Here is a 114,574-nt window from a genome sequence, read left to right as displayed (position 1 = left end):
AGCGGGGGCGGACGGAGGTTCTACGCGAGGGAAATCGATTTCTGAGCCAACGTAACCGGGGATCCGCAGGAGGTCAACGCCTGAATCGCAGGTGGAAAGGCTGCCCGCAACCGCCCCCGCCCCCGCGACGCCCACGCCTGGTGCAGCGGTGTTGTTCAGCTGATCGTGCGCTCGATCGCGTCCGCGGCGAGCTCCGCGCCCGATTCGCTCAGCAGCTGCTCGCCGAGCTCGCCCGCGCGCCGGCGGTAGGAGTCGCCGAGCACCGGCTCGAGCGCGTCGATCAACGTCAGCTCGGTCAGCTCGGTGAACTTCAACGCCGTACCGACGCCCAGCCGGCCCAACTGAGCACCCCAGAACGGCTGGTCGGCGAAGATCGAGCACACCACCGTCGGCAGCCCGGCGCGCAACGAGCTGGCCGTCGTACCGGCCCCGCCGTGATGAACCGCGGCCCGGCACAACGGCAGCACCGCCTCATGATCCAGCTCGGCAACGACCCGGACCTGGCCGTCCTCCGAGGAGCCGGTCGCGACATCGCTCCAGCCGGCGCCGACCAGCGCCCGTACGCCGAGCGAGCTGCTCACCTTGCCGATCAGCGTCAACGCCGCCTGGGTGTCGAGCACGGGCATGCTCCCGAACCCGAAGTACACCGGCGCCTCACCCGCCGCGATCCACTCCATCAGCTCGTCGTCCGCCGCATGATGCAGCGCAGCCCGCTGCGAAACAGTCGGCGTCAGGAAGCCGGTCAGCGGCCGGCGTACGTCCCAATCGGCCAGCTCCGGTACGACGTACCGGCTGTAAGCCTGCAACTCCAGCGATCCCGCCCGCGCCAGCCGCTGCGACGATGTCTCCGACGTGCTCGGCAGCCCGAGCTTTGCGCGCAGGTCGTTCACGAACGGCGCGAACATCGGCCGGCTGTTCCGCTCGACCTCGTCGTACGTCGCCAGGTTCTCCTCCGGCGAGAACACGTCGGTCGAGACCAGCAGGTGCGGGAACGCCTTGTTCCGCCGCATCGGCGCGTGATGCACCGCGACGTACTGCAGCCCACGGCTCTCCGCAATCACGACCCCTTCGAGCTCGGTCGCCGTCCCCGACACCAGGACGTCCACGTCGGCGACAAGCTCGAGCAACGCCGCGTGCAGCTGGTCAGCGATCTGGTGCTTGTGGTCGATCAGCCAGCGCACGTACGACGCAACATCTCCCGCAGCAAGCCAACGCCTGCCTTGCTCCGACTCGAGGAACTCCCGCGCACTCATCTCCATGTCCACGGTCGGTACGCCGAACGCCGGCCCCATCCAGGCCAGGTCCGACGAGGTCGCCAGCACCACATCGTGCCCACGCCCCATCAACTCCGCCGCCAGCACCGCCATCGGCTGCGCGTCGCCCCGACTCCCCATCCCCACCAGCGCCACCCGCATGAGCCCACCCCTGAGCCTGGTGCGCCGCACGCCCGGCCCACGGACCCCAGATGCTAACCGTCTAGACCGGTTCAGCTCATCCTGTCGTCCACACCCGCGACCTGGGCGCGAGCGCCGTACGGCCTCCGACGGCTGGAACCTGCGGCGTGGTTTACTGCGGGCGGTGCGATTCCAAGGTGTGACGGCTGGGAGGTGATCCCGGGCCCGTCGGCTCCGTGTGGTGTGCGGAGTGACCCGGTACGGCCGGGGCCATGCGGTGATACCCCGCCTTCGTGCTCGGACCTGTTCGGGTCCCTGGTCATCTCTGGACGCGGGAGCTGACGCATGTTCACAGGAAGAATCGAGCGGACCGCGATCGTCGCGGACGTGAGCGCCGAAGCGCTCCGGATCACCGTCGACCCGGCGGTCGCGCTGGCCGAGGGTGGCGCCGTGTGCCTCGACGGCGTACGGATGACGATGCAGGCCGTCGAGCCGGGCTCGCTGGTTGCGACGCTCACGGACGAGACCCGGCGGCGAACGACCTTCGACCGGGTCACGCCCGGCACCCCGATGCAGTTCGAGCTGCCGCTGGCGGCCGGTGACCGGATCGACGGGCACCTGGTCCAGGGCCATGTCGACGGGGTCGGCAAGGTGCTGCGGGTCGACGACGAACCGGCCGGCCGGCGCGTCTGGATCAAGCCCGCCGACCGGCAGCTCGAGCGCCTCGTCGCCAAGTCCTCGGTCGCGCTGAACGGCGTCAGCCTGACCGTCGCGGAGGTGCTGAAGGACCGCTTCTCGGTCGTCCTCGTGCCGATCACCTTGCGCCGTACGACGCTGGGCGGGCTGGCCGCCGGCGACCGGGTCAACCTGGAGAGCGACCTGCTCACCCGGATGGCCCGCGCGGGACACGGGCCGAAGCTGCTCCGAGCTGTCGCGCGGTTGCCGTGGGCGGGGCAGCTGAGTGGCGCGGTCGGCGTACAGAAGGTGGTCGCGCAGCTGGCGGCCGGCGGCGGGGTCGTCGTCTGGGACCCGACTTTGGAAGGTGAGGGGGACGTCGTGTTCGCCGGGGAGCGGTTCCGGCCGGAGTCGATGTCGTTCCTGCTGACGCAGGCCTGCGGCCACACGACGATCCCGTGCGCGGCCGACGTACTGGAGCGGCTGGGGATTCCGCCGATGCCCGGCGAAGGGGACCGTCAGGGGACCGCGATGCACGTACCGGTCGACCTCGCGTCGCTGCCCGGCACGGGCGTCAGCGCGGCCGACCGCGCGGCAACGATCCGGCGCCTGGCCTCGCCGGAGTCCATCGCCACGGACTTCCTGCGCCCCGGCCATGTGTTCCTCCTCGCCGCGCGCCCCGGTCTGCTGGCCGAGCGCAAGGGCCACACCGAGGCAACGGTCGCCCTGTGCGTCGCGGCCGGCCTCGCGCCGGTCGGAGTCTGCTGCGAGGTGATGCGGCCGGATGGGGCGATGGCCGACGCGGTGGACCTGGAGCAGTTCGCGCTGCGCTGGGACCTCCCGATGATCGACGTCGACGACCTGGCCCGCTGGCTCTGACGGCTCTGTACGACGACCCGCGGTTCCTCGCCAAATGCAAACCCCATCTCGCCGTACACCGTCGACGCCCATCGCTGTTGCTGATCTCGGCGCGGCTGTCGTGATCAGTCGACGGCGAGGGACCGGCGGGCCTTCGCGTACGAACGGAGGAGGATCGGGCGCAGCCAGCGGACCGGGGGTGGGAAGTTGGCCATCATGATGTCGTAGCCCTGGGCTCGGGTCGGGTTCTCCATCAGCCCGAGCACCCACTCCGGGCCCGCCTTCGGAGCGCCGGCGACGATCGCCTTGCGCAGCGTGATGATCTCGTCGGCGGGGACGTCGGGGAAGAGCGCGTGCAGGATCGGTTCCTCGGTGTCCAGGTGCCCGGCGAGGATGTCGCGAACCTCCAGAGCGGCGGGCAGCAGCGAGGCAGCCTGGGTCTGGCCGGCGGGCGCTCCGCGCGAGTCCGCGTCGGTGGCTGCCCCACGCGACTCCTCGGCGCCCGACGCTCCGCGCGTCCCCCGGCCGGCGGGTGCCCCTCGGAGGGCGGCTGCCTCGGTGGAGAGGTGCTCGAGGGCGCCGTCGAGCTTGTCGTGCTCGATCGACAGCGCGTCCAGCTGCGCGACGACCTCGGGGAAGCGTGCGCGCAGGACCGGCCAGAAGAGTTCGTCCTCGCTCTCGTGGTGGTGATGGACGAACCCCGCCTGCCAGTCGATCAGCTTCACCAGCGTCGCGACGCGGACCGGACGGCCGGCGGTCAGGGCTTGCAGCGCGTCGACGACCAGCGCGGTGCTGCGCCGCATGATCGTGTGCACGGCGATCAGCTCGTCGTACAGGCGAAGCCCTTCGGTTCGGTCGGTCACGGTGTCCCCAATTCAGGTGAAGGCGATTCTAATGATTTCCTGCAGCGTAGCCTGAACCCATGACGCCCCGCTCCTACCACTCCCCGCGACGGCAGGAAGACGCCGCCGGGACCCGCCGCGACATCGTCGACGCGGCGCGCCGGCTGTTCGCGGCGCAGGGGTACGCGCGGGTGCCGGTCGCGGAGATCGCCGCGGCGGCCGGCGTCTCGGTGAAGACCGTCTACGCGAGCGTCGGGAACAAGCCGGAGATCCTCGCGGAGATCATCAGCCTCAGCATCCAGGAGTCGGACGCGACGGCGTCGCTCGAACGCATCCGCGCGAGCCGCGACCTGCGCGGAGTCGTCGCCGAGCTCGCCGCGGGGATCCGCAGGTCCACCGAGGAGTCGCAGGACGCGATCGACATCATCTACTCCGCGCTGGGCGCGCACGAGGTCGCCGACCGCGCCTGGGAGCAGAGCACGAGGGCGTTCCGGGCGGCATTGCGGGAGGCGGCCGATCACGTGTTCGCGCTGGGCGTGGTCCGGCCCGGGCTGAGCGCGGAGAAGATCGCCGACGTGCTGTGGCTGTCCTTCGGGTTCGGCGCGTGGCGAGCACTCGTCCGCGACTGCGGCTGGACGTGGGACACGGCGGAGGACTGGCTCCGCGAGCAGGCGTACGCCGTACTGGACCCTCGAGATTCAGGACCTCGGTGACCCCTCGGCGGTTCAGGCGTTAGAGTTACCGACGGGAAACATCGACTGTGGCGCCGGGCGTGGCCCGGCGGGCTCGGAGGATCGACGTGGCGTTTGGTAGGACGTCCCCCAGGGACCTGCCGTTGTTCGCGGACCTGTCCGGTCGCGAGATCAAGGACATCTTCCGGGCCGGCGAAGAGGTCTCGGTCCCGGCCGGCTGGTCGCTGATCATGGAACAGACCCCGCCGGACGCGGCGTACCTGATCCTCGCCGGTACGGCGACGGTCCGCGTCAAGGGCGAGGAGATCGCCGAGCTCGGCCCCGGCGACATCGCCGGCGAGGTCGCGGTCCGCCAGAACCGCTTGCGCACAGCAACGGTCACCGCGAAGTCGCGCCTGCAGCTGCTGCACTTCACGCGCGAGAAGTTCGACGACCTCACCACCCGGCTCCCCAACTTCCGCGACGCCATCGACGCCACCATCGCCGAACGCCGTGGCCCCCAGCCGAACGCCTGACCCCGCCCCGCACCCGGCGGAGGAGGACAGGGGTACTGCTGTGCCCAGCCCTGACCTGGTCGGGCCACGGGCTGACCAGCCCGTCGACGGCCCTTCCCCGGGCTCCGATCATGCCCTCGGCTCGGGCTCCGCCCCCGGTCCAGTCGCTGGCTCCGGCTCGCCCTCCGGGTCCGGCTCGACAGCCGAACCCGGCTTGGCCGGAGGGGTTGGGCGATTGGCTGCTCTCGGCTCCGATCCGGCTCCGGCGGCTGCTCCTGTTCCTCCCGATCTCGGGGCCCTCGCCAAGGAGTTCGAGCAGACGCTGCTCGGCGGGGAGCGGACGTTCACGCGCCTGCAGGTGTCGGAGCGGGCGGGCATCTCGTACGAGCGGGCCGAACGGATGTGGCGCGCGCTCGGGTTCGCGACCGTGCCGGACGACGAGGTCGCATTCACCGCGGACGACGTGGAGGCGCTGCGGCTGGTCGCGGCGCTGGAGGACGACGGGTTCATCGACCCATCGGTCGAGTCGTCGCTGGCGCGCAAGCTCGGGCAGACGCAGTCGCGGCTGGCGTCGTGGCAGTCGGCGATGTTCCTCGACTTCCTCGCGCACGCGAAACTGCCCGCGGACGAGGCGATCGAGGTCGCCGGGATGTTGCTTCCGGCCACGGAAAAGCTGCAGACGTACGTCTGGCGCCGGCACCTCGCGGCCGCCGCCGGACGCTCGGTTGCCGGTTCCGACGAGCTGGCGCGCGGCATCCGCGCCGTCGGGTTCGCCGACATCGTCAGCTACACGCGGTTGACCCGTCGCCTCACCGAGGCCGAGCTCGGCGAACTGATCGAACGCTTCGAAGGCATGGCCGCCGACGTCGTCGCGCAGAACGGCGGCCGCGTGATCAAGTCCATCGGCGACGAGGTCCTCTTCGTCACCGACACCGCCGCGCAGGGCGCCGCCGTCGCGCTCGCCCTCCAGGATCACGTCGCCGCCACCGACGACCTCCCCGAGCTCCGCATCGGACTCTCGTACGGCGCGATCCTGATCCGCCTCGGCGACGTGTACGGCGAAACCGTCAACCTCGCCGCCCGCCTCACCTCGGAGTGCAAACCCGGCCGCGTCCTCGCCGACCGCGAGCTCGCGGCCGCGTTGGACGGCCACCCGTCGTACCGCCTGCGCCGCCTCCGCCGGGTCTCCGTCCGCGGCTACCACCACCTGACGCCGTACGCGCTCCAGCGCAACCCCAACGCCTGACAACCGCCGGAGCGCCTCCGCTGAATCCCTGTCCGTGGCGACCGCTAACTGACGCCGTTCGCGGTTCAGTCCAACGCCAACGCCTGACGGCCGCCGGACCGCCTGCCGAGTCTCCAGTCGCGGGTACCACCACCTCACCCCGTACGCCGTCGGGTGCACCGCCAAACGCCTGACAGTCGCCGCCGCACGACGCCCGCCTTGGCCTGACGCCCGCCGCGGGCGGTCCTGACCGTCTTCGATGCATCCATGCAGCTCGGGCGTCGTGCACCGGACGCTGCCGCCAGATGCACCACCAAGCCGCCGCCTTTGTCGAGCGCCGGCCCGCCACTCTCGCCTGGGGATCGTTGGCCCCGGAACGTCGTGTCGCAGGGTCGACGCCCACCACTGTCCAAGCGCGTGCCGAACGGCGTCGGGAGGTCTTGCTGAGTTTGGGCGTCGTCGCCGGCCAGTACTTGATCAGTGCTGGACGTCGGCCTTTCGCTCCGGCGGGCGGGTGGAGAAAGCCGGATCGCGTCGGGCGGCTGCTCGGGCCGCTGCAGCAAGCAGGGGCCCGCCAGCCCCGCACGGGAAGCCGAGCGCTACGAAGGGTGGGGACGACCAGGTCGCCAACCCTGCGAACACGACGCGCGCGTCACCTGCAGGGCCTGGACTCATGGCGTGGCGACACCAACCGCCTCCGAGACAACTGCTAGCGGGAGTGGCGACCACCCCGCGCGGACCGAATTGGCTGCGGGGACAATGGTTGAGTGCGCGAAATCTTGAGTTCGACAGAGCTGGTGGCCGCGGCCGGTGGGGATGCCAAGGTGTTGTGGGCGGGCCAGGGGATGACGGACGGGACCCGGGCCTGGTACGCCGGGGACGCTCTCGCCGTGGTCGCGCCGGATCTGTCGCGGCACGACCGGATCGTGGTGCGTGGACCGGTTGACCAGGCCGCGGCGCTGGTCCGGGAGGTCCTGGGCGTCGTCGGTACGGCGTACCGGCCGTTCGGGGACGAGGAGCTGGTCCGCGGGCTGGTCGAACGGATTCCGGAGCTGAGCCTGCGGGCGACGTTCGGCTGGATGGAGATCGACGAGGCGCCGGCGTCGGCGCTGAACGCGATGCCGTTCGCGTCGGGCGGGACGATGGTGGTCGAGACCGTGACGGCGCGCTGGCTCGCGGACGACGCGGGGGTGGCCGAGCTGCTCGACGAGGCGTCGCCGACGTCGTACGCCAGGCCGGGGGACCGGGGAGTGCTCCGTTGGGCGGGCGTCGAGGACCCGACAACCGACACCGCACCCGTCGCCGGGGGTAAGGCCGCTTGGGTGTCCGCACCGGGTGACGGCAGCGCGGACTCGGCGAGGCTGCTGAGTGTCGCGGCGGACGCCTGGAGCGCGCCGGAAGTGGGCTTTCTGGCGGGGGTCGCGACCTTGCCGACCGCTCGCGGGCGAGGGCTGTCCAAGCAGGTGTGCGCGTTCGTGACGGCCGAGCTGGTCAAGCGGCACGGCCGGGTCGCGCTGATGGTTGACGGGCGCAACGACACCGCGATCGGGCTCTACCGCACACTGGGCTACAGCTACCACCCGGTCGGGGCGGCACAGCTGTAGCCCAGCAGTTGGCGGGTGTGCACGTCGCAGGCGTCGATCTGGGTCGTGCGCCGCGCGACGATCAGCTCACCAGCTCACCAGCTCACCAGCTCACCAGCTCACCAGCTCACCAGCTCACGCGGCCCGCCCGGCGCACTCGGCTCAGCGGCTCGGCGGGGGGACCGTGAGCGTGACGCCGGGAGTGGTCGGGGTGGTCGTCGGCTTGACCGGCGGCGTAGCGGTCGGACCAGAAGTCGGCGCCGACGTCGGCCCGGTGGCCGGACCCGACGTAGGCCCCGTGGTCGGACCCGACGTGGGCCCAGGCGTCGTCCCAGGTGTCGGAGTCGTCGTCGGGACCGTCGGTGTCGCGGGCGCCGGCGGCGGCACGAACGGCGCCTTCGTGGTGTCGGTGCACGACGTCGTTTCGCCGGTCGACGGGTCGACGACGGGTGAGTTCGACTCGATCGTCGCGAGCGGGAACAGGTTGCTCTCGCGGTACTCGCGGTCCCCGTACGTCGCCGCGCAGTTGTCGACCGGCAGGTTGATGGGCCGCCCGCCGTCGGTGTAGAGCCGGACGCTGACCTGCCGGCCCTGCTCGTCGAACGGGTACACGTTCTGGATCGACTCGCCGTCGAGCACCAGCCCGTTCGAGTAGTTCGACGTGCTGCTGCCGTTGTTGTCGTAGTAGCGCATCGAGAACAGCCCGTTCGACGTGCCGAGCAGAGCCCCCGCGAGCACCGCGGGCACGGACAGGATCGCGATCACGTTCAGCGGTACGACGTACCAGAGCCAGCGCCGGTCCTGCTGGCTGCGCCGCCCGATCCAGATCGACACTCCCGCACCCGCGATCGCCCCGACGACCGCGACCGCGCCGGCGCCGAACAGCGCGAAGAACCCGCCGCCGCCGAGCGCGCCGCGAGCGACCCACCAGACCGGCTGGCCGATGCTGACCAGCTCGGTCCGCACGTTCGGCGGGATCTGCGCGATCAGGCCGCGGACGAACTCGGCGCCATGCCTCCCGCGCGGGGTGTCCAGCACGACCCGCGGGCTGTTGTTGCCGAGGGCCCGGACTCCGACGTACGCGGCGACGAACAGCACCGCCAGCCCGAGCAGCCCGAAGAAGCCGACCGCTCCGCGCGAGCCGCTGAGCACGCCGATCAGGACCAGGAACGGCCCGAAGATCGCCGCAATGATTGCCCAGCGCAACGATTTCTCCGCCGCATTCTCGTTCGCGGCGACCGGCCGGGTCGATGCCGGGTAGCCGGCCGCGGTGCGCAGCTCGTCGGCGTACTGGCGCGGGGCGCCGAGCCGCTCCCAGAGCTGCGACTCGGTCGGCTCCTGCTCGAACTCGGCCGCGACCTCGGTGAGGTGGCTCGCGACGTCGTCGAGCACGTCCTCCAGCTCGCCCGGCGGCAGGTCGGCCAGCTCGGCCTTGACCTGCGCCAGATAGGTCGCGATCGTCCCGGTCAGGGTGCTGTTCACGCCGCCTCCTCCTTCTTGGTCAGCAGGCCCGCCATCGTGCCGGCGAAGTGGTTCCAGGTCTTGGTGGACTCGGTCAGCAGATCCAGGCCGATCTGGTTGAGCCCGTAGTACTTGCGGTGCGGCCCTTCCTCGCTCGGCTGCACGTACGACGTCAGCGCGCCGGCCGCGAACAGCCGCCGCAGCGTCCCGTAGACCGAGGCGTCGGCGACCTCCTCGAGCCCGGCGGCGCGCAGGCGCCGCAGTACGTCGTACCCGTACCCGTCGGCGTCGCGCAGCACGGCGAGCACGGCCAGGTCCAGTACGCCCTTCAGCAACTGGCTCGGATCCATCGACAACTCCTCGGCAAGTTCGACGCACCGCCGCCCCGGACCCCTCAGACCGGAATCGGCGGTGCTCTGCCGTTAACACTACTACACATCCCACAGTAGTCTGCATCGTCAACACCGCCGAGGTCCGCAAGATCGATCAAGTCGCGCCGGCCGTCCAGGCGGCACAGTGGATCCATGAAGGACGTGTACGCCGAGTTCGTGTCGGCCGTGGCGGAGAGTCTGGGCGGGTCCGAGCAGGCCCCGACCGGGGACGCGCTCGCCCGGCGGGCCTACCTGTCGCGGTTCCACTTCGACCGGGTGATCAGCGCCGCCGCGGGCGAGTCGCCGGCCGCGTTCCGCCGGCGGCTGCTGCTCGAGCGGGCGGCGTACCGGCTGCTGGCCGAGGACGTCGGTGTGCTGGAGATCGCGGTCGACGCCGGGTACGGCTCGCACGAGGCGTTCACCCGGGCCTTCGCGCGGGCGTACGGCATGGCGCCGCGCGCCTGGCGATGCGCGTCGTCGCGCGTGTTCTTCCTGGCCGCCCCGAGCGGCGTGCACTTCCAGCCACCGGCGGGCCTGCGCCTGCCGGCGAGGAGAAAGGTGAGAGGGATGGATGTCCTGGTCCGGATGGTCGAGCACCACGTGTGGCTCACCGGTGAACTGATCGAACGCGGTGCCCGGCTCGACGCCGAGGCACTGGACCGGCCGATCGAGGTCTCGGTCGAGGGGATCGACGACGACACGTCGATCCGGTACCTGCTGGACCGGCTGGTCTGGCAGGAGGAGATGTGGCTGGCCTCGGTCGAGGACCGGCCGTTCCAGGTGCCGGAGTGCGGCCGCTCGGTGACCACCCCGATCCCGGAGCTGCGCTCCCGGCACGCCGACGCCGGCTCGCGGTTCGTTGCCCTGGTCAACCGGTTGAACGACGAAGGCCGGTTCGACGAGAGCTTTGTCGACACCACCTGCGAACCGCCGCGCGTCTTCACGTACGGCGGGATGGTGGCGCACGTGCTCACCTTCGCGGCCCACCGGCGCTGCGTGCTCGTCGGCGCCTTCCACAGCGCCGGGATCACCGACCTCGGCTTCGGCGACCCGATGGAGTTCGTCGCGGGCTAGTCGCAGTCGGACGGCGTGAACTCGTCGAGCGACGAGACGCGGTACTCGTCCTCGTAGACCCCGGACGCCGACTTCACCTGTACGCCGTACCGGACGTCGCCCGGCTTCAGCGTCTTCAGATCGTTCGGCGTGAAAACCGTTTGCCCACCAAACGATTTGTGCCCGTCGCCCCAACTACGGACCTTGTACGACGTCCCCGGCCGCAGCTCCGGCACCACGGTCACCGGGTCCCACCCGGAGCCGCCGGTCCCGACCGCGATCTGCTGGAGCTTCTTCGAGCCCTCCGAAACCGTGTAGACGGCGATCGGGAGGCTCGGGTCGACGCCCGGAGAGTTCTTCTCGGTGCGCGACTCGTCGAAGACCTGCAGCTCGACCATGTCGCCTTCCTTGCAGTCCTCCAGCACGATCACCGGCCGGCCCGCTCCGTCGACGGTCATCCCGACCTTGGCCGCGGCGAACCTCGGCCCGCAGCCGGTCAGGACCGCGGTCGCACAGAGCACGGCCGCGGTCAGACCGATCGGAGCGAGGCGCATCCACTCAGGCTAGGGCCCGCGGGGGTCCTCCTAGGACAGCGTGATCCGGGCGGTCTCGCCAGCAGCGAGGTCGAGCTCGATCAGCTCGTCACCCCACCGGACCTGCTGCGGGGTCGCCCGCTCCGCCGCGGTGATCTCGGCGGCCGTGAGCTTGCCGTTCGCCCACTCCACATCGACCGTGTATCCACCTCGCGCCCGGAGCCCCTTGATGCTTCCGCCAGGCCAGCTCGTCGGCAGTGCCGGCAGCAGCTCGATCTCCGCGCCGGTCGACTGCACGAACATCTCGGCCATCGCGCCGGTCCCGCCGGAGTTGCCGTCGAAGGCGTAGATGTTCTCGTCCACGCCCGCGATGCCGGCCACGGAGTACGACAGCAGGTTGTCCTCACTCGCGTCCGCGATCAACGACCGCAGGTGCTGCAACGCCAGATCGCCCTTCTGCAGCCGCGCGGAGAACGCGGTCAGGTTGGCCTCGACCCACTCGGTCTGCTCCCAACCGTCCGCATGCTGCCGCCGGTCGATGACAACCTCCGCCGCGCGCGCCAGCTCCGGCGTCTCCCGCGGCGTGATCTGCCGTTCGGGATAGACGGAGATCAGGTGCGAGGTGTGCCGATGGTTCGGCTCGGCCTCGTCGAAGTCGTGCAGCCATTCCTGCAGCTGCCCGTGCTTGCCGACCTGGAACGGCGGCAGCTTTCCCCTTGCTTTCCTGACCTCGGCGCGGAAGTCGTCGTCAAGGCCGAGCAGCTCGGACGCCTCCCCGCAGATCCTGAAGAGCGCCTCGATCAGCACCCGGTCCGTCGTGTTGCCCAACGAGACCGAGCACTTCTCCCCGTCCGCGGTGAGGTACCAGTTCTCCGGCGAGTCCGACGGCCCACTCAGCAGGTAGCCGGTCTCCGGGTCCTCGGTCAGGTACGCCAGGAAGAACTGCGCCGCGTCTTTCAGCACCGGATAAGCCCGCTCCGCCAGGAAGTCCAGGTCCCGGTGGTACTCGAAGTGCTCCCACAACTGCAGCGAGATCCAGATCCCGCTCGTCACGTGCAGACCCCAGCCGAGTCCCCACCCGGGCGCGGTGTAGCTCCAGGCGTTCGACACCGTGTGCGAAACCCACCCCGGCGCGCCGTACATCTCCGCCGCCGTCTTGCTCCCACTCGTGCGCAACCCGTCGATCAACCCGAACAGCGGTGTGTGGCACTCCCCGAGGTTGGTGATCTCGGCAGCCCAGTAGTTCTGCTGCGTGTTGATGTCGAGGTGAAAGTCGTTCGTCCACGGCCCGCCGGACGCCCGCCCATCGTTCCACAATCCCTGCAACGCAAGGGGAAGCGGCGAGTTGTCACGGGATCCCGCGATCGTCAGGTACCGCCCGTACTGGAAGTACAAGGCAACCAATTCCGGATCGTCCGCGCCCTTCGCGAACAGCGCACGCCGCTCGTCGGTCGGCAGCCGACCCGCCTCACCACGGCCGAGGTCGAGGCCCACCCGCCCCATCAGCGCCGCGTGATCCTCGACATGCGCCGCCTTCAGCACGTCGTACGCCGGTACGTCGCGCAGCCCCTCGCTCGCCTGCCCCGCCGGATCGGCCCCGAGCCAGTCGGTGCCCACAGCAACAATCACCGTGACCGTGGTCGCGCCGCCGACCTCCAGCACGTCCTCCGCGTCACTCGGCGCGACAGTCCCGTCGGTCAGCACCTTCGCGTGGATCTCGACGGTGCTTCCCACCTTCCCGTTGCTGTGCAGGTCCTCGTACGCCTGCCCCCGCAGTACCAGCGTCTCGCCGTCGGCCGTCACCTCGGCGGGAATCCCGTCCCCGCTGAAGCTCACCGTGTGCGCCACCGGCGCGCTGCTGGTCGCCCGCACGACCAGTACGCCGGCGACATTGCTCGCGAACACCTCACGCTCAACCGTCACCCCACCCCGGCGGAAGCGCGACCGGACGATCGCGTCGCCGAGCTCCAGCGACCGCTCGTACTCACCGACCTCGCCGTCGACCTCGTGGTCGATCACCAGCTCCGGCAACGACACGTTGGTCCCGAACGACGAGGGCGTCCCCGGCAGGTGCTGGTCGGCCAGGGCCTGCGCCTCGGCGTACTCGCCGGCGAGCAGCAGCCGACGGATCTGCGGCAGGTATTTCAGCGCCGTCGAGCTGACGTCGCTGCTCCCCGGCGCGCCCGACCAGGCCGTCGACGCCGACAGACGCACGCGCTCGGCGTCGTACCCGGAGAACACCATCCCGCCGACGAACCCGTTGCCGACCGGCAACGCCTCGAACCACCGCTCGGCCGGCCCGGCGTACCAAAGCCGCCCCGCCGGTACGACGCCGCCCGCGGCCCGCTCAACCACCTCACGCTTCAGCACCGCATCACCCTAATTCCCGCCTCCGGGCCGGACACGCACCGGACCTCCCGCTGAGACGAGCCTCAACCGTGCAGGGTCGGCCGGTAGATCAGCTCCTGGGTGTTGCCGTCGAGCGTCCGGCTCTCGAGCAGCTCGAGATCGAAGTCCGCCGCGCCCTCGAACAACCGGACCGCGCTGGTCTGGCCGGTGAGCACGGGGAAGATCGTCAGCTGGACCCGATCGACCAGGCCGGCGGCCAGCAGCGCCCGGTTCAGCGACACGCTCCCGTGCGACCGCAGCGGTACGTCGGACTCCTCCTTCAGCCGCGTGACGACCTCGACGGCGTCCCCGCTCTCCAGCGTCGCGTCCGGCCAGTCGAGCGGCCCGCTGAGCGTGCTCGACACGACCGTCGCCGGCAGGTCCCGCATCCGCGTGATCCAGGTGTCCATCCCGTCGGCCGCGCCAAGGATCGCCACGTTGGTCCGGTACGTCGTCGCGCCGTACACCATCCGCTGCGCCTCGCCGTACTGCTCAGCCCGCCGCGCGAGAAACTCCGGCCCTTGCTTGCTCCAGTAGCCACCCCAGCCGCCGGTGTGCGACCCGAACCCGTCGAGACTGGAAAAGATGTCGTACGTGTAGCGGGCAGTCATGCTGACCTCCTCGGTCGAGTGTCCGTTCACCCCTCCAACGAACAGCTCACCCCAGATCCGACGGATATTTGGTTGCCTCTTGCGCGAGTCCCTCGCCACACTGCGTTCCAATGGATGATGCCGAGCTCGCCCAGTTGCTGAGAAACGACCGCTACCCGCGGTCTGCCGCCTACTCCGCCCGCTGGATGGTCGACGGCGCGATGGGCCCGAACCCCGTCTGGCAGGCCGAGGCGTTGACCGAGCTCATGCCGCTGAGCCCCGGCCGGCGAGTCCTCGACCTGGGCTGCGGCACCGCGCTGAGCTCGATCTTCCTGGCCAAGGAGTACGACGTCGAGGTCTGGGCCACCGACCTGTGGATCCAGCCCGGCGAGAACCTCCACCGCATCACCGAGGCCGGGGTCGCGGATCGGGTCCACCCGATCCACGCCGAGGCGCACGCCCTCCCGTACGCCGAGAACTTCTTCGACGCCATCGTCAGCATCGGCGCCTACCACTACTTCGGCACCGACGACCTCTACCTCGGCTACCTGACCCGCTTCCTGAAACCCGGCGGCCGGCTGGCCATCGCCCTTCCCGGCTCGGCCGAGGAGTACGAGACGCTGCCGCCGCCGCATCTCACGCCGTACTGGAAGTGGGACTTCTGCGCCTGGCACAGCCCTGGCTGGTGGCGTCAGCACTGGGAGCGAACCGGGCTGGTCACCGTCGAGGTCGCCGACCAACTCCCGCACGGCTGGGACGACTGGCTCCAGTGGAACGAGGCGTGCGACCTCGACGGCGGTCAACCAGGCCGGGAAGAAGCCCAGATGCTCCACGCCGACGCAGGCCGAACCCTGGGCCTCACCCGAGCCGTCGCCCACCTACGCTGAATCGATGAAATTCGTCCTGGTACCAGGTGGCTGGCAAGGCGGCTGGGTCTTCGACGCGCTCGCCGCGGATCTCCGCCAGGCCGGGCACGAGGTCGAAGCGGTCACCCTCTCAGGCCTGGAACAAGACACCCCAGCCGACTTCGCGAGCGCACCCAACCTCGACACCCACATCAACCAGGTAGCCGACCTCATCGCCACCAGCGATGACGCGCGTCTCGTCCTCTGCGGCCACAGCTACGCCGGGTTGGTGATCGCAGGCGTAGCCGCCAGCGGCGGTCCCTGGCCAGGCACCCCTTTCGGCCCACTGACCGACCGCCTACGCAACGACCCCGCCTGGACCTTCCACGAAATCCCGGTAGGCCACAACATCGCCCGCCGAGACCCGCACGCCCTCGCCGCCGTACTCGCCGCCCTGCCGCCGTCGGTCAGCTAGATCCTCAGCGCTCGGACGAGATCCCCTGGTCGATCAGCCCCAGCATCATCGCGAGCTCGGTTGCTCCTTGCCCCCCGTCCCACAAGACGGTCGGGAGCTTCGGCCGGCAGTCGGCCCGGATCAGCGTCCGCTCCGGCCCCAGAGCACGAAAGCTCAGCGTGATCCGCAGTCCCCAGGTCCAGGCGTTCCTCTTCCGAGTGAACTCCGCACGCTCCGCGGACAAACTCACCAGCCGCGGCTCGTCGATCACGTGGGCCAGATCGTCAACCACCTCAACCACCGTGCCGACCGACACAGGCACAGTCACCGCCCCGGTACTCCGCGCCATCCGCGTCGAGATGCTGTAGGGATCGTTGTCGGTACGAGGCTCGGCGGGCTCCATAGAACCTCCGTACCCACCCCATCAACCACCCGAAACATGGCGGCATCTCGCCAGCAATTGTGCTGCACATAATCGCACTCTCAAGCATGCCGGACCTAGGCTGAGCGGCATGTCTGGCTACGTGCAGGTCTCAACGGCTACAGCGACTCGCGCCGCGGCGGTAGCGCTCGCAGGTTCAGCGGTCGGGGCGGGTCTAGCCGCAGGCGCTCAGGTCGTCGGACCTGTTGTCTCGGTCTTCTGGCATGAGGGTCAGTACGGCGAGGGCGAGGAATGGCAGGTGCTGTTGAAGACGACAGAACGCCGCTACTCCGACCTAGAAGTGCACCTGCTGGAAACCACCCGTGGACCAACCCCGAGGTCTGCGCCGTACCGATCACCGTAGGTTCAGCGGGATACCTGGACTGGCTTGATCGGACGACGAAGGGTTGAGCGGCAGCCCACCCGGAAGGTCTTCTCGCAACTTCTGGCAACATCGGTGACAGGCAACAATGAGTAACCCCAGACTCGGCAGGGCAAGGTCACGCAACGACGAAAGCAGGGGCACATCATGAAGCTGACTCTCATCGCCGGCGACCCGGACTCCCAGCCGACCAACTCGCCCACCCTCTACAAGACCGACCGAGGAAGCTGGGTGGTTCAGGGCTGGGTCGTCGACGACCCGGATGCACTGGCCACGCTCGATCTTCCGAACGGCGAGACCGCCGTCGAGATCCCGGACCGCATGATCCAGTTCTTCAAGTAGGACCTGTGGACGAGATCACCGACGACGACTTTCAAGGTCTGCTGAAGACCTTCAAGCGCACTTCGATCCACCTGGAGACTCGCGACGCCTACGGGACCGAAGTCGAACTCCCGCACATGGCGAAGTGGGCGAATGGTGAGCCGGACGACCTCGACTGGCTCCAAGACTGGTGCACCACGCTCCGCGAGCATGTGGCAGCGGGTCGTACGGTGAAGCGCGCTCGCATCGTCTCCGAGCCGCTGAGCGACTATCAGCGGTGGACGCTCGCCATCGGTCACCCGATCGTGGAAGCCGGTGAGGACGTGCGATTCGTCCCCAGACGCCAGGTCTCGGAACTCTGCTTTCCAGGCAACGACTACTACCTGTTCGACGACGAGAGAGTGGTCTTCCTGCACTACTCCGGGGCCGGCCTGAACAACGCCCTGACGACCACGACGAACCCGGCCACGGTCGAGATGTGCCGCAAGGCCTTCGACCAGGTGTGGCCGTTGACGACGCCTTACCTTGAGTACAAGCCCGAATAGCGCAGCGAGGAAGGTACAGGAAGCCCTGGGGCTTCGCCTTCGAGACCTGCGCAAGGATGCCGGCCTGACCGGTCGCGAGCTGGCCGCCGCGACCGGTTGGCACTTCACGCGGATCAGCAAGCTGGAGCACGGCGTCCAGCCACCCACCGACCGGGACATTCGCACTTGGTGCGAGGTCTGCGGTGCCGAGGACCAAGCCACTGACCTGATCGCCCAGGCACGCGCGATCGAGTCCATGTACGTCGAGTTCCGGCGGCGCTCGCGCTCAGGTGTGAAACACCTGATGCTCGCCTTCCAGGACGCCTACGACCACGCCGAACAGTTCAGGATCTACGAGCACAACGTCATCCCCGGCCTGTTCCAGACCGCGGACTACATCCGCGCGATGTTGAACTTCTGGATGGGATTCCTCGACGCCGAGAACGACATCGACGAGGCCATCGCAGCGAGACTGGAACGCCAGCAGATCGTCTACGAGAGCAGAAGACGCTTCGCCGTAGTACTGGAGGAAAACGCCCTCCGGACGTGGTTCGGCACAGCCGAAACGATGGCCGGCCAACTCGACCGCCTGCTGACCGTGATGACACTCCCCAACGTTGCCCTCGGCATCGTGCCGACGATGATCGAGCGCCAAGCCGTCGGCTCAGCAGGCTTCTGGATGTTCGACGACAAGCTGGTCACCCTCGAAACTACCACCGCCAGCATCGAGGTCTCGCAGCAACAAGAGATCGCCCTGTACACCCGCATGTTCGACCTGCTGCGCCAGTCAGCGGTCTACGGCCGCGACGCCCGAGCGATCATCATCAACGTGCAAAACGAGTTGGCCAGCAGCAACTAGGCGCAACGATCTAGCCCCCCATCCCGCCCGCTCCATAGCGTCTTCTCATGACATCACCAGGGGCCGCCGGGCAGACGGGCGTCGAGTGGGGTGGCCAACCCACCGACGGCGACGAAGCCGAATGGCCCCCGCTCCATCCCGCCGAACGTTGCGACGGCGAAAACCCCATGACCAGCCGCCCCTGCGTCAACGGCCACCACCACGGCTACCACCGCGACACCACCGGCGCGGAGTGGCTCGACGACTAACCCCCTGACCGGCGGGGCCGGCGCGCTGACCCCTGCATTCGCGCCCGCCCTGCCTTCCACCCAGCGACCCTGGCGGAGTTCGTCACAGCCGGGGGCGCTTCGCGTCAGCTCGCTCGCTGCGGCGTCAGGATCAGTTTCAGGGGGCAATCGGGAGGCGCAGAGGCCTCCTCACCGACCGGTTCGACCGGCTAGTTTCATGAACATGGAGAATGAAGGTCGATCAGCTGAGGCGCAACCAGGCCCGATTGCAGCGTGGGAGTCGTCAATGCTTCCTCGCGGCATCGTGGAACTCCTGCATGAACCGCGTTCTCTGAGCCAGCTCGCCGGCGAACTGGGCGCGACCGATGGTCGGGTTCTCTGGTACTTGGTCAAGCTTCGCGGCGCAGGCCGAGTTGTCGAGCATTTGGGTCTTTGGACCCGCACCGCTGCCGGCGCCGACCTTGCTGGTAGCTCGGGTGCTCAGCTCGGTAATGACTGCACAATCCTTCCAGGCCGGACAGCGTTCGACTACGTGCAGGCGAATGCTGACGCCGCCGCCGGTGTGTTCGGCTCGGAGTTCGTTCAGGCCACGGGCGAACACGCAGGACGAGTACCCTACGAGCGCGTTGTGGAATTCAACGAACGTCTGCTCAGCCTGATTGGTGAGTACTTCGCCCCAGAGCGGATCGACCCGGCGGCGAGCCCGAAGTACGGCTTTCACTGGATCCTGACACCTGTGGATCTGCATCCGTTGGACGAGTGATCCGCATCCCCCAGGTCCAGACGTTCCCCTTCCGACTGAACTCCGCACCGTCTGCGGACAAACTCACCAGCCGTGGCTGGTCGATCACGTGAAACAGATCGTCAACCACCTCAACCACGGTCTCGACCGACACAGGCACAGTCATCGTCCCGGTACTCCGCGCCACCCGCGTCGAGATGCCGTAGGGATTGTCATCAGCACGGATATCGGCGGGCTCCATGAAACCTCCGTACCCAACCCACCAACCACCCGAAACGTGACCCCCGGGCCAGCGAACCAGCCGAGCTCACGCATCAACGAACTCACACGCAGCCAACAGCAAGCAACCCACAAAGCCCACCCGACCGGTAGTCCAAGCCCGCGCCGCCGTACTCGCCGCCCTGCCCCGGGGACGTCAGCCGGACCTGGAAACGTGGCGGCATCGAAACCCTCATGATGAGCGAACTCGGAACCACTTGAATCGCCTTAGCTCCACTCCCGGGAAGGGCCACGATCCTGGCGCTGGACGCGGGGAGGCTTCGTGGCCTCAGCCGGCGCCGCGCGTACCGGCCCGGACCGGTGTTTCGCCAGCAGACGTTCGGCTCTGACTGCCAGAAGATGAATCTCGCTTTCGACGTCCTTGCTGCCGAGAATGAACTCGAGCGAGTCCTCATCGGTGTAGTAGCGGGACACCAACTGTTCGAGGTGGTCGGCCGATGCGTTCTGCAAGCCGAGCCGCGTGGCGAGCACGACGATGTCGGGAGCGTCTTTGCGGCGCTGGGCAATCAACTTGGTGGCCAACAGGAACTCGTCGGTGGCGTAGGAGATGTGCAGACCAGGCGCATCGTCGCGTTGCAATGCGCCTTCCGGCAGCGGTGGCATCCACGGACTGGCGCGGGTGTTCAGCCAGTCTTCGGGCAGCTTGCGTTGACTTGCCATCGCACGAGCTTCGTCGACGACGGCCTCGTCGCGCGTAATGGCATCGACGTCCTCTGTACGGCGGGGGCTGTCGGTCGAGGTGACAGCGATCGCAGCGCCTCCGACGACGAAGACCGAGGCGGAAATGCCGCGTGTCTTCAGTCGTTTGTCGAGATCCGAGAGCAGATCGACAATCTCTGCGGCGCTGAACTCGTTGCGTGCATCGCTCATGCCGTCACCAAGTCGCGGGCTGGAACAAAGATGTTGACCGCCGCCAGGTACGCAGGAGTCTGCTCGATGATTTCGTCACGCTCCAGGAACGGATGCTGGGGAATCCATGGATCCGCGAGAGCCTCGACACTGCTCCACTCGGGTGGATTTTCACCTGCAGCCTCGAACTCGCGTGCGGTCAAGACGGCAAGCAACGTGTCGAACCCTGCCTGACCAGTCGTTCCCGGTGCAGCCTCCCAAGCAGCTTCGGAGCCGTCATGACGGCGTAACAACAAGCGCAGGTGGTCGCGGCCCTGAAGCAACATCCGCCAAGCCCAATCCTCGTCGTTCGCCTCCCTGATGGCCGCCGCGGTTGCCGGAGCAGTCATGATCCGGTACTCGCGTGCCGCGTGGAGCGCATGACCGATCCGTCGAGCCCGCAGGAAGAACTGCGCCGTCGGCTTGGTCCGGCCGGACCGGTAGGTAGAGAAGCGCGAAGCGGAAGTACCGAGCGCAGTCGCGAACGCGGCCTGAGACAATCCGCTCTCGGCAAGGGCGCAGTTGAGCTGTTCGACGACCGCCTGACTGTCCTTGTCCACGTTCCCGCTCCCAGGTTTGTTATCTAATCAGATAATACACTCTAGGGCGCAAGCCCGCGCCCAGGGTGGGTGGGAGCGGACTGCGTAGGTCGCGACGAAGGAGCGACCGGAGCCGGCCGCGTGGGGGAAGCAGTCCTAGCCGAGAGGGTCGTGGAGGTTGGGGCGTTGGGTGGGCGTCGTGATGTCCACGTCCAGGGGCTGGATCTTGGTGGGGGCGGGGACCTTGCCGGCGGTGACGGGCAGGTTCAGTTTGCTGTGGGCGAGGTCGATGTCGACCGTCGCGCCCGTGTCGTTGGGGGTGGTCCACTCGGTGTCGGAGAGTGTGACGGCGAGGCCGAGGGTTCGGCCCTTGGGGATTACTTCGTCCTGGGCCCTCAGGGGCACGGTGACTGTCGTCCACTTGCCGGGGGTCAGCGGCTTGGGGTGGGCGAGGGAGGAGCTGTGGGCGGCGTCGATCCAGCCTCGGCTGACGATGCCGTGGTCGCTGGGTTCGGTGAGCTTTTCGACGGTGTAGTAGCAGCTGTCGTCGTAGTCGGTGCTGGAGCCTTCACACGTCGAAGTGTTCGTACGACGGACGCCCGCGTAGCGCTCGGCCTCGCCGTACTCGATCAGGCGGGCGGTGACGGGCGTGGTGACGGAGTCCGATCGGACCCGCAGCGTGACCGTGGGGGTGCCGCTGAGGCGAATGGTCGCGGGCAGCGGGGCGGACAGGAACATCTGGCGCCCGGCGATCACCTCAGAAGGGGTCGCGACGATGGTGTCCTCGGTCAGCGACGGGTCGTCGGTGACGGTGACCGTTCCCTTGCCGTAGGCACCTAGTTTGCCGGCGGCCAGGGGGACCGGCACGGTGCGGGACACGGCGGGCCAGGTCGAGTAGTCGCGCCAGACGTCCGGTGCGACCTCCACCGACGCCTGCGGCTCACGCATCACTCCGTTGGCCAAGCCCTGCAACCAGTAGTCGAACCACTCGTGCAGCTCGTCCACCCACTCGTCGCGGCGGAACTCGAAGGGGTCGACGTGGTCCTCGAGGCCGAGCCAGATCTTGCGGGGGACGCGGTTCTTGGCCAGGGCATCCCACCACTGGGCGAAGTGGTTGGTCTGGACGTTGTAGTCGCCGAGGCCGTGCGTGACGAAGACCGACGCCTTGATGTTGCGGGCGTCCTTCACGTAGTCGCGCTCGGCCCAGAAACGGGTGTAGTCGCCGGTCTCGTCGTCGTCGGACTCACCGAGGTCGGCCCGTACGGCGTCGCAGGCGGGCGTGTCGTGGCCGACGTACGCACCGAGCCAGGGCATGTAGTCGATCGAGTACGGCACCCCGCCGGAGCGCGAGTAGTCGTACCAGGAGGAGATCGCCGAGATCGGCACGATCGTCTTCAGGCCCCGTACGCCGGTGGCCGCGACCGCGTTGGCCAGCGTTCCGTCGTACGACTTGCCGATCATCCCGACGGCGCCGGTCGTCCACGAGGCGCGCACGACCCCACCATCGGCGGAGTGAGCGGTGTTGCGCCCGTTCAGCCAGTCGATCACCGCGACGACCGAGTCGACCTCGTCCTCGCCGCCGACGTCGCCGCAGCCGGTGGAGCGGTTGGTGCCGACGATGTCGACGCCGACCACCGCGTACCCGCGCGGGACGAAGTAGTTGTCGTAGTACAGCGGCATCTTCTGGATCACGCCGCCGGCGTCGTAGGTCTTCTTCTCGTTCTCGTTGCCGCGCCCGCAGCAGGAGTAGTACGGCGACGCGTCCATGATCACCGGGATCCGGACGCCGGCGGCGTCGGTCTCCCGGGGCCGGACGATGTCGACCGCGATCTTGTCGTCGACGCCGTCGTCGTCGGTGTCCATCCGGGTGTCGACGTAGACCGACTCGCGGATCGCGCCGGCGTAGTCGTAGACCGGCTTGGTGCTCTTCGTCCGGGAGTCCACGTGCGCGGGCACACCACCGGCCAGGCTCGCCTCGAGGGCGGCGTCGGACCCCGCGGGGGCCACGGAGGGCGCTCCGTCGGGGGCCGGGGCCGCCGTCGCGGTGCCGGCGAGGGCGGTCAGGCAGAGCACGGTGGACGAGGCCAGGACGGTCACCCTGGCGCGGACGGTCGTCATGGCTCGGAAGGCTAGTCATTCCCCGGCGCAGAAGCCAGGCTCTGACGACATTCCCGGAGACTTCCCGGCCACGCAGCGTGAGCGACACCACTGGTCCGATAGGGTGACCGCCACCCGGGGGGAGCCAAAGGAAGGTGGGTGGCCAGTGAATCTGCGAGCACCGGTGACATTGCTGGACGTCGCGCAGCGGGCAGGGGTGTCGGTCGCGACCGCCTCCCGCGTGCTGAACGGCGGCGACCGGGTTCCACGCCCGGAGCTGCAGGAACGCGTCCGCGAGGCGGCCGCGGAGCTCGGCTACACGCCGAACGCGCAGGCCCAGGCGCTGGCCAAGTCGTCGACGAACGTGGTCGGCATCCTGGTGCACGACATCGAGGACCCGTACTTCGCGGCGATCGCGAACGGGGTGATGCGCGCCGCCGACGAGCGGAACCTGCTGGTCATGATGGCGAGCACGTTCCGCGACGCCGAGCGTGAGATTGCCTACTTGTCGTCGCTGCGCGCCCAGCGCGCCCGGGCCGCGGTGATGATCGGCTCCCGGCGTACCGACGCCGACCAGCTGGCCCGTACGGCGAACGAGATCGAGTCGTTCCTGGGCTCCGGCGCGGGGCTCGCCCTGGTCAGCCAGGCCGGGATGCCGGCGCACACGATCGAGCCGGACAACCGGGCGGGTGCGGCCGAGCTGGCGCGGCAGCTGGTCGGTCAGGGCTGGCGGAAGTTCGGCGTACTGGCCGGGCCGGAGCAGCTGGCGACGGCGCGGGACCGGCGGGACGGGTTCGTCGCCGGGCTGGCCGAGGCCGGCCTGGAGCCGGTGGCGGTGCTGGGCGGCGACTTCACCCGGGACGGCGGTCATGCGGCGGCGCTGGAGCTGCTGGACCGCAAGCTCGAGCTGGACTGCCTGTTCGCGGTGAACGACGTGATGGCGGTCGGTGCGATGTCGGCGCTGCGCGTGCGCGGGGTCGACGTACCGGGGCAGCTCGGTGTGGCCGGGTTCGACGACATCGCGACGCTGCGGGACGTGTGGCCTGGGCTGACGACCGTACGGCTGCCGCTGGAGCAGATGGGACGGCGCGCGCTGGAGCTCGCGATCGAGGGCGGCGACCCGCGGACCGAGACCTACGCTCCCGAGGTCGTCCTACGGGAAAGCACCATCAAGCACTGAGCAGCACAGGGACCTGAGGCGAAGCCCCCGCCGAGCACTGAAATATGCTCGGCCGGGTGACCGACCCAGCGCACGTCAGCGAGATCTTCGACCCGTCGGCCTGGAAGGCGGTCGACGGCTTCGACCTGACCGACATCACCTACCACCGCGCGGTCGACGCCGGCGTGGTGCGGATCGCCTTCAACCGCCCCGAGGTGCGCAACGCGTTCCGCCCGCAGACCGTTGACGAGCTGTACCGGGTCCTGGACCACGCGCGGATGTCCAGCGACGTCGGCTGCGTCCTGCTGACCGGCAACGGCCCGTCGGCCAAGGACGGCGGCTGGGCGTTCTGCTCCGGCGGCGACCAGCGGATCCGCGGCAAGGACGGTTACAAGTACGCCGAAGGTACGACGGCCGACTCGATCGACCCGGCCAAGGCGGGCCGGTTGCACATCCTCGAGGTGCAGCGGTTGATCCGGTTCATGCCGAAGGTCGTCATCTGCGTCGTACCGGGCTGGGCCGCCGGGGGCGGGCACAGCCTGCACGTGGTCGCGGACCTGACGCTCGCCTCGGCCGAGCACGCGCGGTTCAAGCAGACCGACGCGGACGTGGCGTCGTTCGACGGCGGGTTCGGTTCGGCGTACCTGGCCCGGCAGGTCGGGCAGAAGTTCGCCCGGGAGATCTTCTTCCTGGGTGACGAGTACGACGCCGAGGACGCGTTCCGGATGGGCATGGTGAACAAGGTCGTCCCGCACGCCGAGCTCGAGCAGGTGGCGCTGGACTGGGGCCGGAAGGTCTGCGCGAAGTCGCCGACGGCCCAGCGGATGCTGAAGTACGCGTTCAACGCGATCGACGACGGGCTGGTCGGGCAGCAGCTGTTCGCCGGCGAGGCGACCCGGCTGGCCTACGGCACGGACGAAGCGGCTGAGGGCCGCGACTCCTTCCTGGAGAAGCGGCCCGCCGACTGGTCGCCGTACCCGTACGCCTTCTAGGACTGGACCCACTTCTGGTTGCCGTCACCCGTGCAACCACGCAGGAACAGGCGCCCGCCGTTGTCACCCTTGTCGACCGTGACGCACTTGCCCTCGGCGGCCGGGTTGATCAGCTGGCCCTTCTGGGTGACGCGGAACTGCTGGGCGGCGCTGCCGTTGCAGGCGACCAGCTGGATCGCGGTGTTCTCCGCGATCGAGCCCCAGGCCAGGTCCATGCACTGGTTCAGCGCGCGGACCGTGCCGTCGGAGTTGAACGCCCAGGCCTGGTTGGCGTCGTCGTGGCAGTCCCAGACCTGCAGCGGGGTGCCGTCGGTGCCCGCGCCGGCCCGGCCGTCCTTGACGTCGATACAGCGCTTGGCGCCGTCGCTGCGCAGGGTCGCCGGGGTGCTCTTCATCGCGCGCAGCTGGTTCGAGTCCTGCTTGACCGAGTTGCCGCCGGTCTGCTGCTGACCCTTCTCGGTCACCTTCGTCGTGACGGTGGTCGTAGCCTTGGGCAACGTCACCGTCGTGCCGGGTTTCACCACGGTGACCTGGCCTCCGGGCGCCGTCACCGTGGTGGTGGCCCCAGGCAACGTCACGGTCGCGCCGGGCTTCAGCACGGTCACCTGACCACCCGGCGCGGTCACCGTCACGGTGGCGGTCGCCACTGAGACCCGCGGCTTGCCGGTCACAGTCGTCGTCGCGGTCGGTACGGCGGTCGGCGTGGCCGTCGGTGTGGTCGTGGCGCGGGACGTGAGCGGCGCGTCGACCGCCACGATCGTGTCCTTCGGAGAGTCTCCGCCGAGGTGCGTCAGCAGCGGTACGGCGACCGCCGCACCGGCCACGAAGGTGGCGACGAAGGCCGTGGTCATCCAGGCGCGGCGATCGGGCAGCGACGCCACGCGCGGGGTCAGCGGACGCCGGGCGAACGTCCCGGCGAACCGGGACGAACCGGGCCCGGCGGGCCTGCGGGCGCGGGAGAATCGGGTGGGCCGCACGTTGACTCCATGGCTTCTAGGGCGATCAGCCGGCCGCCTCCGGGAGGGGCTGCCTCCCCGAGGATCACCCGGCTCCCGGGCCCGAGTCAAACATCGCCACGAGATCACCTGCTGGTCACCAGATGAGCGCCAGTCGTTACTCATCGTTCACCGGAAGCGATTGCGCCGGTTGTCTTCAAGAGTTAAATTGAAGCCGAATTTCGGGTCTCTGCCTCTCGTTCCGCCCCAACCTGTGAGGTCCGTCATCAACGACATCAGCCCTGGCCGGATGCAGGCGATCGAGCTCTGCCTGGCCGAGCGCGACAGTCTGCGCCGCTACGTGAAGAGTCTGGTCGGCTGGGACGCGTTCGCTGTCGAGGACGTGGTCCAGGAGACGTTGCTGCGCGCCTGGCAGCAGGCCGAGACGCTGGACTGGGAGACCCGCCCGATCCGGATGTGGCTGTTCCGCGTCGCCCGCAACCTGGTCGTCGACCTGCACCGCCGGGAGCGCCGTACGGTCCCCAGCGGGCTGTGCCAGGCCGACTTCGAGACGACCATCAGCGCGCCGGACCCGGCCGAGGAGGTCGCCGGGCGGCACGTGCTGGTCGACGCCCTGAGACGTTTGTCACCCGCGCACCGCGAGGTGGTGATCCGGGTGCATCTGTGCGGCCAACCCGGCGAAGATGTTGCCATGGCTCTCGACGTTCCGCTCGGCACCGTGAAGTCGCGGACCCACACGGCGGTCCGCGCGCTGCGGGCCGACCTGCTGCGTCGCGGGTGGGGCGAGGCCGCTGCATGAGTGCACTGGGAGGTGGCGGCAACACGCACCAGGTCGTCGGCTACATCGGCTTGGCGTTGCTGTTCCTCGTCCTGCTCAACCTGCTGGTCCGCAAACTCGGCGGCTGGCGCCGGCTGGGCCGCGGCATCAAGCGGGAAACCAGCCGGACGGTGCATGCGTTCACCGACCCGATCCGCGACCGGGTCCGGTACCGGCGCCGCCTGCGTCTCCTGGCCGGCGTACTACGGAACCACGCGGCCTGGGCCCAGGCCGAACAGGCGATGAGCTACGCGGCGGCGATCGATCCCGGGTCGGCGCCGTACGCGCTGGCGCTGACCAAGCGGCGGATCGGCGTCCTGGTCGCCGGGCCCGCGGCGGAGCGGCCGTTGCCCGAGCCCTGGGCAAGAGACTCCGACGATCCGCGGCTGTGGTGGATCCAGCGCGGTGAGCTCTCCGACTACACCCCGCCGTCCGGCCACCGGCCGCCGCAGGCCCCCTTGCTGGTCTGCCTCGGTACCGGCGCCGATGGTGGCAGCGTCATCATGATCGACCTCTTGGCCGGGCCGTCCTCGCTGTCGGTGTACGGCGTGCCGCGGCTGGCCAAGGGCATCGTCCAGGCGCTGGCCGCGCAGCTTGACGTCCGGCTCCCGGCCGGTGCCGTGGAGGTTGCCGAGGGCATCCATGATCAGCACGACGGGATGCGGCTGGAGGAAGCCGTCCGGCGGATCGGCGCCTGGTTCGTGATCGGTGCCGGGCCCCTGGACCGGCCGGTCCCGTCCGGGGTCCGGCTGGTCAGCCTCGGCGTGGCACGGGGCAGCTCCCGGCTGATCGAGGCGACCGAGGAGCAGACCCTGCGACTGCACGGTGGAGCGACCTGGCTGCAGGTCGACCCGTTGCCGTTGGCAAAGGCCGTGGCACGATCGGTACGACGGATGCCGCCGCACGAGTTCGAGACCCGCGGACCGGTCCGGCCGGCGGCGCCCGTCGACGACCTGGACGACCTGGAGGTGCCGGTCGGCGTGGCCGGGGTCTCGGTCCTGAACCCTTCGCCCGGACGCCCGAACGGCCGGCCCAGTGACGCATCGAGGGGGAAGGCGACATCGTGGAGCTGAATCTCACCACGGTCGAGCAGCAGGGAGCCCGACGGACCGACCGGGTGCTGAAACTCCCGAAGGGCCTCTCGGTCGGAGCGCTCGCCGAAGGCCTCGGGCAGCCCGGTCAGCAGTTGTTCGTCGGTGGCCGCAAGCTCAATCCCGCGGCTCCGCTGGCCGGGTCCGGAGTTCGTGACGGTGGAGTTCTGGGCATCGGTGCCCCGGCCGAGACGCCGAACCTGCTGCAACGCCCGGCCGGTCCCGCGCCGGTCACCGTCGAGCTGCACGCGGTGTCGGGCCCGGACTCCGGCCGGATCTGGCGGATCGGCCCCGGCAGCCACGAGATCGGTTCGGACCCGCTCTGCGCGATCCAGCTGACCGGTTCCGGCGTGCCGCCGCGTGGCCTGTGGGTCACCGTCGGCCCGGCCGGTGAGACGTACTGGCACCAGACCGAGCCGATGCGCGGCAAGGTGATGAGCCGGCTGATCGGCCCGCCCGACGACGACGCCGCGACCAGCGCGATCCGGGTCAAGGACGTGGAGAACCCGACCGAGGAAGAGATCTCGCCGGCGGTCGATCCGGGGGAGAGCCCGGTCGGCCAGATCAACCACTGGCTGCCGGAAGAGGATCTCGCGGTCGGATCGGTGCTCTTGCGGTGCAGCGGCGAGCTGGAGCCGGTCGCAGCGGTCCGCTTCTCCGACGACGGCTTCGGGCTCGACTACAACCGGCCACCCCGGATCGCCCCGCACCTGGACGACGAGAAGCTGCGGCTGCCGAACGCACCGAACCCGCCGATGAAGCGTCCGTTCCCCTGGCCGATCGTGATCGCGCCGGTGGTGCTCGGCATGGTGATGGTCTGGCTGCTCAACTCCTACTTCTTCCTCGTCTTCACGATGCTCAGCCCGATGATGATGGCGATGAACTACTTCAGCGGCCGGAAGAACAACCGGGCCGAGCACCTCGAGGCGATCCGCCGGTACAACGCGCGGAAGGCGGCGCTGGAGGAGGAGATCAGCGTCGCGGTCGCCCGCGAACGGCTGGTGCGCAACGTGACCGCGCCCGATCCGGTGCGGATCGCCCAGCTGGCCACGATGCCGGGCAGCCGGCTGTGGGAACGACGCCGGCCCGATGCCGACTACCTGCTGCTCCGGCTGGGAACGGCCGACCAGGCCTCGCTGAAGGAGCTCGACGACCAGAGCCGGGAGGAGAACCACCGGACGATCCGGTGGACCATCCCGGACGCGCCGGTCGCCCTTCCGCTGCGAGGGCACGGCGTGGTCGGGATCGCCGGGCGGGACCTGGAGTCCCGATCGCTGAGCCGCTGGATGGTGATCCAGGCCGCGGTGCTGCACTCGCCGCGGATGCTGCGGATCGTCGTACTGGCCGAGCCGGACCGGGCCGAGGACTGGAACTGGGTTCGCTGGCTGCCGCACCTGCGGCCCGAAGGCGGCCCGGCGTCGGTGCTGATCGCCAACGACGACGCGACGACGACGGCACGGGTGACCGAACTGATCTCCCAGGTCCAGGGGCGGCAGCGCCGGATCGAGGCCGCGGGCCGGAACGAGCCGCTGAGAGACCCCGAGATCGTCGTGATCGCGGACGGCGCGCGCCGGCTGCGCGACGTACCGGGGTTCATCCAGGTCCTCACCGACGGGCCCTCGGTCGGGGTCTACAGCATCTGCCTGGACCGCGACGAGCGCCTGCTGCCCGAGGAGTGCGGCGCGGTGCTGGCCACCGGTCTGCAGACGCTGACCGTGAAACTTCCCGGGATGCCGGACCTGAAGAACGTCCGGATCGACCTGGTCACCTCACAGTGGTGCGAACAGATCGCCCGCGCGCTCGCGCCGGTGCGCGACGTCAGCCCCGACCACGACGCCGGCCTGCCGAAGAGCGTCAAGCTGCTCGAGGAGCTGGAGCTGGAGCCGCCGACCGCGGAGACCCTGCTGGGCCGCTGGCAGCGCCGCCCGGCCAGTACGTCGTTCGTTCTCGGCGCCGACTTCGACGGCCGGTTCGTGGTGGACCTGGTGCACGACGGTCCGCACGGCCTGATCGCCGGAACGACGGGGTCCGGCAAGTCCGAGCTGCTGCAGACCATGGTCGCCTCGCTCGCGACCGTGAACCGGCCCGACGAGCTGACCTTCGTCCTGGTCGACTACAAGGGCGGTAGCGCGTTCAAGGAGTGCGCCGGACTGCCGCACACGCTCGGCATGGTCACCGACCTCGACACGCACCTGGTCGAGCGGGTGCTGGAGTCGCTCGACGCCGAGCTGCGCCGCCGGGAACGGATCCTCGCCGACGCCGACGCCAAGGACCTGCCCGACTACCAGGCCAAGCGGCTGGTGAACCCGGACCTCGGACGGCTGCCACGGCTGGTGATCGTCATCGACGAGTTCGCCGCGATGGTGCGCGAGATCCCGGAGTTCGTGCCGGGCCTGATCGGCATCGGCCAGCGCGGCCGGTCGCTCGGGATCCACCTGATCCTGGCGACCCAGCGACCCGGTGGAGTGGTCAGCGGTGACATGCGGGCGAACACCAACCTGCGGATCGCGTTGCGGGTGACCGACGCCGCCGAGAGCATGGACATCGTCGACGTCAACGAGGCGGCCTCGATCAACCCGTCGATCCCCGGCCGGGCCGTGATCAGGCGCGGGCCCCGGCTGGCGGACCTGTTCCAGACCGCGTGGGTCGGTGCCGAACGCGATGTCGAGGACGACCTGATCGAGCAGGGTCCGGCCGAACCGTCGAACGTGCACGTCACCGATCTCGACTGGGAGTCGCTCGGCAAGCCGGTCGCCGTGGACGACGCGCCGGTCGTCGAGAACGAGACCCCGGCCACGCTCGCGGTCACCGACCTGATGGTTCTGGTCGAGGCGATTCGCGAAGCGACCGACCAGCTGGAGGACTTCGACGTCCAGCCACAACCGTGGCGGCCGGCGCTGAAGCCGCAGATGCTGCTGTCGGAGCTTCCGGAGACGAGTCACCAGAGCCTGTTCGCGCCGTACGCGCTGGAGGACCTGCCCGCGCTGCAGCAGCAGCGGGTGGCCGGGGTCGACTTCGAGACCTTCGGGCACCTGTACGTGATCGGGGCCCCGCGCACCGGGCGGACCCAGATGCTGCGCACGCTGGCCGGATCCGCGGCGAAGAACATCAGTGTCGCCGACCTGCACATCTACGGCATCGACGCCGCCGGCGGTGGTCTGGCCGTGCTGGAGGCGCTGCCGCACTGCGGCGCCGTGGCGTCCCGGCACGACATGGAACGGATGGGCCGGGTCCTGCGCCGGCTGAACCAGGAGATCACCCAGCGGCAGGAGCTGGCCGGAAAGCACAATGCCACCGGGCTGACCGAGCTGCGCAAGGTCCTGCCGAAGGCGGAACGCCCGGCCCACATCCTGGTCCTGATCGACGGCTGGGACGCGCTGTCGGCGACCCTCGAGGACCACGACCAAGGACAGATCCTGCAGGACGTCATCCGGTTGCTGCGCGAAGGCGCCGGCGTCGGCGTCCACGTCGTCGTGACCTCGGAACGATCCCTGCTGGGTGGGCGGCTGGCGTCCCACAACGACCACAAACTTCTGCTCCGGCAGGCCGAACGGACCGACTACCAAGCAGCCGGACTTCGGCTGAACAAGGTGCCGGCCGTCATCGGCCCCGGTCGCGGCTGGCACGTCCTGACCGGCAGCGAGACCCAGATCGTGGTGCTGGCCGAAGGCGGCGGCGCCGCGCAGGTCGAGGCGATCCGGGAGATCGCGATCGAGGCCCGCAAACGGGACTCGAAGGTGCCGGCCGATCGCCGGCCGTTCCCGGTCACCGAGCTGCCGACAGCGGTGGAGTTCTCCGCGGCGTTCGACCTCGTCCCGGCCGAGTACCGGCGGCCGCTGTGGGGCCTGATCGGCGTCGGCGGCGACGACGCCGGACCGCTCGGGGTCGACCTGGCCGGTGTCGCCTCGTCGTTCGCCGTTCTCGGGCCCCCTGGATCGGGGCGGAGCAACACGCTGTCCTGCTTGGCCGTCTCGCTGCTGGCCGGCGGGACGTCGCTGATCCTGATCACCCCGCGGGACACCCAGCTGCGGACGCTCGAGCGCCATCCCCAGGTGGTGCTGATGAGCAGCGGTGACCCCGGCGAGGACCAGTTGCGCGCGACCCTCGACCAGATCGCCGGTCCCAAGGTCGTGATGATCGACGACGCCGACCTGCTGATGTCGGCGGCCGCGGACCGGGTCCTGAAGGAGATCATCGTCTCCGGCCGGGACAACGGTGTCGGACTCGTCTTCGGCGCGTCCACCGACGGCTTCCAGTCCGGGATGGGCGGCTGGCCGACCGCGGCCCGCCGGGCCCGCCGCGGCGTGGTGACCGAACCGCACTCCTTCGGCGACGGCGACCTGATCGGCGTCCGGCTCAACCACAACATCACCCGGGCCGCGCCCAAGCTCGGCCGGGCCTGGACCACCGGTCCCGGTTCCGTTCCGATCGCCGTCCAGCTGCCGCTCACCACGTTGCGGGTCTGACCGCAGACCGGTTGCGCAAGGCACAGCAAAGAGCCCCGGACCTGTCCGGGGCTCTTTGCTGTGCTGGTGGTCCTGGGTGAAGCCGTCCTACTTCGTCTGGTTCAGGCTGTCGGTGATGCCCTGGTCGAACTCCTCGGCGTTCTTCTTGATGCCGTTGAACATGTCGGAGAAGTCGTTGATGCCCTTGACCGCGGCCTGCAGGCTGGAGTCGAAGTTGTTGTAGGTGGAGCGGATGACCTCGCTCGACTGCTTGAAGACCATGCCGTCCTCGACCAGCGTGTTCACCCGGTCCCGCAGCGTGCCGATCAGCGGCACGATCTGCTCGTGGGCGTTCTTCATCAGGTTGGTGACGTCGACGATCTTGCCGTAGTCGAGGTTGATGCCGTCTTGCGCCATGGCGGGTTGCTCACTTCCTGGTAGGGCTGTGGACACTGCGGATGGGTCGAACGTCGTCCTGGGTCATGGGCCAGGCCGTGGTCGGTGGTTCAGCCGGGCAGAGCGGCCTTGATCTTGTCGTCGAAGTCCTTCGCGCCGGCCTCGATGTCGTTGAACATCGTGGCGAAGGACTTGATCCCCTCGGCCGCCTGCTGCAGCGAGGTGTCGAGGGAGGCGTAGAGGTTGCGGATGGTCTCGCTGGACACCTTGAAGACCAGGCCGTCCTCGACCAGGAGGTTCACCCGGTTCCGCAGGTTGATCAGCTGCGGAACCATCTGGGCGTTCGCGTCGCTCAGCAGGCCGCTGACCTCCTCGATCTTGCCGTACTCGAGGTTGATGCCGTCCAGTGCCACAGCGATTCACTCACTTCCTGCGGGGGTCCGCGGGTCGGTCAGAGCTTGCTTCCGGTCCAGGCGGGATAGTCGTCGGGGTTGGTGACGTCGCCGTTGTTGTCGTCGTCGCCGCCTTCGGAGTCGTCCGGCCCGTTCTCCTCGATGCTCTCCGGCGTCTCCTTCCACTCCTGGCTGGTGCCGCGCCAGTCGTCCGGTCCGCGGGTGTACTCGCGGACGACGCCGTCGGAGTCCGTCACCGTCTGGGTCCCGCTGCCGTCGCCCTTGACCGTGCTGTCGGTGACGTCCTTGTTGCCGTCGGCATCGGTGCTGGTCGACACGCTGTGCGAGCCACCGTCCGCGTCGATCTTGGTGTCGTTGTGCACCGTGCTGCCGTCGGGGTACGTGCTGTCGGTCACCATCGTGTTGCCACCGTCGCTGTACGACGTGACCGAGGTGTAGGTCTTGCCGTCGTAGGTGACGGTGGTCTCCTCCTTGGTCACGTTGCCTTCGTCGTCCACGGTCAGGTGGGTGTTGACGTTGCCCCGGTCGGTGACGATCGACTGGTCCAGTGGCGGCGCGTCGCCGGGGTCCTCGGCGCTGCAGAAGCTCGGCGCGTGGTCGAGCACCCAGTTCTCTTCGAGGCAGTCGTCCGGGTTCTCCTGGAGGTGGTCCCAGTCGGCCTTCTCCCGGTAGTAGTTCGACAGCGCCAGGTTGCTGTTGGTGCTCTGCATGCCCTGGGCGATCTCGGCGTCGAACTGCAGGAAGGCCTCACCGACCGAGCCGAACGAGTCACTGAGCGCGTTCAGGCCCTTCTTGGCCTTGCCCATCGTGCCTGAGGCGTTGCCGTGCAAGGTGGAGACTGCCGAGGACATTTCGCTGCTCCCCAGCTCGTCGCTCGCACCGCCCTCGCCGAGGTTCATGAAGACGTCGTCGTCCATCGACGGGATCAGGTTCTCGGCAAGATCCTTCAGGTCCTTCTTGGCGTCGTTGAGCAGGTTGTAGTCCATCTTGATGTCGGCCATGGTGCCTCCCGCTGTCCAGCCGGTTCCACCCAGACCACGCGGCGAGGGCCACCGCGGTTCAGAGAAGTTTTCTGGCGTCCGGACTGAACCATGGAGCGCCCTCCCACGTGGACTCTCGGAAGGACCGCTTCAACCGGAGGAGGGTTCGGATGCCACGCCCTGGCGACTGGGACGCGATCGGTCTCGGCAGTGACCCCACGCCGGGGGACCCCGAGAAGATCAAGGGGCTGGCCGACGGATTCAAGAAGATGGGCGGCAAGGCGCGCGAGATCATCAACGCGATCGACGCCGTGATGAACAAGAACGACGACAGCGTCTTCAAGGGCAAGACCGCCGAGGCGCTCCGCGGCAAGGTGGACGACAAGCTGCGCAATCACGTGGAAGACGTCGCGTCGTCGTTCGAGACCGCCGCGCAGGCGTTGCGCGACTGGCGGGACGTCGTGATCGAGCAGCAGGGCAAGGCCGACGCCGCCCTGGCGTCCGGGCGGGGGCTGTCCGAGGACGATCCGGACCGCGACACCTACAAGGAGACCGCCAAGTCGGCCGGTGAGTACCAGTCCGACCAGGCCTCGACGTACGCCGGGAAGATCAACAGCGCCGCCGACATCGACCTGCCGATCTCGGAGTGCGAGGCGTTCTGGGAAGCGTTCAAGTGGCTGGCGATCATCCTGATCATCCCGGCGCTGATCTTCGGCGGCGTGATCGCGCTGATCGCGATCGGGGTGAACCTGGCGCTGTTCATCAAGACCATCGTCGACGTCGCCAGGGGTGACGCCAGTTTCCTGGACCTGTTCCTGGCCGGTCTGGGCCTGATCGCGCCGACCACCAAGGCGCTGCCGATCTTCAGCATCATCAAGGGAGTCGGGGCCGGCATCAGCGCCGGAGTGAAGGGCATCACCCAGGGCATCAAGAACATCTTCAACGGAACGATGAGTTTCAAGGGGCTGTTCACCGGCCTCAAAGGCCTGACCGCGCTCGGCACCTTGTCGATCAGCGAGATCGGTCTGATCGTGGTCAAGAACATCAGGACCTTCTCGGTCAGCACGGTGAACTTCACCAAGGCGCACTTCGGTGGCATGCAGTGGACCCGGATGTTCCTGCCGGTCGCCGGCGACGAGATCCGCGCGTTCAAGAACCTGGGGTTCGGCAACTTCGAGTCCTTCACGAAGGCGCTGAAGGTCGGTGTCTTCGACCGCGGTGTGCTCAACAAGAACGTCATCGGGCTCCCGCAGATCCCCAAGCCGGGCGCTGTCATCCCGACCGAGTCAGGCGGTGGCACGAGCGGCGCCTGGGCCGACTTCAAGTCGTACATGATGAAGCCGCCGGAGATGGTCCCGGTCAACTCGGGGAGCTTCACGACCGGTGCCTGGGACAACTTCAAGTCGTTCGTGATGAAGGCACCGTCGATCGTCCCGATCAACTTCAAGGGCCTGGGCGAGTCCATCAGCTCCGGCTTCCAGGGCAAGAACATCGCGACCGACCTGCACGACCTGATCCCGATCAAGGCGGGGGACTTCGGCCGGCCGGCGCCGACCGTCACCACCCCGGCCGGGCTGGAGATCCCGGCCGATGCGGGCAAGCTGGTGCCGGTCCCGCCGCCCACCACGGTGCTCCCACCGGGACACGTCGGTACGCCGGCCATTCCGGCGACCACGCTGGGCGACGTGTCGATCCCGCAGACCAACATCGCGGTCCGGCCGATCGACATCTCCACGACGACGCCCCCGTCGACGCACGTCAACAACGTTGCCCTGGGCAACCTCGGCAACGCCAACCTCCCGGCCACCCACGTCAACAACATCGCCCTGGGCAATCTCGGGAACACCAACATCCCGGCGACCCACGTCAACAACGTTGCACTGGGCAACCTCGGCAACACCAACCTCCCGGCCACCCACGTCAACAACGTTGCACTGGGCAACACCGGGGTCGCCAACATCCCCACCCCGCACGTCGGGACGCCGGAGGTCGGCGGCACGCACCTCAGCGGCACCAACGTGCACCCGCCGGCGGTCAACACCAACATCAGCGCACTGCACGTCACCACCCCGTCCGGCTCGAACGGCCTGGCCGACCTGACCGGGGCCCAGCTCCGGAGCACCCCGCCGGCCATCTCGCCGCACTTTGCCAGCCAGATCTTCGACGGCGCCTCGAACGGTTTCCACGCCGGCCAGTTCCGGTCGATCGCCCACGAGATCTTCAACAACCCGGGCGGCGCGACCTTCAGCGGCACGCACTCGGTCAGCGGGACCCACTCGGTGGCAGCGCCGGGCGGCCTCGACCGGATCAACGCCGCGCTCGATCTGGTGCACAACCCCAACGTCGCCTCGCAGGGCGTCAACCCGCCGCCGGTGAACACCCTGAAGGCCGGCGGCGACGTCACGGTCACCCCGAACCTGGCCGGCGCCGATCTCAAGACCCCGCCTCCGGCCGGCGTCAAGGTCGACAACCCGGGTCTGGCCGGCACCCAGAACACGAACATTCCGTCGGTGAACGTCCAGCAGGTCGCTGTTCCGCAGCGGGCCGTCGACCTCACCGTCCAGCCGGGTGCCCTGCACACCACCGGCCAGGGGCCGGTCACCCCGCCGGCCACGAACCTTCCGGACGGCGTCGGGAACCACGCGCTGACCAACCCCGGTGGCAAGGCGGACCTGCCGGGCAACCTGACCATGAAGCAGGACCTGCAGGGCAACCCGGGCGGCAAACTGGACCTCCCCGGCACCCTGGGCGGTAAGCAGGACCTGCCGGTCAACCCCAACGCAAAGCTGGACCTGCCGGGCAACGCCGGTTCCAACCAGCACACCCCGACGATCCTGGTCGGCGACAAACCGCTCCCGGCCTCCGCGACCCCGGTCGAGAACCTCGGCCAGGTCGGCAGCGCGACCCACACCCCGATGCCGACCCAGAGCCTGGACACCAACCTGGTGCCGGTGGCGCCGCGGGCCACCGACCTGGCGCGCGACCCGGGGTACCCGCTGGGTGGCCGGTACGCCGCCAGCTCGGACATCGGCACGAACACGATCGCCAGCCGGTCCGAGATCGCCCTGGACGGTATCCCGGACCGCAGCAACGTCATCCTCAAGGTCGAGCGCACCCAGGGCGGGGTCAGCACCTACCACCTGTACGGGGGCGGCGCGAGCGGCCGGATGGAGGTGCTGCCCACCGGCAGCATCCGGTTCACCGACACCGCGACCGGGAACACCGTCCGCTTCGACAGCGCCGGCGTCAAGATCGACGAAGGCGTGCGGCTGACCAAGGCCGACGGCCTGCTGCGGATGGACGACCAGGTCGTGCTCCCGGGCCAGGCCGGTGAGTTCCGGGTGACCACGGCCGGCGGTGACGCCGTACCGAGCGCTCCGACGGTGCGGCAGCTCAGCACCGGTGAGTTCCAGGTGGTCGACAGCAAGGGCATCAAGTCGGTCTACAGCCCGCAGGGCAAGTTCGAGGGGCACGCGATCGGTGCGAGCTGGGACACCGACTTCGCGGCCAAGGCAGCGGTGTTCCGCGCGCCCGGTGACACCGACGCGATGGTCGGCGCCAAGATGGACGACTTCGGTCACGTGCTGCGCGCGCAGGCACACTTCGACGACGCGGCCGGCAACGTCGCGACGCACGGGCACCGGATCGACGGCCCGTCGTCCGGTCCGTCGGTCGGCGATCAGGTCCACATCGACCTGCGCGCCGCGCAGGCCGACCTGGACCTGGCCAAGGCCGAGTTCGCCGGCAAGCACGGGCTGGACGCCGACAGCCTCAAACAGCAGCTGGACGACGTGGTTCTGGAGTCGCTCAAGGAGCGGCCACGCCTGCTCGGTGGTCGCGGCGGCCCCGTCGACCTGCCCGGCGGCGGTGGGATCACGTTCGAGCTGAACGGCGGCCGGGTCACCTTCAGCGGTCCGGCCTCGGACACGTTCACCAGTGTGGTGACGCCGAAGACGGTGACCGTCACCGACGCGGCGACCGGGCACACCTGGACGTTCAGCCGCGGCTTCGGCGGCCGGGTGAACCACATCGGCGAGTCGTTCCCGCTGAACGGCGGACTGTTCGACGGCCGGCCGATCAGCCTCGAGGGCCGGATGGGCTCGTTCGACCAGGCGATCGTGCGGGACCTGGACGGTCACCCGCTGCCGGTCAAGCTCACCGACGACGGCTTCACCGTCCCGTCGGCGCAGGGTCCGGCGCTCTACACCAAGTCCGGTGAGTTCCAGGGGCTCGGCCCGTCGGTGGGCCGGGACCTGCCCGTCGCCGTACCGCCGCCGCACCTGACCGGCGACGCGCTGAACCGGTGGAACGCGCAGGTCGACCTGTCCCGGACCCACCTCAACACGACCGACCCTGCGGTCAAGGACCTGATCAAGTCGGTGGCGGGTGGGTCCTTCACCGGCAAGCGGGGCTTCGACGGCTACGTGAACCCGACCGCGCTGGCCGACGGGACGCTGCTCGGCAAGGTGCAGCACTTCCACAACGTCACCGAGGACCTGCTCACCAAAGGGCCGGTCGACAAGATCACCGTGTACCGCGGCGTGACGATGGATCCGGGCAGCGCGGGCGCCACCCGGTTCACCGAGCGGCTGCCGATCTCGACCTCCTCGACGATGTCGTTCCAGGGCGAGTGGGCCAAGGGCAGCGCGCTGAGCAACCGGGTGGTCTTCGAGATCGACGTACCGCCTGGTCACGGGAAGCTGGCGATGTCGTACCCGGAGGGGTACAAGGCGCTGGACATCGAGGTCAAGCCGGTGCACGGCGACCAGTTCGAGGTGACGCTGGCCCCGACCACCCTGGTCCGGACCGGTCCGGACAAGGAGGTCGTGGTCGGCGGCGTGACGCTCAAGGTGGTACCGGTCAAGGCCGAGCCGATCCCACCGGCGCAGTACGGCGACCTGATCAACGCCAGGTGGTCCGGACTGCCCTCGGAGGCCGCGTTCGACGACTTCGTGAAGTCGTTCGACGTCGACCAGCTCAAACAGTTCGAGGGCATGGGCGACATCAGCGCGACCTCGGTCCGCAGCACCGACGGCCTGACCAGTACGACGACCGTCAGCAAGGCGGGTTTCGACGGGGACGACCTGACCATCACGGTGACGCGCGACCCGAAGGCCGACTCGGTCCGGGTCACCATCGCCGCGGACGGGCTGAACAAGTTCGACCAGACCTGGAGCAGGACCGACTTCCGCAACCTGGCCACGGACCTGCGCGGCCACGTGTTGCACAACAACGAGACGTTCATGAACTTCCCGAAGCCGGGCCAGTGGCAGGTGGAGACGGCGGACGACGTACTGCTCGATCCGCTGAAGGAGCAGCCGCGTCCGCCGGTGCCGTTGGCCCAGTCGGTCGAGAAGGTGCTGGAAGGCGACCTGGCGGCCGTGGCCGGGAAGTTCGACCAGCAGTGGGCCGACGATCTGGCGGCCCAGGTCAACGTGTTCCGCAAGACCGGTGAGACCGACGCGGTGGCCGCGGCCCGGATGGACGACTTCATCCCGGTCAAGCAGGCCCAGGCGAAGTTCGATGCCGCGCTCGACAACTTCGCGACCCACGGTCACCGCATCGACGGCTCGTCGTCGGCTCCGTCGGTCGGGGAGAAGGTGCAGGCCGATCTGCGGGCCGCCGAGATCGACCTCGAGACCAAGAAGGCCGAGTTCACCGGCAACCACGGGATGGATGCCGACGACCTCCTGCAGAAGCTGGACGACGTGATCGCGGACTCGCTGAAGGAGCGGCCGCGACTGCTCGGTGGCATGGACGGCCGGATGACCGGGCCGCCCCCTCCGCCTCCGCCGCCGGTGCGGAGCGTCGCCCCGCCACCTCCGCCTCCGCCCGCCGCGGCGGCCAGTCACGGCTCCGGGTCCGGCGTCGCGGCGATCGATCTGCCGCCGCAGGTTCCGGCGCCGAGGTTCCAGAAGGACTTCAGCAGCTCTTCCTTCGGGCACGAGAGCGAGCTGCGGGGGCTCACCGTCGCGATGCCGGAAGGTACCGACCGGGTGTTCGCGTTCGTCAAGCGGGTCGACACCGACCAGCCGTTGATCATGGTCACCAAGGACATGAGCACCGGCAGCTACCACAACCCGTCGGGCCTGTCGCACGTCGGCGGCACCTGGAAGACCCACACGGTGGAACTGGTCAGCTACCCGGGCCGGGTGGCGGACGAGGCCGGCACCAAGCTCGGCGACGACGCGGCCGACTTCCTGCTCGACGTGTTCAACGGCCGGATCAGTGCCGCGAACCACCGGCCGATGGAGCCGGTGGTGAGCCTCGACGGCCGGTTCGAGCTGCACGTCACGAACAACAAGCACGTGCTGGCCGGCGGCAACGGGGTGGGGCTGGAGCACGTCGGCCCACCGGTCCAGATGCCGTCGACCGGGCAGCAGATCACCGTCGGGGTGAAGGCGTCGGACTTCGGCCGCGGCGGGAGCCTGGAGCTCGAGCAGTTGCTGGCCAAGGCCGACTGGTACAAGGCCGAGTTCCGCACCGACAGCGCGCTGGTGGCGCTCAAGGGACTCGACGACCCCGGGGCCGTCGAGGGCGCGTACACCTACCTGAAGTCGATCATGACCTTCACCGCCAAGCAGGTGGACCAGCACGGCATCCCGATCGGTGACTTCCCGGGCAGGTCGCCGTACGCCGGCCTGACCGACCCGGCGGTGAAGAACGGCTGGGACGTGCTGCCACGCACCCAGCCGAAGGTCGTCCTCGAAGGACTGTCGGAGGGTGACCGGCTGGCGACGCTGAAGCTGCTCCGGGACCTGCCGTCGCCTGGTGACCAGGGCATCTGGAAAGAGGTCAGGGCGTACATCCTCGGCGGCGGCGAGGTGGCCGGGCACGGGATCAACGACGCCGTCATCGGCGGGGAGCGGGCGCTGCTGTTCGAGTTCCGGGAGGTTCCGGACGGGCTGAAGCACCTGGTGCCGAACCAGAAGGTCACCACCGTCACGGTGACCGACCCCCTGGCGAGCCTCGGGGCGGGGCGGGGCGCGGCGATCAGGGAGATCAACACCTTCCTGCAGGCCGACGACAACCTCAACTCCTTCGCCGGCTGGTTCAAGGACAAGTTCCCGGACAAGGCGGCGAACTGGGACGCCGGCAAGATCGCGAAGCTCTCCACGGCGACGAACAAGGCCGACTGGCTGAGCACGACGAACCCGGCCAAGTGGGACGAGATCACCAGTGGCCAGGCGCCGCGGCCACTGGACGTGACGACGCCGCCGCCGGCCGGCGACCTCAAGGGCAAGGGCCCCGCGGCCCGGCTGATCACCCAGTCGTTCGACGAGGCCTGGGCGAACGACGCGGCGGCCAAGCTCGACGTGTTCCGCCGGACCGGCGAGACCGACGCGATCGCCACCGCCCGGATGGACGACTTCCGGGAGGTGTCCGCGGCACAGACCAAGGTCGACGCCGCCGTCAAGGAGCTGGACGCGGGCGGGCACCGGATCGACGGCTCGTCGTCCGGCCCGGCGGTCGGCGACGACCTGCGGACGAGCCTGCAGACCGCGCGGAACGAGTTGCACACGGCAACGATGACGTTCGAGACCAAGCACGGGCTGAGGGTTGACGACCTCCGCAGTCAGCTGGACGACCTGGTGATGGATTCGCTCAAGGACCGACCACGACTGCTCGGTGCCGGAGGCAACGAGTTCCTCGTTCCCGGTGGCGGCGCGACCTTCAGCTTCGACGGCTCGCACGCGAACTTCATGGGGCCGCGCGCCGCCGACTACACCGGCGAGCTGACCGGCAACACCCTGAAGGTCTCCAGCGACGATGGTCTGCGGACGATGACGTTCCAGCTGAACCGGCGGACCGGAGCGCCGATGCTGACCGTCGACGACCTGGTCCTGACCGGCGGCGTTGCCAACGGGCAGCGGCTGGTCGTGGACATCGAGGCCGGACTGCCGCTGAACAAGGTGATCCCCGACGGTCAGGGCGGTCGCCTGCCCATCACGTTCTCCGGAGCCACCGGGGAGTTCCGGGTGCCGTCGACGCAGGGGCCGCAGTTCTACGACCGGGCCGGCCACTTCCTGCGGGTCGAGCCCGGTGTCGCCGGTCCGCGGCCGGACCTCAACCTGCCGGCCCGTCTGGACGGGGACCTCGAGGGCCAGGCGCGGTGGACGGCGCAGGTCGACATCTCGCGGACCCACATGGCCGCGATGGACGAGCTCGGCGACGTCCGCGGCATGATGGACAAGATCCGTGAGGGCGCTTTCACCAGCAAACGGTTCTACAGCGGCTTCGTCGATCCCAACGTGCTGAGGGGGGCCGGCGCCGACCAGCTGATCGAGGCCGTGGACGACTTCAACCGGGTGGCTGACGACCTGCTCGGGCAGGGGCCGATCGGCAGTACGACGGTCTACCGCGGGGTCTCGATGGACCCGGTCGCAGCGCGGGCGGACGAGTTCGTCGAGCGGTTGCCGATCTCCACCTCGAGCGGTTGGGACTTCCAGCCGCAGTGGGCGAAGGGTGCCGACCCGGGCAAGCGGGTCGTGTTCCAGATCGACGTACCGCCGACGCACGGCAAGATCGCGCTGTCGTACCCGGACGGCTACCCGGTGGGACCCGGCGAGCTTCGCGCTCTGAACCAGGAGCAGCTGGAGGTGACGCTGGCGCCGACGGTGCTGAAGCGGACCGGGGATCCCTTCCCGCAGGGCGATCTGACCGTCATCCCGGTCCGGGCCGAGCAGATCCCGGCCGAGCAGCTCGACGAGCTGATCACCCAGCGCTGGGACGGCCTGACGGCGACGGAGGCGTTCGACGACTTCGCGAAGGCCCTCGACGAGTCACACCTGCGCAAGTTCCCGAACATGGCCGACGTCAACGTGACGCCCGCGCTGAACTCCCACGGTCTGGTGAACACGATCACCGTCAGCAAGCCGGGGTTCGCGGGCAACGACCTGACCATCACGGTGACCCGCACCGGCGACTCGGTGACGGTGACATCGGTTTCGGACGGTGTCCAGAAGTTCAACCGGACCTGGAGCGGCGACGAGTTCGGCCCGATCGCCACCGATCTCAAGGCGGGGTCGCTGCACGACAGCGACGTCTTCGCGACGATGTCGCGGCCGGCCGACTGGAACAGGACGCCGTTCAACGCCCAGTGGGAGCAGGACCTGGCGGCGCGGGCCGGCGTGTTCCGTCAGCCCGGAGACACCGATGCGATGGTCAGCACCCGCATGGAGGACTTCTTCCGGGTCCAGCAGACCCGGGCCAACCTGGAGCAGGCCCAGCTGAACGTCGACCTGCACGGCGGCCGGCTCGACGGTTCGTCGTCGGCGCCGGCGATCGGTCAGCAGGCGCGGATGGATCTGGACGCGGCGCAGGCCGACCTCGACATCTCCACGCGCGGGTTCAAGCGCAAGCACGACGTCGAGGTCGACGACCTGACCGACCGGCTGGGCAAGCTGCCGAAGCGGGGCAAGCTCGACGGCGCCGGTCGCGCCTTCGAGGTCCCTGGCGGTGGAGTCTCGTTCCAGCTCGACAACGCGACCGTGCACTTCACCGGCAGCCGGGCCGACTCGTTCACCGGCGCGGTGGACGGCCGGACGGTCACGGTCGACGAGATCGGTGCCTCGGGCAACGTTGTCCGAAGCTGGACCTTCGAGATGGGGATCGGCCGGCCGAACCTGGTCGGCCAGACCTTCGGGCTGGTCGACGGTCCGCTGGCCGGCGACGTCCGGATTTCCGTGCGGGGCGACCAGATCACAGCGGTCGACGTTCCGCGCGGGAGCGCGATCGAGGTCCAGCACACCGGTGACAGCCTGAAGCTGACCAAGCTCTCGCCCGACGGCAGCACGGTGGTCCACACCTGGGACCACAAGCCGATGCCCGGCGGCGGTCTTGGTCTGACCGGTGAGTCGCTGCAGCTGACCGGCAACGCGTTCGGCGGCCAGTGGTTGAAGCTGACCGGCGACGGTCTCGGCGGGAACACCGCCACGGGACTGGTCGACGACGTCGCGGGATTCCGCTGGCCGGTCAGGGCCGACGCCGACACGATCACGATCGCCTCACCGGCCGGCGCGCTGAAGTACGACCGCTCGACCGGCGTCTTCCGGGAGCTGGACCAGGGCGTCACCGGCGCCAGGCCGGCCCCGGTCGCCACGCATCTGACGGACTCGCCGTCCGCCGAGCGCTGGACCAACGCGGTCAACCTGTCCCGGACGCACCTGGACGCCGTCGCGGCCGACGACTCGATCCGGGCCGTGCTGGACGACCTGGTCGACGGCGCTTTCAGCTCCCACCGCCGGTTCGACGGGTACGTCGAGCCGCAGGGTGGAGTGGATGTGAACCACCTGGTGGCCAAGGTCGACGAGTTCGTGCAGGCCACGGCCGACCTGTCCTTCCGCGGCCCGAACTCCAGGGTCACGGTGTACCGCGGGGCAACCTTGGACGCGCAGCTAGCGAAGACCGACGAGTTCGTCGAGCGGTTGCCCGCCCCGACGACGCACGGGCTCGACGGCCGGCGTCCCCTGCCCGGAAACGCTGTCGAGACCAACCGGGTCGTGTTCGAGATCGACGTACCGGCCGAGCACGGCAAGTTCGCGTCGAAGTACCCGGACGGTTACCAGCGCGGTGCCGACGACGCGCCGGCGGTGAACGAGGGGCAGTTCGACCTGACGCTGCCGCCGACCACGCTGATCCGGACCGGGGACAACCGGATCGAGGACGGCCTGACGATCATCCCGGTCCGGGCCGAGCAGTTGCCTCCGGCCCGGTACGGCGACCTGATCCGCGAGCCGGGACCGGTGTCGCCGCCGGCGACGGCGTACGACGACCTGGCGCGAGCCTTCGACCAGCAGTCGATCGGCAACTGGGAGGGCTTCAAGCACACCACGGTCCGGACCGGGACCAGTGCCGACGGCAACGTCACGACGCTGACCGTGAGCCGGCCCGGCTCCGCCGATCACCTGACCGTGACGATCGCGCACGACCCGATCGGCGGATCGGTCTCGGTCAAGTTCCACGACGGTGTCCAGGAGATCTCCAAGGCCTGGGACAGCACCGGGCTCGGTGACATCGGCGCCAAGCTGCGCGGCTCGGTCCTGCACACCAGCGACGAGTTCGCGACGTTGCCGCGGCCCGCCTCGTGGCCGCAGGACACGCTCGACGTCCGGCTCCAGCCCGGCGGCGTCGAGGTCAGGATCGAGAACAACGGTCTCACCACGACCCACGAGCTGCGCAACGCGAACCCCGGCACCAAGCTGGAGTCCCTGCCCGACGGTCACTTCCGGATCGTCGACGACACCACCGGCTACCACCTGTACGACGTCAACGGCGTGCCCGTGGGCCAAGGGCATCCCGTCGGGCTGCCGGGACAGAACGGGTACCTCGAGATCGTCGGGCAGACCGCCCAGCGCCTCGACGGCAACTTCCAGCCGATGATCGGGCGCACGGTCACCTTCGACGGTGCGACCGGCGAGTTCACCGTGCTCCGGACCGGCGGGCACGACGTGTTCGACCTACGCGGCACCGTGGTCCGGGAGATCACCGATCTCGATCCGCTCGGCGCCGGTCCGGCCGGGACGAAGATCACCCGGAACTCCGACGGCACGGTCACCTGGACCGACGCGACCGGTACGCCGGTCCCGACGCCGCACCGGATCACGATCGACGCCCAGGGCGGCATCAAGCTCGAGATCCAGGCACCCGGCAGTCCCCGCAGCGGCGAGTACCACCAGTACTCCCGGACCGGCGAACTCACCGAGCAGGGCTTCCCGGTCGTCGACAAGGGCCGGTCGACGCCGTACACGTACGTCGTCGACCGGGTGGCCGGCACCTGGACCCGGACCGGCGGCGAGACGGTGGACGCGAGTACCGGTGGCTTCCTGCACGGCAAGCTCGACGTCACCGGGGCCGGCAACGGCAACCTCAAGCTGCTCAGCTCGACCGCCGCCGAGGTCCAGGTGTTCGAACGTCGCTGGCTGCCGGGCGGCACCGTCCTGGACAGCTTCCGCAAGACCGACACCCTCGGTTTCGGGGCGTTCGACCGGCGGACCACCTGGGTGACGTACGACGGAGCAGGTGGCATCGCGAACTGGGGCAAGCGCGAGTTCGACACCGGCGGCTTCTCGTGGCGCGACGTCGACCACAACGGCCGGGCCGTGCGCCACTTCGAGCAGGGACTGCAGAAGTACGACAACCCGATCGCCGAGCAGATCACGCCGATGGGCAAGGCCGAGAAGGAGATTCCCGGCCACGTGCTGGCCACCCGCGGTGCCGACGGCAACTGGACCTGGAATCGGTACGACGCCGACGGCGGCCTGGTCGCGTCCGGCCCGCGGGCCTGGGAGAAGGTCGGCGACGGCTTCACCGACCGGGTCCGGATCGGCACCACGGACGAGATCGCGCAGCAGAAGTGGGGCACCTGGAACAGCGTCGACACCGCGCGCCGGTACCAGGAGTTCAAGCTCGAGATCGACGGGGGCGTGGTGACCCGGTCCGGCGAGTTCGACGTCCACGGGACCGGTGACAAGCCGATCGGCGGCGGCAAGAAGCTGGACAACGGCGACATCGTCGCGGCCGGCCGGGTCGGTGAGCAGCGGCCGCCGGTGTGGTTCCGCGAACTGGTGCAGGACAACAACCGGACCTTCGACGGCTTCACCTCGCACATCGCCAAGGACCCGCAGTACCAGATCCACCGCTGGGAGACCTCCGGTGCCGGGGGCAACCACCGCGGCGTCCGGTACCAGGCCGGCGACGAGTCGATCGTCGACGTGGACATGGCCGGCAACTTCGTCCGGTACGAGGGCAAGCTGCACGACGGCAGCAAGCTCAAGGTCGGCGACCAGGTCGAGCCGCCGGAGACCGCACTGCCGAACCTCGGCGACCGGACGGCGAAGGCCTGGGACAACGAGACCTCGCGCGGCTGGCGGGTGTTCGACAACGAGAACAACACCTGGGAGGACTTCGTCCAGCTCCCCGGGCCGAGCCGTCCCGGCCAAGGCCCGGACTGGGTGATCGTGCGCAAGAGCGAGCCGGGCGGTCAGGTCCGCGAGTTCCCGGAGGCGGGCAACACCAACGTCTGGATCCAGCGGGACCCGCACGGCAACCTGGTCGGCGAGCAGCACCTGGCGCCCGGCGTACGGGGGAACCAGCCGCAGCGCTACATCCGGTCCAGCGGTCCGGCCGACTCGTCGTCGTGGACCTGGCGTGAGCTGGACGTCAACGGCGTGGAGACCGGGCGCGGCGGAGACCGGTTCCACTTCAAGGGATCGCGCGAGGAGTCGATCAGCTGGGACAACTCGTTCCGCGACTTCGATGCCGCGGGCAACTTGATCCGCGACCGGCACCTGCTCGACGAGGGCCGGTACGTCGAGTCGTGGAAGTCGGCCAACAACAACTGGCACAGTGCCGAGTTCGACAAGTTCGGGCAGCGGGTCGACAGCGCGATGACGTTCGACCGGCGCTGGGGCACCGGCGACGGGACCTGGTCGCCGCGCTGGAGCCAGAACGCCAAGTACCACGTGGACTTCCAGCCCGGTACGCCGCAGCTGACCCGCCAGGTGCGCTTCGAGACCCCGCAGCACATCGGTGACGGGCGGCCCGTCCGCGTCCGCGAGTACGAGGTGGACGCGGCCACGAAGGTCAGCGATCGGGCGCAGTGGAAGGAGTTCGACTTCGACAAGATCGTCCGCGAGCGGGTCAAGTCCGGCGACAACTTCCTGGAGACCGACAAGATCCACGGCCAGTGGAAGCTGTGGGACGACACGGGCGGCGTAGTCGGCGAGCGGTCCCAGAACGGTCTGGTCTTCGAGCTGCGCGACGGCCGGCTGCGGCTGACCGGCAACGAGTACGACTTCCGCGGCGCGCTGACCGAGTTCCGCGGCTGGAACTCGCGGATCGGCGACGCGCAGCGGCAGCCGTGGCTGATGCACTCGGACCTGACCTTCGACCCGAAGGCGTACCGGCCCGGTGGCAGCGCGGCGCGGGCGGAGGCCAACTACGCGTCGTTCTCACGGATGCTGATCCAGAAGACGGTGCTGAACGCGTCGGTCGACTTCGTCCTCGAGTACACCGCCAGCGTGATCATCCTGGCGATCATCGCCGAGGCGCAGAACAAGCCGTTCACCGGCACCGACGCGCTCAAGGCGCTGATGAACGCCGCCGTCGGGACGACGCTGCGCACGGTGGCCGGGACCGCGCTGACCGAGACCAAGCTGGGTGGGTCGTTCCGCGACCTGAAGACCTCGATGGGCAACCTGGACAGCGGCAAGCTCGGCACCAACCGGCCGACCAACAACACCGCCACCTGGGGCAAGGAGTGGGCCGGTGACAGTGGAGTCACCAAGTGGCGCGGCGGCACCTTCGACTACAGCCTGGGCATGATGCTGCTGCCGCTGACGGCCTTCGTGACCGGCACCATGAACGCGGCGATCTTCGGCGTCACCGGACCGGACGGCAAGCCGGTCAAGCTGTCCGGCTGGCAGGCGGTGGCCGAGGGCGGGATGTCGATGGCGACCGGCTACGCGGTGGCCAACAGCCTCGGCATGCTGCGCACGATCGGCATGGGCTTCGGCGCCGGCCGGTACTTCCAGAGGGGCGGGGTCGCCGACCTGGCCGCCGGGTTCGGGCTCAAGTTCTTCGAGAAGGGGCTGTCGATCGCGTTCCTCGGCCCGGCGCTGCGCGCGTCGATGAATCCGCCGTGGTCGCAGCCGCCGGCGCTGCCGCCGGGTGTTACCGTGCCACCGCCGGAGACGACCAACTCAGGTCTGGTGCTGCCGCCCGGCGTGCAGCCGCCGCCGGTTCCTGACACCGGTGAACAGGGAGCGCAGTGACGACCAGGTACGTGACGCCGAAAGGCGGGCGGGGAGCCTTCCGGCGGATCTCCGACGCGGTCCGCGCTGCCAGTCAGGGCGACGTCGTCCTGGTCGCCGCCGGCCGGTACGAGGAGCAGGTGGTCCTGGACCGCTCGGTGATGGTGATGTCCGAGCAGGGCCAGGGCAGCGTCGAGCTGAGCGGCGTCCGGGGAAGTGGTGAACCGGCCGTCCTGGTCGACGGACTCGAGTGCGGGCTGCGCGGTCTCGTCGTCCGCGCCGCCGACGACAGCGGTACGCCGGTGATCGGGGTCTCCAACGGAGCCGGCGTACTGATCGAGGACTGTCTGGTCACCGGCGGACGGATCCATGCCCGCGGCAACGACGCCGGCAGTCAGGGCGCCGATCTGACCGGGTACGGCGTGACCTCGGTGCTGGTCCGGCGGTCCACGCTGAGCAGCGGCCGGCTGGCCGCGATGCACCTGTCCGGCCGGGTCCGGGTCCAGGTCGAGGACTGCACGATCGAGAAGATCGACGGCATCGGTGTCGTCCTGTCCGGTGCGGCGCACCTGGAGGCGAGCCGGCTCCGGATGACCGGTACGGCGGGCTACGGGTTCCGCCTGCGCGGTGCGGCGCGGGTGACGATCACCGACTCCGTGCTGCGCCGGACCGGGATGGCCGGCGTACTGCTGGAGGACGGTTCGACCGGGTCGCTGACCGAGGTGACGATCGACAAGTCGGGCGGGGGCGCCGTCCACGTCTCCGGGTCGGCCAAGGTCGAGCTGACCGACTGCCGGCTGCGGGACACGCAGGCCAGCGGGCTCGTGGTCCAGGACCAGGCCGAGCTCACCGCGAAGGGGTGCACCGTCGCCGACTCCGGCGCGAACGGTCTGCTGATCTCCGACGCGGCCGAGGCGAAGCTGACCGACACGCGGTTCGACCGTTCGGCGTTCAGCGCCCTGCACCTCAGCGACACGGCGACCGTGCGGCTGGAGGACTGCCTGATCCGCGGCGGCGCCGAGCACGGGGTCCACGCGACCGGCGCGTCGCGGGTCGAGCTGGAAGGGTGCGGCATCACCGACGTCGGTCTGACCGCGCTCTCGGTCGTCGACGACGCCGTCGTCCGGGCCGAGGACTGCCGGATCTCGGGCGGATCGGTCGGTGTCCACCTCGAGTCGAGCGCAGCGACCAGCCTGGAGCTCTGCTCGGTGGCCGGCACCAGCGGTACCGGGATCGAGCTGGCCGGCTCCGGGTTCGTCCGGCTGGACGCGGTCCGGGTCAGCCGGACGAAGGCGGCCGGCATCGTCGCCGGGACCGGGTCGTCGACGGAGATCAGCGGCGGCACGATCGAGAAGTGCGACGGGTCCGGGCTGGTGGTCTGGTCCGGCGTCGCGCCGACGATCACCGGGCTGCGGGTGGCCGAGGTGGCCAAGAACGGGATCTACTTCGCCGAGAAGGCGGCCGGGACGTTCACCGACTGCGACGTGGTCGGTACGAAGTACCCGGCGCTGCACCTGAGCACGGGCAGCGCGCCGACCTTGCGGCACCTCCGGATCCGGGACTGCGCCGGAGCGGCCGGTCAGGACGACGGTGCCAACCCGGTGTTCGACGACTGCACGATCGACGGCGTACCGATGAATCCGCCGGCCGCGAAGGGCGGAGCCGGTACGGCGGCCGCGGCCGCGAACGGGACCGAACCGGTGACCGCGATGCTCGACGAGAGCATGCCGCCGGACGACGAGACCCTCGAGGACGTGCTCGCCGAGCTGGAGGAGCAGGTCGGGCTCGACCGGGTGAAGCGCGACGTCCAGTCGATGGTGAAGCTGATGCAGACGGTCCGGATGCGGCAGGAGGCCGGGCTGCCCGCTCCGCCGCTCAGCCGGCACCTGGTCTTCGCGGGCAACCCCGGTACCGGCAAGACGACCGTCGCCCGGGTGTACGGGCGAGTGCTGAAGGCGCTCGGTCTGCTCCGCAAGGGCCACCTGATCGAGGTCGACCGGACCGCGCTGGTCGGCGAGTACGTCGGGCACACCGGTCCGAAGACGACCGCCGCGATCAACCAGGCCCTCGGTGGCGTGCTGTTCATCGACGAGGCCTACTCGCTGGCCCCGGTCGGGATCGGCAACGACTTCGGGACCGAGGCGATCGCGACGCTGGTCAAGATGATGGAGGACCACCGCGAGGACCTGGTGGTGATCGTGGCCGGCTACGTCAACGACATGGGCCGGTTCATCGGCTCGAACCCCGGCCTGTCGTCGCGGTTCACCCGGACGATGCTGTTCGACGACTACACCTCCGACGAGCTGGTGCGGATCTTCGAGTACCACGCGGGCGAGCACCAGTACCAGCTCAGCGGGGACGCCCGGGCCGCGCTGACGCACCTGTTCGAGGTGATGCCGCGCGACGAGGGCTTCGGCAACGGACGGACCGCGCGGCAGATGTTCCAGCAGATGACCGAGCGGCAGGCCCACCGGCTGTCCGAGCTCACCGCGCCGACCGCCGAGCAGCTCAGTTCGTTGGAAGCCGCTGATCTTCCGGAGGGTTTTTAACGGTCGTTCGTGAGCAGTTCACGGAAAAGTTTGTACGAGCTACTGACAGTGTGTGGTAAATCTCTTACCGTCACTGGGTATGGACAACCTCTCCCGCCGTGGCCTGCTGACCGGAGCCGGAGCGATCCTCGCTGCCGGTGCCGTCGGAGTTCCCACCGCCTCCGCCCGCCCTGCCCGTGCCGCCGCTCTGCCCGCTTCCAAGCGGTTCCTGATGAGCGCGACGACCAACGAGTTCTTCCGCCACAAACCCCTGTGGGGCCCGACGGTCATGCAGTCGATGGCCTTCGACACCCCGAACAACCGGATCTTCACCGCGCAGCTGAGGTCCGGGACCGCTACCAACAGCGGCACGCTGACGCTGAGCCAGCTCAACTTCTCCGGGACCGTGCTCGGTCACATGTACCTGACCGGCTTCGGCCACGGCGTCTCGATCGGGGCACAGGCGGTCGGCGGTACGTCGTACATCTGGACCGAGACCGACGTCGACACCGCCAACGGCCGCGGTCGCCAGATCTGCCGCTTCCCGTGGCAGAACAACGCCACACTGACCAAGGACTCGGCCTCGCTGACCAAGTGGAAGCCGGTCGCGAACGGGTCGATCTTCACCCCCGCCGTCGACCAGCGCTTCGGCCGGCTCGGCGTCCGGCACTCGCTGTCCGACGGGATGCACATCAACATCTACTCGCTGGCCGCCGCGCAGACCGGTGACTTCAGCACCGTGCTGGCCAGCTTCAAGCAGCCGGCGCTGACGTCCGGTATCGACTTCCAGGGCTGGGCCTTGTACGGCTCGTACGTGTACTTCTGGGAGGGCGAGGCCTACCCCGGTGCGCCGGACGAGACCAAGGCGAACTCGAAGCTGTGGTGCTACGACATCAACAAGGGCGAGCTCGTCGACTCGTTCCTCACGCTGGCCGGCAAGAGCCTGACCTACCGCGAGGCCGAGGGCATGGCCGTGTACGGCTCGACCGACGCGACCGCGCGGCTGTACTTCGGCTTCGCCTCCGGCGTCACCGGCGACCGCCGCGCGAACTTCTTCTACCGCAACGACCTGGTCTGAACAACCACTGAGCTGGTCTACTGGGCGACGCCGTACAAGCGGTCACCGGCGTCGCCCAGGCCGGGGACGATGTAGCCCTTCTCGTTCAGGTGCGAGTCCATGCCCGCGATCACCAGCGTGCAGGGGACGTGCAGGTCGGCCAGCTCGCGCTCGATCCGCTCGACGCCCTCGGGCGCGGCCAGCAGGCAGATCGCGGTGATGTGGTCGGCGCCGCGGTCGACCAGGAACTGGATCGCCGCCGCCAGCGTGCCGCCGGTGGCCAGCATCGGGTCGAGCACGTAGCACTGCCGGCCGTGCAGGTTCTCGGGCAGCCGTTCGGCGTACGTCGAGGCGGTCAGGGTCTCCTCGTTGCGGATCATGCCGAGGAAGCCGACCTCGGCCGTCGGCAGCAGCCGGGACATCCCCTCGAGCATGCCGAGCCCGGCCCGCAGGATCGGTACGACGAGCGGCTTCGGCGAGGTCAGCTTGATGCCCTCGGCCTCCGCGACCGGCGTCCGGACGGTGATCGGACCGGTCCGGACGTCGCGGGTCGCCTCGTAGGCGAGCAGCGTGACCAGCTCCTCGGTCAGCCGCCGGAACGTCGGCGAGTCCGTGGTCTGGTCCCGCAGCGTGGTGAGCTTGTGGGCGACGAGCGGGTGGTCCACGACGAGGATCTGCATGGCCGGAACGCTACCCGGTCGGCGATTCGTCCCGGACAACCTCGGCCGCCGCTACGATTTTCCTGCAGTCGATTCTGGTTTGTCCCCGCCCGCCCCAGGGTGCCCGACCTCAACCGACCGGACGGATGTGCGCCCGTGACGGAACACACCGGTAAGTCGCCCGAGCAGCTCGAACGCCTCCGCCGTCGCGCGGCCTTCCTGCGCGAGCTCGAGGAGGCCAAGGCGCTGCGCGACCGGATAGCCCCGCGCCGGGCCCGCGTCCGCCGGATCCGCGCCGCGATGCGCCGGGCGACGTACCACCACTGAGCCGCCGCAACTTTCGGTGCCGCGCGCGCATCGAGCTGGGCATCGGGGTCGTTGCTCAGGAAGGTGCGTCATGCGTCGACGTCTCGCAGTTCTCACCGCGCTGGCGCTGGTCGCCGTCGCGCTGCCCCAGGCCACCGCCGCGGCGGTAGCGGACGACTGTCTCGCCGCGCCACCCGCGATCAGTCAGGACACCTCGCCGGTCGAGACGATCGTGCTCGACTCGCTGCGGCTGCTCCCGATCGAGATGCACGCGTTCTACCCGCAGGACTGCAGCGGCATGGTCGCGCACGTGCGGAAGAAGGACGGCTCCCGGCAGCAGACGGTCGCGCTGGTGAACGAGGGCGGCCGGGGCATGCCGCCGAGCTGGACCTGGTACGGGTTCCTCCCGCTGACCGCCGGGACGGGCGAAGGCGACTGGGTGATCACCAAGGTCACGCACGGCGCGAACGTGCTGGAGACCAACGTCGGTTTCCACGTCTACCGCGGCAGCGTGCTCACCCTCGACCAGCCTGCCCGCACCAGCGGCACGGCCCGTACGACGCTGTCCGGCCAGCTGCGCCGGTACGGCGACCGCGGCGCGCTCGTTCCGGCCGTGAACGCGACCGTGCAGCTGCGGCACCTGACCGGGGACAAGGTGATCGCCACCGCGAAGACCGACGCGACCGGGCGCTTCCGGACGACCGTCGCGTTCACCCAGAACACGTTCCTGCGGGCGTACACCCCGGCGAGCGGCAACTACGTCGCGCAGTTCACGGACTACGTGAACGCGCACAAGCTGATCGCGATGAGCTACCTGAGCGCGCTGCCGACCGTGAAGGCGAACGCCTGGTGGAAGGTCTCCGGGTCGGCGTACCCGGGCCGGTTGAGTGCTGACCTGCAGGTGTTCAACGGCGCGGCCTGGGTCACCACCCCGTCGTACGGGCCGATCCCGGCCAACGGCGTGTACTCGCGCTACTGGAAGCCCACGAAGCCCGGCGTGTACCGGCTGCGGGTGCACGTGTGGGGCGACCGGCTCGACAACTCACCGTCGCGCGAACTGACGCTGAAAGTCGTCTGATGAGCAGCACCCGTCGGTACTCGTTGCTCATCGCAACGGCCTTGGTCGCCGTCGCCGGTACGTCGTACGCCGTGGCGGCGCCCGAGGACCCGTGCCTGGCGGTACCGCCGATGCAGTCGTACGGCGGGGACCCGGTGGAGGCCGTGCTCACGACCGCGGACCTGCGCGTACCGGTCGAGATCCAGGTCGGCCCCGACTCCGACTGCGACGGGACGACCATCACGGTGGAGCGGCCGGACGGGTCGCAGCGGGTGGTGGTGCCGTTGACCGAGAAGGTCCACAACGACTGGCCGACGATCTACACCCTGGCCGGATACCTCACCGTGCCGCTCGGGACCGGGGCCGGCCGCTGGGTGATGACCAAGGTGACGCACGGCGCCAACGAGCTCGTCGCGGCTGTGCCGTTCCAGGTGCAGCGCGGCGCCACGCTCACGCTCGACCAGCCGGCCCGTACCAGCGGTACGGCGAAGGCGGTGGTTACCGGGCTGGTCCGGCGCTACAACTCCGCCGGTGTGCTGCTGCCGGCATCCGGGGTGACGGTGCGGATCGTGCGCCCGCCTTCGACCGTCCTGGCCACGGCCCGGACCGGTGCGAACGGCCGCTACTCGGTGCAGCTCGCCCTGACGCGAGCCACCGAGCTGACCGCGGCCATGCCTGCGGTGGGTGACTACGTCGAGGCCGCGACCTACCCGGCGGTGGTCGCTCACAAGCTGCTGTCGATGAGCTACCTGACGGCGGCCACGACGGCGACCGTGAACAACTACTGGAAGGTGAGCGGAACGGCCTTCCCCGGAAAGCTGTTCACCGCCTTGGACTTCTGGAACGGCTCGGCCTGGCAGTCGACCCAGTCGTTCGGCTACACGGCGGCGAACGGTTCGTACGCGCGCTACTGGAAGCCGGACCGGGCGGGCACCTTCCGGCTGCGGGTCACCGTGTCCGACGCCGGCCTGGACAACTCGCCGTGGAGCCGGGAGACCACCGTCACGGTCAAACAGTTGCCGCAGGCACCGACGTACTTCGTGGGGACCGTGGTCGCGCCGACGGCCGGGCCGCCGATCCATCGGGACTCGTACCTGTCGACGTACGGGACGCTGAAGTACCGGCGGGCGAACGGGACGCTCGGGCCGGTCGGCAACCAGGTGGTCGGGATCTACGCCCGGCGGGTCGGGGAGACCTCGTGGACCCTGGTCAGCTCGGCCACCACCGTGACAAGTGGGTACTTCTACACCCGGTGGGGACACTTCTACGACGTCGGCCAAGCGTTCCAGGTGATGCTTGCCTACACCACCAAGCTGCCGCAGGCTGCCAGCAGTGCGACCGGAGTTTTCGGGCCGTTCACCGTGCAGGCCTGAACGGTCGCGGTGGGTCGCCGTACGGTAACTGCCGGGGCACCGATACCGGCTCGAGATCAGCTGTCCCTCCCGCCGGACGCCTGATTCTGCGACGATGAGCCCGTGTCTGATCCCACGGCCTCGCCGATGACGACCACCGAGCTCGACTTCGCGCTCGCGGCTTACACCGAGGACGGGGTCTGGACGGTCACGCCACTGGTGCTGCGCGGCGAGCCCGACCTGTCCGCGCTGGTGTCGGCGCTGCGGCGCTACCCGGGCGAGTCGGGAGTGATCGGGATGATCTCGGTCGACGAGGACTTCTTCGTCCTGGTCCGGGTGGACGGCGGCCGGGCCCGGCTGCTGATGTCGGACGTCACCGCCGCGACCGAGTGGCTGCTGGCCAAGCAGGTCGTCGACGAGCTCGACATCCCGCTGGCCGATGACGACGACGAGCAGGTCCCGGCCGGCGACCTGGCGATCGTCGCCGACCTGGGGATGAGCGCGATGGATCTCGGCGCGCTGATCGACGACGTCGACCTGTACCCCGAGGAGATGCTCGAGGAGATCGCCGAGGCGCTCGGCTTCGCCCACCAGTTCCACGAGGCGATCGAAGCCATTGGCTGACCCGGCCCGCCGGGCCTGGGCCCGGCTGATGGAGCTCGCCCTGGCCGAGGCCGAGCACGCTCGCGGCAGCGCCGACGTACCGATTGGTGCGGTCGTCGTGAACGCCGACGGCGAAGTGATCGGCCGTGGGCACAACGAGCGCGAGGCGACCGGGGACCCGACCGCGCACGCCGAGGTGCTGGCGATCCGGTCAGCGGCCCAGGAGGTCGGCGAGTGGCGGCTGACCGGCTGCACGCTGGTGGTCACGCTGGAGCCCTGCACGATGTGTGCCGGAGCGATCGTGCTGTCCCGGCTGGACCGGCTCGTCTTCGCGGCGTACGACGAGAAAGCGGGGGCCGTCGGGTCGCTCTGGGACGTCGTCCGGGACCGCCGGCTCAACCACCGGCCCGAGGTGATCGGCGGCGTGATGGCCGACGAGGCGGGCGCCCGGCTCCGCGATTTCTTCATCGGGCACAGATTTTGATAGCCTCCTCGGCGGTGGCGTGTCCGAGCGGCCGAAGGAGCGCGCCTCGAAAGCGCGTGAAGGGTACCCCCCTTCCGAGGGTTCAAATCCCTCCGCCACCGCCAACCACCTCCGGGTGGGAGTTACGCCGAGGACCCTGATGCTGTGTGATGCGTCAGGGTCCTCGTTCTTTTCCGGCGAGATGATTCGTTGCCGTGGGCGCAGGTCAATTAAGCTGCAGCCCCCGACCCCGAGGGGCCGAGCCTGTGGACGTGCACGAACTCGACCGGATCCTGCTCGCCGGCGCCGCGGTACTGCTGGTGGCGATCGTCGCCGTGCGGCTGTCCGGCCGCCTCGGGCTGCCCTCGCTGCTGATCTACCTCGGCATGGGGCTGCTGCTGGGTGAGTCCGCGCTCGGGATCCAGTTCGAGGACGCGCAGCTCGCGCACGCGCTCGGGTTCGCCGCGCTGGTGATCATCCTCACCGAAGGTGGTCTGACCACCCGGTGGAACGAGGTCCGCCCGGTGATGCCGCTCGGCGTCGTACTGGCGACGCTCGGCGTCGCGGTCTCGGTCGGCGTGGTCGCGTGCGTCGCGCACTTCGCGCTCGGCATGAACTGGCAGCTCGCCGTGCTGCTCGGGGCTGTCACCTCGCCGACGGACGCGGCGGCGGTCTTCTCGGTCCTGCGGAAAGTGCCGATCCATCCGCGACTGCGCGGGGCGCTCGAGGCAGAGTCCGGGCTGAACGACGCGCCGACCGTGCTGCTCGTCACCGTCGTCAGCACGGGAGCGATCGGCGAGCACGGCCTGCCGTACTTCGCCGGGCTGGTCCTGTACGAGCTGGTGATCGGGGCACTGTTCGGTTTCGTGGTCGGCTGGGTGAGCGTCGGCCTGCTCCGCCGGGTCGCGCTGGGATCGGCCGGTCTGTACCCGCTGGCGATCGTCTCGCTCGCCTTCGTCTCGTACGCCGGGGGCACGGTCCTGCTGCACGTGTCGGGCTTCGCGGCCGTCTACGTGACGAGCCTGATCCTCGGCCGCGCCGAGCTGCCGCACCGGATCGCGACCCGCTCGTTCGTCGACGGGATCGCCTGGCTGGCCCAGATCGGGCTGTTCGTGATGCTCGGGCTGCTCGCGTCGCCGGGGCGGATCGGGCTGGACGACGTGGTGATCGCGCTGGTGATCGGGATCGCGGTGACGGTGGTCGGGCGGTTCGCCGCGGTCGCGCTGTCGGCGACGCCGTTCCGGATACCGTGGAAGGAACAGACTTTCATCGCCTGGGCGGGACTGCGCGGCGCCGTACCGATCGTCCTGGCGACGATCCCGCTGGCGGAGAACGTTCCCCAGGCCGACCGGGTCTTCGACGTCGTCTTCGTGCTGGTGCTGCTCTTCACGCTGCTCCAGGGCCCGTCGCTGCCCTGGCTCGCCCGTCGCCTCGGTGTCCTCGACGACAACGCGGCGCACGAGGTCGACATCGACGTGGCGCCGTTGGAGTCGCTGGGCGCCGACATGCTGCAGGTCCAGATCCCGAGCGAGTCCAAGCTCGCCGGTGTCGAGATCGGCGAGCTCCGCCTGCCGGCCGGGGTCTCGATCTCGCTGGTCATCCGCGCCAAGCAGGCCTTCGTCCCCGACCGCCGGACCGTGCTCCGCGCCGGCGACGCGCTGCTCGTGGTCACGCCGAGCCCGCTGCGCGAGAAGACCATCCGCCGCCTGCGGGCGGTCTCCCGCGCCGGACGCCTGGCCGGCTGGTTCGGCGAACGCGGCCGCGAACAGGTTTAGGACACAAAAAACAGAGAGACCTCGTCTCCCTGCATCTACAGGTTATAGCGCACCCCCGGGCTTGCCGCAAGGCCCCGGTGATGGCGGAGAATCGGCGGCCGATGTCACTATCTGCAACCCCGGAGGTATCGCTTTGAGCGGGCAGTACGTGCTGGAGCTTCACGAGGTCGACGAGTCGCAGGGTGCGGTGGTGGGAGGTAAGGGCGCGAATCTGGGAGCGCTGGCGCGGCTCGACGGAGTGCGGGTGCCGGCCGGGTTCTGCGTGACGACGGAGGCCTTTCGCCTCAGCGTCGCGGGAGTTGCCGACGACCGGATCGACGCGTTGTCGCGGCTGGCCCCGGACGACCGGGACGGGATCCGTACGGTCAGCGCGGAGATTCGGGAGCTCATCGAGGGGATCACGCTGCCGGCCGAGGTCGCGGCCGAGATCACCCGGGCGCTCGTCGAGGACGTCGCGTACGCCGTACGGTCGAGTGCTACGGCGGAGGACCTACCGACGGCGTCGTTCGCCGGCCAGCAGGACACGTACCTGAACGTCATCGGCGCCCAGGCGGTTCTCGAGCACGTCGGCCGGTGCTGGGCCTCGCTGTTCACCGAGCGGGCCGTGACCTACCGCCAGCGGAACGGGATCGACCACCGGGCGGTGCAGATGGCCGTGGTCGTGCAGCAGATGGTGTTCTCGCAGGCCTCGGGCATCCTGTTCACGGCCGACCCGATCACGGGGAACCGGAAGGTCGCGACCGTCGACGCCGGCTTCGGCCTCGGCGAGGCGCTGGTCTCCGGACTGGTGAACCCGGACGTCTTCACCGTGCGCGACGGCGAGGTCGTCGCCAAGACGGTCTCCGCGAAGCAACTCGCCGTCCAGGCCCTGCCCGCGGGCGGGACCGAGGAGGTGGCGCTCGACGTACAGCAGCAGGAGCAGCCGGCGCTCACGGACGCGCAGGTCGTCCGGCTCGTGGAGCTCGGGCGGCGGATCGAGGCGCACTTCGGCCGTCCGCAGGACATCGAGTGGTGCCTGGTCGACGACGGCTTCCAGATCGTGCAGAGCCGGCCGATCACGACGCTGTTCCCGATCCCGGAGACCGGCGACCAGGAGAACCACGTCTTCCTGTCCGTCGGCCACCAGCAGATGATGACCGACGCGATGAAGCCGCTGGGCTGGTCCACGTGGCAGCTGACGGCGATGGCGCCGATGTTCGAGGCCGCCGGTCGGCTGTTCGTCGACTCGACCCCGCACGTGAGCTCGCCGGCCCGCCGCGCCGCCTTCCTCGATTTCATGGGGAAGGGCGATCCGCTGTTCAAGGACGCGCTGGAGACCGTGATCGACCGCGGCGACTTCGTCCCGACGCTTCCCGACCCTGCCCCCGCCGCGGGCGGGCCACCGGTCCACGGCGCGATCGACCCGATCGACAACGATCCGGCCGTCGTCACCGAGCTGATCGAGCGCAGCCGGACGGCGCTGGCCGCCCTCCGCGACGGCATCGCGGACAAGACCGGACCGGCCCTGTTCGAGTTCCTGCTGGAGGCCTTCGCCGAGCAGAAGCGCCTCCTCGGTGATCCGCTGAGCATGCAGGCGATCATGGCGAGCCACGAGGCGACCTGGTGGCTCAACGACAAGCTCGCCGAATGGCTGGGCGAGAAGAACGCGGCCGACACGCTGACGCTGTCCGCACCCGGCAACATCAGCTCGGAGATGGGCCTGGACCTGCTCGGCGTCGCGGATGCAATTCGCCCGTACGACGAGGTGGTGGCGTTCCTGCAGGAGGCTGACGACGATTTCCTGGACGAGCTGCCGAAGCTCCCCGGCGGGATCGAAGCGCGGGATGCCATCGAGGGGTACCTCGACCGGTACGGCATGCGCTGCGTCGGCGAGATCGACATCACCCGGCCGCGCTGGAGCGAAGAGCCGAGCACGCTCGTGCCGCTGATCCTCGACAACGTGAAGCTCTTCGAGCCGGGCGCGGCCGAGCGTCGCTTCGAGGAAGGGCGGCAGAAGGCGCTCCTGAAGGAGCAGGAGGTGCTCGAACGCCTGCGCGGCCTGCCGGACGGCGAGGAGAAGGCCGCCGAGACCCAGCAGATGATCGAGCGGGTCCGGACCTTCATCGGGTACCGGGAGTACCCGAAGTACGCGATCATCTGCCGCTACTTCGTCTACAAGCAGGCTCTGCTCGCCGAGGCCGACCGCCTGGTCGAGGCCGGGGTGCTCCACGACCGGGAGGACATCTACTACCTCACGTTCCAGGAGCTCCAGGACGTCGTACGGACGAAGCGGGTGGACGACCGGCTCGTCGCGGAGCGCAAGGAGGCGTTCCGGACGTACGAGGGGCTCACGCCGCCGCGCCTGCTCACCTCGGACGGCGAGTCCGTCAGCGGTTCGTACCGGCGCGACGACGTACCGGCCGGTGCTCTGACCGGTCTGGCGGTCTCCAACGGCACCATCGAGGGCCGGGCCCGCGTCATCCTCGACCTGGCGAAGGCCGACCTCGAACCCGGCGACATCCTCGTCACAGCCTTCACCGACCCCAGCTGGTCACCCCTGTTCGTCGGCATCGCGGGCCTGGTGACCGAGGTCGGCGGCCTGATGACCCACGGCGCGGTGATCGCCCGCGAGTACGGCCTACCAGCCGTCGTCGGCGTCGACCAGGCCACCCACCTGATCCAGGACGGCCAACAAATCCGCGTCCACGGCACCAACGGCTACGTCGAACTCCTGGACTGACAAGCACCACAACACGCAGAGAAAAGATTTGGAGTGGCAGGTGCCTGGCTGAGGCTGCTTGCCGGTGCCCCACAGCTCGAACTGACCGTCCAGGCAGGTCAGTTCGGGTTCTGGCCCGAGGGGATGGCCTGGGTCGGTTTGACGACCGGGAGGCAGACGACGGTGTCGGCGGGGACGGCGATGCTGGGGACGCCCTTGGTGTTGAGCTTGGTGAAGCCGATGCCGAGGACGATGTCGACGGTGTGGTCGGGGCGGGCGTCGGCCTTGGTGGCGGCCTTCTGGTTGAGCTGGCCCAGGGCGAGCTTCACCTCGGGGCCGTCGGTGGTGGCGCCGCGGACCTCGACCAGGTCGATCTTGTCACCGTTCGGCTCGTTGGCGATCTTGCCGATGTTGAAGCCGCGCTTCTTCAGGTCGTCGCCGAGCCGCGCGGCGCTGCCGGCCCGGGCGCCGCCGTTGTAGATGTTGAGCACGACCTGCTTGGGGACCAAGCGGTTGTTCTCGAGCTTCTGCTCGACGCAGTTCGGTTCGGCGCTGGAGTCGGTGAGCGAGTTCCAGCCCCACCAGCAGCCGCCGACCAGGATCATCAGCAGCACGACCATGGTGATCGGCGTCCGCCAGTGCAGTCGCGCGTGCGGCCTCGGCTGCGGGTGCAGGGCGGTCATCTAGCTCACGACCAGGACCCGGGCGTGCAGGACCAGACGCTGCTGCAGGGCCGCGCGCAGCGCCCGGTGCAGACCGTCCTCGAGGAACAGCTCACCCTTGTACTCCACGACGTGGGCGAAGAGGTCACCGTAGAAGGTGGAGTCCTCGTCGAGCAGCGCGTTCAGGTCCAGGGTGCCCTTGGTGGTGACCAGCTCGTCAAGCCGGATCTGCCGTGGGGGCAGCACGGACCAGTCCTTGGCCTTGTACCCGTGATCGGGGTAGGGCCGTTCCTCCCCGACGCGCTTGAAGATCACCCACCGAAGTCTAGCGGGGCCGGAGGTCTCCGGAGAGGTCGGGAATGTCACCGCGGAAGGTCGATACCAAGACTCAACCTTTCACCGCTCCCAAACGTCCACAGTGCACAGGGACCTATCAGGGGGTAGAGATGAAGGTACTGACGAAACTGGCCGCGGGGGCGGCCACGGTGGTCGTCGCGGCCGCCGGTACGACGTTACCGGCCGACGCGCTGACCGTGGCCCAGAACAAGGCGGCCCAGACCCGTCTGAACGCGCTCGGCTGCTACGCCGGTCCGGTGGACGGCAAGATCGGCCAGATGACCCAGGCCGCCACGATCCGGTTCCAGGCGGCCAACAAGATGACCCAGAACGGCTCGCTCGGCGGTACGACGTACAGCAGGGTGATGGCCGCGTCGGGCAAGCGCTGCGACGTCCGGGCGGTCCCGGCCAGCGGCGGCGGCAAGCGGATCGTGATCAGCCAGGGCCAGAACTACGTCTGGCTGATCGACGGCTTGGGCAAGGTCGTCCGGCAGGGCGGCATCATCGACAACCCGAGCTACCTCAAGCCCGGGACCTACTCGACCGGCTCCAAGTGCGGGCGGGCGGCCCGGGTGAAGAAGAACACCGACGGCGCCGGCCTCTACCTGAACAACTTCGTCCGGTTCGCGCCGTGCGGCATCGGGTTCCACCAGATCCCGACGTACAAGAGCAACGGCGCGCAGATCCACGGCGACTGGCAGCTCGGCACCAACCAGAAGGCCTCGCACGGCTGCATCCGGGTGCAGAAGTCGATGTCGGACGCGATCTGGGCCTTCACCACCACCTCGACCAAGGTCGTTGTGGTCCGCTGACCAACGGACACCCGGTGTCCGACTTCCGGCTGACGCGAACGGCGGTGCCCGGCTCCTAGGCTCGATCCGACCTGATGTCGGCGAACTGGGGATCTCATGCCGGGCACCGTGCGGCTGCGGCCACCGAACAACACCCTCGACCGCCGGGTCCTCGGCGTCTGGCGGGTCGACTCGGCGCTGGTCTTCGCGCCTCCCGTCCTCGTTCTGGTCCTGCTCGGCCTGCTGATCCCGCCGGCCCGGTTCTGGATGTTCCTGCCGGCTGCCGTGGTCGCCGTCGCGGGGCTGCCGTTCGTCACCGTGCTGCCGCTGTGGTGGTACCGGGTGCACCGCTGGGAGGTCACCGAGGACGCGGTGTACGTCCGGGCGGGCTACTTCTGGCAGGAGTGGCGGATCGCGCCGATGTCACGGATCCAGACCGTCGACACGCTGAGGGGACCGGTCGAGCAACAGTTCGGGTTGGCGACGTTGATCGTCACGACGGCGTCCGCGCGAGGGGCCCTGAAGATCAGAGGGCTGGCTCGGGAGACCGCGGAGGAGCTTGCCGAGCAGCTGACCCGGACGACGCAGGCCACCCCAGGTGATGCCACATGACGGGGGAAGTGGAGGCAGCGCCCGGGCCCCAACCGGCTACGCCGGCGGAGTGGCTTCGGCTTGATGTCCGGGCGGTAGCAGTGGGAGCGCTGCTTGCGGCGGGGGTCGCGGTCAGTGCTGGTGTGCCAACGGGCGCGGGCGTGGCTTCCGGTACGTCGCTTGGGGTGGCTCTCGCCTGGGTGGTCCCGGCTGCTGTGCTGCTGATCCTCGGGGGTGCTGGGCTTGAGTACGTCCGTTGGCGTCGTACGCAGTACCGGATCAGCCCGACGCAGGCCGAGTTGCACACAGGACTGGTCTTTCTCCGGCGGCGGTCCCTGGCACGGGAACGGATCCGGAGCGTGGATCTGACCGCCAACCCGCTGCTGCGGGTGTTCGGACTGGTGGCGGTGAAGATCGGGACCGGGGAGAGCTCGAGCGAGAGCACCCTCTCGCTCAGTCCGGTGACGCGGGCCGAGGGGGAGCGGCTGCGGCTGGAGCTGCTGAAGGGCGAGCAGCACGCGACGGACGGGACGCTGGCCGTGCTCGACCCGGCCTGGATCCGCTACGCCCCGATCTCGTTCCTCGCGCCGACCCTGGGCATCGCGGCCGGTGGCGCGCTGATGCAGCTGGCGCAGTGGTTCTCGCTGCAGGAAGAGCTGATCGACTGGGTCCAGGATCTCTTCCAGGGCATCACGCTGCTGCTCGTGCTGCTCGTCCTCGCGGCGATCCTGCTCGTCGTCGGCGTGATCGGCTCGCTCGGGCTGTTCGTCGAGATGTGGTGGAACTTCCGCCTCGACCGCGAGCCCGGCATCCTCCGCGTACGGCGTGGGCTGCTCACCTCCCGGTCCATCTCGATCGAGGAGCGCCGGTTGCGCGGCGTCGACGTGGTCGAGCCGCTCGGCGCCCGCCTGGCCGGCGCGGCGCGGGTGGACGCGATCGCGACCGGGCTCGTGCAGCAGCAGGAGGACGAGAAGACCGACCACAAGACCTTGTTGCCCGCGGCACCGAAGGACCTCGCGGACCGGATCGCGGCCGCCGTACTGCGGGAGGACGTCGCTCCGACCGCCGCTGCACGCCTGACACCACATCCACGCGCCGCCCTCGGTCGACGGATCCGGATCGCGGTCGCGGCGGCCCTGGTGCCGGTCGCGGTGCTCGTGGTCCTCGGGCTCTTGTTCACCGACGTACTGCTGCAGCTCGGCGGTCTGCTGGCCGTCGTCCTGCTGCCGATCGCCGTACTGCTCGCTCGCGACAACTACCAGGCGCTCGGCCACGGGATCACCGGCAAGTACCTGGTCACCCGGTCCGGTTCCGTACGGCGCTCGACGGCCGCGCTGCAGCGGGACGGGATCCTCGGCTGGCGGGTCCGGCAGTCGATCTTCCAGCGCCGGGTCGGGCTGGCGACGTACAGCGCGATCACGGCGGCCGGCGGCGGCGCGTACTCCGCCCGGGACGCCGACGCCGACGAGGGCCTCGACTTCGCCCGGGAAGCGGTTCCGGGCCTGCTCGAGCCGTTCGTCGCGCGCGGCTGACCCCACCACGTCGCCCGGCCGCACTAGCATGCCGAGCGCAGGGGTAGTTCCGTCGCGCGAAAGGCAGCGTTGAGATGGCCGAGACACCGGACGTCGTGGAGACCGTCAAACAGGGGTACGCGTTCGAGGGGCCCGCGCTCGAGCTCGGGTCGCTGCTGGTCGACGGTACGCCGAACCCGGAGGCCGCGGTCCGCATCCCGCTGTCGATGGTGAACCGGCACGGCCTGGTGGCCGGCGCGACCGGTACCGGCAAGACCAAGACCCTGCAGCTGATGGCCGAGCAGTTGTCCGCCGCCGGTGTCGCGGTGTTCGCCGCCGACATCAAGGGCGACCTGTCCGGCGTCTCGCAGCCCGGTGAGGGCAACGAGAAGCTGCTGGCCCGGACCAAGGCGATCGGCCAGGAGTGGGTCGGCGCCGGGTTCCCGACCGAGTTCTACGCGCTCGGCGGCCAGGGCAGCGGCGTACCGATCCGGGCCACCATCACGTCGTTCGGGCCGGTGCTGCTGTCGAAGGTGCTCGGGCTGAACGCCGTCCAGGAGTCCTCGCTCGGCCTGATCTTCCACTACGCCGACAAGCAGGGCCTGACCCTGCTGGACCTGAAGGACCTGCGCGCGGTCATCACGCACCTGACCAGCGACGAGGGCAAGGGCGACCTGAAGGAGCTCGGCGGGCTGTCCGCGGCGACCGCGGGCGTCATCCTGCGCTCGCTGATCGGGTTCGCCGACCAGGGGGCCGAGGCGTTCTTCGGCGAGCCGGAGTTCGACACCGCCGACCTGCTGCAGCAGCGCGACGGCAAGGGCGTCGTGTCGCTGCTCGAGCTGCCGAACCTGCAGGACCGGCCGGCGCTGTTCTCCACGTTCCTGATGTGGCTGCTGGCCGACCTGTTCCACGACCTGCCCGAGGTCGGCGACGTGGACAAGCCGAAGCTGGTGTTCTTCTTCGACGAGGCGCACCTGCTGTTCAACGACGCGTCGAAGGCGTTCCTGGACTCGATCGCGCAGACCGTGCGGCTGATCCGCTCGAAGGGGGTCGGCGTCTTCTTCGTCACCCAGACCCCGAAGGACGTGCCGGACGACGTGCTGGCGCAGCTCGGTTCGCGGGTGCAGCACCAGTTGCGGGCGCACACCCCGAACGACGCGAAGGCGCTGAAGGCGACCGTGTCGACGTTCCCGAACTCGTCGTACGACCTGGCCGAGGTGCTGACGCAGCTCGGGATCGGCGAGGCGGTCGTGACGGTGATGAACGAGAAGGGCGCGCCGACGCCGGTCGCCTGGACCCGGCTGCGGGCGCCGCAGTCGCTGATGGCGCCGGCCTCCGCCGAGCAGTTGACCGCGGCCGTCGCGGCGTCGCCGAACAACGCCAAGTACACCGAGGTGGTGGACCGCGAGTCGGCGTACGAGAAGCTCGCCGCGCGGGTGCAGGCCGGCGCAGCGCAGGCCGAGGCCGAGGCGCAGGCCCAGCCGGCTCCCGAGCAGCCGAAGCCGCGGGCGCAGAAGCAGGAGAAGTCGATGGTCGAGCAGGTCGTCGGGTCGTCGGCGTTCAAGCAGTTCGCCCGCACCGCCGGGCGGGAGATCGTCCGCGGGCTGTTCGGTGCGGCCCGCCGCAAACGCTGAGCGAACGGCCTTTCGACGCAGCTGGAAAGGTCTTCCGATAGTTGATCAAATCCTTACGCGCAGCACGCCGTAGCGGACTGGGACGGACCCGTCACACGTCGTACTGTGAGAGGGATGGTTGCGCAGAGTAGGCGAGCGGTACGGAACTGGACGCTCTGGACCCTGACGGTCCCGGCGTTCGGTCTGGTCGTGCTCGTCGTCCTGCTCGCCGTCGGGTACGGCGTGCGCTCGTTCACCGAGCTGCCGTCGTGGCAGGGACTCGAGCTGGTCTTCGCGCTGACGGTGTCGGCGCTGATCTCGGTCGAGGGCGCCCGCCGGGTCGAGAACCGGCGCAAGTCCGGCGGCGCGCTGCACAAGGACCTCGCGCCGGCCTGGATGATCGCGGCCGCCTTGGTGCTGCACCCGGCGCTGGCGATCCTGGTCGCCGTGCTGCTGCGGATCTGGTGGCGGATCCGGGCCGGCAAGTGCATCCCGTACCGGTGGACCTTCAGTACGGCGGTCTGCGTGCTCGGCGTCGGCGCGGCCCACACGGTCTTCGCCGGGGCCCGCGACCTGGTCGGCGACTCGTCGCTCGGCCTGGTCGTCGCGATGACGCTCGCGTCCTTCGCATACGTCGCGACCGACACCGTGCTGTGCGGCCTGGCGATCGTGCTGATCGTGCCGGGCAGCAGCCGGCAGGAAGCGATCGGCGACAAGGACTCCCTGTGCGTGGACGCGACCGCGGCGACGCTCGGGTGCCTGCTCGCGGCGGCGGCGCTGATCAGCCCGTGGTTCGCGTTCCTGGCGATCCCGATCTCGCTGACCGCCCAGCGGGCGCTGCTGTTCACGCAGCTGGAGACCGAGGCGCAGACCGACCCGAAGACCAGCCTCGGCCGGGTCGACTGGTGGCGCCGCCGGACCGAGGACATGCTGCGCATCTCGCGGACCCAGCGCGAGCCGATGGCGGTGCTGCTGATCGACATCGACCACTTCAAGCAGGTGAACGACCGGCACGGGCACCTGGTCGGCGACGAGGCGCTGCGCGCGGTCGCGACGATCCTGCGCAGCGCGATCCGGGTGAAGGACGTGATCGGGCGGTTCGGCGGCGAGGAGTTCGTGATCGCGCTGCCCGGCACCGACCTGGCCGACGCAACCGTGACCGCCGACCGGTTGCGCGCGGCGGTCGCGGCCAGCCCGCTGGCCGCGATGTGCGCCGGCGTGCTGGACGACCCCGAGCTGGACCCCAACACGTTCCGCCTGACCGTCTCGATCGGCATCGCGGTCTACCCGTCCGACGGCCAGACCGTCGACGAGCTGCTGTTCCGCGCCGACCGCGCGATGTACGCCGCCAAGGCCGCCGGCCGCGACCGCGTCCGGGCCGCCGCCGACTGCGCCCCGGCCGAGCTGGCCCGCCTGACCCTGCCCCAGCCGGCGCCGCAGCCACGCTGAGCGGCCCCGCGCCGGCCTGCATCTGCCCGTAGCGTCCGAAGAACCGGCTAGCGTCCGAAGAACCGTGCGCTATAGGCCACCTTCCTTCGGACACGTGCCGCTTCTTCGGACGCTAGGCGCCTCCGCGCGTTTCAGTGCCTCCGTCTTCGACGACTGCCTCCGTCTTCGGCGACTGGCGCCGTACAAGACGTCAGTGGTGAAAGTAGGCGTCAGCGGACTCGGGTCACTGGGGGCGAGGGACCGAGGGACGAGGGGTGGAGGGAGTTTGCGGGGCGGAGGCGAGGGGAGCGGAGGAAGGGTTGCGGGGTGGCAGAACCTTTTCGGGGGCTGCGGCGTCTTGAGCGGTGGAAGGACAGGAGACTGTATGGGGCGGACCGACGGGCGGGACGAGGACTTCACAGCCTTCGTGCTGGCCAGATCCGCGCGGCTGGTGCACATCGCGCGGATGCTCTGCGGCGACCCCGTGCTCGCGGAGGACCTGGTGCAGACCGCGCTGGAGAAGGCGTACCTGCGCTGGGACCGGATCGAGCTCGGTGACCCGTTCGGCTACGTGCGCCAGGCGGTGGTCAACCAGCACATCTCGTGGGCCCGGCGCCGGCTCTGGCGGGAGCGGCCGAGCGGTCACGCGGCCGAGCTGGACCAGCACCTCGAGCACCGGCTCGGGCGCACGGTCGCCGATCCGGCCACGGACGTGGACCGCCGGATGGCGCTCACGGCCGCGCTGGCGACCTTGACCGCGCGGGAGCGCGCCGTTGTGGTGCTGCGGTACGTCGAGGACCTGACCGAGGTCCAGACGGCCGCGACCCTCGGCGTCGCGGTCGGCACGGTGAAGAGCGCGAACAGCCGCGCCCTGCAGAAGCTGCGCGCCACCCCGCACCTACACGACAGCTACGTAGGAGAACGAAGATGAACGACGACGAGCTGATCACGCTGCTGCGATCCGAAGGGTCGATGGATCCGCTCGATCCGGTGAAGGTGATCTCGGGTGCCCGGCGGCGGCGTCGTCGGGCGCGTGCGGTCGGCGTCGGAGCCGTCGCGTCGGTCGCGGTCGTCCTGGCGGCCGGGGCAGGCGTCGTACTCGGTGGCAACGGGACGCGGGAGACACAGTTCGTCCCACCGCCGGTCGCGAGTGCTCCGGCCCCCGTGCTCACCCCGTCCGCGCGGTACACGTTCCACAACGCCGAACCGTCGATCGGCACGGTGCCGGCGAAGGGCGAGGTACGGATGACCGATCGCCTGTCCTTTGTCACGAGGGGCACCCAGTGGGCGGTGATCAGCCGCGTCCCGGGCGAACCGGTGTACGAGCCGTTCGGGTGGCGCAAGACGGTCGGCAACTCCAACATCGGAGACGGCTCGTCGCTGGGCATCCAGAGCGCGGAAGGTGTGAGCAGCTCGGTGTTCCGCAGCAGCCGGGTGAGCACGGTCGTCTACACGCAAGGTCGCGATGCTTGGTACGGCACGGTCAACCGGCTGGCCGGCATTCCCGGGTGGGTGGCGGTCTGGGCCGACCGGTCGGAAGCGACCGGGTCCGGTGGTCAGGTCTCGGTGTTCGCGTACGCCGCCGACGGGACGCTCGTCGGCCAGTTCCCAGGCGGTGCGGCACAACCTCTGGTGCGGTGAAGAACGCTTTCGCGTCGCGTCGCGTCCTTCAGCCCGAGACAACATCACCAGATTCCTTATGGAGGAACCAGTGCGGACAAGCAGCATGCGGATGCGACTGATCACCAGCGGCGTCGCGGCCGTCGCGGCCGCGGGCGTGATCGCCGGTACGGCGGCACTCACCGGCACCAACGACACCGCGGTCGCGGGCACTCCGGGGCCAGCCGCCGGCGCCCCGGCGGCTCCGGCACCCGCCCCGGCGGCTCCGGCACCCGCCGCGGCCGTCCCGGCCGCCCGGCCGGCCGCGAAGCCGGTGCCCAAGGCAACCAAGTTCGTGTTCCAGAACTCCCGGCCGTCGGTCGGTACGCTCGCGTCGGGCCGGGAGGTGGCGCTGGGCGACCACCTGTTCTTCACCACCCGCGGGACGCGGTGGGCCGTGATCAGCCGGGTGCCGGGCGAGCCGGCGTACGAGCCGTTCGGCTGGCGCCGTACGGTCGGCAACGCGAACATCGGTGACGGCACATCGCCCGGCATCCAGAGCTCCGGAGCGGTCCACAGCTCGGTCTTCAAGAGCGCCAGGGTCAGCACCGTCGTCTACACGCTGGGCCGGAAGGCCTGGTACGCGAAGGTGTACCGGTTGGCGGGTATTCCGGGATGGGTGGAGTCCTCGGCGCGGCTGACCGCCGAGCAGCAGCCCGGCGCGAAGGGCGCGCAGGCCTCCGTCTTCGCGTACGACGCGAGCGGCCGGCTGATCGCCAAGTTCGGCGACGCCAAGGGCGACCCGCTCGCGAAGTAGACAACGCAGGAACCGCGTCCGGAGAGTCCCGCCCGAGGCTCTCCGGACGCGGTCGTCAGGGGGTGTCTCCCTAGCAGGCGCCGAAGGAACCGGCGTTGATCCAGGCCTTGGCCACGTACATTCCGGCGTGCACGCGCAGCCAGATGTTCGAGGTGCCCTGGGAGCCGGTCACGCTCTGGCCGGTGACCTGGCACTCGACGGTGACCTGGGCGGACTTGCCGGCCATTCCGACCACGGCACCGGTCGAGCTCGCCGTACTGCGGACGTTCAGGTAGCCGGACGTGATCGAGACCGTGCCGCGGCCGCCGTCACCGGTCCACAGGTAGGTCGTGTCGACCCAGGCGTTGTTGGTCAGCTTGAGCGCGTCCCAGAACGTGCCGTCGGCGAGGTCGATCCCGGCCGGGTTGGCGACCGTGCGGCCGAAGCCGTCCTTCCCGCCGTTGTAGCCGTCCTGGTACGCCGCCTGCGACTCGGGCTTGCCCTGCGGCAGGTCCTTCCACATCTCGCGGGTGGCGCTCGGGTTCCAGTAGTCGTCCTTGGTGTTCCACGGGCCGACGTCCCAGACCGGTTCGAACGCGCAGCGGAGCGTGCCGGTCGTCGTACAGACCTTGACCGAGTAGTTGCCCGAGCCGTTGTTCGCCAGTCCGCGCCGTGACGGCAGGGCGACGAAGTGGTCCCGGCTGACGATCACGTGCCCGTTGGCCGTCGTACCGCCGACCAGGCCTTCGCGGGTGGCGTAGACCCGCGACTTCAGTGGCGCGGCCTGGACCTTCAGGCCGGTAGCGACCTTGTCGGTGGGCTGGACGCGGACGTCGCCGACCCACGGCTTGGCGCCGGTCGCCGGGGCGGCGACGATGATGCGGAGCTGGACCTGGTCGCTCGCGCCGGGCAGCGCGGTCGGCGTACCGGCCTTGGCCGGCGTCCACTCGGACCACCTGTCCCGCACGAGAGCCCGTACGTCGACCTCCGCGGTCGAGCCGTCCGGCGTACCGGTGGTGTAGTCGACGACGACCGCCGACGTGGCGGCGGGGAAGCGGACCGGGTCGAGGTTGCCGATCCCGGACCGCTGCTTGATCTCGGCCGAGCCCATCCGGACGGGCGCGTCGCCGAGAATGATCCGGCTGCCGTCGACCGTGACGTTGGTGGAGCCTTCGGCCGGCCGGGTGGCGACCCCGATCGGGTCGGTGCCGGCCGCCGTACTGGGCAGGACGGCGGCTGCGAGGGGTGCTGCGGCCAGGGCGGCGGCGACGCAGAGTGCGGCCGCGGACCTGCGGGTGATACGCATGGCGGTACCTCCGGGGCGGTGAGGACGCTGTCACCGGGTGCGACACCCGGCGCACCGATCGTGACAAACAAACACGGCCCTTGCATAGCGCGTGAAAAAACTTCTTCGAAGTATTTCGGGTACGGACAGAACCTCACCGGTGACTCAACGGGTTTGGACCGGTGTGACAGAGGCGAAGGAGAATCGATGACCCGGGCCGCGGACGCCGATTTCGAGCGGTTCGTGCGGGCGCAGTCGACGCCGTTGCTGCGTTTCGCCGAGATGCTCTGCGGCGATCGGCACACCGCGGAGGACCTGGTCCAGCAGGCGCTGATGCGGTCCTACCCGAAGTGGCACCGGCTGGACGGCGATCGGCTTCGCTACGTCCGCCGCGTGCTGGTCAACCGGTTCCTCTCGCAGGCTCGCCGGCGCTGGTCCAACGAAGTGCCCAGCGACCCGGTGGACAACGACTGGGACGACCGGTCGGTGGCGGACTTCGCCGGTGAGGTGCAGACCCGTGAAGCCGTGCTGTCAGCTCTCGGTGGGCTGACAGTGCGTGAGCGGACCGTGGTCGCCCTGCGGTACTCGCAGGACCTCTCCGAGGCGGAGACCGCCGAGCTTCTCGGCATGGCCCCCGGGACCGTGAAGAGCACGGCCTCCCGGGCCCTGGCCAAGCTGCGTCTGGCACCCGACCTGATCGAATCCGGAGTAGTTGGAGGAACAAGATGAGCGACGAGCAGCGGGTGCGCAGCGCGCTCGAGTACGACCTGGAGCCGTGGCAGCCCGACCCGGCCGACCTGATGCGCCGGGGCCGGCGCCTGGCCTGGCTCCGCCGCGGACTGGCCGCGGCGGGCGTGACCGCTCTCGCCGGCAGCGTCGCGACGGTGTCCGCCGCGATCGGTGGACCGTCCGACGTCCGCAACCTGCTCGCCGGTGGCGACAAGCCGCCGGTCCCGGTCGAGCTCCCGGCCGGTACGCCGTCCACGCTGCCGTCGGTCGACCCGACCTGCCTGCCGAAGGTGCCGAGCAAGGTCAAGATCGAGGCGTCGGTCGAGGCGAGGGTGGAAGGCGAGCTGCCCAAGGGCAAGCCGTCGCTGCCGACCGCCAAGCCCTCCCTGCCGGGCAAGCCCGCGCTGCCGTCGGTCCCGGTGCCGACCGGTAAGCCTTCCCTCCCGGGGAAGTCGTCGCTGCCGACCACGAAGCCGTCCCTCCCGGGCAAGCCGGGCCTCCCGACCACGCTGCCCACGGGCAAGCCGTCGCTGCCTGGGAAGCTGCCGAACCTGCCGGGCAAGCCCAGCCTGCCGACGGTGCCGACCAAGCTGCCGAGCGGCAAGCCGTCGCTGCCCTCGGTCCCGGTGCCGACCGGTAAGCCTTCCCTGCCTGGCAAGCCGACGTTGCCGACCGCGAAGCCGTCGCTCCCGGGCAAGCCCGCCCTGCCGTCGTGCGTGACCGACCACGTGCCGACCGCGCCGCCGGTGAACGTCCCGACGACGCTGCCGTCCGTACCGGGCAAGCCGTCGCTCCCGAAGCCGTCGCTGCCCGGCAAGCCCTCACTGCCGACGGTCTCCGTCCCGACCGGGAAGCCGTCCCTGCCGGGCCGGCCTTCCCTCCCGCTGCCGACGGCCAAGCCGTCGCTGCCGAGCCTTCCTCCCCTGCCCACCGAGCGGCCCACCGGGATTCCCACCGGGCTGCCGACTCATCGGTAGTCGTCCCTCCCCTTCACACCGATGACACCGTCGGCCGGCCCGCGGGCGGAACGGGCCGGTCGCCGGTGGGGCACAGAAAATCGCATCAGCGCGAAAGGTTTTGGGGCCGCCCGGTCTGGACTGAGGAGGAAGGGAGCGCAGCGACCGACCGACGAGGGAAGACCGGGCGACAGAGCCCCAAAACCCGCGGCGACGAAGTCGACGCCAAAAGCACAGCTTTCACGCGCCGAGAACGCGTGATCCAACGGCCGCAGTTGATGAACACCGAGATCAACTGCGGCCCCACCGGCGGGTGGGGCCTCGGGGGTCCTACTCGCCGGTGGTTCCGTCCGCCAGCTCCCGTACGACGTCCAGCTGGCCCGTGTGCCGCGCGTACTCCTGCAGCACGTGGAACAAGATCCACCCCAGCGTCGGCTTCACGTCCTCGGCGCCGAACCGCCCGCCCTCCTTGGACCGCATCCCGAGCGCGCCGACGCCGACGACACCGACGCCCTGAACAGCCGCCGCCTCGGCCTTGACGACACCGGCGACGATCTCCCGGGTCCGCTCCCCGCCTTCCCGTAGCGCGACCAGCAAAGCGTCGAGCGTGTCGCCGTCCTCCAGCCGCCAGCGCTCGTCGGCGTCGCTGTCACCCCACGGCTGATCGACCTGCTCCGCCGTGAACCCCCAGCGAAGCCACCGCCGTTCCATGAACACCAGATGCTTCAGCAGCTCCAGCGGCGACCACCCCGACGGCAGCCGGCTCGCCCGGAGCTCCTCCTCGGACAGCCCGTCGAGCTTGCGCCGTACGGTCTCGCGGTAGAAGTCGAGCCAGGCCAGCGGGAGCTCGACCGGGTCGCCGAGACGTTCGTCGGGCAGCATTCAGAACAGCTCCTTGAGGTACTCGGCCGTCGCGTCGTCCGCGGGGAAGAACTGCTCGATCATCAGCTCCGACACCGTCACGTCGAGCGGCGTCCCGAACGTCGCGATCGTGGTCAGCAGCGACAGCTCCCGGTCTCCGCGCCGCAGCTTCAGCGGTACGACGACCTCCGGCGCCGGCGTGGTCGCGACCCGGTCGCCGCCGGGGACACCGTACGCGCGCAGTTCGTCGTACAGGTCCTGGAGGTCGGGATCGGCGGTGCTCGTGATCTGGCGGTGCAACGTGCTCAGCGTGCTCGCGCGGATCTCGGCCAGGTTGGTGATCCGGCCGCCGAGACCGTCGGGGTGCAGCGTGAGGCGGAGTGCGTTGATCGGCGCCGCGAGCAACTCGGGCGCGACGTCCTCGGTGAAGAGCCTGGCGGCGGCGTTGGTCTCGACGATGTTCCACCAGCGGTCGACGACCAACGCCGGGAACGGTTCGTGCGCCTTGAGTAGCCGACGCAGTGTCTCGCGGACCGCCAGCATCGCCGGGGAGTGCAGCGACGCCTCGCTGTAGATCGGGGCGTAGCCGCCGGCGAGCAGCAGTTGGTTGCGGTCCCGCAGCGGTACTTCGAGGTGCTCGGCCAGCCGTAGCACCATCTCGCGGCTCGGCTTGGACCGACCGTTCTCGACGAAGCTGACGTGGCGGGTCGACACCTCGACCTGGTTGGCCAGGTCGAGCTGACTGAGCCGTCGTCGCTCGCGCCAACCGCGCAACAGCTCGCCCACGGGCCGCTGGAAGGTCTCCTCGGCGATCATCGTCATGCCCCGACGGTAACCGGCCAGGTGATCACCGGCATGACCTCCGACGTCATGGCCGGATCGCGGGCCCCGGCGGCAGGGTGGTGCCAACCGATCCTGAGGAGGACACGATGATCCTGGCCGAGCAGTACTTCGCCATCTGGAACGAAACCGACGTCGAGCAGCGGGCCGCCGCGCTCGAGAAGACCTGGGCGCCGGACGGCACCTTCGTCGACCCAAGCTTCGAGGCGACCGGGTACGACGAGCTGAGCACGATGATCGGTACCGCGCAGGGCATGTTCCCCGGCCTGCGGTTCACCGCGACCGGGACCCCCGACGCGCACCACGACCGGATCCGCTGGACCTGGGAGCTCGCCCCCGAGGGCCAGCCGGCCGTTGCCGGAGGCACCGACATCGTCACCGTCGCCGCGGACGGGCGGATCAGCTCGGTGGTCGGGTTCATCGACTTCGCGCCGGCGCACTAGTGCGTGTCTGGCAACGGGGACCTGGGGATGATCCTGACCCCTCCGATCGGCTGATGCCGGGCGAAACTCGCGGTGCGTAGCTTGATCGGATGCTGATCAAGGGACTACTGGCGTTGAGCCTGGTCGGAGCGGGTCTGCTGCCCGCCGTACCGGCTGCTGCCACCGCGCCGCTCGACTGGAAGCCTTGTACGGAAGGGCAGACGACCGAGTGCGCGCGGCTCGAGGTGCCGCTCGACTACGCGCGGCCGTCGGCGGGGCAGACGGAGCTGCTGGTCGCCAGGGCGCCGGCCCGGGATCAGGCGCACAAGGTCGGCGTACTGACCTACAACCCGGGTGGGCCCGGCGGTGCCGGTGCGTCGATCCTCGCTGCCGGGCTTGCCGGCGAGCTGTTCGGCGACCAGTTGCTCGACCGGTTCGATGTGGTCAGCTTCGACCCGCGCGGAACGGGCGGATCGAGCCAGCTCGACTGCGGCCCGGTGCTGTGGCCCGGCGTACCGGTGTTCCCGCGGACGAAGGCCCAGTACGACGCGCTCGTGGCGTCCAGCAAGTCGTTCGGCGAGGCCTGCCTGGCCAAGAACGGCGAGCTGATGCGGCACCTCGACACCCGGACGGCGGCCCGCGACCTCGACTCTATCCGGGCCGCGCTCGGTGTCGACAAGATCAGCTACTTCGGGCCGTCGTACGGGTCGTACCTGGGGACGACGTACGCGCAGCTCTTCCCGCGCCGGATCGACCGGATGGTGCTCGACGGGATCGTCGACCACGCGCAGGGGTCGACCCGGTTCATGCTCAGCGAGGCGCGCGAGATGGAGCTCGGGTTCGACCGGCTCGCGGCGTGGTGCGACAAGACGCCGGCGTGCGCGTTGCACGGGCAGGACGTCGGGAAGGTGTTCGACGCGGTCGTCCGCAAGGCCGACCGGAAGCCGCTGACCGGTGGGGTCAACGGCGACTACATCCGGATGGCGTTGCCGGCGTACCTGCCGACGCTGGGCGACCAGGCCGGGCCGTGGAGCACGTTCACCGCCGCGCTGGCCAAGGCGGCCGGCGGGGACGGGTCGGGGTTCCTCGGCGGGAGCTACGTGGGGAACCCGGAGTCGGCGTACACGGCGGTGTCGTGCATGGACTTCCCTGGTGAGCTCCGCGGATTTGCCGATGTCCGGGCACGGCTCGCGATGGCTCACGCCGTCGCACCGCGCGTCGGCGCCGCGGTCGAGGGCTGGGTGATGGCGGCCTCGTGCTCCGGCTGGCCGATCAAGCCGACCAACCCGTGGAAGCCGACCCCGATCGCCGACGCACCCCCGATGCTGATCCTGAACAACACCCACGACCCGGCCACACCCCTCAACCAGGCCATCAGCCTGCAACGACAGATCCGCGGCAGCCAACTCCTGGTCAGCAACACCTACGGCCACACGTCCTGGTTCAACTCAGCCTGCGCCCGCACCCACGCGACGACGTACTTCCTCACCGGCAAGCTCCCAGCCCGCGGCACCAGCTGCTAGAGCAGGGCGTCCAGGAGGCGGCGGCATCTGACTGGGTCTGTGGTCAGGCCGACGCTCAGGCCCCACATCCAGTAGTCCACCGTTCGGAAGACCACCCAGTCGCGGGCGTACGAGCGGTCGAGGTCGGCTGCTCGTACGACGGTGTCGAAGCAGGCTCTGATCTCCGCGTCGTCGGCCATCTCGTCGAGTCGGGTCCACAGGATGCGGCCCAGGTCGAACTCGATGTCGCCTCGGTAGAGCACCGGGTCGACGACCAGCCATTCCTCCCGCTCCCCGCGAAGGACCTGCGCCGAGTGGAGGTCCCCGTTGACCGCGGCTGTGGCGTCGGATCCGGCCAGCCGGTCCGCGATCTCGAGAGCAGCCATCAGGTACGCCGGCTCAACTGCCCCGGTATGCCCCGCCAACTGCCCTTCCATCTGCTGGACGCGAGCCCGCACGATCTCTTGTGTGGACAACGCATCGACCGGCCCCTCGATCCCGAGCCGCCGCATCAACCTGCCCAGCACCTCGACTGCTTCCCCCACCGGCCGCTCGTCCAGCGGCGCTCCGAGCAGCTCGAGCAACATCGCTCCGCGCGCCGCGTCGGCGTCGTACAGGCGGACCGTTCCCCGCCCGTCCCACCAGCGCAGGGCCCGCGCCTGGTCGGAGACCTCGTCCCCCGGCGGCGACATCCGCAGCGCGAACCTGGCGCCACCCCGCTCCACCGGCACGACCACCGCGTTGGACCCGTGCGCGACGTTTCCGTCGACCGTCAGCCCCCATCGAGCACACTGCGTGTCCACCTCGTCCGGTAGCGCAGCCAGCCACTCGGCCCCTTCGGTCCACCACCGGGGCATCTCCAGAAACGACTGAGGAAGTTCGATCACGCGATGAAGGTAACCGTCGAGCGTGCGATCAACCGACTCCTTTTCAGCACCGATCACGCGCCCCATGATGAGCAGCATGGCGTTGAGGTGGAGAGGATGAGCAGTTTGGAGTTCGATCCGGAGGTGTCGCGGCAGATCGAGGCGATGTACACGACGCCGGACGTGGTCGAGCAGCGGCGGGTGGTGCGGATGGCGCTGGCGCTGCGACCGGGGGACCGGGTGCTCGACGTCGGGGTCGGGCCGGGGCTGCTGGCGGCGGAGATGGCGGGTGAGGTCGGGCCGGACGGGCGGGTGAGCGGGGTCGACATCAGCGACAGCATGCTCGCGATCGCGGGCACGCGGGCCGACGTACCGGGTGGGCCGCCGCTGGAGCTCGAGGCGGCGTCGGTGGCACGGCTTCCGTACGGCGCGGAGAACTTCGACGTCGTCGTGTCGACCCAGGTCTTCGAGTACGTCGACGACGTCGCGGGCGCGCTCGCCGAGATCCGTCGCGTCCTCCGCCCGGCCGGGCGCGTCCTGCTGCTCGACACCGACTGGGGCTCGATCGTCTGGCGGTCCGGCGACGACACGCGGATGGCTCGGGTGCTGGGCGCGTTCGAGGAGCACCTGCAGGATCCGCACCTGCCGCGGTCGCTCGGCGATGCTCTCGACAAGGCGGGTTTCACTCGCACCCACCTGCAGGTCATCCCGCTGCTCAACGTCGGCTTCGACCACCGCACGTACAGCGCCGGCCTGATCGACATCGTCTCCGCCTTCGTCCCCGGCCGCGCCGAACTCACCGAGGCCGACGCCGAAGCCTGGGCCGACGACCTCCGCAGCCAAGGCGAGAGCTACTTCTTCAGCCTCAACCGCTACCTCTTCGTCGCCTCGGCCCTCTGAGTCCACAGCTCAGCGGTCGCTGCGCCGGCGTCACGAATCCGCTGGAAGTTCCGCCCACCCCGCGAGAACGTGGACGCCACCTCGGCAGGCACCTCGGCGTACGGCCTCGGCGCCCACACGCACGGGCGGACGTGCACCAGATCGGCTTCGACCGCGGCGGGCGAGGCGTCGTACCGCCAAGGTCCGGCGAGACACCCCAGGCGGTAGAGCCCGTCGATCTCACGCGTCCACACGAAGGAACCGTCGGGCACCTCGGCGAAGCGGTGGAGGCGTCTCGCGGCGCGTTCGTCGTACGACGTGCTCAGCCGCTCGATCGCGTCGTCCAGCGTCGATGGTGGCGGATGAAGCGTGCCGCCGATCCCGCAGAGCCCGAGGTCGAGGGCGCGGTCGACAGCCAGACCGTCGGGTACGTCGTCGCGGCGGGAGCGCATCGGGGCGCGGTGGACCGGAGTGCTCACGGCACCAGGGGGAGGGTGGCCAGGGGACGGGCGCATCGTGGGATGCGCCCGCCACCTTCGGTCGTTCTCCCGCCCCTCAGTGGGAGAACTCGCGGCTCGGTGAGCTCCACCCATGCCCGAATGGGGCCGACTGAACCGCGGGACATGACTACAGGTACCCCACTGCCACCACGTCACACCCGCACTGATGCGAAAACTTTGCATTCCTCGTACGCAAGGCGTCGCGGCGCCATGGACGGATGCGCCGGTGCTGCCTAACCTGGAGCGCGGTTCCGTGACAGGGGAGGTCACGGACGGAGGTGGGGGAAGGTGCACGATGACCGAGCAGCACGACGACGAGCATCTGTACGACGAGGAGCTGGCCGAGGCCGACCTCGACGAGCTGGAAGCGCTGGGCGCCGCGGAGGACGCGGAACTGATCCTCGGGAAAATAGATGCCTGAGGCAAGGATGTCCTGGCGGGGCGCGGCCCTGTGCACGCGGACCGTGGCGATGCTGCAGGCGGCCGAGAAGCTGGCCAAGGTGCCGTTCACGATCATCCAGGGCTCGTACAACAAGGGCGGCGTCACGGCCTCGGCCGGGACGCACGACGGTGGCGGCGCGGTGGATCTCGCCGTGGACCGGTTGACCGCCGTACAGCGCAAGGCTGTCGTGCTGGCGATGCGGCAGGTCGGGTTCGCGGCCTGGCTGCGGACGCCGGCGCAGGGGAACTGGCCGTGGCACGTGCACGCGATCGCGGCCGGCGACAAGGACCTGTCCCGCGGTGCCGCGCACCAGATCGCGGAGTACCGGCGGCGCAAGAACGGGCTGGCCAACCGCGGCGCGGACGACGGGCCGCCCGGGTACTACGGGATGACCTGGGAGATCTACCTGAAGTACCACCCGGGGACGGCGCCCGCGGCCCAGGCGCCGCCGCAGCCGAACACCACGATCTCGCTCGGCGCGATGGAGTACGCCCGGACGCACGACGCGATGAGCGGCGTCTGGGGTGCCGACCGGGCGCAGGTGCTGGCCTGGGCGGCGCACCCGAAGGTCGCGGCGATCGGCAAGCACGAGACCCGGCCACCGGCCGGAGTGGCGTGGCGGGTGCATTTCCAGCAGATGACGCGCAAGATCCAGCAGAGGTTCAAGCTGCCGGTCACCGGCCGGTTCGACGCCGGCACGGCCGCGGTGATGAAGCGCTACGGGTACAAGATCATTGCCTGACGCAACGACAAGGCCCCACCGGTAGCAGCCGGTGGGGCCTTGATTGGTCCACTACCACCCGGGCGCGCCCGGTGCAGCTGTGGAGGTTGGAGAGCGGAACCGGCGCCGATGCAGGGGTCAAGACGCCGGCTCCGCTTGTCTTCGGGTTACCTCGGGCCCGCCGCCCAGGTCTGGGCCTGGTGGAACTCGAGGTGCTGCGTCGCGCCGGGCGATCCGACCGCGCCGACGTGCTGCAGGGTGGGAACGACCACGGCCCGTACGTCGGTCCGCTTCGCCTCGTCCAGCAGCGCGTTGAACGCGGCGGACTGGGCGGAGTCCCGCTCGGTGTAGACCGTGCCGAGGGTGAAGCCCTCGGTGGTGGCGTAGGCGACCAGGGCATCGGTCGCGGCGGCCAACTCCTCCGCGCAGCTGAGCGCGTCGGCGCGGACGTAGCCGAGCAACGTCGGACGGGTGGTCATCGGACCGGGCCGCTGCTGACGAGCGCGGGCTCGTTGGTGACCCGCAGCGAGGCGAACCGCCGCCGCATGGCCTCCTCGTACTGCGCTGCCTGGTCGACGGTCGCGGTGTGGTCCGCGATGGTGTGAGCGCCGAACCAGACCCGCACGCGGCGCTGCTCTGCGGGGATCTCCAGCGACTCGGTCATGGGGCTTTCCTTCTCTGGGTGAGGCGGCGAGTGGGACGCTCGGGCACCTCGTGGGGACGGGGACCGTGGGCTCGCTGCCGGTCGCCGACAGTGAGGAAGCCGGTGACCCACCTCACGTGCTCACGGGTGGTAAGGAAAGAACACCTCAAAAAGAGGTATCCCGTGAATAGACCGGCAAGGACCTTTACAGAGGCCTTACGGCACACCCGCTGCCGGGTCCGTGGAGCGAAGGAAAACCCCTGGTCAGACGTACTGGGACCGGTTCCGGCGGCCGGATCGGGGGACCCCTGTCAAGAATGTTCGCAGGGATTTACCGATAACGGTTCGGCCGCCGGCCGGCGCTCATTCGACGAGCGTTGAATTGTCGGACGTCCTGGTAACCCTGAGCTATCAGGCGGCCACCGTACGGCGTACCAGGGCCGGCGCGCTCGCGGCCAGACCGAGCACCGCGGCCGCCAGCGGGACGACGAGCGCCGTCCGGAAGTCCTCGACGGTCAGCTCGTCCGCCGCGGCCAGGACAGCGGCGACGATCGCCAGACCGAGCGCCGATCCGAACTGGAACGACGTGGTCAGGACGCCGCTCGCGAGGCCCTGCTCCTCCTCGGCGACCCCGTCGGTCGCGGCGATCGTCAGCGGGCCGTACGCGAGCGAGAACGCCAACCCCAGCAGGAGGAACGTCGGCAGCATCGCGAGGTAGGTCCAGTCCGCGCCGAGCGGCAGGAACAGCGCGTACGCCGTGATGGCGAACGCGAACCCGCCGAGCACCACCCGCCCGTTGCCGAAGCGGTTGACCAGCCACGGCGTCAGCGTCGGCGCGAGGATCGCGTCGATGCCCAGCACCATCAGGGCCAGGCCGGTCTCCAGCTCGGACCAGTGCCGCAGTTCCTGCAGGTAGAGCACGGCGATGAACTGGAACCCGACGAACGATCCGACCAGCGCGACGGCCCCGAGGTTGGCCCGGAGGAGTCCGGCGTTGCGCAGGATGCCGAGCCGGACCAGCGGGACCGGCGTACGGCGTTCGATCGTGACGAAGAGGGTGAGCAGCAGCAGTCCTGCCGCGAGGGTGGTCAGCGTCTGGACGACGGGGACGTCGGGTGCGCGGACGACCGACGCGACCAGCAGCATCATCGCGCCGGTCAGGCTGAACGCGCCGCCGAGGTCGAAGACCTTCTTCTCCTGGGTGGCGCGAACCTCCTTGGGCAGGAGGAACATCGCGGCCGGGAGCAGGACCGCGGCCAGCAGGACCGGGGCGAAGAAGACCCAGCGCCAGTCGATCGCGGTGAGCAGGCCGCCGACCACCATGCCGAGCGAGAAGCCCGCCGCGGCGATTCCGGCGTACACGAGCAGGGCCTGGTTGCGCTGCTTGCCCACCGGGTAGCTGGTGGTGATGATCGACAGGCCGGCCGGGGTCATGAAGCCGGCGGCGATCCCGGTGACGAAGCGGGCCAGGATCAGCACCCAGCCGTCGTTCGCCAGGCCGCCGAGGCCGGAGAAGACGAGGAAGACGGCCAGCCAACCGACGAACATCCGGCGCCGGCCGAGCAGGTCCGCCGCGCGGCCGCCGAGCAGCACGAACCCGCCGTACCCGAGCACGTAGGCGCTGACCACCCACTGCAGCTCGCTGGTCGACAGACCGAGCTCGGCCCGGATCGACGGCAGCGCGACGCCCATCATCGAGATGTCGATGCCTTCCAGGAAGATCGCGCCGGACAGCACCAGCAGCACCGCCCAGGATCGGAGGCCGGATGGTGCCTGTGTGGTTGACATGGTGAGTTCCTCATCGTTTGGTCGGTTATCTCTTGTAACTGACTCCATGGTGAGGAACCATCGGGAACTATGGAAGAAGGCACTTCAAAGGAACCGGGTTACCTCGGCTGCCCGGCGGACGCGTTCCAGTGGGACACCCGCGAGGACTGCGAGGTCCGGCAGATCCTGGACCGGATCGGCGACAAGTGGTCGCTGCTGGTGATCGCGCTGCTCGACCACCGCAGCCTGCGCTTCACCGAGTTGAAGAAGACGATCGACGGGATCAGTCAGCGGATGCTGACCGTGACGCTGAGGCAACTGGAAAGGGACGGGCTGGTACGGCGTACGGTCCACCCGGTCGTGCCGCCGCGCGTCGACTACGAGCTCACGCCGCTCGGTGTCACCTTGCACGCGACGATCCAGTCGCTGGTCACCTGGACGGAAACGCACCAGACCGAGGTCGCCTCGGCGCGGGCCGCCTACGACATCCGCACCACCGCGGAGAAGGCCAAGGCCTGACGCCTACGATCACAGCATGGGGATCGCAGCGCGGATTGCCGCCGCTCAGTTGTCAGGGCTCGCCCGGAGCCGCCGTCAGATCGTCGCCGGCCCGCTGGTCGGGCTGCTGCACGACGACGACGTGTGGTTCCTGTCCACGATGCTCGCCGCCGACCCCGGGACGCCGTTCGACCCCGACGAGGTCTCGTGGGCGCTCGACACCGTCCGCCTGGCCTTCGCCGCCGAAGAGCGCTGGCTGCACGGCGAGCTGATCGAGGAAGCCAACCCCGGCCTCGCCGAGGCGCTCACCGAGCACGGCATGATCATCCGCTCCCGCCCGCCGCTCCTCGCCGTCGAACCGGCCGATCTGGTGATCCCCGACCTCCCCGACGGCATCACCGCGGCGCGCGTCGCGACGGCTGAAGAGCATGCCGAGGGCAACGCGGTCGCTGCCGACGCCTACAAGACCGAGGACGTCGCCACCACCTTCCAGCCCGACCCCGCGAGCGGCGGCGCCGTCCTGATCCGCGAGAACGGCGTACCGGTCGCCATCGCTTCCTGGACCGCGATCGCCGACGGCGTGACCGAGGTCGTCGGCGTCGGCACTCTGCACTCCCACCGTCGCCGCGGCCTCGGCGCCCTCGCGACGGCGTACGCGACCCAGCACGCCTTCGAGTCCGCGGGCGCCGACCTCGCCTGGCTCACGCCGGGCGACGAAGGGGCCGACCGCATCTACCGCCGCCTCGGGTACGAGCCCAAGGCAACGGCTGTCCACCTCGGCGACCCCGGTGGTCACCTGGAAGACCTTGTCTAGCTGGGCTTTCGCGTCAGCTCCGCCGGATGTCCCGGTACGACGTACAGCGTGATCGGTGCGGCCAGTACGGCGAAAGCGGCCAGCAGGTTGAGCGTCAACGGAAGCTCAGCGACCAGTGTTACGGCCGGCGCCGCGAGCGCTCCGACGACCGCCGCCAGCGCGTCGATCGCGAAGAACAGCGCACCGACCTGCGCGAGCATGCCCGGCGTCGTCACCCGCTGCACGGTCGTCTCGGTCGTGATCAGCAGCACGCTTCCCGGGATCCCGATCAGGACGGCGGCGGCGATCGCCCACGGGACGCCGGGCGCGTTCACCAACGCGAAGAACGCCGCTCCCGTCGCGAGCTGGGTCGCCGCGACCAGGTCGCGAATCCCCAACCAGGAGAGGGATTTCACGCTGATCGCGGCCCCGAGCAGGTAACCGGCGCCGAGCCCGGAGAACACGTAACCGACCGTGTACCCCGGCGCGTCGAGCCGGTCGACCATCAGCGGCACCAGCAGTGCTGTCAGTCCGGCGTTGGCGGTCAGGAAGATCCCGTTGCCGGCGAGTAGTCCACGCAGAGGCCTCGAGCGTACGGCGTACCGAAGTCCCTCGAGGGGCCGGAGCGGCTGGCGCGCCGCACGCTCCGGTCGCGTCCTGATCGCGGCAATTGTTGCTGCCGACAACAAGTAGCTCACGATGTCGACCAGGAGCACGACCGTGATCCCCGGTCCGGCCAGCAGCAGTGCGCCCAGCGGCGGAGCGCCCAGTCGCGTCACGCTCCCCGCGAACGCCCTGGCCGCATTGGCGGCGGCCAGTTCCGGCCCGGTCCCCACCACGCTCGGCAGCAACGCCCGCGAGGCCGGCCGAAAGACGGTCGTCGCCGCGTTCTCCACGAGGATCGCCAGGTAGATCATCCACAACCGCTCCGGCCGATCGGCGAACAGGATCAGCCCCACCGCGGCCGCACTCACCAGGTCGGCGACCCACATGGCCCGCGCCAGGTCCCAGCGATCCAGCAGCACTCCCGCCCAGGGCCCGAGCAGCAGTGCAGGCAACGCCTCCAACGCCAACGTGAGCCCGGTCGCCGCCGCGGACCCGGTCAGCTGGAACACATGAAACGGAACCGCCACCACCAGCAACCAGGACCCGACCCCCGACACGGCCCCACTCGCCCACACCAGCCGAAAGTCCCTGTTCCCCCAGATGCTCACGCCGCTGACGGTATCTCCACAGAACACTCCTAGGCAACACTGTTCTGACGAGATAGTCTGGTGGGGTGGACCTAGGCCCAGAACTCAGAGACCGCCGCAAGACCGCCGGCCGAACCATCGCCTCGGTAGCGGTGGACGCGGGCCTGTCCGTCCCCTACATCGCCAACCTCGAGAACAGCCGAGGCAACCCCACCCTCGCCACCCTGACCCGCCTGGCCGAGGCCCTGGGAACCACGCTCCGAGTGGAGCTGGAAGACCAACCAACCACTGACCCCGACAACCTCAGCCCCCGTGCGGTCCAGGTGATCGACCACGTGGCAGCCACGCAACGGCGAACACCACAGGCAGTCCGTCGCGATCTGCTCAGCACTCTGGAGGCTCTGAGAGGGTTGCTGGGAAGAGAGCCGACCACCCGCGACCTCGACCGGCTGCTCGACCTCACGGTGCTGGGAAGTTAGAAACTGGTTGTCCCGGGCAACCTGACGGACATGGCCATCGAGCGGCGCAGCATCGACGTAATACCGGCGGAAGAACGCCACGGCACCCCGATCAGCCAGTTCACCCTGTGGTTCGGCGCCAACCTGCAGGTCACCGCCGTCGTCGACGGCGCCCTCGCGGTGGTCTTCGGTGCCGACGCCCTGTGGGCCGTCATCGGCCTGCTGATCGGCAACGTCCTCGGTGGCGTCGTGATGGCCCTCCACGCCGCCCAAGGCCCGCGGCTCGGCCTCCCGCAGATGATCTCCAGCCGCGCCCAGTTCGGTGTCTACGGCGCCGTCGTACCGCTCGTGCTCGTCGTCGTCATGTACCTCGGCTTCGCCGCCACCGGCACCGTCCTCGCCGGCCAGGCCGTCAACAAGATCCTCCACGTCGACACCGCGGCCATCGGCATCATCGTCTTCGGTGTCCTGACCGCCGTGATCGCGACCCTCGGCTACCGCTGGATCCACCTGCTCGGCCGGATCGCGACGGGCCTGGGCGTCCTCGGCTTCACCTACCTCGGGATCCGCCTGCTGATCACCGACGACGTCGGCGCGCTCCTCGGGGCCAAGCCGTTCGACATCGTCACGTTCCTGCTCGCCATCTCCCTCGGCGCCGGCTGGCAGCTCACCTTCGGCCCGTACGTCGCCGACTACTCCCGCTACCTGCCCGCCGACACCCCCGAGCGGACCACGTTCCTCGCCACCTTCCTGGGCAGCGTGATCGGCTCCCAGTGGTCGATGACGCTCGGCGCCCTGGTCGCCGCGAGCGGCGCCGGCTTCCTCGCCAACCAGGTCGGCTACCTCGGCGACCTGGCCGGCCCCGCCGGGATCGCGCTCCTGATCTACCTGGTGATCGTCGTCGGCAAGCTCGCCGTCAACTGCCTGAACGCGTACGGCGGGTCGATGACCCTGCTGACCACGGTCTCGGCCTTCACCCGCGCCGACCGGATCGGCCCGGCCGCCCGTGCGGCGTACACGAGCTGCTTCCTGCTCGTCTCGGTCCTGGTCGCGATCTTCGCGTCGGCGGACTTCCTCGACAACTTCAAGAACTTCGTGCTGGTCCTGCTGATGGTCTTCACCCCGTGGAGCGCGATCAACCTGACCGACTACTACCTGATCTCCCGCGAACGCGTCGACGTGCCCGCCCTCTACGACCCCGACGGTCGCTACGGCCGCTGGAACGTCGTGGCCCTGGTCTCGTACGCCGTCGGCATCGCCGTGCAGATCCCGTTCCTGGCCCAGAAGCTCTACACCGGCCCGATCACCGACGCCCTCGGCGGCGCCGACATCTCCTGGCTGGTCGGCCTGGCCGTCACCGCCGCCCTGTACTACCTCTGGTCCCGCCGCACTCCAGCCCCCATCGACACCTGAGGCCTCACGCTGCTGGGAAGCTGAAGAAGCTTGTCAGGAGCAGCAATAGCATGATCCGCCGCTTCTTCACCGAGGGGAGTGCTTCATGAAGGCAGCACGATTCAGCCGGTTCGGCGGTCCGGAGGTCCTTGAGATCGTCGAGCTCCCCGATCCCCGTCCCGGCGTCGGAGAGCTCCGCATCAAGGTCCGTGCCGCGGGGATCAACGCGAGCGACTGGAAGAAGCGTCAGGGGCTGATGGACCAGGAACTGCCTCAGACCCTCGGTCACGAGGCGGCGGGCATCGTCGACGAACTCGGCAGCGATGTCTGCGGTGTCGCGGTCGGCGACCGGGTCTTCGGAGCGACGCCGTACGGAGCCGCCCAGGCGGAGCTGGCCGTGCTCTCCTTCTGGGCCCCGATCCCAGGCCCGCTGGACTATGCGACGGCTGCCGCGATCCCCGCGGCGGCGGAGACCGCGGCCCGCTCACTCGATCAGCTCGGCGTGACAGCAGACAGCACCGTGCTCATCAGCGGCGCCTCGGGCAGCGTCGGGACTGCCGCTGTCCAACTCGCCGTGGAGCGCGGCGCACGCGTCATCGGCACGGGAAGCCCTGCCGCGCACGACCTGCTTCGCTCCCTGGGGGCCGAGCCGGTCGCCTACGGCGCCGGGATGACCGAACGAGTCCGCGCGATCGTGCCGGCAGGAGTCGATCTCGCGCTGGACGTGGCGGGCAGCGGAGTGCTTCCCGAACTTGTCGAGCTGGCCGGCGGGCCCGAGCACGTGATCACGGTCGCCGACTTCCTCGGCGCGCAGGAGACGGGCGTTCGCTTCAGCCGGGGCGACAGCGGTCGCGCCACCTATGCGCTGGCCCAGGTGGCTCGAATGGCTGAGGCTGGGCGATTCGCCGCCCAGGTCGGCCAGACCTTCCCGCTGTCCGATGTGGCCGAAGCACACCGCGTCGGCGAGGCCGGAACCGTACGAGGCAAACTCGTGCTGCTCGTCGACTGACCCGTCCGTTCACCCACTGAGCCGGAATGCGCCCGGGGTCCTCGCCCCACATGTCCCCAGGTGACCGTGCCTTCGCATCAGTTGCCTAACGCGACTGAGGCTCGGTAGCTGCCAACCAGCAGCAGCTCCCGAGCCTCAGTTCCAGTACGTCGTACGCTCAGCGCACCGTGAACCCGGCCTTCCGGAACGCGTCCGCGAGGGAGCCCTCGTCCATGGGGGTGTCAGCCGGCTTGCCGTCCTGACCGCCGCGCCCGCCTTGAGCGCCGCGTCCACCGCCTTGGCCACCAGGACCGCGTCCGCCGCCACCAGGTCCGCGACCACCCTGGCTGCCCGGTCCGCGCCCGCCGCCACCCTGGCCGGGCCCGCGACCGCCGCCGCCTTGGCCGCCCTGGCCGCGGTTCTGTCCGCCGCCCGAGCGTCCGGACGTCGGAGCACCGAGCTCGTCGTCCAGGCGGAGCGTCAGCGAGATGCGCTGGCGGGGGATGTCGACCTCGAGCACCTTGACCTTGACGATGTCGCCGGGCTTGACGACCTCGCGCGGGTCCTTCACGTAGTTCTTCGACAGGGCCGAGACGTGCGCGAGCCCGTCCTGGTGGACGCCGATGTCGATGAACGCGCCGAAGGCCGCCACGTTGGTGACCTGTCCCTCGAGCTTCATCCCCGGCTTCAGGTCGCCGATCTTGTCCACGCCCTCGGCGAAGGACGCGGTCTTGAACGCCGGCCGCGGGTCGCGCCCGGGCTTCTCCAGCTCGGCCAGAATGTCGGTCACCGTCGGCAGACCGAAGGTCTCGTCGACCAGCTCGGCGGCCTTCACCGACCGCAGCGCGGCCGTGTTGCCGATCAGCGCCTTCAGGTCGGAGCCGGTCTTGTCCAGGATCCGGCGGACCACCGGGTACGCCTCCGGGTGCACGCTGGAGGAGTCGAGCGGGTCGGCGCCGTCGGGGATCCGGAGGAAGCCGGCCGCCTGCTCGAACGCCTTCGGGCCGAGCCGCGCCACCTCCTTCAGCGCCGTCCGCGAGGCGAACGGTCCGTTGACGTCGCGGTGCTGGACGATGTTGTCGGCCAGGCCCTGCGTGATGCCGGAGACCCGGGTGAGCAGCGGCGCGGACGCCGTGTTCAGGTCGACGCCGACCGCGTTCACACAGTCCTCGACCACCGCGTCGAGCGAACGGGACAGCGAGTTCTCCGGGAGGTCGTGCTGGTACTGGCCGACGCCGATCGACTTCGGGTCGATCTTGACCAGCTCGGCCAGCGGGTCCTGCAGCCGGCGGGCGATCGAGACCGCACCGCGCAGCGACACGTCCATCCCGGGCAGCTCCTGCGACGCGAACGCCGAAGCCGAGTACACCGAGGCGCCCGCCTCGGAAACCACCGCCTTGGTCAGCGAAAGCTCCGGGTGCTTGGCGATCAGCTCGGCGGCCAGCTTGTCGGTCTCGCGCGACGCCGTACCGTTGCCAATAGCAATCAAGTCGACCTGGTGCGCGGCACACAGGGCGGCCAGCTGGGCGATCGACTTGTCCCACTGGTTCTGCGGGACGTGCGGGTAGATGACGCCGGTCGCGGTCACCTTGCCGGTCGCGTCGACGACGGCGACCTTGACGCCGCTCCGGAAGCCCGGGTCGAGGCCCATCGTGGCGCGGGTGCCGGCCGGAGCGGCCAGCAGCAGGTCGCGCAGGTTCGCCGCGAAGACGCGGACCGCCTCGTCCTCGGCGGTCTGCCGCAGCCGCATCCGCAGGTCGATGCCGAGGTGCACCAGGATCTTGGTCCGCCAGGCCCAGCGGACCGTGTCGACCAGCCACTTGTCGCCCGGGCGGCCCTGGTTCTCGACGCCGACCTTGCGGGCGATGGTGGACTCGTACTCGGTCGGGCCGTCCGCCTCGACGCCGGCCGGTAGCGGCTCGACGGTCAGCGAGAGCACGTCCTCCTTCTCGCCGCGGAACATCGCCAGGATCCGGTGCGACGGCATCTTGCCGAACGGCTCGTCGAAGTCGAAGTAGTCGGAGAACTTCGCCCCGTCGGTCTCCTTGCCCTCGCGGACGGCGGAGGCGAGCCGGCCCTGGGCCCACAGCCGCTCGCGCAGCGCGCCGATCAGGTCGGCGTCCTCGGCGAACCGCTCGACCAGGATCGCCCGGGCGCCGTCCAGCGCGGCCTGCGGGTCGGCGACGCCGAGCTCGGCGTTCACGAACACGGCCGCCGCGGCGAGCGGCTCGTACGTCGGGTCGCTCAGCAGCCCGTCGGCCAGCGGCTCCAGCCCGGCCTCGCGGGCGATCATCGCCTTGGTCCGCCGCTTCGGCTTGAACGGCAGGTAGATGTCCTCCAGCCGCGACTTGGTCTCCGCGGCCAGGATCGACGCCTTCAGCGCGTCGTCCAGCTTGCCCTGGCTGTCGATCGACTCCAGGACGGTCTGACGGCGCTCCTCCAGCTCCCGCAGGTACCGCAGGCGCTCCTCGAGATCGCGGAGCTGCGCGTCGTCGAGCTCCCCGGTGACCTCCTTGCGGTACCGCGCGATGAACGGGACCGTCGAGCCCTCGTCCAGCAGCCCGACCGCCGCCTTCACCTGCCCGACGCGCACTTCCAGCTCATCGGCGATCCGCTGCTCGATCGACTGCAAAACCACTGTGCCGTTCCCCTCTACGTCCAACTGACTGCCGCCCACATCCTTCCCCATCCCACCGACCAACGGCGACTTCACCCCACCACCCTGTGGACAAACCACGGCGTACGGCAGACCGGCCGCCCCGAGGAGCCGGCCGGGAGTCGGGACCTCGGACAGGAAGGCGGGACCTCGAACAAGTTATGACCTGTCCGAGGTCCCGCGAGGGTGTTCAAGGTCCCGAGTCGGGGTCGCTCCGAAGGCTCCGGGGCCATGTCCGCCTGCGGTCAGGCGGCTTCGAGGGCCTCGTCGGTCTCGCGCTCGGCGACCTCGGCCTCGGAGGCCTTCGGGCGCATCAGGGTGCAGGCGATGACGACCGAGGTGGCGACGATGGCGGCGGCTACGGCGAAAGCGAGGTGGTAGCCGCTGGTCAGGGAATCGAGGACCGGCTTGCCGGCGGTGGCCAGGGACTCGGTGCGGGTGGCCGACAGGGTGGCCAGGACGGCGAGGCCGAGGGCGGCGCCGACCTCGGCCGTCGTACCGATCAGGCCGGAGGCCAGACCGGCGTCCTCGGGCTTCACGTCCGCCATCGACAGGCCCATCAGGGCCGGGAAGCAGATGCCGCCGCCCAGGCCGAGCAGGACCAGGACCGGGAGGACGTGGACGACGTAGCTGCCACCGACCGGCGCCTGGGTGAACAGGACCAGCCCGATCACGATGAGCGACAGTCCGGCGATGAGCGGACGGCGCGGGCCGAAGCGCATCACGAGCTTCTCGGAGTACTTGACCGACAGCAGGCCCATCACCAGCGTGGTCGGCAGGAACGCGAGGCCGATCTCCAGCGCGTCGTACCCGAGCACGCGCTGCAGGTAGAGCGAGCCGAGGAAGAAGATCCCGAACATCCCGGACGACGACAGCGCCTGGACCAGGTTCGCCCCGGTCAGGGTGCGGGAGCGGAAGATCCGCAGCGGGACCAGCGGGTTGGCGGCGGTCGACTCACGGACGACGAAGCAGGCCAGCAGGGTCAGCGTGAGTGCACCGAGCGCGATCGTCCGCGGCGCGGTCCAGCCGAGCTCGGCGGCCGGGCTGACGATGGTGAAGACGCCGACCATCAGCGCGCCGGTGATCAGCACCGCACCCGGTACGTCGGTACTGCGGCCCAGACCGAGGCCCTTGTCCTGACCGATCAGCCGCACGGCCAGCCACCCGGTCGCGATGCCGATCGGCACGTTGATGAAGAAGATCCAGTGCCAGCTGATCGCCTGGGTCAGTACGCCGCCGGCGAGCAGCCCGATCGAACCACCGGCGGAGGCGACGAACGCGTAGACGCCGATCGCCTTGGCCTGCTCGCGCGGCTCCGGGAACAGCGTGACGATCATGCCCAGGATCACCGCGGAGGTCAGCGCGCCGCCGACACCCTGCAGGAAGCGGGCCGCGACGAGCATCTCCTGCGATCCGGCCAGGCCGCACCAGACCGACGCGACGGTGAACAGCGCGAGCCCCGCGACGAAGATGTTGCGCCGTCCGAGCAGGTCCCCGAGCCGCCCGGCCAGCAGGAGCAGGCCGCCGAAGGCGATCAGGTAGGCGTTCACGACCCAGGCCAGCGACGAGCTGGTGAAGCCCAGGTCGTCCTGGATCGCGGGGAGAGCGACGTTCACCACGGTCACGTCGAGCACGAACATCAACATGCCCGCGCACAGCGTGTAGAGGGCGAGCCAGCGGGACCTGCCGCTGCCCTGCACGGCCGGCGTCGTCGTCAGGGATTCGGTGGTCGCGTACATGCTGGTTCTCCTCTGGTCCGTAGGTCGCTTACACCCCTACGTCGAACCAGAGCGGCTCAGATTGACACGGTCCCCGAGCTTTTCTGCTCCCGGACCCGCGGCGGCCGGGAGATCCAGTACGCGATCAGCGCCGGCACCAGCCCCGACCCGATCACGAACAGCGTCGGCAGCCGCCCGACCACGAGGAACCAGGTGGCCAGCCCGATCACGCCGCCTGCGACGGGCAGCGACCGCCGGAGCAGGAAGAGGTTCGCCGTACGGAAGACGCTTCGCGTGGTGGCGTCGTCCTCTGCCTGCGGGATCACGGCGAGGGCGCTCAGGTAGAGCCCGACGATCATCCCGCTGAGCGGAACGAGCACGGCCAGCGCGAAGATCCGGACCGGACCGTTGGTGGAGGCCCAGAAGAACAGCCCGAACGCGAGCGCGACACCGCCGAAGTACAGCGCGAGGCCGGACAGCCAGAAGCGCTTGAAGCACCACTTGAACTCGCCGAAGAACCGCCGCAGCAGCGAGGGGTGCTCCTGCCCGATCGCGTACGGCAGCACCCGCTGCAGCGCGAACGCGGCCGGAAACAGCGTCACGATGCCGATGCTCAGCAGCAGGAACACCAGCTGCAGCATCAACAGGTCGCCGACCAGCGAGAGCTTCGACAGCACGACGTTGGTTCGGCTGCTGGCCTCACTCACACCGGTTCCTCCTGGTTCGTCGTCACACAGATGATCGTATGATCACAAACAATCACGAGCAGATCACAGCGCACATCTTGGGGGCCGAGCCGCATGCTTGCACCGGAGCGCCACGAGCTGATCCTGCGAAGCCTGCGCCGGCACGGCCGGCTCAGGGTGGCCGAACTGGCCGCGGAGCTCGGCGTCTCCGCGATCACAGTACGCCGTGATCTCGCCGAGCTGGACGGCGCCGGACTGCTCCGCCGGGTGCACGGCGGCGCGGTCGGCACGGCCCCGGCGGGCCCGTCGACCCCGGGCAGCCAGCTGACGGTCGGCCTGGTCGTGCCCAGCTCGACGTTCTACTACACCGACGTGATCCGCGGCGCCGAGGCGATGGCCGACCGGTACGGCGCGCGCCTGGTGCTCGGCGTCTCCGGGTACGACGTACAGGTCGAGCAGGAGCGGATCGACAAGATCCTGAGCCTCGGCGTCGCCGGCCTGCTGCTCGCGACCGCGCTCGGCGACAGCCGCGCGGCCGAGACCGGTCCCCGGCTCGACGCGATCGACGTCCCGGTCGTACTGATGGAACGCGCCTTCGGATTCCCCGACGTCACCAACGAGTACGACCACGTCAGGAGCGACCACGCGTACGGCGCGTTGCTCGCGCTGCGTCATCTGGTCTCGCTCGGTCACCGCCGGATCGGGATCAACCTGAGCTCCAGCGTCACGGCGTACTGGCTGCGTCAGGGCATCGCGGAAGCGGGGGCCGCGCTCGGGATCGACCTGTTCGTCTCGCCCGTCGCCCTCCCGGCCCACGGTGAGGACCCGGACACGATCGCCCACCTGGACGCCTTCCTGGCCGAGTGCGAGTCCTTCGGCGCCAACGCCGTCCTGGTCCACTCCGACGAGCACGCCGCGCGCCTGGTCGAGCGCGCGATGGAACGCGGGCTCCGCGTCCCGGACGACCTGTCCGTGATCGCGTACAACGACGAGACCGCCGCGCTCGCCGTCGTACCGCTCACCGCCGTCTGCCCGCCCAAGCTCCAGCTCGGCCAGACCGCCTGCGAGCTCCTGCTCCGCCGCCTGAAGGCCGGCCCCGGCCGGCCTTCGGCCACCCAGCACCTGAGCCTGCTGCCGGAACTCCGCGTCAGGGAGTCCTGCGGTGCGGGACTCCTTGATCGAATTTGATCATTCGAGCGCCAGGGTATTGACGGGGAAAGCCCTTTCCCATACTTTCGCTGCACTCGGTGCGCCCGTCGTGACCGGACTGGGAGCACACGGCAGCGAAGGAGTTCCCCTGTGAGACGTAGTGCTGGGTTGGCGGTGCTGGTGGCCGCGGTCGGACTGGTCGCGAGCGCTTGTGGCAACGGGGTGATCGACAAGAGTACGGACGGTGTCCCGCCTGCTGAGGCGACCGGGACGCTGCGCGTGCTCATTCCGTCGTTCCCGGCCAGTACCGAGGGCCGGAAGGAGTTCGCCAAGGTCGTGGCCGACTTCAGCAAGAAGTACCCGAAGATGAAGGTCGAGCCCGACTTCGCGACGTACAACAACCTGAACGAGAAGATCTCGACCTCGATCGCGGCCGGCATCCCGTACGACGTGATGGTGACCGGTGTCGGCTGGGTCCAGCCGTTCGCGGCGAAACGCATCTTCGCCGACCTCGGCGACTACGGGATCACCCCGGACGTGATCAAGACCAAGAGCACCGGCGCGCTGATCCCGGCCGTGTCGTACCAGGACCGGATCTACGCCTACCCGCTGCTGGCCGACGCCCGCGCGGTGGCGCTGCGGATCAGCGCGTTCAAGGAGGCCGGTCTCGACCCGAACAAGCCGCCGGCCTCGCTGGACGAGATCAAGGTCGCGGCCGAGAAGCTCACCAAGCGGGACAAGGACGGCAACATCACCCGCAGCGGTTTCGACCTGGCGGGCGCGACCAGCTTCCGGCAGCCGTTCGTCACGTTCCTGGCCTCGACCGGGACGCCGCTGTACGTGAACAACGAGCCGAACTTCAACAACGCCAAGGGTCTGGAGACCCTGAACTGGATCAAGTCGATGATCAACAACGTCCAGAAGTACGGGCAGCAGAACGCCGCCCAGCAGCCGCTGGTCTACAGCGGCGAGGCCGCGATGGGCATCGTCGGCGGTGCCGTCGACTGCTCGGAGAAGGGCCTGGGCCAGGCCACCTGCGACGACCTGAAGTTCTTCCGGTTCAACAGCGGCCAGGAGATCGAGTACGTCGGTGGTGACCTCGCCTCGATCGGGTCGCGCAGCCGGCACAAGGAGGCGGGCTTCGCCTTCATCGAGTCGCTGTCGCAGCCGGCCACCCTGGACGCGATGGCCAAGCTGAACAAGAAGCTGCCGGCCTACAAGGACGCGGCGAACTCGCCGCAGGCCAAGTCGAACCCGCTGAGCAAGTTCGTCGCCGAGGGCCTGCCGTACACGGTCAACGAGAACAGCCCGCCGTCGAACTGGCTGGAGATGCGGTTCAACTTCGACTCCCAGCTCACCCAGGCGGTCCTCGGTCAGAAGGATCCGGCCAAGGTGCTGGCCAATCTGGCAGGACAGTCCCGATGAGCGCCACTCTCGAACGTCCCAGCCCCGCCCTGACCGGACCGCGGACAGTTGCCCCGGGCAAGGACAGTCGCCGGCTGATCCGCAGTCAGGTCCGGGCCGGCTGGGTGCTGATCGCGCCCGCGCTGCTGCACTCGGGGATCTTCATCGTGATCCCGGTGATCTTCGCGATCGCGCTGAGCTTCACCGACTACAGCTTCGGTGACTCCTGGGCCTGGGTCGGTTTCCAGAACTACTCCGACCTGTTCAACGACGCCGACTTCCGGGCCGCGCTGCTGAACACGATCCTGTACGCCGTCGTGGTGATCCCGATCTCGATGGCGATCTCGCTGTTCATCGCGCTCGGGCTGAACCAGAAGATCCGCGGGCTCGGCTTCTTCCGGACCGCGTTCTACATCCCGACCGTCACCGCGACGGTCGCGGTGGCCACGATCTGGCTGTGGATCTACAACCCCGGCTCGGGCCTGGCCAACGGCGTCCTGAGCCTGTTCGGCTTCGCGCCGAGCAGTTGGCTGTCCGACCCGGGGACGGCGCTGCCGTCGCTGATGGTGGTCGGCATCTGGCAGGGGCTCGGGACCAAGATCATCATCTACCTGGCCGCGCTGCAGGGGGTGTCGCGGGACCTGGTGGAGTCCGCGTCCCTGGACGGCGCCGGACGCTGGCAGCGGTTCGTCAACGTCACCTGGCCGGCGCTGGGCCCGGTCCAGTTCTTCGTCCTGATCACGTCGATCGTGGGCACCTTCCAGGTGTTCGACCTGGTCTACGTGATGACCAAGGGCGGTCCCGGCACCGAAACCACGGTGCTGGTGCTCGACATCTACCAGAACGCGTTCCAGGCACTCCGACTCGGCTACGCGTCCGCCGAGACGGTGATCATGATGATCCTGATCGCGGTCTTCATCGGTCTCGGACGCCTGCTGCAGAGGGCGGATGTCAATGACTAGCGCAACGGTGTCCGTGGTCGGCGAGTCCAAGGAGTCCACGGTCCGGCCCGGCCGGATCGTCCTGTACGTCGCGCTGACGATCGGCGCGCTCCTGATGATCACGCCGTTCCTGTGGATGGTGCTGACGGCGTTCAAGAGCGAGCTGGAGATCACCAAGTTCTCCTGGCTGCCCGGCGAGCTGCGCTGGCGCAACTTCGTCGAGGCGATGCAGACGGCGCCGTTCCTGCGGTACTTCCGCAACAGCCTGATCATCGCGGTCGGTGAGACGGCGTTCACGCTGGCGGTCTGTACGACGGCCGGCTACGCGCTGGCGAAGCTGCCGATCCGCGGGGCGAAGGCGCTGCTCAGCTACTTCATCCTGCTGCTGATGGTGCCGTTCCAGATCATCCTGGTGCCGCTGTTCCTGATCGTGAAGTCGATCCCGCTGTTCGGCGGCAACAACATCCTCGGCCAGGGCGGGATCGGCTGGCTGAACTCCTGGTGGGGGCTCATCATCCCGCTGGGCGCGGCGCCGCTGTTCACCTTCCTGGCCCGGCAGTTCTACGTGTCGATCCCGAACGAGCTGGCCCAGGCGGCCCGGGTCGACGGGCTCGGGGAGTTCGGCATCTTCTGGCGGATCATGACGCCGCTGATCAAGCCGGCCCTGATCACGATCTGCGTGTTCCAGATCGAGGCGGCCTGGAACGGCTTCCTCTGGCCACTGATGATCACCACGTCGGACGCGATGCGCCCGCTGCAGCTGGGACTGGCGATCTTCGCGCAGAACCCGGCCGAGGTGCAGTGGCCGTACCTGATGGCCGGTACGGCGCTGGCGACGCTGCCGATGATCGTGATGTTCGTGTTCGCCCAGAAGCGGTTCGTCGAGGGCATGGCCAACGTGGGCATCAAGGGCTAGGCCGCGGGACAAACGAAAGAGCCGGCATCGACCCACCTGGTCGACGTCGGCTCTTTCGTTGCGGTTCGCTCTCAGGCCCCCTGGAGAGTTCCCCGTGTTCCCCCCTTGTGTTACTTCCCCCATTTACTTCCCCCCCTTGCCGAGGTCCCGTGTGCAGGTGCTCACCCCGCCCCGGGTGAGCACCTGCTCGGGCCCCCTCCACAAACCGGTGGTCCCGAAGAAACACCGGAGCGTCCACCAAGCCCCCCAGCCAGGCCGCTCGAACCTTTTATCGTCACAAGGTGAAGTCCGTTACACGTTTCCTTCACCTTTTTCCGGAGAATCCCGGAGGATTTCAGCCCTGAGCGGTCCGGAACGCGGAAATGTCGCATTCCGGGTTTTGCTGTTCACTGTGAGTGACCTCAGCGGCTCTCCAGGCCGACCTGGTCGCCGGTCCCGTCCGCCTCGGCCGCCGCCAGTACGGCGGACAGCAGGCCCGGGAACCGCGTCTCGACCTCCTCGTGACGCAAGGTCACCCAGCAGCGGGTGCCTTCCTTGCGGGTTCGAGTGAGGCCGGCGTCGCGTAAAACGCGCAGGTGGTGGCTGAGGGTCGATTTGGCGACCGGGGCCCGCAGCTCGCCCCAGCCGCGTTCTTCGCCGTCGGCCAGCACCCTGATCAGCCCGACCCGGATCGGGTCGCTGAGCGCCGCCATCACCTCGGTGACCCCGATCGCGGTGAGGTCGGGGTGCTGGGCGGCGCGCATGCGGCCGATGATAGCTTGTTCGACGTTCTACGAACATCGAACATTGAACGAGGGAGCTGTCGTGGTGGACTTCACCGGCCGGGGCGTGATCGTCACCGGCGCGGGGTCGGGGATCGGCCGCGCGGCGGCGCGGCAGTTCGCGGCGGCGGGCGCCGCCGTACTGGCGGTCGGTCGTCGTACGGAAGCTCTGCGGGAGACTGCCGAGAGTTGCGGTGCGGAGATCCTGTCCGTCGATCTGCGCGCAGAAGGTGCCGCCGCGCAGGTGGTCGACGCCGCGGTCGAACGCTTCGGGCGGGTGGATGCCCTGGTCAACAATGCCGGCGCCCTCGACCTGATGCCGCTCGCCGACGTCTCGGCCGAGCGCATCGAGGCACTCTTCGCGCTCAACGTGACCGCCCCGAGCCTGCTGGCCCAGGCTGCGCTGCCACACCTGCGCTCCACCCAGGGGGCGATCGTCAACATCTCCAGCACCTTCGGGCACCGTCCGATCGCCGGTGCCGCTCACTACGCGGCGACCAAGGCCGCGATCGAGCAACTCACCCGCAGCTGGGCCCTCGAGCTCGCTCCCGACGGGATTCGCGTCAACGCCGTCGCGCCCGGCCCGACCGAGTCCGAGGCGCTCGTCGCCGCCGGCGTACCGACGCATCTGGTCGACCAGGTCAAGGCCGAGGAAGCCGCTCGGATCCCCTTCGGCCGCCGGGGCACTCCCGACGAGGTGGCTCGCTGGATCGTCCACCTCGCCGCCCCGGCGAGCACCTGGCTCACTGGCCAGATCCTCAGCGTCGACGGCGGCCTCGAGCTGGTTTAGCTCAGGTGCGCGTCCACGGCCCGGGCGACGAAGGTGTCGAGGTCCTTGCGGTCGAGGATCAGGTCCAGGGCCTTGGTGGCGCGGAGCACGGCCAGGCCGTGCAGGTTGGTCCACAGGCCGACGGTGCGTTCGGCGGCGTCGTCCGGGGCTGCGGTGGCGACGATCCGGGTGAGCGACTCCAGCAGCGGCAGCGTCGTCGTACGGAGGTTGCCTCCGGCACCTTCCAGCAGGTCGTGCCGGAAGATCAGCTCGAACATCGCCGGCCGTTCGGCCGCGAAGGCGAGGTAGCGCCGGCCGAGCTCGATCAGCTGCTCACGCGCCGCGCCGTCGGCCGGTGCGGTGAGACGGGTGGCGAGGTCGGCCAAGCCGGTCGCGGCGATCGCCGCCAGTAAGGAGTTGTGGGTCGGGAAGTAGCGCCGCGGAGCTCCGTGCGAGACGCCGACCCGGCGGGTGATCGCGCGCAACGACAGCTCCGCCGACCCCTCCTGCTCGAGCAGCTCGACGCCGGCCAGCACCAACCGGTCGCGCAACGGAATCTCCTCCACGTCGTCATTCTCCCTGAGACGCAAGCCTGTTCTCCTGCACCTCGCCATAGCGTAGGATTCCTGCTGTGACTGCCGGGTCGGCTTCGAGCCAAGTACGAGTAGGGTTCCCGGCCGCGTTCTGAGCGCGGCGAGGGCCGATCGCGGCCCGCCTGTTCCACCTGATCGGCGTGTGAGTTCTGCCGCGCCCTCCTTCCTCACAAAATCATCGTCCGCGCTTCGGCGTACCCCCTCCCGCGCTCACTCGCGGGCCACTTCGTCATGCCCAATTCCAGAAACGGATCTGAATCCTGAACGCTTACACCGAACATGTCATCGAGGAGTTCCGCGCCAACCAGGGCCAGGTCGGGGGCCCGTTCGAGGGCGCCCGGCTGCTCCTGCTCACCACCACCGGCGCCCGGAGCGGCCGCCGGCACACAGCGGCGCTCGGCTACTACCCCGACACCGCCGACCGCGTCCTGGTCGTCGGCTCGGCCGGCGGCGGCCCCAAGCACCCCGACTGGTTCCACAACCTGCGCGCCAACCCGCGCGTCACGATCGAGACCGGCGCCTTCACGTACGACGCCGAAGCGACCGTCCTGCACGGAAAGGAGAGGGACGAGACCTTCGCCCGTCTGGTCGAGGCCGAGCCGGGCTGGGCCGAGTACCAGCGCAAGACCACTCGGACGATCCCGGTCGTCGCCCTGACCCAGATCGAGGCCGGGCCGCCGAGCGTCTCCGACTTCGGCAGCTACCTGCTGCTTGTCCACGGCGCGTTCCGGCGCGAGCTCGCCTTGGTCCGCAAGGAGGTCGCGACGTCGGGAACCGCTCTCGGCGCTCAGCTCCGGATCAACTGCCTCACCCTGTGCCAAGGCCTGCACAACCACCACGCCGGCGAGAGCCTGGGCATGTTCCCGGTCCTGCTCGACCGCTATCCCGAGATCTCGGAGGAGATCGCCGCCCTGCAGGCCGACCACGACAAGATCGCCCTGCTGCTCGACGAGCTCAAGGAACTGATCGGCACCGGCCGCCCGGCCGACGTACTGCCTGAGGTCGATCGTCTGATCGACGAGCTCACCACCCACCTCGACACCGAGGAGGCGGTCCTCATCCCCCTGCTCTGATCGCCACCGCGCCCTCGCGCACCTGCAGACCCTGGATCGGGGCCCGGCTGGTCACCACGACCATCGGGCCTCGACCCGGCAGCAGCGGCCTGACCTGCTCGGCGTCCCGCGCGTTGTCGAGCAGCACGAGCATCCGCCGCCCGGCGGTCACCGTACGGAAGAGCGCGGACTGCTCCTCCAGGCGCTCGGGGATCTCGGTCACGCCGACCGCGCGCAGCAGGTCCGAGCACCCTGCACCAGACCCCTGCAAATCAAGGCGAATCTCCCCGTCGGGGAAGCTCTGCTGCTGGGCCCACCGCCGTACCAGCGTGGTCTTGCCTTCGCCGTACACGACAGCCAGCCCGCCACCTCGCCGTACGGCGCTCAAGCCGTCATCACCCGCTGGGAGCTCGCTCAGCCTCCGGTGAGCCTCCCGCAACTCCTCCGACGGATCCGCACCGAGCTGATCGGCCAGATGCGCCCGCACTGCCTCGTAGGCAGCCAGCGCCTCGTCCCGCCGCCCCAACTGCTCCAGTACGACGATCAGCCGCGCCCACAGCGACTCGCGCAACGGGTGCCTGGCAGCCAGCTCCTGCAGCTGGGCCAAGACCTCAGCTGGCCGACTGACGTCAGCCCGTCGCTCTATCGCCCCCAGGTAGCGCTCGGTCAACGCCGGGCCGCACGCACGGCGCAGTACGTCAGACCCGCAGTCCACCAAGGGCTCCCCGCGCCACAGCTCCAGCGCGGCGTCGACGGCGTCCTGGTCGCACAGCTCCTGGAACCGCCGCACATCCACCTCGGCGACCAACTGGTACCCGGCCGGCCCGGACTGGACCTGCTCGACGCCCAGAGCCCGCCGCAACCGCAGTACGGCGTTCTGCAGCGCAGCACGGGGATTGCTCGGCCGCTTGTCCCACGGCTGCCCTGCCAGCTCGGCTGCGTCGACCCAGCCCGTCCGCACCGCCAGTGCCGCCAGCAAAGCCCGCTGACCCGGAGCGGTCACCAGCAACTGCTGACCGTCGACCGCTACCTCCAGCGGTCCCAGCAACCCGACTCGCACCTGACGACCCACCAGCGACGCCTCCCCCGAGTGATCCCTCCAGCCACGGTAACCGCCGGAAGGATCACTGAGAGTCAGCGCAGGAACAGGTACCTGAAGGCTGCCTGGACGTTCGCGGTGGACGGGACGACCTGGTGGTCCGACGGCGGGTAGTCGAAGGCGGTGACGTACGTCGACCAGGTGATGTGCGGCGGGCAGTCCGGGCCGTCGATCTGGATCCGGGTGTTCGACACCACGCGGCCGGTGCGCAGCTCGTAGACCTTCACCGGGACCGCGACCTTGTGGAACGTCACGTCGGAGATGTTCTGCGGGTTCTTCTCGCTCCGGTACGGGCAGGTCCGCAGCGCCGTACCGTCCACCGCTTCCTCCGAGCAGACGATCACGACGGCGTTGCTGGCGTCGCTGGCCCGCCACGAGCCCGGCAGGCGGCCGGTGTACTCGCCGTCGCCCTCGAAGAGCGCCGAGTTGAAGCCGCGCTGGTAGGGCCTGGCGCCGCTGAACTTCGCGGGGCTCGAGCAGTAGGAGTCGCTCGCCAGCAGGTTGCGGACGTTGGTCAGCTCGATGGCCAGCGTGGCCCGGCGGATCCCGGCCGTTGCCTTCGGCACCCGGGAGTCCTTCGGGTACTGACTGACCAGCTGCTGGTACGACGTCCGCGCGGCCTCCCAGTTCTTCTGCCCCAGCAGGCGGTCCGCGCACCCGAGGATCGCCGCCGGCGCCGTTTTCGTCACGGTCGTCCGGGACTGGTCCAGCACGTTGCTGGTCGCCTTGCGCTGCCGGAGCCAGTCGGTCACCCGGACCGTGCGGCACGGGTCCTTCACCGGCAGGTCGTCGAGCCAGCCCTTCAGCGTGACGTCGACGGTCTTGTCGTGGCCGGGCTCGGCCAGCACCGAGCCGAGCGTGTCGAACCCGTCCTCCAGCGCGCTGTAGTCACCGGTCAGTCCGGTCGCCAGCACGGCCTTCGCGTCGTCCAGCCGATCGCACAGCTCGACCTCCGCGTCGCCCTTCTCGGTCCCCGGGGCGTCGACCAGCCGGTGCCCGAACCACAGCTCCTCCTGGGCGTCGGTGAGCTTCGCGCAGTCCCCGGCCTCGCGCGCGTCGGAGACCTTGCCGGCGATCCGGCCGGCGTCGTACCGGACGAACCCGATCGCCAGCAGCAGCGGGATCGTGATGCCGAGCGCGACCAGCCGCTTGGTCAGGTCCGATTCCTTCCGCGGCGCGCGGTGCGCCAGGAACCAGCCGTGCGCGATCACGACCACCCACCAGACGACCAGCGCGATCTCGCACCACGTCTGCTTCAGCACCAGCAGGAAGATCAGCAACGCGCCGACCACCATCAGGTTGAGGATCACCAGCAGCCAGCGCTTCAGCATCACGTACCCGATGCCGAGCAGCGACGCGTTGCCGACCGCTACCGCCAGCGGATCGGCCGGCGTCTGCGGCGTCTGCGGTGGTGGCGGCGCGGGCGGCTGCCAGGCGTACTGCGGCGTGTAACTCATCGGTCCTTCTTCCCCAGCGAGCAGGCCTCGTCACTGTCAGTGTGCGACATTCGACGAGGGTTAAACCCCAGCTGACAGGGTCCTGCCATCTAGTGCCCCGTGTCGGAAGTTCCGTTGCGCTAGCGGCGCACTAGGTCAGCTCGACCGCGTAGGCGCGGACCAGCTGGTGGAACTCGAAGCGTTTGCCGCGGGTCCGGCAGAGCAGGTGCTGGTCGGCCAGACTGTCGAGCACGGCGCGGGCGTCGTACGGCGTGGTGCCGAGCAGCCAGGCCGCGGTGGAGGTGCTGAACTCGGAGCCGAGATGCAGCCCGAGCAGGCGGAACGCGCGGGCGGCGTACGGGTCGAGGGCCTGGTACGAACGCGCGAACACGGCGCGCAGGTCGCCGCTCTCGTCGCCGATCGCGAGTGCGGTCAGGCGTCGTTCGCGCAGCTCGGTGGTCATCGCCTCGACGTCGCCGTCGGAGCGGACCGCCGCGATCGACAGCGCCAGCGGGATGTACCCGCACAGCTCCGCGAGCTCACCGAGCAGGCGGTCGTCCGGCTCGTCGGTCTTCTCGCGGAGGAACTCGATCGACTCTTCCGGCGTCAGTACGTCGAGCGCGATCCGCGGCGCACCTTCCCGGACGGCGAGCCCGTGCAGCTCGTTCCGGCTCGTCACCAGCGCGAGCGAACCCGGCCCCGGGATCAGCGGGCGGACGTGATCGGCGTCGAGCGCGTTGTCCAGCACCAGCAGGCAGCGGCGATCGGCGAGTGTGGTGCGGAGGAGTGAGGTGCGCGCCTCCGCGTCGTACGGGATCTGCTGGTCGGGTACGCCCAGTCCGATCAGGAAGCTCCGTAGTGCCGAGCCGGCGTCGACCAGCTTGCCCGGGCCGTACCCCTGCAGGTCGATGAACAGCTGCCCGTCCGGGTACAGGTCCTTGTGCTGCTGCGCCCACTGCAGGGCCAGGGCGGTCTTGCCGATACCGCCGAAGCCGTGCAGCACGACTGTCGTCGACTCCACGGCTTCATCGAGTGCCTGCAGGTGCTGGGCTCTGCCGACGAGTGCGCCACGTGCGGCGGGCAGCTGCTGCGGTACGGGCTGCTGCTCCTCGTCACAGTCGAGCAGTTCGGCGTACTGGCGTCTCAGCTCCGGACCGGGCACAGCACCGAGCTCGTCGGCCAGCAGGACCCGCACTGCCTCGTAGCAAGCCAGCGCCTCGGCCGGACGCCCACACTGCCTGAGCGCCTTGAGCAGCCGAGACCAGAACGCCTCTCGCAGGGGGAACCGGCCAGTCAGCTCGCGCAGCTCGGCCACTGCCGCGCCATGCCGACCAGCTGTGAGCTCCAGATCTAGTTGCTGCTCCCGGGCGCTCAGGTAGAGCTCGACCATCCGCTCCGCCTCGACGTCATCGAGCCACTGAGACCCGACGCCCTCGAACGGCCTACCGCGCCAGAGCGCGAGGGCCTCCGTCAGCAACCTCCCCTGCTCGGCCTGCGTGATTGCGCTCCGCGCCTCACCCAAGAGCCGACCGAACCGTACGGCGTCCACGTGGTCCGCCTCGACGTCCAACCGGTAGCCGTCGCCCTCGGTCCGGATCAGCGAACCACCCAGCAGCCGCCGGAGCCGCATGATCTGCGTCTGCGTGCTGTTCCGGACGTTGGCGGGCAGCTCCTCACCCCACACCGCCTGCGCCAGCCGCTCGACCGACACCGACCGCCCGACCTCGCTGGCCAGCACCGCCAACACGGCCCGGAGTCGTCCCGACCCGATCTCGACCTCTCGCCCCGCGACCCGAACCGACAACGGCCCGAGCACCCCGATCTCCACCATGGCCACCCCCTCGCTTCGCACCGTAGGAGCGCACGTCCACCTCGAGCAAACATTTGCATCAGCCTCGAAGTCTTAGGAACTGCTTTTGCCCTTTGGGGCAAGGCGCTTCAGTCGGCAGCTCGCTCGAGCCCGTGCAGCAGCTCGACGTCATGGTGGTCCTTGTCCCGGAGCTCGTACCCACTGTGCGTCCGTAGCTGACTGCTCAACGGCATGCACCGCACCTCGCGCCCACCGATCCGCCCAGCACTCGGCGGGGGAAGGTAGAAGGTCTCCCCGTCGAAGTCGATCTGCTCCGTCCCACCACCCGGCAACGGCGTACTCGGATGCAGATCGACGCGATGCCCCTCGGTGTGCGTCAACTGCACGGTCACGTCGGCGAACCGGTCGTCGCTCACGACGTACCCGGCACTCGCCAGGACCTCGAGCACGGTCGCGAGCTCCGTCCGGGCAACCCCCAGATCGAGATCGCCGTGCTCCCGCGTCTGCTCCCCGACCAGCGCGTCGACACCCCACCCGCCATCGACCCAGACATCGACGCCTGTGAGCAGATCCAGCAGTCCGAGGACACGGTCGGCAGTCATCTCAGGCACCCGGCCGACAGTACTCAGGCTTCGGGTCCCTACTCGCGTCCAACCCACGTGGCGATGCACGCCTCGTTGCCCTCGGCATCGACCAGGACCCACCACTTCGGCGCGTGCTCGTCCGAGACCATCCGCCCGCCGGCGGCCACGGCCGCGGCGACCCGAGCCTCCGCGAGATCATGCGGTACGGCGACGTCGAGGTGCATCCGGTTGCGCTCGGTCCGTGCCACGTCCATCTGCTGCAGCCCGAACGCCGGCCCCCGTCGTACCGGATCGAAGAGGTAGTCGTCCCCGAGTTGCCCGTAGCCCAGCACCGCCTGCCAGAACGGCAGCACCGTCTCCCCGACGAGCGCATCGAGCGTCACGTTGACGACCTGCACCGCCGCCGGATCAGCAACCAGCCCAAGCTCGGCGGCAGTTCGGGAGATCCGCCGAGCCGCCTCGACATCCCGCCGGCCCAGCGAAACAGTCACGCTGTCGGCCCGCAGGTCAATCCGAAGCTGCTCCTCCGCCGTCCCGATCACCTGCCCGATCGCTTCGACGAGCGCGATCCCTTCACTCAGCGCCGCGGTCCTGAAATGCGCCGACACCAGGTGGTAAAGCGACCGCCAGTCGTCAACCCCGTCAGACGTGTGAAACTCCCCAGCCGTCACCATGTCGGCGAACCTAGCACCGCACTCATCGGTAAGGTCGCGGCCATGGGAGCCACCGTCTACCTGATCGTCGGCCTGCCCGGCGCCGGAAAGACAACGCACGCGAAGGAACTGGAGCTCAGCGCGCCGGCCCTCCGGCTGACGCCGGACGAGTGGCAGATCGCGTTGTTCGGCGATCAGAACCCGCCGGACAAACGCGACCTCGTGGAAGGCAAGCTGGTCCAGCTCGGCATGCGGGCCGCCGAACTGGGCACCGACGTCGTCTTCGACTTCGGGTTCTGGGGCAAGGACGAACGATCGGCCCTGCGCTGGATCGCCGGCTCCGTCGGCGCCCGGAGCAGAGTCGTCTACCTGCCGATCGACCACGAGGAACAACGCCAGCGGGTCACGAACCGGTTCGCGACCATACCCGCTCAGACGTTCCGGATGAGCGACGTGGAGCTCGAGCAGTGGCGGGCCCAGTTCCAGGCCCCGGACGACGAGGAACTGCTGGGTTCTGACGTCCCACCCGTCCCACCCGGCCATGCAACGTGGTCCGAGTGGGCCTCCCAACGCTGGCCGTCCTTGCCCGACCAGTACTGACTCAGCTCCGCACGAGCGCCTGCCCGAGCGGAAGCGCCTTACCGCCCGTCGCCTGCGAGGCCGAGCTGAAGAACAGGTAAACCCCGACCGCGGCGAAGACGAACACCACCACGCCACCGACCTTCAACGTCCCGGCCGATTGCTGCAGCGTGCCTACCAGGACCAGCACCAAAGCAATCTCGATCAACGCGAAAAGCGCCGTGTAGGCAATCGGCAGCCGAAGCGTCGCCAACGTCAGCATCCCAATCACCACCAGCCAAGAAATCAGGAACAATCCCTGCGTATCAACGGCATCCGCGGCCGGAACGGCAAACCAGTTGTGCGTCAGCCCCACCACGAGCATCCCGTAACTCAACCAGAACCCGGCAAAGATCCCGAAAACCCCAGCCACCGCACTCTGTCCAACAGCCGCCGACCAGACGGCCGCGATCACCAGCCCCAGCCCCGTCGCCGCGATGATCACCGGCAACGAGGCCCCGACCGCCGCGGCAGGCACGTAGCCCACCAGGACCAGCCCGAGCGCGACCGACCCCACGATGAAACTGGGAAGACCGATCAGCGCCGGATCTCCCGTCTCCACTGAAACCGCAGCCTCGACAACAGGCGCGGCGTGCAGCCCTTGGCCGCTTTGGACATCAGCATCAACAGTGGTCATGGCAAGCCCCTTCCGAGCGCATCCCGACGCTCGAAACTGTAGGGCGCCACACCCCGAGGAAACTGTCTCGTTTTGAGACGGCCCCCGGGGAGAGCCTGCAGATTCTCGTTTCTAGTGGTCGTTCAGGTAGGACTTGTGAGCGGGATTTCCGACACCGTCACCGTCGAAGTAGAGATGGATGGTCCAACCTTCAGCAAGGTCCCGCCGACCACCGTTGCTGGCCCTCGCGGTCCGGCAGGTCCCGTAACCGCCCTTGTTCACGATGTCGTACTCCGTCACACCGTCGACCTGCACGCTGACCCACGCCGGCTGCCCGTTCTTCTTCGTGTCGCACACGGTGATGACATCACCGTTCTCCTTGACCTGGACCTTCACCCCCGCATCGGTGAACGTGTGGTCGTAGGTAATCCGTTCGGCAGCGAGAGCGTTGCCGGCGGTCGTCGCGACCAAGGCAGCAGCCAGGGCCGCTACTCCGGCGACAACGCGTCCAATGCGGTTCTTCACAGCGTGTTCCTTCCCTACGAACAGGCGGTTGCTTGCGAGTGACCCCGGAGGCGAAGCGCATGCCTCCGTCGGCCGGCGCCCTCGAGACGCCGACGAAAACAGAGGGCCGGTCGCGATGCGACCGGCCCACCAGGTGTTCGTCCCTGCAGATGACCACGTACTGCGCTGACCAGCGGAAACACCGATCGGGTGGCCACCCGGAGAGTGGCGGAGGATACGAGATTCGAACTCGTGAGGGGTTGCCCCCAACACGCTTTCCAAGCGTGCGCCCTAGGCCACTAGGCGAATCCTCCAAGCGGAGAGGATACGCGAGCCGGGCGGGCGGGGGGAAATCGGGGTGGGGAGGGCTGAGGCGGGGCGGGTGGAGGCGGTCGGGGAGGGTGTCTGGGACCGGTCGAGCTTGTGAACTGCAGAGGTGCGTGCGCAACCTCAGGATCGGGCTCGATCCAAGCTCGGCGGAAACCGGGCGGTGCCCCCATTCAGGAACCGGTCCGCGTCAGGGGCGTCCGGTACGACGAGCGTGCGCTCCGGCGAGTGCACCGGGTGGAACTCCAGACCGCTCAGCTGCCTAGATCGAGAAACGGGCACGACGTCGCGATGGCCGGGCCGGCATGGCCACCGTCAACCACACGACCGTCGCCGCCGCGCGTCTGCAGGCGGTGACGAGCGGCGTTACGGACTTGTCCCTTCACTGGATGGGTGGCGGCGGAGGCTCCGGAGAAAGGGAGGCTGCGGGGTGGGGTGAGGTTTTAGGGTCGGGGGATAAGCGGAGTGGCCGTTGAGCGGTTGCTCGCGATCGGTTGATGGGACTGGCCGGCAAAGGTGATCAGCCAGCACGTGCCGGCGATCATGGCCGGCAGCGTCGACGAACTGGAGAGCGTGTGGAGATCCGTTCGCTAGATCTGGCTGACGTCGATGCAGTTCAGGTGCTGATCGAGTCTGATCCGGGGTACACGCAGCGGATCACGGGATCGGCGCCGCGCGCGGGCGATGCGCAGAGCTTGCTGACGATGCGGCCGCCGGCGCTGGCGAACGAGGCGAAGGTGGTCCTCGGGGTGTTCGAGGGTGCCACCGGCACCGGCACCGGCACCGGCGCCGGCACTACCTCCGACGCCGCCGGCACGGCCCTCCCTGCCGACGGCGCCACCGCCCACCCCACCGCCACTGGCACCGCCGCCAGTGGCACCACCACCGGCACCACCGCCGACCCCACCGACACCGGCACCACCGCCGACCCCACCGACACCGGCACCACCGCCGACCCCGCGGACCCCACCGACACTGGCCCCGCCGTTCCCGCCGTTCCCGCCGCGACCGCCCGCGGCACCGCCGACCCCACCGCCGCCGCAGACACCGGCATTGCCACCACCACCACCACCGCTGCCGCCGATTCGGGTGCCGGTGCGGACCACGGTGAACGGGGCGGGCGTGGGGGCGCGCCGGAGCGACAGCATGCGGGAGAGCGTGCCCTCGGCTCCCTCGGCTCCCTCGGCTCCGCTGGCGGTGCAGACGACCGTGCACGCTTCGCGGACGGTGGGCTGGTCGCGGTGGTCGACCTTCTTCGTGGGTATCCGGAGCAGTCGGTCGCTTACATCGGTCTGCTTCAGGTGCACGGTGGTCGGCACGGGCGTGGGATCGGGCGTGCGGCGTACCGGCTGGTTGAGCAGTACGTCGTGGAGCACTGGCCGGAGGTGCGGCGGCTCCGGTTGGCTGTGGTCGACACGAACGCGGAGTCGGCGGCGCCGTTCTGGATCCGGCAAGGGTTTGAGCCGACCGGCGAGGCGAAGGCGTACGAGAACGAGGCGGTGAGGTCCATGGCTCGGCTCTACGAGAAGGCGCTGTGCTGGGCGCACCCGCATCTCGTCGTACGGGAGTCGTCGATCGCTGGGCAAGGGCTGTTCGCCACTGCGCCGATCGCTGCCGGTGAGGTCGTTTCGGTGCTTGCCGGGCGCAAGGTATCCACGGCCGAGCTCACAGGGCTGCTGAAGCATCCACCGGTCGACACGATCACGCTCGAAGACGATCTCCACCTGGTGCTGCCGAACGACCCGCGACCGGTCATTGCGTACGGCAACCACAGCTGCGACGCGAACACCTGGTGGACCGACGCCGTCACTCTCACAGCCCGCCGAGACTTCGCACCGGGCGACGAGCTCACCAGCGACTACGGCACCAGCACCGGCGTCGACAACTGGCAGATGACCTGCACGTGCGGTTCGTTACTTTGCCGCAAGGTGATCACCGGTGCCGACTGGCAACTCCCCGAACTGCAGGAGCGCTACGGCAACCACTGGATCCCGGAGCTACTTGCCCGCCAGACCCGCTAGCCACCGACGCCGAGAGGCGCGGAAACGAAGGCGCACGGAAGCGAAGGCGCGGAAGCGAGGCACGCGCGGAAGCGAGGACGTGCAGGAGTGAGGGCGCACGGAAGCGCGCGGGTGCGGGTGCGCGGGAAGCGCGGGCCGGCTGACACCGACGAACGTGGCCTCTGCGCCCGCGTCCTGTAGTTCGTGCACGGGAGCGGGACGGCGTACGTGCGGCGACGCCGAGCAGGGCACGGTCGGGGTCGAGAAGCTGACGGGCGGTGCGTGGACCGGGACGGTGCGGGAGTCAGACATCGCCGTCGCGAGAGCGGGATGGCGCTGGAGTCAGACGGCACCCGTGTGGGAGCGGGATGTGCATGCGTGTGAGAGGGGACGTGCGCTACCAGGGCGAGTCGGTGCGGGGGCCTGCCTGGGGCGGAGTCGGTCGTCGTCTCGAGCAGGCCGTTCCGCTCTTCGTGTTGTTAGAGCAGGGCGGGGGCCAGGGCTCGCCATTGGTTGATGGGCTGGGGGCCTGTGACGCCGGTGATGACGTTGATGGCTACGTGGTCGGCGCCGGCCGCTAGGTGTTTGTGGAGGCTTTCGGCGATCTGGGTGGGGGTGCCCCAGGCGGCCAGGGCGTCGACCATGTGGTCTGGGAGGTTGGTCAAGTCGTCGTCGGTGAAGCCCATGCGGCGGAGGTTGGCGGCGTAGCCGGGGATGCCTGTGAAGAAGCTGAGGGTGTCGCGGGCGATGCCGCGGGCGCGGTCTGCGTCGGGCTCGACGACTACCAGGTGGCTGACGGCCAGGAGTTTGTCGGCGCCCAGCGCGGCACGTGCCTGGGCTGAGTACTCCGAGGTGACCAGGAACGGGTACGCGCCGGCGGTTCGTTCGCCTGCCAGCTTCAGCATTCGCGGGCCGAGGGCGGCGAGGAGTTGGTGCTCCGCGGGTACGCCGTCGAGTTGGTCGAGGTACTTCGTGATCGTGGCAACGGGGTGAGGTCCGTGTGCGCCGCCCAGGCCGACGGTGAACCGGCCCGGCGTCGCCGCCTCGATCGCCGAGTACGTCGCCGTGACGTCCTCGGCTGGATAGGTGTCGACCGACAGGATCCCGCTGATGAACCTGATCGTGCTGGTTGCCTCGACCAGATCCTTGATCGTCTGGAGGCCTGGCAACGGGCCGCCTGACAGCCAGATTGCTGGATAGCCCAGCTCCTCCGCAGCCCGAACCGCTGCCAGCGATTCCGGCGAGCTGGTCAGCCCGGTGGTGATCCCGAACGGCCCGAACGACAGTTTGTTCACGAGACCCACCTTAGGCGGCCCGCCAACTGCTCCGCAGGGCCTGCGAACCGCGGAAACTCAGCGGTTTCGGCGGCAGGGAGGACGCACCTGGCCGGGGCCGGACATAAGGATTCCCCGCGCACCCGGAAGAGCTCACTTACCCTTGCTGCCTTCCGGCCCTGGGGGAGTTGGGCGAGATACCGCCACGCGGGGAACCAGCCAAGAGTGTACGGGATCGCCGCCGCGGATCGGGAATCGGCTCCGGTCAGCGCTCGCCGCGGGGGCGGAGGCAGGACGCTGGGAGTCGGCTTGGATACTGGAAGCCGGGAAACGAACGGTGAGGGAGATCGATGAGCGAGGATCGTCGCGACCTGCAGGAACTGATCATCGCCGAGCTCGGGGTGTCGCCGTCGTTCGATGCGGACCTGGAGATCGAGCGGCGGATCGGGTTTCTGGTCGACCGCCTGCGGCTGGCGCGCTCCTCGGCGTACGTGCTGGGGATCAGCGGCGGAGTCGACTCCAGTACGGCGGGGCGGTTGTGCCAGCTCGCCGTCGAGCGGGTCCGGGCCGACGGAGGTGACGCGAGCTTCGTCGCGATGCGGCTCCCGTACGGCGTGCAGCACGACGAGGACGACGCGCAGCGGGCGCTCGAGTTCATCAAGCCGGACGAGACGCTCACCGTCGACATCAAGCCGGCCACCGACGCGATGGTCGGGTCGGTCGAGCACGCGGGACTCGGCGACCGCGCCGACTTCCACACCGGCAACGTCAAGGCGCGCCAGCGGATGATCGCCCAGTACGCCGTCGCCGGCGCGCGCGGCGGTCTCGTGGTCGGAACCGACCACGCCGCGGAGGCCGTGATGGGCTTCTTCACCAAGTACGGCGACGGGGCGTGTGACCTGACGCCCCTCTCCGGCCTGACCAAGCGTCGCGTCCGTGCCGTGGGAGAACGACTCGGCGCCGCTCCCGAGATCACCGGCAAGGTCCCGACCGCCGATCTCGAGTCCGACCGCCCCGGCGTACCGGACGAGACCGTGCTCGGGGTCACCTACGACCAGATCGACAACTTCCTCGAAGGGCACGAGATCGAGCCCGAGGCCGCCGAGATCATCATCGGCTACCACCGCCGCACGATTCACAAGCGCGCCGTCCCGGTCGCCGTCTGACCCACAGCGCTCAGGCCCGGAGCGGTTGGGCAGCTCAGCGGAGCACGAAGTCGGTGACGGCATCGGCGTACTCCGCGGGCTGCTCGGCGTGGACGAAGTGGCCCGCGCCCTCGAAGAGACGGTAGGTGCCGTCGGTGGCATCAGTGCGGAAATGGCGGATCTCCTCGAGGCTCGTGACCGGGTCGTGCTCGCCCTTGATGAGCAGCGCCGGCTGGGACAGACGGGACAGCAGCGGGATCAACGACTCGTTGAAACTGGTGCTCTGGGCAATGGTCTGGGCGAAGTAGCCGGCGCGGTCCTGGATCTCCTGCGGGAGGTCGCCGGCCGGAAGGACCAGGTCGCGGGAGGCCGGGCCGAGGTAGATCTCCATCCGGCGCTCGCCGAGCTGCTGCAGCAGGGTGGTTCGATCGGTCCACATCTCGGTGGTCGCAGGACCCGTCCAGGACAGCAACCTGTTGGCCTCGTCCAGCAGGCCGAGCTCGGTGAGCAGTGGTTTGGCGGTCTCGACCAGCGTGCGGGTCGCCAGGACCATGTCCCACGGTGGATTCTCGAAGATCACGCGACTGACCGACGACGGATGGTTCGCGGCATACCGCAGCGCCAGGCGGCCGCCGTACGAGTGACCGAGGATCGCCCACTGCTCTATGCCGAGTCGTTCGCGCAATGCCTCGAAGTCGGCGATCACGATGTCCTCGGTGACCGGCCCGTCGATCGGGTCGGACTGTTGGACGCCCCGTTGGTCGACACCGATCACGTGGAGCCGCTCGGCCAGTCGATCGCCCTGGAAGGCGAGGAAGTCGTACGACCCCGCCCCAGGCCCGCCGTGGAGGTAGAGCAAGGGCGGAGTGTCAGCGGCGCCGCGCTGGTCGACGTACAGGCGTGTGTCGCGAATCTCAGTCAACATGTGATCGAGAGTAGATCGGCCTAAGGTGGCAAAGAATGCACTCAGTAGGAACTCTTCAGGCATTCTTCCGGACGCAGAATCCAGGAGGCGTTGCATGGTCGACTTCTCGCTCACCGAGGAACAGCAGGCGATCCGGGCCACCACCCGGGAGTTCGTCCGACGGGAGCTGATGCCGCTGGAGAACGACGTCCTGCGGCGCGAGCGGGAAGGTCTGCCGGGCGTCGAGCCCGACGTCGTGAAAGCCCTGCGGGAGAAGGCGAAGAGCTTCGGGTTCTGGGGGCTGAGCACGCCCGAGGAGTACGGCGGGATGGACCTGTCGTCGGTCGACCAGGCACTCATCACGAGTGAGCTCGGGCGGACCTTCGTGCCGTTCTCGTTCGGTGGCGAGGCCGACAACATTCTTTACGAGTGCAACGAGGAGCAGCGCAAGGAGTACCTGCTGCCGACCATCTCCGGCGAGCGCAGGTCGTGCTTCGCGATCACCGAACCGGGCGCGGGGTCGGACACCCGCGCGATCCGGACGACGGCGCGGCGCGACGGCGACGATTGGGTGATTCGCGGTGAGAAGACGTTCATCACCGGGGGCAACGAGGCCGACTTCGCGATCGTGATCGCGGTGACGGACGCCGAGAAGGGCTC

At 69.4% G+C, this 114,574-nt stretch carries 100 protein-coding genes, 2 tRNA genes, 1 other RNA gene and 1 pseudogene (1 of these 104 cut by a window edge); 61 read left to right on the top strand and 43 right to left on the bottom strand.

Annotated elements, in window-relative coordinates; translation table 11 throughout:
* Positions 1–155: 155 nt before the first annotated feature.
* Positions 156–1,415 carry a glycosyltransferase gene (locus tag ACLQ2O_RS01030; protein ID WP_425826133.1) on the bottom strand — a complete coding sequence of 420 codons (1,260 nt, stop codon included), beginning with the start codon at positions 1,413–1,415 and terminating at the stop codon, positions 156–158.
* A 324-nt stretch (positions 1,416–1,739) separates the two neighbouring features.
* Here ACLQ2O_RS01030 and ACLQ2O_RS01025 point away from each other — a divergent pair, with 324 nt between their 5' ends.
* Entirely contained in the window at positions 1,740–2,948 is a 1,209-nt protein-coding gene (locus tag ACLQ2O_RS01025; RefSeq protein WP_425826131.1) for a 3,4-dihydroxy-2-butanone-4-phosphate synthase, read from the top strand.
* A 104-nt stretch (positions 2,949–3,052) separates the two neighbouring features.
* Here the strand turns inward: ACLQ2O_RS01025 and ACLQ2O_RS01020 are convergent, their stop codons facing one another.
* Positions 3,053–3,790: a hemerythrin domain-containing protein gene (locus ACLQ2O_RS01020; protein WP_425826129.1), complete on the bottom strand. Its 738-nt coding sequence runs from the start codon at positions 3,788–3,790 to the stop codon at positions 3,053–3,055.
* A 59-nt stretch (positions 3,791–3,849) separates the two neighbouring features.
* Here ACLQ2O_RS01020 and ACLQ2O_RS01015 point away from each other — a divergent pair, with 59 nt between their 5' ends.
* The 4 genes from ACLQ2O_RS01015 (at position 3,850) to ACLQ2O_RS01000 (ending at position 7,784) form a co-directional block, all read left to right on the top strand.
* The gene (locus ACLQ2O_RS01015) at positions 3,850–4,482 is read left to right on the top strand and encodes a TetR/AcrR family transcriptional regulator (RefSeq protein WP_425826127.1); all 633 of its coding nucleotides are present in this window, start codon (positions 3,850–3,852) and stop codon (positions 4,480–4,482) included.
* An 86-nt stretch (positions 4,483–4,568) separates the two neighbouring features.
* Positions 4,569–4,976, top strand: coding sequence for a cyclic nucleotide-binding domain-containing protein (locus ACLQ2O_RS01010; protein WP_425826125.1), 408 nt, complete (start codon positions 4,569–4,571; stop codon positions 4,974–4,976).
* A 214-nt stretch (positions 4,977–5,190) separates the two neighbouring features.
* Positions 5,191–6,201, top strand: a complete 1,011-nt coding sequence (locus ACLQ2O_RS01005) for an adenylate/guanylate cyclase domain-containing protein (protein ID WP_425826123.1) — start codon at positions 5,191–5,193, stop codon at positions 6,199–6,201.
* Between the two features lie 746 nt (positions 6,202–6,947).
* Positions 6,948–7,784, top strand: coding sequence for a GNAT family N-acetyltransferase (locus ACLQ2O_RS01000; RefSeq protein ID WP_425826121.1), 837 nt, complete (start codon positions 6,948–6,950; stop codon positions 7,782–7,784).
* 141 nt (positions 7,785–7,925) lie between these two features.
* On the opposite strand, the gene ACLQ2O_RS00995 is transcribed toward ACLQ2O_RS01000, so the two are convergent.
* Together ACLQ2O_RS00995 and ACLQ2O_RS00990 are read right to left on the bottom strand one after the other, a co-directional pair.
* Entirely contained in the window at positions 7,926–9,245 is a 1,320-nt protein-coding gene (locus ACLQ2O_RS00995; RefSeq protein WP_425826119.1) for a DUF1700 domain-containing protein, read from the bottom strand.
* The gene (locus ACLQ2O_RS00990) at positions 9,242–9,574 is read right to left on the bottom strand and encodes a PadR family transcriptional regulator (RefSeq protein ID WP_425826117.1); all 333 of its coding nucleotides are present in this window, start codon (positions 9,572–9,574) and stop codon (positions 9,242–9,244) included. The genes ACLQ2O_RS00995 and ACLQ2O_RS00990 overlap by 4 nt, the downstream gene beginning before the upstream one ends.
* 174 nt (positions 9,575–9,748) lie before the next feature.
* On the opposite strand from ACLQ2O_RS00990, the gene ACLQ2O_RS00985 reads away from it, so the two are divergent.
* Entirely contained in the window at positions 9,749–10,669 is a 921-nt protein-coding gene (locus ACLQ2O_RS00985; protein ID WP_425826115.1) for a helix-turn-helix domain-containing protein, read from the top strand.
* On the opposite strand, the gene ACLQ2O_RS00980 is transcribed toward ACLQ2O_RS00985, so the two are convergent.
* The 3 genes from ACLQ2O_RS00980 to ACLQ2O_RS00970 all read right to left on the bottom strand — a co-directional run bounded on the left by ACLQ2O_RS00980 (position 10,666) and on the right by ACLQ2O_RS00970 (position 14,180).
* Positions 10,666–11,202, bottom strand: coding sequence for a hypothetical protein (locus ACLQ2O_RS00980; protein ID WP_425826113.1), 537 nt, complete (start codon positions 11,200–11,202; stop codon positions 10,666–10,668). The genes ACLQ2O_RS00985 and ACLQ2O_RS00980 overlap by 4 nt on opposite strands.
* A gap of 30 nt (positions 11,203–11,232) precedes the next feature.
* Positions 11,233–13,551, bottom strand: coding sequence for a glycoside hydrolase family 95 protein (locus ACLQ2O_RS00975; RefSeq protein WP_425826111.1), 2,319 nt, complete (start codon positions 13,549–13,551; stop codon positions 11,233–11,235).
* A gap of 62 nt (positions 13,552–13,613) precedes the next feature.
* Complete coding sequence (locus ACLQ2O_RS00970) at positions 13,614–14,180, bottom strand: dihydrofolate reductase family protein (RefSeq protein WP_425826109.1); 567 nt, start codon at positions 14,178–14,180, stop codon at positions 13,614–13,616.
* A 110-nt stretch (positions 14,181–14,290) separates the two neighbouring features.
* Here ACLQ2O_RS00970 and ACLQ2O_RS00965 point away from each other — a divergent pair, with 110 nt between their 5' ends.
* Positions 14,291–15,046, top strand: coding sequence for an SAM-dependent methyltransferase (locus ACLQ2O_RS00965; RefSeq protein WP_425826107.1), 756 nt, complete (start codon positions 14,291–14,293; stop codon positions 15,044–15,046).
* Between the two features lie 4 nt (positions 15,047–15,050).
* On the top strand, positions 15,051–15,479 hold the full coding sequence (locus ACLQ2O_RS00960) for an alpha/beta fold hydrolase (protein ID WP_425826105.1): 429 nt from the start codon (positions 15,051–15,053) through the stop codon (positions 15,477–15,479).
* 4 nt (positions 15,480–15,483) lie between these two features.
* On the opposite strand, the gene ACLQ2O_RS00955 is transcribed toward ACLQ2O_RS00960, so the two are convergent.
* Positions 15,484–15,861 carry a hypothetical protein gene (locus ACLQ2O_RS00955; RefSeq protein WP_425826103.1) on the bottom strand — a complete coding sequence of 126 codons (378 nt, stop codon included), beginning with the start codon at positions 15,859–15,861 and terminating at the stop codon, positions 15,484–15,486.
* 109 nt (positions 15,862–15,970) lie between these two features.
* Here ACLQ2O_RS00955 and cutA point away from each other — a divergent pair, with 109 nt between their 5' ends.
* The 6 genes from cutA (at position 15,971) to ACLQ2O_RS00925 (ending at position 18,955) form a co-directional block, all read left to right on the top strand.
* Positions 15,971–16,243 (top strand): divalent cation tolerance protein CutA, encoded by a 273-nt coding sequence (cutA, locus tag ACLQ2O_RS00950; RefSeq protein ID WP_425826101.1) that lies wholly within the window; start codon positions 15,971–15,973, stop codon positions 16,241–16,243.
* A gap of 165 nt (positions 16,244–16,408) precedes the next feature.
* The gene (locus ACLQ2O_RS00945; RefSeq protein WP_425826099.1) at positions 16,409–16,603 is read left to right on the top strand and encodes a hypothetical protein; all 195 of its coding nucleotides are present in this window, start codon (positions 16,409–16,411) and stop codon (positions 16,601–16,603) included.
* Between the two features lie 5 nt (positions 16,604–16,608).
* Positions 16,609–17,127 (top strand): DUF6879 family protein, encoded by a 519-nt coding sequence (locus ACLQ2O_RS00940; protein ID WP_425826097.1) that lies wholly within the window; start codon positions 16,609–16,611, stop codon positions 17,125–17,127.
* Entirely contained in the window at positions 17,108–17,965 is an 858-nt protein-coding gene (locus tag ACLQ2O_RS00935; RefSeq protein WP_425826095.1) for a helix-turn-helix domain-containing protein, read from the top strand. Before ACLQ2O_RS00940 ends, ACLQ2O_RS00935 begins: the two co-directional genes overlap by 20 nt.
* A gap of 47 nt (positions 17,966–18,012) precedes the next feature.
* Positions 18,013–18,213, top strand: coding sequence for a hypothetical protein (locus ACLQ2O_RS00930; protein ID WP_425826093.1), 201 nt, complete (start codon positions 18,013–18,015; stop codon positions 18,211–18,213).
* A 202-nt stretch (positions 18,214–18,415) separates the two neighbouring features.
* Positions 18,416–18,955 carry a hypothetical protein gene (locus ACLQ2O_RS00925; protein WP_425826091.1) on the top strand — a complete coding sequence of 180 codons (540 nt, stop codon included), beginning with the start codon at positions 18,416–18,418 and terminating at the stop codon, positions 18,953–18,955.
* A gap of 465 nt (positions 18,956–19,420) precedes the next feature.
* On the opposite strand, the gene ACLQ2O_RS00920 is transcribed toward ACLQ2O_RS00925, so the two are convergent.
* The 3 genes from ACLQ2O_RS00920 to ACLQ2O_RS00910 all read right to left on the bottom strand — a co-directional run bounded on the left by ACLQ2O_RS00920 (position 19,421) and on the right by ACLQ2O_RS00910 (position 22,758).
* Positions 19,421–20,083, bottom strand: a complete 663-nt coding sequence (locus tag ACLQ2O_RS00920; protein WP_425826089.1) for a DUF6036 family nucleotidyltransferase — start codon at positions 20,081–20,083, stop codon at positions 19,421–19,423.
* On the bottom strand, positions 20,080–20,661 hold the full coding sequence (locus ACLQ2O_RS00915) for a hypothetical protein (RefSeq protein ID WP_425826087.1): 582 nt from the start codon (positions 20,659–20,661) through the stop codon (positions 20,080–20,082). Before ACLQ2O_RS00915 ends, ACLQ2O_RS00920 begins: the two co-directional genes overlap by 4 nt.
* Before the next feature lie 135 nt (positions 20,662–20,796).
* Positions 20,797–22,758, bottom strand: coding sequence for a Xaa-Pro dipeptidyl-peptidase (locus tag ACLQ2O_RS00910; protein ID WP_425826085.1), 1,962 nt, complete (start codon positions 22,756–22,758; stop codon positions 20,797–20,799).
* A 145-nt stretch (positions 22,759–22,903) separates the two neighbouring features.
* Here ACLQ2O_RS00910 and ACLQ2O_RS00905 point away from each other — a divergent pair, with 145 nt between their 5' ends.
* Both ACLQ2O_RS00905 and ACLQ2O_RS00900 read left to right on the top strand, forming a co-directional pair.
* A complete protein-coding gene (locus tag ACLQ2O_RS00905; RefSeq protein WP_425826083.1) occupies positions 22,904–23,917 on the top strand; it encodes a LacI family DNA-binding transcriptional regulator in 1,014 nt (337 codons plus the stop codon).
* Positions 23,918–23,973: 56 nt separating this feature from the next.
* Positions 23,974–24,888 carry a 1,4-dihydroxy-2-naphthoyl-CoA synthase gene (locus ACLQ2O_RS00900; RefSeq protein WP_425826081.1) on the top strand — a complete coding sequence of 305 codons (915 nt, stop codon included), beginning with the start codon at positions 23,974–23,976 and terminating at the stop codon, positions 24,886–24,888.
* Here the strand turns inward: ACLQ2O_RS00900 and ACLQ2O_RS00895 are convergent.
* Positions 24,885–25,865, bottom strand: a complete 981-nt coding sequence (locus ACLQ2O_RS00895; RefSeq protein ID WP_425826079.1) for a ricin-type beta-trefoil lectin domain protein — start codon at positions 25,863–25,865, stop codon at positions 24,885–24,887. The two genes, ACLQ2O_RS00900 and ACLQ2O_RS00895, sit on opposite strands and share 4 nt — an antisense overlap.
* Before the next feature lie 232 nt (positions 25,866–26,097).
* On the opposite strand from ACLQ2O_RS00895, the gene ACLQ2O_RS00890 reads away from it, so the two are divergent.
* Genes ACLQ2O_RS00890 through ACLQ2O_RS00880 form a run of 3 tightly spaced genes read left to right on the top strand, consistent with a single transcriptional unit; the run spans position 26,098 to position 32,218 of the window.
* Positions 26,098–26,643, top strand: coding sequence for a sigma-70 family RNA polymerase sigma factor (locus tag ACLQ2O_RS00890; protein ID WP_425826077.1), 546 nt, complete (start codon positions 26,098–26,100; stop codon positions 26,641–26,643).
* Positions 26,640–27,734, top strand: coding sequence for a hypothetical protein (locus tag ACLQ2O_RS00885; RefSeq protein WP_425826075.1), 1,095 nt, complete (start codon positions 26,640–26,642; stop codon positions 27,732–27,734). Before ACLQ2O_RS00890 ends, ACLQ2O_RS00885 begins: the two co-directional genes overlap by 4 nt.
* Positions 27,725–32,218 carry an FtsK/SpoIIIE domain-containing protein gene (locus ACLQ2O_RS00880; protein WP_425826073.1) on the top strand — a complete coding sequence of 1,498 codons (4,494 nt, stop codon included), beginning with the start codon at positions 27,725–27,727 and terminating at the stop codon, positions 32,216–32,218. Before ACLQ2O_RS00885 ends, ACLQ2O_RS00880 begins: the two co-directional genes overlap by 10 nt.
* An 87-nt stretch (positions 32,219–32,305) precedes the next feature.
* On the opposite strand, the gene ACLQ2O_RS00875 is transcribed toward ACLQ2O_RS00880, so the two are convergent.
* The 3 genes from ACLQ2O_RS00875 to ACLQ2O_RS00865 form a co-directional block, all read right to left on the bottom strand.
* On the bottom strand, positions 32,306–32,614 hold the full coding sequence (locus ACLQ2O_RS00875) for a hypothetical protein (RefSeq protein WP_145805289.1): 309 nt from the start codon (positions 32,612–32,614) through the stop codon (positions 32,306–32,308).
* An 89-nt stretch (positions 32,615–32,703) separates the two neighbouring features.
* Positions 32,704–33,006 carry a hypothetical protein gene (locus ACLQ2O_RS00870; protein WP_184801435.1) on the bottom strand — a complete coding sequence of 101 codons (303 nt, stop codon included), beginning with the start codon at positions 33,004–33,006 and terminating at the stop codon, positions 32,704–32,706.
* Between the two features lie 38 nt (positions 33,007–33,044).
* Entirely contained in the window at positions 33,045–34,007 is a 963-nt protein-coding gene (locus ACLQ2O_RS00865; protein ID WP_425826070.1) for a hypothetical protein, read from the bottom strand.
* 149 nt (positions 34,008–34,156) lie between these two features.
* Here ACLQ2O_RS00865 and ACLQ2O_RS00860 point away from each other — a divergent pair, with 149 nt between their 5' ends.
* The 3 genes from ACLQ2O_RS00860 to ACLQ2O_RS00850 all read left to right on the top strand — a co-directional run bounded on the left by ACLQ2O_RS00860 (position 34,157) and on the right by ACLQ2O_RS00850 (position 52,345).
* Positions 34,157–48,760 carry an actin cross-linking domain-containing toxin gene (locus ACLQ2O_RS00860; protein WP_425826068.1) on the top strand — a complete coding sequence of 4,868 codons (14,604 nt, stop codon included), beginning with the start codon at positions 34,157–34,159 and terminating at the stop codon, positions 48,758–48,760.
* Positions 48,757–51,288, top strand: a complete 2,532-nt coding sequence (locus ACLQ2O_RS00855) for a right-handed parallel beta-helix repeat-containing protein (RefSeq protein WP_425826066.1) — start codon at positions 48,757–48,759, stop codon at positions 51,286–51,288. Before ACLQ2O_RS00860 ends, ACLQ2O_RS00855 begins: the two co-directional genes overlap by 4 nt.
* Before the next feature lie 79 nt (positions 51,289–51,367).
* Entirely contained in the window at positions 51,368–52,345 is a 978-nt protein-coding gene (locus tag ACLQ2O_RS00850; RefSeq protein ID WP_425826064.1) for a hypothetical protein, read from the top strand.
* Between the two features lie 17 nt (positions 52,346–52,362).
* On the opposite strand, the gene upp is transcribed toward ACLQ2O_RS00850, so the two are convergent.
* Positions 52,363–53,004, bottom strand: coding sequence for a uracil phosphoribosyltransferase (upp, locus tag ACLQ2O_RS00845; RefSeq protein ID WP_425826062.1), 642 nt, complete (start codon positions 53,002–53,004; stop codon positions 52,363–52,365).
* A gap of 135 nt (positions 53,005–53,139) precedes the next feature.
* Between upp and ACLQ2O_RS00840 the strand changes: the two genes are divergently transcribed.
* The 8 genes from ACLQ2O_RS00840 (at position 53,140) to rph (ending at position 61,258) form a co-directional block, all read left to right on the top strand.
* On the top strand, positions 53,140–53,310 hold the full coding sequence (locus ACLQ2O_RS00840; protein WP_425826060.1) for a hypothetical protein: 171 nt from the start codon (positions 53,140–53,142) through the stop codon (positions 53,308–53,310).
* Positions 53,311–53,380: 70 nt separating this feature from the next.
* On the top strand, positions 53,381–54,367 hold the full coding sequence (locus ACLQ2O_RS00835) for a hypothetical protein (RefSeq protein WP_425826058.1): 987 nt from the start codon (positions 53,381–53,383) through the stop codon (positions 54,365–54,367).
* Positions 54,367–55,719 carry a hypothetical protein gene (locus ACLQ2O_RS00830; protein WP_425826056.1) on the top strand — a complete coding sequence of 451 codons (1,353 nt, stop codon included), beginning with the start codon at positions 54,367–54,369 and terminating at the stop codon, positions 55,717–55,719. The genes ACLQ2O_RS00835 and ACLQ2O_RS00830 overlap by 1 nt, the downstream gene beginning before the upstream one ends.
* Positions 55,720–55,821: 102 nt before the next feature.
* Complete coding sequence (locus tag ACLQ2O_RS00825) at positions 55,822–56,322, top strand: tRNA adenosine deaminase-associated protein (protein ID WP_425826054.1); 501 nt, start codon at positions 55,822–55,824, stop codon at positions 56,320–56,322.
* Positions 56,323–56,350: 28 nt separating this feature from the next.
* Complete coding sequence (gene tadA, locus ACLQ2O_RS00820) at positions 56,351–56,785, top strand: tRNA adenosine(34) deaminase TadA (protein ID WP_425829043.1); 435 nt, start codon at positions 56,351–56,353, stop codon at positions 56,783–56,785.
* Between the two features lie 13 nt (positions 56,786–56,798).
* Positions 56,799–56,889 (top strand) — tRNA-Ser (locus tag ACLQ2O_RS00815).
* A 141-nt stretch (positions 56,890–57,030) separates the two neighbouring features.
* Entirely contained in the window at positions 57,031–58,539 is a 1,509-nt protein-coding gene (locus tag ACLQ2O_RS00810; RefSeq protein WP_425826052.1) for a potassium/proton antiporter, read from the top strand.
* A 133-nt stretch (positions 58,540–58,672) separates the two neighbouring features.
* Positions 58,673–61,258 (top strand): rifamycin-inactivating phosphotransferase, encoded by a 2,586-nt coding sequence (rph, locus tag ACLQ2O_RS00805; RefSeq protein ID WP_425826050.1) that lies wholly within the window; start codon positions 58,673–58,675, stop codon positions 61,256–61,258.
* Positions 61,259–61,356: 98 nt separating this feature from the next.
* Here rph and ACLQ2O_RS00800 read toward each other — a convergent pair whose 3' ends face one another.
* Positions 61,357–61,920, bottom strand: a complete 564-nt coding sequence (locus ACLQ2O_RS00800) for a LytR C-terminal domain-containing protein (RefSeq protein ID WP_425826048.1) — start codon at positions 61,918–61,920, stop codon at positions 61,357–61,359.
* On the bottom strand, positions 61,921–62,214 hold the full coding sequence (locus ACLQ2O_RS00795) for a type II toxin-antitoxin system VapB family antitoxin (protein ID WP_184801463.1): 294 nt from the start codon (positions 62,212–62,214) through the stop codon (positions 61,921–61,923).
* Between the two features lie 131 nt (positions 62,215–62,345).
* Here ACLQ2O_RS00795 and ACLQ2O_RS00790 point away from each other — a divergent pair, with 131 nt between their 5' ends.
* From ACLQ2O_RS00790 to ACLQ2O_RS00755, 8 genes are all read left to right on the top strand, one after another.
* A complete protein-coding gene (locus tag ACLQ2O_RS00790) occupies positions 62,346–63,047 on the top strand; it encodes a L,D-transpeptidase family protein (RefSeq protein ID WP_425826045.1) in 702 nt (233 codons plus the stop codon).
* A gap of 96 nt (positions 63,048–63,143) precedes the next feature.
* The gene (locus tag ACLQ2O_RS00785; protein WP_425826043.1) at positions 63,144–63,638 is read left to right on the top strand and encodes a PH domain-containing protein; all 495 of its coding nucleotides are present in this window, start codon (positions 63,144–63,146) and stop codon (positions 63,636–63,638) included.
* Positions 63,639–63,802: 164 nt separating this feature from the next.
* On the top strand, positions 63,803–65,149 hold the full coding sequence (locus tag ACLQ2O_RS00780) for a PH domain-containing protein (RefSeq protein WP_425826041.1): 1,347 nt from the start codon (positions 63,803–63,805) through the stop codon (positions 65,147–65,149).
* Between the two features lie 74 nt (positions 65,150–65,223).
* Positions 65,224–66,762, top strand: a complete 1,539-nt coding sequence (locus ACLQ2O_RS00775) for a helicase HerA-like domain-containing protein (RefSeq protein ID WP_425826039.1) — start codon at positions 65,224–65,226, stop codon at positions 66,760–66,762.
* Between the two features lie 114 nt (positions 66,763–66,876).
* A complete protein-coding gene (locus ACLQ2O_RS00770) occupies positions 66,877–68,190 on the top strand; it encodes a diguanylate cyclase (protein ID WP_425826037.1) in 1,314 nt (437 codons plus the stop codon).
* 364 nt (positions 68,191–68,554) lie between these two features.
* Positions 68,555–69,100 carry a SigE family RNA polymerase sigma factor gene (locus tag ACLQ2O_RS00765; RefSeq protein WP_425826035.1) on the top strand — a complete coding sequence of 182 codons (546 nt, stop codon included), beginning with the start codon at positions 68,555–68,557 and terminating at the stop codon, positions 69,098–69,100.
* The gene (locus ACLQ2O_RS00760; protein WP_425826033.1) at positions 69,097–69,810 is read left to right on the top strand and encodes a hypothetical protein; all 714 of its coding nucleotides are present in this window, start codon (positions 69,097–69,099) and stop codon (positions 69,808–69,810) included. The genes ACLQ2O_RS00765 and ACLQ2O_RS00760 overlap by 4 nt, the downstream gene beginning before the upstream one ends.
* A 91-nt stretch (positions 69,811–69,901) precedes the next feature.
* On the top strand, positions 69,902–70,585 hold the full coding sequence (locus ACLQ2O_RS00755; RefSeq protein ID WP_425826031.1) for a hypothetical protein: 684 nt from the start codon (positions 69,902–69,904) through the stop codon (positions 70,583–70,585).
* Between the two features lie 70 nt (positions 70,586–70,655).
* On the opposite strand, the gene ACLQ2O_RS00750 is transcribed toward ACLQ2O_RS00755, so the two are convergent.
* Entirely contained in the window at positions 70,656–71,870 is a 1,215-nt protein-coding gene (locus ACLQ2O_RS00750) for a hypothetical protein (RefSeq protein WP_425826029.1), read from the bottom strand.
* Positions 71,871–72,056: 186 nt separating this feature from the next.
* Here ACLQ2O_RS00750 and ACLQ2O_RS00745 point away from each other — a divergent pair, with 186 nt between their 5' ends.
* Together ACLQ2O_RS00745 and ACLQ2O_RS00740 are read left to right on the top strand one after the other, a co-directional pair.
* Positions 72,057–72,578 (top strand): SigE family RNA polymerase sigma factor, encoded by a 522-nt coding sequence (locus ACLQ2O_RS00745; protein WP_425826027.1) that lies wholly within the window; start codon positions 72,057–72,059, stop codon positions 72,576–72,578.
* Complete coding sequence (locus ACLQ2O_RS00740) at positions 72,575–73,555, top strand: hypothetical protein (RefSeq protein WP_425826025.1); 981 nt, start codon at positions 72,575–72,577, stop codon at positions 73,553–73,555. Before ACLQ2O_RS00745 ends, ACLQ2O_RS00740 begins: the two co-directional genes overlap by 4 nt.
* A gap of 309 nt (positions 73,556–73,864) precedes the next feature.
* Here the strand turns inward: ACLQ2O_RS00740 and ACLQ2O_RS00735 are convergent, their stop codons facing one another.
* Both ACLQ2O_RS00735 and ACLQ2O_RS00730 read right to left on the bottom strand, forming a co-directional pair.
* Complete coding sequence (locus ACLQ2O_RS00735; protein ID WP_425826023.1) at positions 73,865–74,416, bottom strand: DinB family protein; 552 nt, start codon at positions 74,414–74,416, stop codon at positions 73,865–73,867.
* The gene (locus ACLQ2O_RS00730; RefSeq protein WP_425826021.1) at positions 74,417–75,217 is read right to left on the bottom strand and encodes a helix-turn-helix domain-containing protein; all 801 of its coding nucleotides are present in this window, start codon (positions 75,215–75,217) and stop codon (positions 74,417–74,419) included.
* Between the two features lie 107 nt (positions 75,218–75,324).
* On the opposite strand from ACLQ2O_RS00730, the gene ACLQ2O_RS00725 reads away from it, so the two are divergent.
* Both ACLQ2O_RS00725 and ACLQ2O_RS00720 read left to right on the top strand, forming a co-directional pair.
* Positions 75,325–75,678, top strand: coding sequence for a nuclear transport factor 2 family protein (locus ACLQ2O_RS00725; RefSeq protein WP_425826019.1), 354 nt, complete (start codon positions 75,325–75,327; stop codon positions 75,676–75,678).
* Positions 75,679–75,767: 89 nt separating this feature from the next.
* A complete protein-coding gene (locus ACLQ2O_RS00720) occupies positions 75,768–77,180 on the top strand; it encodes an alpha/beta hydrolase (RefSeq protein WP_425826017.1) in 1,413 nt (470 codons plus the stop codon).
* Here the strand turns inward: ACLQ2O_RS00720 and ACLQ2O_RS00715 are convergent.
* Positions 77,177–78,046, bottom strand: a complete 870-nt coding sequence (locus ACLQ2O_RS00715; protein ID WP_425826015.1) for an aminoglycoside phosphotransferase family protein — start codon at positions 78,044–78,046, stop codon at positions 77,177–77,179. The genes ACLQ2O_RS00720 and ACLQ2O_RS00715 overlap by 4 nt on opposite strands.
* 96 nt (positions 78,047–78,142) lie before the next feature.
* Between ACLQ2O_RS00715 and ACLQ2O_RS00710 the strand changes: the two genes are divergently transcribed.
* Entirely contained in the window at positions 78,143–78,925 is a 783-nt protein-coding gene (locus ACLQ2O_RS00710; RefSeq protein WP_425826013.1) for a methyltransferase domain-containing protein, read from the top strand.
* Here ACLQ2O_RS00710 and ACLQ2O_RS00705 read toward each other — a convergent pair.
* On the bottom strand, positions 78,898–79,383 hold the full coding sequence (locus ACLQ2O_RS00705) for a GAF domain-containing protein (RefSeq protein WP_425826011.1): 486 nt from the start codon (positions 79,381–79,383) through the stop codon (positions 78,898–78,900). The two genes, ACLQ2O_RS00710 and ACLQ2O_RS00705, sit on opposite strands and share 28 nt — an antisense overlap.
* A gap of 316 nt (positions 79,384–79,699) precedes the next feature.
* Here ACLQ2O_RS00705 and ACLQ2O_RS00700 point away from each other — a divergent pair, with 316 nt between their 5' ends.
* Both ACLQ2O_RS00700 and ACLQ2O_RS00695 read left to right on the top strand, forming a co-directional pair.
* On the top strand, positions 79,700–79,825 hold the full coding sequence (locus ACLQ2O_RS00700; RefSeq protein WP_425826009.1) for a hypothetical protein: 126 nt from the start codon (positions 79,700–79,702) through the stop codon (positions 79,823–79,825).
* Positions 79,818–80,588, top strand: coding sequence for a hypothetical protein (locus ACLQ2O_RS00695; protein ID WP_425826007.1), 771 nt, complete (start codon positions 79,818–79,820; stop codon positions 80,586–80,588). The genes ACLQ2O_RS00700 and ACLQ2O_RS00695 overlap by 8 nt, the downstream gene beginning before the upstream one ends.
* Positions 80,589–80,734: 146 nt before the next feature.
* Here ACLQ2O_RS00695 and ACLQ2O_RS00690 read toward each other — a convergent pair whose 3' ends face one another.
* From ACLQ2O_RS00690 to ACLQ2O_RS00680, 3 genes are all read right to left on the bottom strand, one after another.
* On the bottom strand, positions 80,735–81,046 hold the full coding sequence (locus ACLQ2O_RS00690; protein WP_425826005.1) for a recombinase family protein: 312 nt from the start codon (positions 81,044–81,046) through the stop codon (positions 80,735–80,737).
* Positions 81,043–81,231 (bottom strand): hypothetical protein, encoded by a 189-nt coding sequence (locus tag ACLQ2O_RS00685; RefSeq protein ID WP_184801497.1) that lies wholly within the window; start codon positions 81,229–81,231, stop codon positions 81,043–81,045. Before ACLQ2O_RS00685 ends, ACLQ2O_RS00690 begins: the two co-directional genes overlap by 4 nt.
* A gap of 390 nt (positions 81,232–81,621) precedes the next feature.
* The gene (locus tag ACLQ2O_RS00680; protein ID WP_425826002.1) at positions 81,622–82,998 is read right to left on the bottom strand and encodes an MFS transporter; all 1,377 of its coding nucleotides are present in this window, start codon (positions 82,996–82,998) and stop codon (positions 81,622–81,624) included.
* Positions 82,999–83,067: 69 nt separating this feature from the next.
* On the opposite strand from ACLQ2O_RS00680, the gene ACLQ2O_RS00675 reads away from it, so the two are divergent.
* Both ACLQ2O_RS00675 and ACLQ2O_RS00670 read left to right on the top strand, forming a co-directional pair.
* Positions 83,068–83,496, top strand: a complete 429-nt coding sequence (locus tag ACLQ2O_RS00675) for a winged helix-turn-helix transcriptional regulator (RefSeq protein WP_425826000.1) — start codon at positions 83,068–83,070, stop codon at positions 83,494–83,496.
* A gap of 16 nt (positions 83,497–83,512) precedes the next feature.
* On the top strand, positions 83,513–84,289 hold the full coding sequence (locus ACLQ2O_RS00670) for a GNAT family N-acetyltransferase (protein ID WP_425825998.1): 777 nt from the start codon (positions 83,513–83,515) through the stop codon (positions 84,287–84,289).
* On the opposite strand, the gene ACLQ2O_RS00665 is transcribed toward ACLQ2O_RS00670, so the two are convergent.
* The gene (locus tag ACLQ2O_RS00665) at positions 84,286–85,482 is read right to left on the bottom strand and encodes an MFS transporter (RefSeq protein WP_425825996.1); all 1,197 of its coding nucleotides are present in this window, start codon (positions 85,480–85,482) and stop codon (positions 84,286–84,288) included. The genes ACLQ2O_RS00670 and ACLQ2O_RS00665 overlap by 4 nt on opposite strands.
* A 65-nt stretch (positions 85,483–85,547) precedes the next feature.
* On the opposite strand from ACLQ2O_RS00665, the gene ACLQ2O_RS00660 reads away from it, so the two are divergent.
* From ACLQ2O_RS00660 to ACLQ2O_RS00650, 3 genes are all read left to right on the top strand, one after another.
* Complete coding sequence (locus ACLQ2O_RS00660; RefSeq protein WP_425825994.1) at positions 85,548–85,940, top strand: helix-turn-helix domain-containing protein; 393 nt, start codon at positions 85,548–85,550, stop codon at positions 85,938–85,940.
* Between the two features lie 30 nt (positions 85,941–85,970).
* Entirely contained in the window at positions 85,971–87,332 is a 1,362-nt protein-coding gene (locus ACLQ2O_RS00655) for a purine-cytosine permease family protein (RefSeq protein WP_425825992.1), read from the top strand.
* Between the two features lie 85 nt (positions 87,333–87,417).
* Positions 87,418–88,320: an NADP-dependent oxidoreductase gene (locus ACLQ2O_RS00650; protein WP_425825990.1), complete on the top strand. Its 903-nt coding sequence runs from the start codon at positions 87,418–87,420 to the stop codon at positions 88,318–88,320.
* A gap of 157 nt (positions 88,321–88,477) precedes the next feature.
* Here ACLQ2O_RS00650 and ACLQ2O_RS00645 read toward each other — a convergent pair whose 3' ends face one another.
* The 3 genes from ACLQ2O_RS00645 to ACLQ2O_RS00635 all read right to left on the bottom strand — a co-directional run bounded on the left by ACLQ2O_RS00645 (position 88,478) and on the right by ACLQ2O_RS00635 (position 93,380).
* Entirely contained in the window at positions 88,478–90,988 is a 2,511-nt protein-coding gene (locus tag ACLQ2O_RS00645) for a Tex family protein (protein WP_425825988.1), read from the bottom strand.
* A gap of 212 nt (positions 90,989–91,200) precedes the next feature.
* Positions 91,201–92,694: a DHA2 family efflux MFS transporter permease subunit gene (locus ACLQ2O_RS00640; RefSeq protein ID WP_425825986.1), complete on the bottom strand. Its 1,494-nt coding sequence runs from the start codon at positions 92,692–92,694 to the stop codon at positions 91,201–91,203.
* A 56-nt stretch (positions 92,695–92,750) separates the two neighbouring features.
* The gene (locus ACLQ2O_RS00635; RefSeq protein ID WP_425825984.1) at positions 92,751–93,380 is read right to left on the bottom strand and encodes a DUF624 domain-containing protein; all 630 of its coding nucleotides are present in this window, start codon (positions 93,378–93,380) and stop codon (positions 92,751–92,753) included.
* Positions 93,381–93,473: 93 nt separating this feature from the next.
* Between ACLQ2O_RS00635 and ACLQ2O_RS00630 the strand changes: the two genes are divergently transcribed.
* The 4 genes from ACLQ2O_RS00630 (at position 93,474) to ACLQ2O_RS00615 (ending at position 97,769) form a co-directional block, all read left to right on the top strand.
* The gene (locus ACLQ2O_RS00630) at positions 93,474–94,547 is read left to right on the top strand and encodes a substrate-binding domain-containing protein (RefSeq protein ID WP_425825982.1); all 1,074 of its coding nucleotides are present in this window, start codon (positions 93,474–93,476) and stop codon (positions 94,545–94,547) included.
* A 111-nt stretch (positions 94,548–94,658) separates the two neighbouring features.
* Entirely contained in the window at positions 94,659–95,933 is a 1,275-nt protein-coding gene (locus ACLQ2O_RS00625; protein ID WP_425825980.1) for an extracellular solute-binding protein, read from the top strand.
* Entirely contained in the window at positions 95,930–96,874 is a 945-nt protein-coding gene (locus ACLQ2O_RS00620) for a carbohydrate ABC transporter permease (RefSeq protein WP_425825977.1), read from the top strand. Before ACLQ2O_RS00625 ends, ACLQ2O_RS00620 begins: the two co-directional genes overlap by 4 nt.
* Positions 96,867–97,769, top strand: coding sequence for a carbohydrate ABC transporter permease (locus tag ACLQ2O_RS00615; protein ID WP_425825975.1), 903 nt, complete (start codon positions 96,867–96,869; stop codon positions 97,767–97,769). Before ACLQ2O_RS00620 ends, ACLQ2O_RS00615 begins: the two co-directional genes overlap by 8 nt.
* A 401-nt stretch (positions 97,770–98,170) precedes the next feature.
* Here ACLQ2O_RS00615 and ACLQ2O_RS00610 read toward each other — a convergent pair whose 3' ends face one another.
* Complete coding sequence (locus tag ACLQ2O_RS00610) at positions 98,171–98,512, bottom strand: ArsR/SmtB family transcription factor (protein WP_425825973.1); 342 nt, start codon at positions 98,510–98,512, stop codon at positions 98,171–98,173.
* A gap of 43 nt (positions 98,513–98,555) precedes the next feature.
* Between ACLQ2O_RS00610 and ACLQ2O_RS00605 the strand changes: the two genes are divergently transcribed.
* Positions 98,556–99,320: an SDR family NAD(P)-dependent oxidoreductase gene (locus ACLQ2O_RS00605; protein WP_425825971.1), complete on the top strand. Its 765-nt coding sequence runs from the start codon at positions 98,556–98,558 to the stop codon at positions 99,318–99,320.
* On the opposite strand, the gene ACLQ2O_RS00600 is transcribed toward ACLQ2O_RS00605, so the two are convergent.
* The gene (locus ACLQ2O_RS00600; protein WP_425825969.1) at positions 99,317–99,865 is read right to left on the bottom strand and encodes a TetR/AcrR family transcriptional regulator; all 549 of its coding nucleotides are present in this window, start codon (positions 99,863–99,865) and stop codon (positions 99,317–99,319) included. The genes ACLQ2O_RS00605 and ACLQ2O_RS00600 overlap by 4 nt on opposite strands.
* Before the next feature lie 284 nt (positions 99,866–100,149).
* Between ACLQ2O_RS00600 and ACLQ2O_RS00595 the strand changes: the two are divergent.
* Positions 100,150–100,491, top strand: a pseudogene (locus ACLQ2O_RS00595) (nitroreductase/quinone reductase family protein); the annotation flags it as partial.
* A 144-nt stretch (positions 100,492–100,635) separates the two neighbouring features.
* Complete coding sequence (locus tag ACLQ2O_RS00590) at positions 100,636–100,965, top strand: hemerythrin domain-containing protein (protein ID WP_425825967.1); 330 nt, start codon at positions 100,636–100,638, stop codon at positions 100,963–100,965.
* Here ACLQ2O_RS00590 and ACLQ2O_RS00585 read toward each other — a convergent pair.
* From ACLQ2O_RS00585 to ACLQ2O_RS00565, 5 genes are all read right to left on the bottom strand, one after another.
* Positions 100,949–102,016 carry a BTAD domain-containing putative transcriptional regulator gene (locus tag ACLQ2O_RS00585; protein ID WP_425825965.1) on the bottom strand — a complete coding sequence of 356 codons (1,068 nt, stop codon included), beginning with the start codon at positions 102,014–102,016 and terminating at the stop codon, positions 100,949–100,951. The two genes, ACLQ2O_RS00590 and ACLQ2O_RS00585, sit on opposite strands and share 17 nt — an antisense overlap.
* A gap of 62 nt (positions 102,017–102,078) precedes the next feature.
* Positions 102,079–103,500, bottom strand: a complete 1,422-nt coding sequence (locus ACLQ2O_RS00580; RefSeq protein WP_425825963.1) for a tetratricopeptide repeat protein — start codon at positions 103,498–103,500, stop codon at positions 102,079–102,081.
* 130 nt (positions 103,501–103,630) lie between these two features.
* Positions 103,631–105,310 carry a BTAD domain-containing putative transcriptional regulator gene (locus ACLQ2O_RS00575; protein WP_425825961.1) on the bottom strand — a complete coding sequence of 560 codons (1,680 nt, stop codon included), beginning with the start codon at positions 105,308–105,310 and terminating at the stop codon, positions 103,631–103,633.
* 107 nt (positions 105,311–105,417) lie between these two features.
* A complete protein-coding gene (locus ACLQ2O_RS00570; protein ID WP_425825959.1) occupies positions 105,418–105,891 on the bottom strand; it encodes a nucleotidyltransferase domain-containing protein in 474 nt (157 codons plus the stop codon).
* Between the two features lie 38 nt (positions 105,892–105,929).
* A complete protein-coding gene (locus tag ACLQ2O_RS00565) occupies positions 105,930–106,547 on the bottom strand; it encodes a VOC family protein (protein ID WP_425825957.1) in 618 nt (205 codons plus the stop codon).
* A 42-nt stretch (positions 106,548–106,589) separates the two neighbouring features.
* On the opposite strand from ACLQ2O_RS00565, the gene ACLQ2O_RS00560 reads away from it, so the two are divergent.
* A complete protein-coding gene (locus ACLQ2O_RS00560) occupies positions 106,590–107,126 on the top strand; it encodes an AAA family ATPase (protein WP_425825955.1) in 537 nt (178 codons plus the stop codon).
* 1 nt (position 107,127) lies between these two features.
* On the opposite strand, the gene ACLQ2O_RS00555 is transcribed toward ACLQ2O_RS00560, so the two are convergent.
* The 3 genes from ACLQ2O_RS00555 to ACLQ2O_RS00545 all read right to left on the bottom strand — a co-directional run bounded on the left by ACLQ2O_RS00555 (position 107,128) and on the right by ACLQ2O_RS00545 (position 108,578).
* Entirely contained in the window at positions 107,128–107,781 is a 654-nt protein-coding gene (locus ACLQ2O_RS00555) for a GPR1/FUN34/YaaH family transporter (protein ID WP_425825953.1), read from the bottom strand.
* A gap of 111 nt (positions 107,782–107,892) precedes the next feature.
* Positions 107,893–108,285: a hypothetical protein gene (locus ACLQ2O_RS00550; RefSeq protein ID WP_425825951.1), complete on the bottom strand. Its 393-nt coding sequence runs from the start codon at positions 108,283–108,285 to the stop codon at positions 107,893–107,895.
* Positions 108,286–108,490: 205 nt separating this feature from the next.
* A tRNA-Ser gene (locus ACLQ2O_RS00545) sits at positions 108,491–108,578 on the bottom strand.
* Between the two features lie 633 nt (positions 108,579–109,211).
* Between ACLQ2O_RS00545 and ACLQ2O_RS00540 the strand changes: the two genes are divergently transcribed.
* Positions 109,212–110,612: an SET domain-containing protein gene (locus ACLQ2O_RS00540; RefSeq protein ID WP_425825949.1), complete on the top strand. Its 1,401-nt coding sequence runs from the start codon at positions 109,212–109,214 to the stop codon at positions 110,610–110,612.
* Positions 110,613–111,070: 458 nt separating this feature from the next.
* Here the strand turns inward: ACLQ2O_RS00540 and ACLQ2O_RS00535 are convergent, their stop codons facing one another.
* Both ACLQ2O_RS00535 and ffs read right to left on the bottom strand, forming a co-directional pair.
* A complete protein-coding gene (locus ACLQ2O_RS00535; RefSeq protein ID WP_425825947.1) occupies positions 111,071–111,886 on the bottom strand; it encodes a TIGR03620 family F420-dependent LLM class oxidoreductase in 816 nt (271 codons plus the stop codon).
* 102 nt (positions 111,887–111,988) lie between these two features.
* Positions 111,989–112,085, bottom strand: an RNA gene (ffs, locus tag ACLQ2O_RS00530) — signal recognition particle sRNA small type.
* A 130-nt stretch (positions 112,086–112,215) separates the two neighbouring features.
* Between ffs and nadE the strand changes: the two genes are divergently transcribed.
* Entirely contained in the window at positions 112,216–113,031 is an 816-nt protein-coding gene (gene nadE, locus ACLQ2O_RS00525) for an ammonia-dependent NAD(+) synthetase (RefSeq protein WP_425825945.1), read from the top strand.
* Between the two features lie 34 nt (positions 113,032–113,065).
* On the opposite strand, the gene ACLQ2O_RS00520 is transcribed toward nadE, so the two are convergent.
* On the bottom strand, positions 113,066–113,935 hold the full coding sequence (locus tag ACLQ2O_RS00520) for an alpha/beta fold hydrolase (protein WP_425825943.1): 870 nt from the start codon (positions 113,933–113,935) through the stop codon (positions 113,066–113,068).
* Positions 113,936–114,029: 94 nt separating this feature from the next.
* Between ACLQ2O_RS00520 and ACLQ2O_RS00515 the strand changes: the two genes are divergently transcribed.
* On the top strand, positions 114,030–114,574 hold the 5' portion of the coding sequence (locus tag ACLQ2O_RS00515; protein WP_425825941.1) for an acyl-CoA dehydrogenase family protein. It continues 628 nt past the right edge of the window; 545 of the gene's 1,173 nt are visible here — the first part of the coding sequence; the start codon lies at positions 114,030–114,032; the stop codon falls past the right edge of the window.

The sequence above is a fragment of the Kribbella sp. DT2 genome, assembly GCF_049844575.1.
Classification (GTDB): Bacteria; Actinomycetota; Actinomycetes; order Propionibacteriales; family Kribbellaceae; genus Kribbella.
This window is presented reverse-complemented; position numbering and strand designations above follow the sequence as displayed.

Bases quoted from the DNA above. Each gene is read 5' to 3' on its own strand.
- ACLQ2O_RS01030 (WP_425826133.1), bottom strand. From the start codon at position 1,415: ATGCGGGTGGCGCTGGTGGGGATGGGGAGTCGGGGCGACGCGCAGCCG.
- ACLQ2O_RS01025 (WP_425826131.1), top strand. From the start codon at position 1,740: ATGTTCACAGGAAGAATCGAGCGGACCGCGATCGTCGCGGACGTGAGC.
- ACLQ2O_RS01015 (WP_425826127.1), top strand. From the start codon at position 3,850: ATGACGCCCCGCTCCTACCACTCCCCGCGACGGCAGGAAGACGCCGCC.
- ACLQ2O_RS00990 (WP_425826117.1), bottom strand. From the start codon at position 9,574: ATGGATCCGAGCCAGTTGCTGAAGGGCGTACTGGACCTGGCCGTGCTC.
- ACLQ2O_RS00985 (WP_425826115.1), top strand. From the start codon at position 9,749: ATGAAGGACGTGTACGCCGAGTTCGTGTCGGCCGTGGCGGAGAGTCTG.
- ACLQ2O_RS00980 (WP_425826113.1), bottom strand. From the start codon at position 11,202: ATGCGCCTCGCTCCGATCGGTCTGACCGCGGCCGTGCTCTGTGCGACC.
- ACLQ2O_RS00970 (WP_425826109.1), bottom strand. From the start codon at position 14,180: ATGACTGCCCGCTACACGTACGACATCTTTTCCAGTCTCGACGGGTTC.
- ACLQ2O_RS00965 (WP_425826107.1), top strand. From the start codon at position 14,291: ATGGATGATGCCGAGCTCGCCCAGTTGCTGAGAAACGACCGCTACCCG.
- ACLQ2O_RS00960 (WP_425826105.1), top strand. From the start codon at position 15,051: ATGAAATTCGTCCTGGTACCAGGTGGCTGGCAAGGCGGCTGGGTCTTC.
- ACLQ2O_RS00955 (WP_425826103.1), bottom strand. From the start codon at position 15,861: ATGGAGCCCGCCGAGCCTCGTACCGACAACGATCCCTACAGCATCTCG.
- cutA (WP_425826101.1), top strand. From the start codon at position 15,971: ATGTCTGGCTACGTGCAGGTCTCAACGGCTACAGCGACTCGCGCCGCG.
- ACLQ2O_RS00945 (WP_425826099.1), top strand. From the start codon at position 16,409: ATGAAGCTGACTCTCATCGCCGGCGACCCGGACTCCCAGCCGACCAAC.
- ACLQ2O_RS00930 (WP_425826093.1), top strand. From the start codon at position 18,013: ATGACATCACCAGGGGCCGCCGGGCAGACGGGCGTCGAGTGGGGTGGC.
- ACLQ2O_RS00925 (WP_425826091.1), top strand. From the start codon at position 18,416: ATGGAGAATGAAGGTCGATCAGCTGAGGCGCAACCAGGCCCGATTGCA.
- ACLQ2O_RS00920 (WP_425826089.1), bottom strand. From the start codon at position 20,083: ATGAGCGATGCACGCAACGAGTTCAGCGCCGCAGAGATTGTCGATCTG.
- ACLQ2O_RS00910 (WP_425826085.1), bottom strand. From the start codon at position 22,758: ATGACGACCGTCCGCGCCAGGGTGACCGTCCTGGCCTCGTCCACCGTG.
- ACLQ2O_RS00885 (WP_425826075.1), top strand. From the start codon at position 26,640: ATGAGTGCACTGGGAGGTGGCGGCAACACGCACCAGGTCGTCGGCTAC.
- ACLQ2O_RS00875 (WP_145805289.1), bottom strand. From the start codon at position 32,614: ATGGCGCAAGACGGCATCAACCTCGACTACGGCAAGATCGTCGACGTC.
- ACLQ2O_RS00865 (WP_425826070.1), bottom strand. From the start codon at position 34,007: ATGGCCGACATCAAGATGGACTACAACCTGCTCAACGACGCCAAGAAG.
- ACLQ2O_RS00860 (WP_425826068.1), top strand. From the start codon at position 34,157: ATGCCACGCCCTGGCGACTGGGACGCGATCGGTCTCGGCAGTGACCCC.
- ACLQ2O_RS00850 (WP_425826064.1), top strand. From the start codon at position 51,368: ATGGACAACCTCTCCCGCCGTGGCCTGCTGACCGGAGCCGGAGCGATC.
- upp (WP_425826062.1), bottom strand. From the start codon at position 53,004: ATGCAGATCCTCGTCGTGGACCACCCGCTCGTCGCCCACAAGCTCACC.
- ACLQ2O_RS00835 (WP_425826058.1), top strand. From the start codon at position 53,381: ATGCGTCGACGTCTCGCAGTTCTCACCGCGCTGGCGCTGGTCGCCGTC.
- ACLQ2O_RS00830 (WP_425826056.1), top strand. From the start codon at position 54,367: ATGAGCAGCACCCGTCGGTACTCGTTGCTCATCGCAACGGCCTTGGTC.
- tadA (WP_425829043.1), top strand. From the start codon at position 56,351: ATGGAGCTCGCCCTGGCCGAGGCCGAGCACGCTCGCGGCAGCGCCGAC.
- ACLQ2O_RS00800 (WP_425826048.1), bottom strand. From the start codon at position 61,920: ATGACCGCCCTGCACCCGCAGCCGAGGCCGCACGCGCGACTGCACTGG.
- ACLQ2O_RS00790 (WP_425826045.1), top strand. From the start codon at position 62,346: ATGAAGGTACTGACGAAACTGGCCGCGGGGGCGGCCACGGTGGTCGTC.
- ACLQ2O_RS00785 (WP_425826043.1), top strand. From the start codon at position 63,144: ATGCCGGGCACCGTGCGGCTGCGGCCACCGAACAACACCCTCGACCGC.
- ACLQ2O_RS00775 (WP_425826039.1), top strand. From the start codon at position 65,224: ATGGCCGAGACACCGGACGTCGTGGAGACCGTCAAACAGGGGTACGCG.
- ACLQ2O_RS00770 (WP_425826037.1), top strand. From the start codon at position 66,877: ATGGTTGCGCAGAGTAGGCGAGCGGTACGGAACTGGACGCTCTGGACC.
- ACLQ2O_RS00765 (WP_425826035.1), top strand. From the start codon at position 68,555: ATGGGGCGGACCGACGGGCGGGACGAGGACTTCACAGCCTTCGTGCTG.
- ACLQ2O_RS00760 (WP_425826033.1), top strand. From the start codon at position 69,097: ATGAACGACGACGAGCTGATCACGCTGCTGCGATCCGAAGGGTCGATG.
- ACLQ2O_RS00755 (WP_425826031.1), top strand. From the start codon at position 69,902: ATGCGACTGATCACCAGCGGCGTCGCGGCCGTCGCGGCCGCGGGCGTG.
- ACLQ2O_RS00750 (WP_425826029.1), bottom strand. From the start codon at position 71,870: ATGCGTATCACCCGCAGGTCCGCGGCCGCACTCTGCGTCGCCGCCGCC.
- ACLQ2O_RS00745 (WP_425826027.1), top strand. From the start codon at position 72,057: ATGACCCGGGCCGCGGACGCCGATTTCGAGCGGTTCGTGCGGGCGCAG.
- ACLQ2O_RS00740 (WP_425826025.1), top strand. From the start codon at position 72,575: ATGAGCGACGAGCAGCGGGTGCGCAGCGCGCTCGAGTACGACCTGGAG.
- ACLQ2O_RS00735 (WP_425826023.1), bottom strand. From the start codon at position 74,416: ATGCTGCCCGACGAACGTCTCGGCGACCCGGTCGAGCTCCCGCTGGCC.
- ACLQ2O_RS00730 (WP_425826021.1), bottom strand. From the start codon at position 75,217: ATGACGATGATCGCCGAGGAGACCTTCCAGCGGCCCGTGGGCGAGCTG.
- ACLQ2O_RS00725 (WP_425826019.1), top strand. From the start codon at position 75,325: ATGATCCTGGCCGAGCAGTACTTCGCCATCTGGAACGAAACCGACGTC.
- ACLQ2O_RS00720 (WP_425826017.1), top strand. From the start codon at position 75,768: ATGCTGATCAAGGGACTACTGGCGTTGAGCCTGGTCGGAGCGGGTCTG.
- ACLQ2O_RS00710 (WP_425826013.1), top strand. From the start codon at position 78,143: ATGAGCAGTTTGGAGTTCGATCCGGAGGTGTCGCGGCAGATCGAGGCG.
- ACLQ2O_RS00700 (WP_425826009.1), top strand. From the start codon at position 79,700: ATGACCGAGCAGCACGACGACGAGCATCTGTACGACGAGGAGCTGGCC.
- ACLQ2O_RS00695 (WP_425826007.1), top strand. From the start codon at position 79,818: ATGCCTGAGGCAAGGATGTCCTGGCGGGGCGCGGCCCTGTGCACGCGG.
- ACLQ2O_RS00690 (WP_425826005.1), bottom strand. From the start codon at position 81,046: ATGACCACCCGTCCGACGTTGCTCGGCTACGTCCGCGCCGACGCGCTC.
- ACLQ2O_RS00685 (WP_184801497.1), bottom strand. From the start codon at position 81,231: ATGACCGAGTCGCTGGAGATCCCCGCAGAGCAGCGCCGCGTGCGGGTC.
- ACLQ2O_RS00680 (WP_425826002.1), bottom strand. From the start codon at position 82,998: ATGTCAACCACACAGGCACCATCCGGCCTCCGATCCTGGGCGGTGCTG.
- ACLQ2O_RS00675 (WP_425826000.1), top strand. From the start codon at position 83,068: ATGGAAGAAGGCACTTCAAAGGAACCGGGTTACCTCGGCTGCCCGGCG.
- ACLQ2O_RS00670 (WP_425825998.1), top strand. From the start codon at position 83,513: ATGGGGATCGCAGCGCGGATTGCCGCCGCTCAGTTGTCAGGGCTCGCC.
- ACLQ2O_RS00655 (WP_425825992.1), top strand. From the start codon at position 85,971: ATGGCCATCGAGCGGCGCAGCATCGACGTAATACCGGCGGAAGAACGC.
- ACLQ2O_RS00650 (WP_425825990.1), top strand. From the start codon at position 87,418: ATGAAGGCAGCACGATTCAGCCGGTTCGGCGGTCCGGAGGTCCTTGAG.
- ACLQ2O_RS00645 (WP_425825988.1), bottom strand. From the start codon at position 90,988: ATGGGGAAGGATGTGGGCGGCAGTCAGTTGGACGTAGAGGGGAACGGC.
- ACLQ2O_RS00640 (WP_425825986.1), bottom strand. From the start codon at position 92,694: ATGTACGCGACCACCGAATCCCTGACGACGACGCCGGCCGTGCAGGGC.
- ACLQ2O_RS00630 (WP_425825982.1), top strand. From the start codon at position 93,474: ATGCTTGCACCGGAGCGCCACGAGCTGATCCTGCGAAGCCTGCGCCGG.
- ACLQ2O_RS00620 (WP_425825977.1), top strand. From the start codon at position 95,930: ATGAGCGCCACTCTCGAACGTCCCAGCCCCGCCCTGACCGGACCGCGG.
- ACLQ2O_RS00615 (WP_425825975.1), top strand. From the start codon at position 96,867: ATGACTAGCGCAACGGTGTCCGTGGTCGGCGAGTCCAAGGAGTCCACG.
- ACLQ2O_RS00610 (WP_425825973.1), bottom strand. From the start codon at position 98,512: ATGCGCGCCGCCCAGCACCCCGACCTCACCGCGATCGGGGTCACCGAG.
- ACLQ2O_RS00580 (WP_425825963.1), bottom strand. From the start codon at position 103,500: ATGAGTTACACGCCGCAGTACGCCTGGCAGCCGCCCGCGCCGCCACCA.
- ACLQ2O_RS00575 (WP_425825961.1), bottom strand. From the start codon at position 105,310: ATGGTGGAGATCGGGGTGCTCGGGCCGTTGTCGGTTCGGGTCGCGGGG.
- ACLQ2O_RS00570 (WP_425825959.1), bottom strand. From the start codon at position 105,891: ATGACTGCCGACCGTGTCCTCGGACTGCTGGATCTGCTCACAGGCGTC.
- ACLQ2O_RS00565 (WP_425825957.1), bottom strand. From the start codon at position 106,547: ATGGTGACGGCTGGGGAGTTTCACACGTCTGACGGGGTTGACGACTGG.
- ACLQ2O_RS00560 (WP_425825955.1), top strand. From the start codon at position 106,590: ATGGGAGCCACCGTCTACCTGATCGTCGGCCTGCCCGGCGCCGGAAAG.
- ACLQ2O_RS00555 (WP_425825953.1), bottom strand. From the start codon at position 107,781: ATGACCACTGTTGATGCTGATGTCCAAAGCGGCCAAGGGCTGCACGCC.
- nadE (WP_425825945.1), top strand. From the start codon at position 112,216: ATGAGCGAGGATCGTCGCGACCTGCAGGAACTGATCATCGCCGAGCTC.
- ACLQ2O_RS00520 (WP_425825943.1), bottom strand. From the start codon at position 113,935: ATGTTGACTGAGATTCGCGACACACGCCTGTACGTCGACCAGCGCGGC.